81 protein-coding genes and 1 pseudogene (1 of these 82 running past the window's edge) are annotated in these 115343 nt (G+C 74.9%); 23 read left to right on the forward strand and 59 right to left on the reverse strand.

Annotated elements, in window-relative coordinates; genetic code table 11:
* The 10 genes from ACFYWL_RS19790 to ACFYWL_RS19835 all read right to left on the reverse strand — a co-directional run.
* A partial coding sequence (locus ACFYWL_RS19790; protein ID WP_386974674.1) for an amino acid adenylation domain-containing protein occupies positions 1-8222 on the reverse strand: 8222 nt, incomplete at its 3' end.
* On the reverse strand, positions 8219-9379 hold the full coding sequence (locus tag ACFYWL_RS19795; protein ID WP_386974676.1) for an SRPBCC family protein: 1161 nt from the start codon (positions 9377-9379) through the stop codon (positions 8219-8221). The genes ACFYWL_RS19790 and ACFYWL_RS19795, both read right to left, overlap by 4 nt.
* Positions 9380-9477: 98 nt before the next feature.
* Positions 9478-10713: an NAD(P)/FAD-dependent oxidoreductase gene (locus ACFYWL_RS19800; protein ID WP_386974678.1), complete on the reverse strand. Its 1236-nt coding sequence runs from the start codon at positions 10711-10713 to the stop codon at positions 9478-9480.
* 1477 nt (positions 10714-12190) lie between these two features.
* Positions 12191-12958 carry a GntR family transcriptional regulator gene (locus tag ACFYWL_RS19805; RefSeq protein WP_386974680.1) on the reverse strand — a complete coding sequence of 256 codons (768 nt, stop codon included), beginning with the start codon at positions 12956-12958 and terminating at the stop codon, positions 12191-12193.
* A gap of 76 nt (positions 12959-13034) precedes the next feature.
* A complete protein-coding gene (deoC, locus tag ACFYWL_RS19810; RefSeq protein WP_386974682.1) occupies positions 13035-13742 on the reverse strand; it encodes a deoxyribose-phosphate aldolase in 708 nt (235 codons plus the stop codon).
* A 44-nt stretch (positions 13743-13786) separates the two neighbouring features.
* A complete protein-coding gene (gene rbsD / locus ACFYWL_RS19815; protein WP_043963491.1) occupies positions 13787-14242 on the reverse strand; it encodes a D-ribose pyranase in 456 nt (151 codons plus the stop codon).
* Positions 14239-15783 carry a sugar ABC transporter ATP-binding protein gene (locus ACFYWL_RS19820; RefSeq protein WP_386974684.1) on the reverse strand — a complete coding sequence of 515 codons (1545 nt, stop codon included), beginning with the start codon at positions 15781-15783 and terminating at the stop codon, positions 14239-14241. Before ACFYWL_RS19820 ends, rbsD begins: the two co-directional genes overlap by 4 nt.
* A gap of 3 nt (positions 15784-15786) precedes the next feature.
* Positions 15787-16809: a substrate-binding domain-containing protein gene (locus tag ACFYWL_RS19825; protein ID WP_386974686.1), complete on the reverse strand. Its 1023-nt coding sequence runs from the start codon at positions 16807-16809 to the stop codon at positions 15787-15789.
* A 63-nt stretch (positions 16810-16872) separates the two neighbouring features.
* Positions 16873-17904 (reverse strand): ABC transporter permease, encoded by a 1032-nt coding sequence (locus tag ACFYWL_RS19830; RefSeq protein ID WP_386974688.1) that lies wholly within the window; start codon positions 17902-17904, stop codon positions 16873-16875.
* A gap of 5 nt (positions 17905-17909) precedes the next feature.
* The gene (locus tag ACFYWL_RS19835) at positions 17910-18824 is read right to left on the reverse strand and encodes a ribokinase (protein WP_386974690.1); all 915 of its coding nucleotides are present in this window, start codon (positions 18822-18824) and stop codon (positions 17910-17912) included.
* 403 nt (positions 18825-19227) lie between these two features.
* On the opposite strand from ACFYWL_RS19835, the gene ACFYWL_RS19840 reads away from it, so the two are divergent.
* Together ACFYWL_RS19840 and ACFYWL_RS19845 are read left to right on the forward strand one after the other, a co-directional pair.
* Positions 19228-20463, forward strand: a complete 1236-nt coding sequence (locus ACFYWL_RS19840; protein ID WP_386974692.1) for a S8 family peptidase — start codon at positions 19228-19230, stop codon at positions 20461-20463.
* Positions 20464-20528: 65 nt separating this feature from the next.
* Positions 20529-21743 (forward strand): S8 family serine peptidase, encoded by a 1215-nt coding sequence (locus tag ACFYWL_RS19845; protein WP_386974694.1) that lies wholly within the window; start codon positions 20529-20531, stop codon positions 21741-21743.
* Between the two features lie 63 nt (positions 21744-21806).
* Here the strand turns inward: ACFYWL_RS19845 and ACFYWL_RS19850 are convergent, their stop codons facing one another.
* On the reverse strand, positions 21807-22763 hold the full coding sequence (locus ACFYWL_RS19850; protein ID WP_386974696.1) for a hypothetical protein: 957 nt from the start codon (positions 22761-22763) through the stop codon (positions 21807-21809).
* Positions 22764-22914: 151 nt separating this feature from the next.
* On the reverse strand, positions 22915-24171 hold the full coding sequence (locus ACFYWL_RS19855; RefSeq protein WP_386974698.1) for a family 16 glycosylhydrolase: 1257 nt from the start codon (positions 24169-24171) through the stop codon (positions 22915-22917).
* A gap of 203 nt (positions 24172-24374) precedes the next feature.
* Here ACFYWL_RS19855 and ACFYWL_RS19860 point away from each other — a divergent pair, with 203 nt between their 5' ends.
* Positions 24375-25457 carry an SRPBCC family protein gene (locus ACFYWL_RS19860; protein WP_386974700.1) on the forward strand — a complete coding sequence of 361 codons (1083 nt, stop codon included), beginning with the start codon at positions 24375-24377 and terminating at the stop codon, positions 25455-25457.
* 16 nt (positions 25458-25473) lie between these two features.
* Here ACFYWL_RS19860 and ACFYWL_RS19865 read toward each other — a convergent pair whose 3' ends face one another.
* Complete coding sequence (locus ACFYWL_RS19865) at positions 25474-27927, reverse strand: glycogen debranching N-terminal domain-containing protein (RefSeq protein WP_386974702.1); 2454 nt, start codon at positions 27925-27927, stop codon at positions 25474-25476.
* Between the two features lie 127 nt (positions 27928-28054).
* Here ACFYWL_RS19865 and ACFYWL_RS19870 point away from each other — a divergent pair, with 127 nt between their 5' ends.
* The 3 genes from ACFYWL_RS19870 to ACFYWL_RS19880 all read left to right on the forward strand — a co-directional run bounded on the left by ACFYWL_RS19870 (position 28055) and on the right by ACFYWL_RS19880 (position 29970).
* Positions 28055-28840 (forward strand): alpha/beta fold hydrolase, encoded by a 786-nt coding sequence (locus ACFYWL_RS19870; protein ID WP_386974704.1) that lies wholly within the window; start codon positions 28055-28057, stop codon positions 28838-28840.
* A gap of 67 nt (positions 28841-28907) precedes the next feature.
* Positions 28908-29288 (forward strand): YccF domain-containing protein, encoded by a 381-nt coding sequence (locus ACFYWL_RS19875; protein ID WP_386974706.1) that lies wholly within the window; start codon positions 28908-28910, stop codon positions 29286-29288.
* Positions 29289-29325: 37 nt separating this feature from the next.
* Entirely contained in the window at positions 29326-29970 is a 645-nt protein-coding gene (locus ACFYWL_RS19880; RefSeq protein WP_386974708.1) for a hypothetical protein, read from the forward strand.
* Between the two features lie 21 nt (positions 29971-29991).
* Here ACFYWL_RS19880 and ACFYWL_RS19885 read toward each other — a convergent pair whose 3' ends face one another.
* From ACFYWL_RS19885 to ACFYWL_RS19930, 10 genes are all read right to left on the reverse strand, one after another.
* A complete protein-coding gene (locus tag ACFYWL_RS19885; protein ID WP_043963474.1) occupies positions 29992-30678 on the reverse strand; it encodes a response regulator in 687 nt (228 codons plus the stop codon).
* On the reverse strand, positions 30675-33275 hold the full coding sequence (locus ACFYWL_RS19890) for a DUF4118 domain-containing protein (RefSeq protein WP_386974711.1): 2601 nt from the start codon (positions 33273-33275) through the stop codon (positions 30675-30677). The genes ACFYWL_RS19885 and ACFYWL_RS19890 overlap by 4 nt, the downstream gene beginning before the upstream one ends.
* Before the next feature lie 92 nt (positions 33276-33367).
* Positions 33368-34249, reverse strand: coding sequence for a potassium-transporting ATPase subunit C (locus tag ACFYWL_RS19895; protein ID WP_386974713.1), 882 nt, complete (start codon positions 34247-34249; stop codon positions 33368-33370).
* Complete coding sequence (gene kdpB / locus ACFYWL_RS19900) at positions 34249-36438, reverse strand: potassium-transporting ATPase subunit KdpB (RefSeq protein WP_386974715.1); 2190 nt, start codon at positions 36436-36438, stop codon at positions 34249-34251. Before kdpB ends, ACFYWL_RS19895 begins: the two co-directional genes overlap by 1 nt.
* A gap of 20 nt (positions 36439-36458) precedes the next feature.
* Positions 36459-38114: a potassium-transporting ATPase subunit KdpA gene (kdpA, locus tag ACFYWL_RS19905; protein WP_386974717.1), complete on the reverse strand. Its 1656-nt coding sequence runs from the start codon at positions 38112-38114 to the stop codon at positions 36459-36461.
* Positions 38114-38203, reverse strand: a complete 90-nt coding sequence (gene kdpF / locus ACFYWL_RS19910) for a K(+)-transporting ATPase subunit F (protein WP_386974719.1) — start codon at positions 38201-38203, stop codon at positions 38114-38116. The genes kdpA and kdpF overlap by 1 nt, the downstream gene beginning before the upstream one ends.
* A 299-nt stretch (positions 38204-38502) precedes the next feature.
* Entirely contained in the window at positions 38503-41172 is a 2670-nt protein-coding gene (locus ACFYWL_RS19915; protein WP_386974721.1) for a DUF6493 family protein, read from the reverse strand.
* Positions 41169-42503, reverse strand: coding sequence for an SWIM zinc finger family protein (locus ACFYWL_RS19920; protein WP_386974723.1), 1335 nt, complete (start codon positions 42501-42503; stop codon positions 41169-41171). The genes ACFYWL_RS19915 and ACFYWL_RS19920 overlap by 4 nt, the downstream gene beginning before the upstream one ends.
* Before the next feature lie 62 nt (positions 42504-42565).
* A complete protein-coding gene (gene manD / locus ACFYWL_RS19925; RefSeq protein ID WP_386974725.1) occupies positions 42566-43774 on the reverse strand; it encodes a D-mannonate dehydratase ManD in 1209 nt (402 codons plus the stop codon).
* The gene (locus ACFYWL_RS19930; protein WP_386974727.1) at positions 43771-44811 is read right to left on the reverse strand and encodes an acetylxylan esterase; all 1041 of its coding nucleotides are present in this window, start codon (positions 44809-44811) and stop codon (positions 43771-43773) included. The genes manD and ACFYWL_RS19930 overlap by 4 nt, the downstream gene beginning before the upstream one ends.
* Positions 44812-45036: 225 nt before the next feature.
* Between ACFYWL_RS19930 and ACFYWL_RS19935 the strand changes: the two genes are divergently transcribed.
* From ACFYWL_RS19935 to ACFYWL_RS19970, 8 genes are all read left to right on the forward strand, one after another.
* Positions 45037-47436 (forward strand): glycoside hydrolase family 3 N-terminal domain-containing protein, encoded by a 2400-nt coding sequence (locus tag ACFYWL_RS19935; RefSeq protein WP_386974729.1) that lies wholly within the window; start codon positions 45037-45039, stop codon positions 47434-47436.
* Positions 47437-47464: 28 nt separating this feature from the next.
* Positions 47465-48463 carry an ABC transporter permease gene (locus tag ACFYWL_RS19940; protein ID WP_386974731.1) on the forward strand — a complete coding sequence of 333 codons (999 nt, stop codon included), beginning with the start codon at positions 47465-47467 and terminating at the stop codon, positions 48461-48463.
* Positions 48460-49401: a carbohydrate ABC transporter permease gene (locus ACFYWL_RS19945; RefSeq protein WP_386974733.1), complete on the forward strand. Its 942-nt coding sequence runs from the start codon at positions 48460-48462 to the stop codon at positions 49399-49401. The genes ACFYWL_RS19940 and ACFYWL_RS19945 overlap by 4 nt, the downstream gene beginning before the upstream one ends.
* A gap of 48 nt (positions 49402-49449) precedes the next feature.
* A complete protein-coding gene (locus tag ACFYWL_RS19950) occupies positions 49450-51084 on the forward strand; it encodes an extracellular solute-binding protein (RefSeq protein ID WP_386974735.1) in 1635 nt (544 codons plus the stop codon).
* Positions 51085-51168: 84 nt separating this feature from the next.
* A complete protein-coding gene (locus tag ACFYWL_RS19955; RefSeq protein WP_386974737.1) occupies positions 51169-52770 on the forward strand; it encodes a xylan 1,4-beta-xylosidase in 1602 nt (533 codons plus the stop codon).
* Complete coding sequence (locus ACFYWL_RS19960) at positions 52767-53459, forward strand: hypothetical protein (RefSeq protein WP_386974739.1); 693 nt, start codon at positions 52767-52769, stop codon at positions 53457-53459. The genes ACFYWL_RS19955 and ACFYWL_RS19960 overlap by 4 nt, the downstream gene beginning before the upstream one ends.
* Entirely contained in the window at positions 53456-55585 is a 2130-nt protein-coding gene (locus tag ACFYWL_RS19965) for an alpha-glucuronidase (protein ID WP_386974741.1), read from the forward strand. The genes ACFYWL_RS19960 and ACFYWL_RS19965 overlap by 4 nt, the downstream gene beginning before the upstream one ends.
* A 262-nt stretch (positions 55586-55847) precedes the next feature.
* The gene (locus ACFYWL_RS19970; protein WP_386974743.1) at positions 55848-57422 is read left to right on the forward strand and encodes a DHA2 family efflux MFS transporter permease subunit; all 1575 of its coding nucleotides are present in this window, start codon (positions 55848-55850) and stop codon (positions 57420-57422) included.
* Between the two features lie 80 nt (positions 57423-57502).
* Here ACFYWL_RS19970 and ACFYWL_RS19975 read toward each other — a convergent pair whose 3' ends face one another.
* The 16 genes from ACFYWL_RS19975 to ACFYWL_RS20050 all read right to left on the reverse strand — a co-directional run bounded on the left by ACFYWL_RS19975 (position 57503) and on the right by ACFYWL_RS20050 (position 78195).
* On the reverse strand, positions 57503-58867 hold the full coding sequence (locus ACFYWL_RS19975; protein ID WP_386974745.1) for a glycoside hydrolase family 43 protein: 1365 nt from the start codon (positions 58865-58867) through the stop codon (positions 57503-57505).
* Between the two features lie 80 nt (positions 58868-58947).
* Positions 58948-60171, reverse strand: a complete 1224-nt coding sequence (locus ACFYWL_RS19980) for a multidrug effflux MFS transporter (protein ID WP_386975016.1) — start codon at positions 60169-60171, stop codon at positions 58948-58950.
* Positions 60172-60393: 222 nt separating this feature from the next.
* The gene (locus ACFYWL_RS19985; RefSeq protein ID WP_386975018.1) at positions 60394-61473 is read right to left on the reverse strand and encodes a cellulose binding domain-containing protein; all 1080 of its coding nucleotides are present in this window, start codon (positions 61471-61473) and stop codon (positions 60394-60396) included.
* Between the two features lie 388 nt (positions 61474-61861).
* On the reverse strand, positions 61862-65026 hold the full coding sequence (locus tag ACFYWL_RS19990; RefSeq protein WP_386974747.1) for a M48 family metalloprotease: 3165 nt from the start codon (positions 65024-65026) through the stop codon (positions 61862-61864).
* Positions 65008-65472 (reverse strand): hypothetical protein, encoded by a 465-nt coding sequence (locus ACFYWL_RS19995; RefSeq protein WP_386974749.1) that lies wholly within the window; start codon positions 65470-65472, stop codon positions 65008-65010. The genes ACFYWL_RS19990 and ACFYWL_RS19995 overlap by 19 nt, the downstream gene beginning before the upstream one ends.
* 190 nt (positions 65473-65662) lie before the next feature.
* Positions 65663-66829, reverse strand: coding sequence for a hypothetical protein (locus ACFYWL_RS20000; protein ID WP_386974751.1), 1167 nt, complete (start codon positions 66827-66829; stop codon positions 65663-65665).
* 51 nt (positions 66830-66880) lie between these two features.
* Positions 66881-68389, reverse strand: coding sequence for a PQQ-dependent sugar dehydrogenase (locus ACFYWL_RS20005; protein WP_386974753.1), 1509 nt, complete (start codon positions 68387-68389; stop codon positions 66881-66883).
* A gap of 155 nt (positions 68390-68544) precedes the next feature.
* Complete coding sequence (locus ACFYWL_RS20010; RefSeq protein ID WP_386974755.1) at positions 68545-69081, reverse strand: flavin reductase family protein; 537 nt, start codon at positions 69079-69081, stop codon at positions 68545-68547.
* Between the two features lie 31 nt (positions 69082-69112).
* A complete protein-coding gene (locus tag ACFYWL_RS20015) occupies positions 69113-69907 on the reverse strand; it encodes an alpha/beta hydrolase (protein ID WP_386974757.1) in 795 nt (264 codons plus the stop codon).
* Positions 69908-69934: 27 nt separating this feature from the next.
* On the reverse strand, positions 69935-71671 hold the full coding sequence (locus ACFYWL_RS20020; protein WP_386974759.1) for an FAD-dependent monooxygenase: 1737 nt from the start codon (positions 71669-71671) through the stop codon (positions 69935-69937).
* Positions 71672-71683: 12 nt separating this feature from the next.
* Positions 71684-72547 (reverse strand): ABC transporter ATP-binding protein, encoded by an 864-nt coding sequence (locus ACFYWL_RS20025; protein WP_386974761.1) that lies wholly within the window; start codon positions 72545-72547, stop codon positions 71684-71686.
* Positions 72537-73427 carry an ABC transporter ATP-binding protein gene (locus tag ACFYWL_RS20030; protein WP_386974763.1) on the reverse strand — a complete coding sequence of 297 codons (891 nt, stop codon included), beginning with the start codon at positions 73425-73427 and terminating at the stop codon, positions 72537-72539. The genes ACFYWL_RS20025 and ACFYWL_RS20030 overlap by 11 nt, the downstream gene beginning before the upstream one ends.
* A complete protein-coding gene (locus ACFYWL_RS20035) occupies positions 73427-74299 on the reverse strand; it encodes an ABC transporter permease (protein WP_386974765.1) in 873 nt (290 codons plus the stop codon). Before ACFYWL_RS20035 ends, ACFYWL_RS20030 begins: the two co-directional genes overlap by 1 nt.
* A 1-nt stretch (position 74300) precedes the next feature.
* On the reverse strand, positions 74301-75284 hold the full coding sequence (locus ACFYWL_RS20040; RefSeq protein ID WP_386974767.1) for an ABC transporter permease: 984 nt from the start codon (positions 75282-75284) through the stop codon (positions 74301-74303).
* Positions 75281-76828, reverse strand: coding sequence for an ABC transporter substrate-binding protein (locus ACFYWL_RS20045; protein ID WP_386974769.1), 1548 nt, complete (start codon positions 76826-76828; stop codon positions 75281-75283). Before ACFYWL_RS20045 ends, ACFYWL_RS20040 begins: the two co-directional genes overlap by 4 nt.
* A complete protein-coding gene (locus ACFYWL_RS20050) occupies positions 76825-78195 on the reverse strand; it encodes an NtaA/DmoA family FMN-dependent monooxygenase (protein ID WP_386974771.1) in 1371 nt (456 codons plus the stop codon). Before ACFYWL_RS20050 ends, ACFYWL_RS20045 begins: the two co-directional genes overlap by 4 nt.
* Positions 78196-78663: 468 nt before the next feature.
* On the opposite strand from ACFYWL_RS20050, the gene ACFYWL_RS20055 reads away from it, so the two are divergent.
* The 3 genes from ACFYWL_RS20055 (at position 78664) to ACFYWL_RS20065 (ending at position 81441) form a co-directional block, all read left to right on the forward strand.
* Positions 78664-79566: a LysR substrate-binding domain-containing protein gene (locus ACFYWL_RS20055; RefSeq protein WP_386974773.1), complete on the forward strand. Its 903-nt coding sequence runs from the start codon at positions 78664-78666 to the stop codon at positions 79564-79566.
* The gene (locus ACFYWL_RS20060) at positions 79563-80081 is read left to right on the forward strand and encodes a cupin domain-containing protein (RefSeq protein ID WP_386974775.1); all 519 of its coding nucleotides are present in this window, start codon (positions 79563-79565) and stop codon (positions 80079-80081) included. The genes ACFYWL_RS20055 and ACFYWL_RS20060 overlap by 4 nt, the downstream gene beginning before the upstream one ends.
* A gap of 67 nt (positions 80082-80148) precedes the next feature.
* Complete coding sequence (locus tag ACFYWL_RS20065) at positions 80149-81441, forward strand: ROK family protein (RefSeq protein WP_386974777.1); 1293 nt, start codon at positions 80149-80151, stop codon at positions 81439-81441.
* Here ACFYWL_RS20065 and ACFYWL_RS20070 read toward each other — a convergent pair.
* The 3 genes from ACFYWL_RS20070 to ACFYWL_RS20080 all read right to left on the reverse strand — a co-directional run bounded on the left by ACFYWL_RS20070 (position 81431) and on the right by ACFYWL_RS20080 (position 85348).
* Positions 81431-83053: a cellulose-binding domain-containing protein gene (locus ACFYWL_RS20070; RefSeq protein WP_386974779.1), complete on the reverse strand. Its 1623-nt coding sequence runs from the start codon at positions 83051-83053 to the stop codon at positions 81431-81433. The two genes, ACFYWL_RS20065 and ACFYWL_RS20070, sit on opposite strands and share 11 nt — an antisense overlap.
* Positions 83054-83201: 148 nt before the next feature.
* Entirely contained in the window at positions 83202-84239 is a 1038-nt protein-coding gene (locus tag ACFYWL_RS20075) for a hypothetical protein (RefSeq protein WP_386974781.1), read from the reverse strand.
* Positions 84203-85348 (reverse strand): transporter substrate-binding domain-containing protein, encoded by a 1146-nt coding sequence (locus ACFYWL_RS20080; RefSeq protein ID WP_386974783.1) that lies wholly within the window; start codon positions 85346-85348, stop codon positions 84203-84205. The genes ACFYWL_RS20075 and ACFYWL_RS20080 overlap by 37 nt, the downstream gene beginning before the upstream one ends.
* Before the next feature lie 761 nt (positions 85349-86109).
* On the opposite strand from ACFYWL_RS20080, the gene ACFYWL_RS20085 reads away from it, so the two are divergent.
* Both ACFYWL_RS20085 and sthA read left to right on the forward strand, forming a co-directional pair.
* The gene (locus ACFYWL_RS20085) at positions 86110-88107 is read left to right on the forward strand and encodes a family 43 glycosylhydrolase (protein ID WP_386974785.1); all 1998 of its coding nucleotides are present in this window, start codon (positions 86110-86112) and stop codon (positions 88105-88107) included.
* 134 nt (positions 88108-88241) lie between these two features.
* Positions 88242-89645 (forward strand): Si-specific NAD(P)(+) transhydrogenase, encoded by a 1404-nt coding sequence (gene sthA, locus ACFYWL_RS20090; RefSeq protein ID WP_386974786.1) that lies wholly within the window; start codon positions 88242-88244, stop codon positions 89643-89645.
* Positions 89646-89695: 50 nt separating this feature from the next.
* Here the strand turns inward: sthA and ACFYWL_RS20095 are convergent, their stop codons facing one another.
* Positions 89696-91579 carry a copper resistance protein CopC gene (locus ACFYWL_RS20095; protein WP_386974788.1) on the reverse strand — a complete coding sequence of 628 codons (1884 nt, stop codon included), beginning with the start codon at positions 91577-91579 and terminating at the stop codon, positions 89696-89698.
* A 214-nt stretch (positions 91580-91793) separates the two neighbouring features.
* Between ACFYWL_RS20095 and ACFYWL_RS20100 the strand changes: the two genes are divergently transcribed.
* The 4 genes from ACFYWL_RS20100 to ACFYWL_RS20115 all read left to right on the forward strand — a co-directional run bounded on the left by ACFYWL_RS20100 (position 91794) and on the right by ACFYWL_RS20115 (position 95932).
* On the forward strand, positions 91794-92405 hold the full coding sequence (locus ACFYWL_RS20100) for a copper chaperone PCu(A)C (RefSeq protein ID WP_386974790.1): 612 nt from the start codon (positions 91794-91796) through the stop codon (positions 92403-92405).
* Positions 92402-93631: a Dyp-type peroxidase gene (locus ACFYWL_RS20105; RefSeq protein ID WP_386974792.1), complete on the forward strand. Its 1230-nt coding sequence runs from the start codon at positions 92402-92404 to the stop codon at positions 93629-93631. Before ACFYWL_RS20100 ends, ACFYWL_RS20105 begins: the two co-directional genes overlap by 4 nt.
* Positions 93632-93704: 73 nt before the next feature.
* Entirely contained in the window at positions 93705-94337 is a 633-nt protein-coding gene (locus tag ACFYWL_RS20110) for a copper resistance protein CopC (RefSeq protein WP_386974794.1), read from the forward strand.
* Between the two features lie 155 nt (positions 94338-94492).
* Entirely contained in the window at positions 94493-95932 is a 1440-nt protein-coding gene (locus ACFYWL_RS20115) for a PepSY-associated TM helix domain-containing protein (protein WP_386974796.1), read from the forward strand.
* Positions 95933-95986: 54 nt separating this feature from the next.
* Here the strand turns inward: ACFYWL_RS20115 and ACFYWL_RS20120 are convergent, their stop codons facing one another.
* The 16 genes and pseudogenes from ACFYWL_RS20120 to cobN form a co-directional block, all read right to left on the reverse strand.
* Positions 95987-97549: an aminotransferase class I/II-fold pyridoxal phosphate-dependent enzyme gene (locus tag ACFYWL_RS20120; protein WP_386974798.1), complete on the reverse strand. Its 1563-nt coding sequence runs from the start codon at positions 97547-97549 to the stop codon at positions 95987-95989.
* A 23-nt stretch (positions 97550-97572) separates the two neighbouring features.
* The gene (locus ACFYWL_RS20125; RefSeq protein ID WP_386974800.1) at positions 97573-98895 is read right to left on the reverse strand and encodes an NAD(P)/FAD-dependent oxidoreductase; all 1323 of its coding nucleotides are present in this window, start codon (positions 98893-98895) and stop codon (positions 97573-97575) included.
* 313 nt (positions 98896-99208) lie between these two features.
* Entirely contained in the window at positions 99209-100981 is a 1773-nt protein-coding gene (locus ACFYWL_RS20130; RefSeq protein WP_386974802.1) for a tetratricopeptide repeat protein, read from the reverse strand.
* A 192-nt stretch (positions 100982-101173) separates the two neighbouring features.
* Positions 101174-102088 (reverse strand): annotated as a pseudogene (locus tag ACFYWL_RS20135) (sirohydrochlorin chelatase); the annotation flags it as partial.
* Positions 102089-102111: 23 nt separating this feature from the next.
* Positions 102112-102705, reverse strand: a complete 594-nt coding sequence (locus ACFYWL_RS20140) for a precorrin-8X methylmutase (RefSeq protein ID WP_386974804.1) — start codon at positions 102703-102705, stop codon at positions 102112-102114.
* Positions 102702-103865 carry a HoxN/HupN/NixA family nickel/cobalt transporter gene (locus tag ACFYWL_RS20145; RefSeq protein ID WP_386974806.1) on the reverse strand — a complete coding sequence of 388 codons (1164 nt, stop codon included), beginning with the start codon at positions 103863-103865 and terminating at the stop codon, positions 102702-102704. The genes ACFYWL_RS20140 and ACFYWL_RS20145 overlap by 4 nt, the downstream gene beginning before the upstream one ends.
* Positions 103862-104050: a 4Fe-4S dicluster domain-containing protein gene (locus ACFYWL_RS20150; protein ID WP_386975020.1), complete on the reverse strand. Its 189-nt coding sequence runs from the start codon at positions 104048-104050 to the stop codon at positions 103862-103864. Before ACFYWL_RS20150 ends, ACFYWL_RS20145 begins: the two co-directional genes overlap by 4 nt.
* Before the next feature lie 86 nt (positions 104051-104136).
* Positions 104137-105837 carry a precorrin-3B C(17)-methyltransferase gene (cobJ, locus tag ACFYWL_RS20155; RefSeq protein WP_386974808.1) on the reverse strand — a complete coding sequence of 567 codons (1701 nt, stop codon included), beginning with the start codon at positions 105835-105837 and terminating at the stop codon, positions 104137-104139.
* Positions 105834-107183, reverse strand: coding sequence for a precorrin-6y C5,15-methyltransferase (decarboxylating) subunit CbiE (cbiE, locus tag ACFYWL_RS20160; RefSeq protein WP_386974810.1), 1350 nt, complete (start codon positions 107181-107183; stop codon positions 105834-105836). The genes cobJ and cbiE overlap by 4 nt, the downstream gene beginning before the upstream one ends.
* Entirely contained in the window at positions 107180-108331 is a 1152-nt protein-coding gene (locus ACFYWL_RS20165) for a cobalt-precorrin-5B (C(1))-methyltransferase (protein WP_386974812.1), read from the reverse strand. The genes cbiE and ACFYWL_RS20165 overlap by 4 nt, the downstream gene beginning before the upstream one ends.
* Positions 108328-109227: a precorrin-4 C(11)-methyltransferase gene (cobM, locus tag ACFYWL_RS20170; RefSeq protein WP_386974814.1), complete on the reverse strand. Its 900-nt coding sequence runs from the start codon at positions 109225-109227 to the stop codon at positions 108328-108330. Before cobM ends, ACFYWL_RS20165 begins: the two co-directional genes overlap by 4 nt.
* On the reverse strand, positions 109224-110033 hold the full coding sequence (gene cobI / locus ACFYWL_RS20175; protein ID WP_386974816.1) for a precorrin-2 C(20)-methyltransferase: 810 nt from the start codon (positions 110031-110033) through the stop codon (positions 109224-109226). Before cobI ends, cobM begins: the two co-directional genes overlap by 4 nt.
* Positions 110030-111385 (reverse strand): cobyrinate a,c-diamide synthase, encoded by a 1356-nt coding sequence (locus ACFYWL_RS20180; protein WP_386974818.1) that lies wholly within the window; start codon positions 111383-111385, stop codon positions 110030-110032. Before ACFYWL_RS20180 ends, cobI begins: the two co-directional genes overlap by 4 nt.
* Complete coding sequence (cobO, locus tag ACFYWL_RS20185) at positions 111379-111990, reverse strand: cob(I)yrinic acid a,c-diamide adenosyltransferase (RefSeq protein WP_386974820.1); 612 nt, start codon at positions 111988-111990, stop codon at positions 111379-111381. Before cobO ends, ACFYWL_RS20180 begins: the two co-directional genes overlap by 7 nt.
* Entirely contained in the window at positions 111990-114284 is a 2295-nt protein-coding gene (locus tag ACFYWL_RS20190) for a VWA domain-containing protein (RefSeq protein WP_386974821.1), read from the reverse strand. The genes cobO and ACFYWL_RS20190 overlap by 1 nt, the downstream gene beginning before the upstream one ends.
* Positions 114281-115343: the 3' portion of a cobaltochelatase subunit CobN gene (gene cobN / locus ACFYWL_RS20195; protein WP_386974823.1), read on the reverse strand. 2633 nt of this gene lie beyond the right edge of the window; only the last 1063 of its 3696 coding nucleotides appear in the window; its start codon lies beyond the right edge, outside the window; its stop codon occupies positions 114281-114283. The genes ACFYWL_RS20190 and cobN overlap by 4 nt, the downstream gene beginning before the upstream one ends.

A 115343-nucleotide genomic window follows, 5' to 3' on the forward strand; every position in this document is an offset into this window, starting at 1 on the left:
CCCCGCCCCGACGACAACGCCCGCACATACGCCCCCGCCAACCGCCGCACACCCTCCTCACTCGACGCCGACACCTTCACCACAAACGACTCCTGAACCACTTGCTCACGCGACCCCACAACAGCCGGCGGCTCCTCCAGGATCACGTGGGCATTCACCCCACCCATCCCGAACGCCGACACCGCACCCCGCCGCGGCACACCCACCCTCCGCGGCCACGAAACAGCCTGATCCGCCACAAAGAACGGCGACTCCTCAAACCGGATATGGTCGTTCGGCCGCTGCACGTGCAGCGTCGGCGGGATCTGCTCCCGCTCAAACGCCAACAGCACCTTCACCACACCGGCCAAACCAGCCGCCGGCTCCAGATGACCGATGTTCGACTTCACCGAACCGATCGCGCAGAACTGCGTCCGCGACGTGAACTCCCGCCACGCCCGCGTCAAACCCTCCACCTCGATCGGATCACCCAACGACGTGCCCGTCCCATGCGCCTCCACCAGACCGATCCCGTCCGGACCGACCCCCGCATCCCGCAACGCCGCCACGATCACCTCCCGCTGGGCGGCGCTGCTCGGCACCGTCAACCCGCTCGTGCGGCCACCGTGGTTCACCGCCGTTCCCCGGATCACCCCCCGCACCCGGTCCCCGTCGCGCACCGCGTCCGCCAAGGGCTTGATCACCACCGTGACCACACCCTCACCCGGCACGAACCCGTCCGCCGACGCGTCGAACGCCCGCGACGCACCCGTCGGGGAGAACGACCGCAGGCGGGAGCCGAGCTGGAAGTACTGGGGGGACATGGCCAGGTGCACGCCGGCGACGATGGCCTGGTCGCACTCGCCGCTGCGGATGCTGCGCACCGCCGTGTGCAACGCCACCAACGACGACGAACACAACGTGTCGATCGTCATGCTCGGACCCGACAGATCCAGAAAGTAACTCACCCGGTTCGCGAGGATCGCGTTGTGGTTGCCGAGGCCGGCGGCGGTCTGCACGACGTCGCCGACGACCATGTCGCGGTAGTGCTGGTAGCTGGCGCCGACGAAGACGCCCGTCGGCCGCTCGGAGGCACGGCCGGAGAGCCCGGCGTCCTCAAGGGCCCGCCAGGCGGACTGGATGAGGTGGCGCTGCTGGGGGTCGATCCACTGCGCCTCGGCGGGCGAGATCCGGAAGAACGCCGCGTCGAAGCCGGTCAGCTCGTCGACGAAGCCCGCGCGGCGCAGGTAGACGGTGCCGGGCTCGGCGTCCTCGGAGTAGTAGTCGTCGATGTCCCAGCGGGACTTGGGCACCTCGCGCAGGCAGTCCTCGCCCCTGGAGAGGACCTCCCACAACTCGTCCGGGTTGCCGGCGTTCGGGAAGACCCCGTCGAAGCCGACGATCGCCATGTCGTGCCGGTCCGCCGTCCCCTCCGTCGCCGCGGCCACCGGTGCGACGGGGGCCGCGGCGACGGAGGGCGCAGCCGCGACCGGAGGGGTCGGCGCGGCCGCCGGGATAGGCGCGGGTGCCGGTGATTCGACGACCGGGGCGTCGACCGGGGCTGCCGGGGGCGCCGCGGCCACGGGGGTGGCCTCGCCGCCGGGCACGGTGGTGACCCCGTACGTGTCGCGCAGCTCGGCGACGAGGTTCTCCACCGTCCCCACCTCGAGCAGCAGCGTCACCGGGATGTCGACGCCGAGCCGGGCGCGGATGTCCTGGGCCAGGGAGACGGCGAGCATCGAGTCGAGGCCCTGGGCCTCCAGCGGGCGGTCGAGTTCGAGGGACTCGACGTCGGTCTCCAGCCCTTCGGCGATCCACCTGGCCAGGGCCGGCCCGAGGGCGCCGGAGGCGGTGGAGCCGTTGGCGCGGTACTGGCCGGTCGGCACGGCGGGTTGCGCGGGCGCGGCCGGGGCGCGGCCGTTGCCGGCGGCGGTCGTCCCGGTGGCGGCGCCGTCGTGCCGGGCCCGGTCCTGCGCGCCGGCCGAGCCGGGCTGGCCCGGTGGCGGGGCCGGGGAGATCCGCCGCCAGGTGATGCCCTCGGCGGTCAGCACGGGCCGGTCGCCGTCGAGCACGACCAGGCTCGCGGTGAGCAGCCCCGCGTCGGGCGCGCTGCCGCGGTCGCGTCGGGCGTAGACGCGCACGGCCGCGGGGAGCGGGGCGTGCACGGTCAGCCGCGCGATGGTGAACGGCACGTACAGGCCCTGGGCCCCGCAGGCGGCGAGGGCCACCTGGAAGGCGCCGTCGAGCAGCCGGGCGTCCACCGCTCCGGCGGGGTCGCCCTCGGCGCGCAGCGTGCCGACCGCCTGGCCGTACGCGGTGGACAGCGAGCGTACGCAGCGGAAGCCAGCGCCGTAGCGCAGGCCGTTGCGGTCGAAGTCGCGGTACATCTCGTCGAGGCCGACCGGGGTGAAGCCGACCGCGCTCGCCGGGGGCGTGAGCGCCGGATCGGCGGGCGTCGGTTCGGTCAGCTCCAGGTCGCAGACGACGCCGGAGGCGCCGTCGCGGAAGGTGATCCGGTCGCCGGTGCGCTCGGCGGTGAGCGTCGCCGGGGGCTGCACGGTCGCCCGGAAGGTGAGGTCCCGCAGGGCGTACGCGGCGCGGCCGACGACCTCGGCGACCTTGCCGGGATAGCCGGAGCCGGGCAGCGTGGGGTTGCCCAGGACGACGTGTTCGAACGCCTCGGGATGCTCGCCCCACGTCCAGCCGTGCGGGCGCGACGGTGCCGTCGGGCCCGCCGTGAGCTGCGCGGGGGCTGGTTCCAGCCAGAGGTGCTTCTCCTCGTGCGGCGCGGTGGGGAAGCGCACGGGGGCCCGTTCGGTGGCCGGGAGGGTGTCGCCGGCGACGAAGCGGCGGGCCGCCGCGTCGAGGGCGTCGCGGTCGGCGTCCAACGGCGCGATGGTGCCGCCCGCCGCCGCCGGGTCGACGACGCCGACGTGGAGGTTGCGGGTGCCCTCGGCGCGGGCGAGGAACAGCATGAGCTTGTCGTCGAGCTGCTCGACGGTGTCGACGACGCAGGCGAGCCGGTGGGTCGCCGCGGGGCGCTGCCGGCTGGCCACGCAGAGCCAGGCCAGCGGCGGGCAGTACGGCGAGCGCAGCAGCAGGACCAGCCGGCCGGCGAGGGTCCGCAGCCCCTCGGCGGAGTCCGCCGACAGGGTGAGCAGGCCGGGGCCGGCGTCGACGGGGGCCGGGGCGGGTTGCGGCGCCGCCGCGAGCACGGCGTGGGCGTTCACGCCGCCGAAGCCGAAGCTGCTGACCCCGGCGACCCGGGGCCCCGTCCAGGGCACGAGCCGGTCGGGGACGAACAGCGGGGAGTCCTCGAAGCGGAACCCGCGGTTGGGGAAGGTGAGGTTGGCCGAGGGCGGGATGCGTTCGGCCTGCAACGCCAGGATCGTCTTGATCAGCCCGGCGATGCCGGCCGCCGGTTCGAGGTGGCCGATGTTCGTCTTCACCGACCCGATCGCCACGGTGGCCCGGCCGGACCCGCCGAGGGCGGCGCGCAGCGCCTCCAGCTCGATGAGGTCGCCGAGCTGGGTCCCGGTGCCGTGCGCCTCGACGTAGCCGACGCCGTCGGCGTCGACGCCGGCGCGGCGCATCGCGGTGCGGATGACCGCCTCCTGGGCGGTGCTGCTCGGCGCGGTGAGGAACCCGGCGGCGCCGGTGTGGTTCACCGCGGCGCCCCGCACGACGGCGAGGATCGGGTCGCCGTCGCGCTGGGCGTCGGCGAGCCGCTTGAGGACGAGCACCCCCGCGCCCTCGCCGCGGACGTAGCCGTCGGCGTCGTCGTCGAAGGTGCGGCAGACGCCGTTCGGGGAGAGCATGCCGTTGCGCAGAAAGGACCGGGTCTTGGTCGGGGTGAGCACCAGGTTGGCCGCGCCGACGACGGCGGCGTCGATCTCGCCGGTACGCAGGTACATGGCAGCCTGGTGCAGGGCGACCAGCGACGAGGAGCAGGCCGTGTCGACGGCGAAGCTCGGCCCGGTCCAGTTGAAGGCGTGCGACAGCCGGTTGGCGACCATGGACACGGCGGTGCCGGTGGCCACGTGCGGGTCGCCGTGGCCGATGCTGCCGGCCACCAGCTCGGGGAAGTCGCTGGCGATGGTGCCGACGAAGACGCCGGTGGCGGTGCCGATGGAGGCGGCGTCGTGGCCGCAGCTCTCCAGCGCCTCGTCGGTGACGCTGAGCAGGATGCGCTGTAGCGGGTCCAGCCGCCGGGCTTCCCGGTCGGTGAGGTGGAAGCGGGCGGCGTCGAAGTACTCGACGCGGTCGACCCAGCCGGTCGGCACCTCGTCGGCCTCGGTCCACAGGTGCGCCCAGCCCCGGTGACCGGGCGGCGCGTCGCCGACGCTGGTGACGCCGCCGGCGAGGTTGGCCCAGAACTCGTCGGGGGTGGCCGCGCCGGGGAAGCGGCAGGCCATGCCGATGACGGCGAGGGCGTCGCCGTGGTCGGCGGGGGCGGCGGCGGGTCCGGCCGTGCCGTCTGCGTGGCCGGCGCGGACCGCGCCGTGGTCGGCGCGGGTGCCGCCCTGGTCGGCGCGGGTGCCGCCGTCGGCCGGGGCGGCCGGGGGCGCGGCCGGCGTCCGGGGGCGGGTCGGCTCCGGACGGTCGGCGGTCGGGGTGGCGGCCGTGCTCGCCGGCTGCTGCGCCGCGTCGGTCGCGGTCCCCGCCTCGGCGGCGACGACCGCCTCCGCGGCGGCGACGACGGCCTGCTCGGGGGTCTTGCCGGCGCCGCTGCGCACCGTGCCGGTGCCCGTGCGGGGCCGGTCGGCCGGGGCGACGCCGGGCTGGACCAGCTCGGCGAGCCGCTGCGGGGTGCCGGTGGCGAAGATGGCCGGCGGGGTCACCTCGACGCCGAACTCCTCGGTGAGGGCCGCCGCCGCGATCGTGACGTTGGCCGAGTCGCCGCCGAGGTCGAAGAAGTTGTCCGTGGCCAGGAAGACGTCGTGGCCGAGGACCGCGGCGAAGATCCGGGCGATGCGGTGGGCCGGCGGCTCGGTCGACTCGGCCGTCGGCTGCTCGACGGCGGCGACGGAGGGCACGCCGGTACGGATGATCGTGTCCCGGGACGGCTCGGGCAGCCGCGACCGGGCGATCTTGCCGTTGTCGGTCAACGGCATGGCGTCGAGGCGCACGTAGGCGTCGGGCACCATGTACTCCGGCAGGCGCTGCCCGACGAACTCGTCCAGGTCGGCCTTGACGAGGGTGTGGTCGGCGACCAGGTACGCGGTGAGCCGCGGCTCGCCCCGCCCCTCGAACGGAACGGCGATCACGGCGGCGGCGGTGACGCCGTCGTAGCCGCCGAGGACGCGTTCGATCTCGGCCGGCTCGATCCGGTTGCCCCGGACCTTCACCTGCGAGTCGGCGCGGCCCAGCCACTCGATCGCGCCGTCGGTGTGCAGCCGCACGGTGTCGCCGGTGCGGTAGAGGCGCAGGCCGGTGGCCGGGTGGGTGAGGAAGACCTCGGCGGTGCGGTCGGGGCGGTTGGCGTAGCCCCGGGCCAGGCCGACGCCCGAGAGGTGGAGTTCGCCCGTGCCGCCGGGGGCGACCGGGTTCAGCTCGGCGTCGAGGACGTGCAGGTCGAGGTTGGGCAGCGGCTCGCCGAGCGGCAGGTACGAGCCGACGGAGTCGACCCGGTGGGCGGATGCCCAGATCGTCGCCTCGGTGGGGCCGTACAGGTTCCACAGGGCGCGGGAGGTGGCGTGCAGCCGCTCGGCGACGGCCGGCGCGAGGGCCTCGCCGCCGGACAGGACGGTGAGCCCCGGGCCGGGGGCCCAGCCGGTCTCCAGCAGCAGCCGCCACATGCTGGGGGTGGCCTGCGCGACGGTGACCTCGCCGATGAGGTCGGCAAGGCGGTGCGGGTCGCGGGCCACGGCCCGGGACGCGAGCGCGACGGTGCCGCCGACGGTCAGCGGCAGCAGCAGCTCCAGCAGGGAGATGTCGAAGGCGACGGTGGTGTGCGCGAGCATCACGTCGGCGGCGGAGGAGCCGAGTCGCCCGCCGATGCCGGTGAGGAAGTTCGCCAGCGCGGCGTGGCCGATCTCCACGCCCTTCGGCTCGCCGGTGGAGCCGCTGGTGAACAGCACGTAGGCGAGGTCATCCCCGGTGACGGTGGGCGGCACGGCCAGCGCGGAGGCGTCCGGGCCGGGGATCGGCAGGACGGTGCCGACGGTCTCGCCGAAGGCGCGGCTGGGCGCGTCGGCGAGGATCAGGTCGCAGCGGGCGACCTCCACGTAGCGGCGCAGCCGCTCCACCGGGTAGTTGGGGTCCAGCGGCAGGAACGCGGCGCCGGCGCGCAGGATGCCCAGCATCGCGGGGACGAGGTCGGGGCCGCGCTCGGTGAGCAGGCCGACGACGCTGCCGGCCTCGACGCCCTGGTCGTACAGGTGGGCGGCGACGGCGTCGGCCCAGGCGTCCAGGGTGGCGTAGTCGATGGTCCGGTCGCCGCTGCGCACGGCGACGGCGTGCGGCCGGGCGGCCACGGTGGTCGCGACCAGGTCGAGCACGGTGGGACCGGACGACGCCGGCTGCGCGGCCGGCGCGGCGTCGGTCACGGCTCCGTCGGTCACGGCGCTGTCCGCGGGCCCGGCGGCGGCCGGCGCGGGGGCCGGTTCGGCGGCGGGCTGCACCGGTGCGGCCGACGCGTCGGCGGCGGGCGGTGCGGCCGAGCTGGCCGCGCCGGGGAGCATCGCGCCGAGGGCGATGTCCTCCACCCGCTCGGCGAAGTCGAGGGCGTCGTCGGCGGTCATCGCGGTCTCGCGGACGAACACGATCGGCGGCCCGTCGTGCAGGCAGAGCAGGGCGATCTCGGTGTCCGGGTCGGTGGCGGCCTCCTCGTCGGGGTCGCGCTCCAGCACCATGACGCGGGTGAAGGTCGGCCCGTCCGAGCCGGGCGGACGGTACGCCAGCCCGAGGCGGACCTCCAGGTCGGTGGCGTACCCGTGGCGGGCGGCGGCCTCGTCGAGCCGGTCGGCCAGGGTCTCGGCGTCGGCGGCGTCGAACCGGACCGGCACGCGCGCGGCGGCGAGCCCGCAGGTCGCCTCGGCCAGCGCGCGGGCCGACGACGGCGACCAGGCGAAGTCGAAGGTGGGGGCCTCCATGCGCTCGGCGAGCACGGCGAGGAACGCGCGGACGACGCTGACGGTCTCGGCCCGGGTCCGGGGCAGGTAGGCCAGCTGGTAGCGGCCGTAGTGCGCGGCGGCGGCGGAGAAGTCGGCGGCGGGCAGCGGCGCCGGACGCAGGTCGGCCAGGCGCGCCTTCCACCAGGGCTCGTGCCGGCGCAGCGGGGTCTGCGCCCCGGCGATCGCGGCGAGCCGCTCGGGCGGCGCGGCGGGCAACGGCCGGCCCGGGGCGATGCCGAGGCGCTGGGCGGCGGCCCGCGCGGACAGCGCGCTGCCGTCGACGGCCACGAAGTCGCTCAGCAGCAGGTCGGCGTCGGGGGCGGACAGCGTCAGGGCCGAGTCGGTGACGGCCGTGGCCACGGTCTCGGGCAGTGGGTCCTCGCGGGGGATGCGGCGGACCTGGCGGGTGAAGACCGCGCCCTGGGCGGTGACGAGGGTCGGCACGCCGAGCGGGTTGGGGAAGGTGCCGTAGTCGAGGGCCTTGGAGATGCGTTCGGCCTCGGCGGCCGTGGTGCCGGCGTGGATGAGGCCGCCGGCGGCGACGCGGTCGGACTGGAGGTAGAAGCGACGCTCCCTGCCGGTGGTGTCGACGGGCTCGGGCAGCGTCCCCGCCGCGACGTGCGGGACGAGGTCGGCGAAGAGGGCGATGCCGACCTCGGCCGTCTCGTAGGTCAGCGACAGCGCGGTGGAGTGGGTCCGGATCGGGAACCACCGTTCGAGCAGGACGGCGCCCGCGTCGACGCGTTCGGTCATCCGGTGCCAGGTCGCGGCGTGCCGGGACGCGCCCTCGTAGAGCGCCCAGGCGGCGACGTTGCTGCCGCCGTAGCGGGGCAACGGGCCGTCGTGGAAGTTGACGGCGGCCACCCGGGGCAGCTCCAGCACGGCGGCGGGCAGGATGCGGAAGTTGACGATGCTGAACAGGTAGTCGACGGGCGTGTCGGTGAGGGCGGCGACGAGGTCGGCGCGCGGGTCGAGCACGGGCACGCCGTGCTCGGCCGCCCAGGCGGCGGCGGCCGGGTCGTCGGTGAAGACGCCCTCGACGCGTACGCCGGCCGCGACGAGTTGGTCGGCGCAGCGGGCGAGGACCCGGGTGCCGCCGATGACGAAGCAGTTGACCACGGCGGTCATCCCTCGCTCTCGACGGAGTCGGCGGTTTCCCGGGCCACCCAGGCGTCGATCTGGGAGACGACCTCCTCGTCGAGGGAGAGCTGGCCGGGCGACCACAGCGGGTTGGACAGGCCGCGGTGGGTGCGCTCGCACAGCTCCCAGTCCTCGTAGTTGGCCTTGTCCCAGAGGGCGAAGACGGCCTCGTGCGAGAAGTCGCTCTTGGCCGTCTCCGAGGGGTGGAACAGCCAGAAGTGCCGGACGATGCAGGTGCTGGGGCTCTCGGGCCAGACCCACTGCATCATCACGTAGTCGGCGGTGAAGCCGAAGAGCAGGTTCGGCAGGATGGTGATCCAGTTGATCTTCTTGAGGTCGGCCTCGGGGACCAGCGGCATGGGCGAGCGCTGGCTGCGCCCGGTCATGGAGACCGAGTTGTAGCTGTCCCGGATGACCTGCCAGGCGCCGACGATGTCGCCCTTGAGCTCGTAGGTGCCCGCGTCGTCGAAGTCGGTGATGCGGTGCAGGTCCTTGTGGGCCGTCGGGAAGTGCAGGCTCTCGTTGACGTTGTGCGCCACGAGCTTCCAGTTGGAGGCGACCGGGTAGTCCTTGGCCTGCACGCACTTGAGGTCGGCCAGCTCGTAGACCCGGGCGAACTCGCCGAACTCGCCGAGGGAGGCGTCGAGGTCGGGGGCGTCGTCGGAGAAGGTGATGAAGACGACGCCGTACCGGACCTCGGTGCGCACCGGCAGCAGGCCGTTCTTCTCCTTGTCGAAGAAGTGGTCGAAGTAGGTGCCGTTCAGGCTCTTCAGCTTGCCGTTGCGGTCGTAGACCCAGCAGTGGTAGATGCAGACGAGGCTCTGCCGCTTGCCGGCGGCCTCCTCCACGAGGCGGTAGCCGCGGTGGCGGCAGTAGTTGTGGTACGCCTGGATGCCGTTGTCGCCGTTGATGATCAGCACCGAGCCGGTGCCGATGGTCAGGGTGACGTAGGAGCCCTTCTCGGGGAACCGGGAGACGTGGTCCACCGGCAACCACCGGCGGCCGTAGATGCGTTCCATCTCCCGGCGGTACTGCTCCTCGCCGGTGTAGAACGCGTGGGACCGGCCACGCCCGCCGGTGTCGTAGTAGGCCCGCTGGTCGTCCTGTTGGCCGATGAGGTCGAACATGCTGGACGCGCGCGTCATCTGCTTGACTCCTTGAGGATGAAGTGCACCGAACGAGGGGCGGAGGGCCGCGGCCCTCCCCCGTCGTGCCGCGCTCGCCCGGCGCGGCCCCACTCAGGTCAGGACGGTTCGTAGATGCGCTTGTGCTGAGGCACGCCGGCGTCGTCGTAGAGCCGGTCCAGGTTGTCCGGCGCGAAGATCTCGTGGCCCTCCACCCCGCCGGCGATGATGCCGAGCATCTTGGTGGTCCACTCCTGGCTGGTGCTGATCGCGCCGAGCACCGTCTCCAGGTAGGGGGTCAGGGTGAGTTCGGCGACGCTGGTGGTGTAGTCGTAGACGGGGGCGGTCTCCTCGTCGCGCACCTTGACGTAGTCGGCGAGGGCGTCGTCCATGGTGCGTGCCCCCGACAGTCCCTCGTGGATGCGGTCGGCGAGGAGCTCGCCGTGCAGGAAGGCGTCGGTCATGCCCCAGCCGGTGATCGGGTCCTTGTGGTATCCGGCGTCGCCGACGAGCGCCCAGCCCGGCCCGTGCGACTGGCGGTAGTAGTTGTCCGGGTAGCGCATCGGCCGCAGCGGCTCCTCGCGCCGGCCCTGGTCGCGCAGCTGCTGGGCCATCTCCGGCTCGACGTCGTCGAGGACCGCCAGGAAGCGGGCCTCGGGGTCCTGGCGGAACTCCTTGAGCTGCCGCCGGGTGCAGATGACGGCCACCATGTTGAGGTCGTCGTTGGTCGGCCAGGTGCCGTACCACTGCTCGTGGAAGCCCGTCTTGTGGTGCAGGCCCCAGTCGAGCCCGCTGTAGTAGGAGTAGTAGGTGAAGCCGGCGGCGGGCCGCACGTTGTACAGCTCCGCGCCGACCTTCCTGGCCACGGTGGAGTGGAAGCCGTCCGCGCCCACGACGACGCTGGCCCGGAACTCCCGGTCCGGCCCGTCGCCCTCGCGCCCGCGGATGCCGACCACGCGGCCCTCGGCGAAGACCAGGTCGGACACGGTGAACTGCTCCAGGACCTCGACGCCGGCGCGGCGGGCGGCGTTGACCAGGATCTCGTCGAGCACGATGCGCCGTGGGCAGTAGACCGCGTCGATCCCGTCGATGGGATCGGCGAAGCCCACCAGGGGGATGCCGTGGTTGGCGTAGTTCATCTTGCGGATGGCCGGCGTCTTCGCGTCGATCACCTCGTCGAGCAGACCCCATGCCTGGAGGCGGGCGAGCCCGGACTGGTGGATGTAGTGGGTCGACACCGCGTCGCTCGGAAAGGAGGAGCGGTCGACCATCAGGACCCGGTGGCCACGCCTGGCCAATAGCATTGCGACCGGCGAACCAGCGCAGCGTGCACCGACAACGATTACATCGAACATGGGGCTTGCTCCGATCAGTCGTCAGCCCGAGATAAAGCAACCGTCCAATGCGGGTGTGGGATGGCCAAGAGGCTACGTACGGCGTTCCTGCCGGTCAATGGATAGACATCGCGTCCGGTTGCCGCAGGCACCTATCGGTAGGGCCGAATGCGCGCCAAGCCCCTGCATGCTGACCATGAACCCCGACAAATACCCATCCCGAATGTGACGCGCATCACATCCGCAAAGTTTCCTGAAAGCAAGCTGAGAATGCGCCTGACCAGGGACAATCACTTTCAGTAATACGTAACGGCGACGCGAATGGTGGCGCTGAACCAGGCGGCGTCGCGCCAGATCCCGGCGTTAATGGGCCTTGCCGGCGAAGCCCGCAGGCAGGGCGGATGATCCACATAAGGCGGCGAACGAGCCAAGAAGGGTGCCAGCCCTGCCGTTCGCGCGGAACGCTACATTCCGGTCATCACCCCGGCTGACCTGGGACGACAGGGCGCCAACCCCGGTTGGTGGAAGACGGTTCACCGGCACGACACCCGCCGGCCACCCAGACTCGCCTCGGTTGCCTGTGGCAATTTCTGCACGATCTGACGGTTGCCCCAACGAACAGTTTTCACTGGACAACGATGGGCGGCGGGCTCGGCCTCCGCCGGACCGGGCCCGTGCGCGCTCCGCACGGCGGTCACCCCGGCGCTCCGTCGAGCCGGCGGGCAGCCGGACGGCATCCGTAATCGCAACGGGAAGCGTTTCGAAGACTGGAGAGAAGAAGGCGAAGCAGATTCGACGGACGAGATTCGCACTTTCGCGCGCCCGAATGCCCGTCCGGCTGATTGGCTCTGCCACGGCGGCGGAAAAACGCCGGAGGGCGGCATTCGCCCCGACGGCGGACCCGCCCGTTCGGCGGGCACGGACGCGGACGCCGGAAAACGTTAGACCCGCTTGTTCCCCGCGGTCCCCCGATTGCCATTCGACCAATGGTGGACGGACCCGCGCGCCCATGAGCGCCGACGGGAACGGGGAAACGTCACGCCCGTTCCGGCCGGACGGCGACGGCGCGCCCCGGACGGATCCGTCGCGCAGCCGGACGACGCCGGGCGCGGCCCGGGCTCCCCGGCGCACCGCCACCTCGACCGCCCCGACCTGGCGTCACCCCCGGGTGACATCGCCCGGTCGCCGGGCGGGCAACCGCCACCCGGGGCCGGAGGCGTGGGGCCCACCCCCGGCCCCTCCATGCGCCTTGCAAATCCCACGGACGACAATTCCACGAGGCGACTTCCCGGCATCCGACGCGGATCGCCGGCCCGCCCCTTCACCGACCTCGGGCGGCCCGCCACTGTGGGGGCGGCCGGCCGCGTTCCACAGCTCACACACAGGATTGCAATGCGCCGGTAACACATCGAGATATACCAATGAGATCGGCACCGCGTTCCACCTGTCGGACACCGCGCGGGGTGCCCCTAATCGGACCGACCCGGTGTGCTCACGATCAGCGGCGGCTGAGCAGGGAGGTGACCCGCATCCGTTCGCTGTGGATCCACACGTCGGAATACTCGATCGCGCGGCCGTCGTCGAGGTAGGTGATCTGCTCCAGGTAGAGCAGGGGAAAGTGCTCCGGGACGCCGAGCGCCTCGGCGATCCGCCCGGTGGCCGCGGTCGCGGTGAACGTCCGCCGGCCGGTGGTGATCTTCAGCCCGTAGTCCTTCTCCAGCAGGCCGAACAGGGACCGGTCGGCCAGGTCCGCCCGCTCCAGGCCGGGGGCCAGGTCGGTGCGGACGTAGTTGACCAGCCAGGCCACCGGCCCGCTGGCGGCGCAGCGCAGCCGCTCCAGCCGCAACACCGACTGCCCCGGGTTCAGGTCGAGCAGCGTGGCCAGCGGCGGCGGGGCCGCCATCACCCGCTGGGTCACCACCTGGGTGGTGTAGGAGACGCCCTGCCGGGCGAAGTCCTCGGACAGCGTGGTGAGCTTCTGCGCGATGGACGGCTCGATGGCGGTGGAGGTAACGAACGTGCCCCTCCCCCGGACCTGCACGAGCAGGCCGTCGCGGATCAGCGTGGACAGGGCCCGGCGCAGGGTGCCCCGCGAGATGCCCAGGTCGGCGGCGAGCTCGGGCTCGCTGCGCAGCCGGTAGTGCGGTGGCCACTCGCCCGCCAGGATCCGGGCCCGGATCTGCTCCGACACCTGGGCGTGCAGGGGTGCCGGAGCGTCGCGGTCGAGCCGCTCGGTCGCCTCGTGCGGGCTGGGCTGGTCCGACATGGTGCCTTCCGGTGGGGGCCGGCGCCCCTCGACGTGGTGGCCGGTGCCGCCACCGCCGTCGAGGGGCGACGGACGGTCAGTAACTCGTGGTGTGCTCGTTGACTTCGTCGGTGACGATAGCCACCCCGGCGCTGGTGCCGAGCAGCACCGCCCCCGCCCGCAGCAGGGACACGGCCTGCGCGAAGGACTTGATGCCGCCCGAGGCCTTGACCCGTACCCCCTGCGGGGCGCGGGCGACCAGGTAGGCGATGCTGTCGGGGTTGGCGATCTCCACCGCGCCGCTGCTGGCGTTCTTCAGGTACGCGGCACCGGCCTCGATGGACAGCTCGACGGCGGCCTCCCGCTCGGCCGGGGTGAGCAGCGGCAGCTCCAGCATGACCTTGATCGGCACGCCGGCCGCCCGGACGACGCCGGCGATGTCGTCGCGGAAGGCGTCGTAGCGGCCGCTCTTGAGCCAGCCGATCTGCACGCCGATGTCGATCTGCGTGGCGCCGGCCCGCACCAGGCTCTCCGCCTCGGCGGCCTTGCCGGCGCTGGTGGTCACGCCGACGGTGGGAAAGTCGAGCGCCGAGGCGACGCCGGCGTCCGTGCCGCGTAGCACCTCGGCGACCTCGGCGACCCACGAGCCGGGCACCATGGCGGCGTCGAAGCCGTACCGGAGGGTCTCCTCGGCGTGCGCGACCATCCGGTCGCGGGTGACGCCGACGTCGATCAGCGTGTGTTGGATGTAGGGCGCCAGCGCGGCCGGGGTGATCTCGGCGTCGGGCAGGATGGCAGTGCTCACGTTCTTCTCCAAGTCGGTGCGTCGTGGTGCGGGCGGGTGCCGGGCTACATCCGGTCCCGGTAGTAGTCGGGTACGACGACGCCGGGCTCGTCGAACCAGCGCGGCACGTCCACGCCGCAGACCAGCCCGACGTTGCCCCACGGGTTGAACGCCCCCGTGCGGACGATCGCCTTCGCCTGGTGGGCCAGCTCGCCGAGCATCTCGGCGTGCGGGCGCGTGGTCAGCGGCGCGCCGGGGAAACGCTGCCCCAGCCAGTCCGCGAGGGGACGGTTGTGGGTGGTCACGTCCTCGGCCACGACGACGCCCTCGACGATGATCTCGTCGGCGACGAGGTCGAGCACGGTGGTGAGCCCGGGCAGGTCCTCGGCGACGGCGAGGTCGATGCGGTGCGCCGTGCGGGGGATCGGGAACCCGGCGTCGACCACGAGCAGGAGGTCGGTGTGGCCCAGGGTGGCGAGCACCCCGGACAGCTCGGCGTGGAGCAGACCTGTGCGTTTCATGCTTTCTCCTTCATGGTGTGCGCGCCGGTGGCCAGCGCCATGACCTTCTCCTCGGTGGCCTGCGCCGCCGGGAGCACGCCGACCAGGCGTCCGGCGGCCATGACCGCGATCCGGTCGCTGACGGTCAGCAGCTCGGGCAGGTCCGAGGAGGAGACGACGATCGACACGCCGTCGGCGGTCAGGTGGCGGAACAGCCGGTAGATCTCCGCCTTGGCGCCGACGTCGACGCCGCGGGTGGGTTCGTCGAGCAGCATCAGCCGGGGCTCGATGGACAGCCAGCGGGCGAGCAGGGCCTTCTGCTGGTTGCCGCCGGAGAGCTGGGTGATGCCCTGCGCGGTGCCGGACGTCTTCACCGTCAGCTCACGGGCGCGGGTGTCGGCGTCGCGGCGCAGCGCCCCGCGCCGCAGCAGGCCAAAGCGTTGCCGGCGGCCGAGCGTCAGGACGTTGACGTTGTCGGCGACGCTCATCGTCGGCAGGATGCCCTGCTGCCGGCGTTCCCCGGGCAGGTAGGCGACACGGGCGCGGATCGCGTCGCGCGGCGTAGGCGCGGCGAACGGCTCCCCGTCGAGCCGCAACTCGCCGCCGTGGACCGGGTCGGCGCCGAAGACGCCACGCAGCAACTCGACGCGACCGCTGTCGGGCAGGCCGGCCACGCCGAGCACCTCGCCGGGCGCGACGTCGAGGTCGACGCCGGTGAACCCGGCCCCGGTCACGGCCCGCATCCGCAGCCGGGGGGTGGCCGTCCCGGCGGGAGCGACGGTGTCGTGCCGGGCGAACTCGGCGGCCAGCTCGCGGCCGACCATCGCCGAGACCACCTCGTCGGGGCTGACCCGGGCGGTGGGCCAGTCGGCGACGTGCCGGCCGTCGCGCAGCACGTGGATGTGCTGGGACAGCGCGAACACCTCGGGCATCCGGTGCGAGACGTAGAGCAGGGTGACCCCGTCGGCCTGCAGGTGGCGGATCACCTCGAACAGCCGGTCCGACTCGGCCGGTGACAGGATCGACGTCGGCTCGTCGAGGATGACCACCCGCGCCTCGCGGGCCAGGGACCGGGCGACCACCACCAGCTGCTGCGCGGCGGCGTCGAGGTGGCGGACGGTGCGCCGGGGGTCGACCCGCAGGCCGAGCCGGTCCAGCAGCTCGGCCGCGCGCTCGTCCATCCGTCGCCGGTGCGGGAAGGGCCGGGGTCCCGGTTCGGCGCCGAGCATGATGTTCTCGGCGACCGTCCGGTCCTGGGCCAGGGCCAGCTCCTGCGGGACCAGCGCGACCCGGTGGCGGCTGAGCAGGGTCGCCGGGTCGAACCGGCGTACCTCCTCGCCGGCCACCCGGACCGCACCGGCGGTGGGCGTGTCCAGCCCGGCCAGGATCTTCATGAGTGTCGACTTGCCGGCGCCGTTCTCCCCCATCACGGCGGTGAGGCTGCCGGCGGGGACGCTCAGGGTGACGTCCTGAAGGGCGCGGACGACGCCGAAGTGCTTCGACAGACCGGTCACCTCGACGGCGGCCGTCGTCGGTGCGGCGATCGTGGCCGGGCTGGTCATCGGTCAGCCCTCCACCGGCACGTCGTCGACGTTGGCGGGGGTGACGACGAGGACGCCCGTGTCGACGCCGGCGACGGGGGTGCCGTTCTTCAGGAACTCGGCCAGCAGCTTGACCGCCTGGTAGCCCTGCTCGGCCGGGGCCTGGCTGATGGTCAGGTCGACCACGCCGGCCTTGAGGTACTCGACGGTCTGCGGCTGCACGTCGAAGCCCACCGAGTGGATCTTGCCGACGTTGCCGGACTGCTGGAGCCACTTGGCCCCGGCGGTGAAGCTGCAGCAGTCGAGCGAGACCAGGGCGATCGCGTCCTTCTGCGCGGCCATCGTCGACTCGATGGTGTTGTACGCGGCGCTGGGCTCGTTGCCGGTGTTCACCGGGCCGACGATCTGCAGGCCGGAGTCCTTGACCCCCTCCTGGAAGCCGGAGAACCGGTCGTTGGACCAGCCGGCGCCGGAGTCGACCGAGGCGACGACGACCTTGCCGGTCCTGCCCTTGAGCACGCCGAGCAGCTCCTTGGCCAGGGAACGGCCGGAGGCGACGAGGTCCTGACCGACGAAGCCCATCTGCTTGGACTCGGGGTTGTTGGTGTTGAACGAGATGATCGGGATGCCGGCGTCGTACGCCTGGGCGATGACCGGCTTGAGGGCGTCGTTGCTGGCCGAGGAGACCGCGAGGCCGTGGATCTGCTTCTGGTTGATCAGGGTCTGCAGCTCGGCGACCTGGTCGGCGGGGTTGCCGCCGGAGGGGCCGATCATCTGCGCGTCGACGCCGAACTCCTTGGCGCCGCGCTCCATGCCCTGCCGGATCGGGACGGCGAAGGCCAGCGACGGGTCGTGGTAGCTGAGCTTGATCTTGAGCGGCTCGCCCTTCTCGACCGCGTCGGAGATGTAGTCGGCGAGCTTGAACCCGCCGCCGTTCTCGGTGGAGGCGGTGCTGGCCGGGGTGACCGCGCCGCAGGCGGCGTTCGCCAGCAGCGCCAGGCCGAGGGTCGCGACGACCGCGACCCGACGCCGGAGGGACAGCTTCATCGGGGTGGCTCCTTGCGGTGTGTGGGGGAAGGGAGAGGAGGCGCGGGGCGCGGGCCGGGACGGTCACCGACGCCCGGAGCGTCTGCGCAGCCAGGTGTCGGCGGCGACGGCGAGGATGATCACCGCGCCGGTCGCCACGGTCTGCCAGAACGAGGAGATGCCGCGCAGGTTGAGGATGTTCTGCAGGACGCCGATGAACGCGACGCCGATGACGGTGCCGAGCATGGTGCCGGAGCCGCCGAACAGGGCCGCCCCGCCGATGATCACGGCGGAGATGGCGGTCAGCTCCATCCCGGTGCCGGTGACGCCCTGCACGTAGGACAGGAACGACAGGCCGAGCACGCCGGCCAGGCCGGCGAGCGTCCCGGACAGGGTGAACGCGGCGACCTTCACCCGACCGGTGTCGATGCCGCACAGCCGGGCGGCCTCGGCGCTGCCGCCGACGGCGTAGGTGTTGAAGCCGTAGCGGGAGCGGGACAGCACGATCGTGCCGACGACGGCGACGAGCGCGAACAGCACGAGCTGCATCGGCACGACGCCGAACAGCTTGCCCTGGCCGAGCAGGTTGAACTCGGCCACGCCGGGGTCCTTGGCCGACAGCGAGATCGGCGCGCCGCCGCTGAGCAGCAGCGTCACGCCCCGGTAGACGCTCAGCGTGCCGAGCGTGACGATGAACGACGGGATGCCGAAGCCGACGGTCAGCAGCCCGTTGAGCAGGCCCGCGACCGCGCCGGCGGCGATGCCGCCGAGGGCGGCCAGCGGCCAGGCGACGTCGGAGGTCATGAGCAGCCCGCAGACGACGGCGCCGAGGCCGTAGATCGAGCCCACCGAGAGGTCGATCTCGGCGTTGATGATGACGAACGTGACGCCGACGGCCATGATGCCGATCTGGGCGATCTGCTGGCCGACGGTGAGGAAGTTGCCCGTCCCCACGAACCCCGGGGCGATCAGGGTGCCCAGGGCGAACAGCACGACGAGGGCGAGGAAGGTGCTGGCCTCCCGGGCGTGCAGGAAGCGGTGCAGCGGGGAACGGGCGGGCGGGGCGGCGGCGGGTTTGCCCACCGCGGGCGCCACGGGGGTGGTGGTCTGGGCCATCTGTCTCATCTCCTCAGCAGGGCCGCGACGTCGTCCGGGTACGGCAGGGCGGGGATCACCTCGGCGACGCCGACAGCGTGCGCGCCGGCCGCGGCGGCGAAGCGCACCGCGTCGGTGAGGGCGTCGCCCCGGGCCAGGGCCACGGCGAGCGCCGCGGTGAAGGCGTCGCCCGCGCCGGTGGTGTCGACGACGCGGGCGACGGTGACCGGGTCGACGCGTGCCCGCTGCCCGTCGTGGTCGACGAGGGCGCCGTCGGCGCCGAGGGTGAGCACGATCGTCCCGGCGTAGCGGGTGCGCAGCAGGTCCACCAGCTCGTCGCCCGTGGCCGGGTCCGCGGGGTCGCGGCCGGTGAGCACCCGGGCCTCGCTGGCGTTGGGCGTGACCACGTCGATCCAGTCCCACGCCTCGTCGGGCAGCGCGACGGCGGGGGCGGGGTTGAGCAGCGTGCGCACGCCGCGCTCGTGGGCGGTGCGCAGCGCGGCGAGGGCCACCGGCAGCGGGATCTCCAGGGAGACCACGGCCAGGTCCGCCTCGGCGATGCGGTCGGCGAAGCCCGCGACGTCGGCGGGGGTCAGCTCGTCGAGCGCGCCGGGGGCGATGGCGATGCGGTTCTCGCCGTCGGCGTCGACCAGGATGACGCCGACCATGGTGGCGGAGGCGGTGGTGGTGCGCACGCCCGCGGCGTCCACGCCCTCCCGCGCCCAGAGTTCCCGGGCGGCGACGCCGAACTGGTCGGCGCCGACGGCGGTCAGCAGGCTGACCCGCGCGCCGAGCCGGGCGGCGGCGACGGCCTGGTTCGAGCCCTTGCCCCCGTGGCCCGAGGCGAAGCTGCCGCCGGAGAGGGTCTCCCCGGCCACCGGCACCCGGGGCACCCGCATGGTCAGCCCGGCGCCGTAGCTGCCGATCACTGCAATCTTCATCCCGACCCCATGTTCATGGACAACCATGTACAACTGAGGGGACCGTAAGGATCGCCGCAGGGCGGTGTCAAGGGCCACGCCGACATTTCGCGGAAACATTCCCGCAACCCGAGGACGCGCCAACCGGGCGCGAGAAGAGGCTTTCCACACCTTTGCGAACTTGATCCCCGAGGCTTTCGTACCACATGGGGCTTTTGGTCCCCGCGGCATCGGCGGGGCCGGAGCGCCTCGGGTGGGCGCGCGGTCCGGCCCGGCGGGGCGGCCGGGCGGCCATAGGGCCACGCTATGAACCGTTCGGTATATATCGATGTTCGCGGATTGACCTTAGGCTCCCCACAACCGCTCGGACCGGCCCAGCGGCTCACCAGGCCCTGTGCCGGCCAGAACAAGGGAGGACCGGGAGATGACACTCCCCCGCACGAGCCCCCGCCGGTTGGCCGCCTTCGGCGTCCTCACCACCGCCGCGCTGGCCGCCGCCACGGTCGGTGCGCCGGCCAGCGCGGCGCCCGCCACCGGCGAGATCCTGTCCGCCGGCAGCGCCACGGCGGTCAAGGACAGCTACATCGTGGTGCTGAAGGACAGCGCCGTCGGCGGCCGGGCCGGTACCCGGGCCGCCGCCGTCGCGAACTCGGCCGGCGTCCTCGCCGGCCGGTACGGCGCCACCGTCGGCCACGTGTACGGCGAGGCGCTCAACGGCTTCGAGGTCCGGCTGTCGGAGCGGGCCGCCAAGCGGCTGGCCGCCGACCCGGCCGTGGCGTACGTCGAGCAGAACCAGACCGTGACGACCACCGCGACCCAGACCAACCCGCCGTGGGGCCTGGACCGGATCGACCAGGCCGCCCTCCCGCTGTCGGGCACCTACAGCTACACCAGCACCGGCTCGGGCATCACCGTGTACATCATCGACACGGGCATCCGGACCACCCACAGCCAGTTCGGCGGGCGGGCCGTCGACGGCTACGACGCGGTCGACGGGGCCCTGCCGGCCGCGGACTGCAACGGCCACGGCACGCACGTCGCCGGCACCGTCGGCGGGTCGACCTACGGGGTGGCCAAGAGCGCCCGGCTGGTGGCGGTGCGGGTGCTCAACTGCTCCGGCAGCGGCACCACGGCGGGCGTCATCGCCGGCGTCGACTGGGTGACCTCCAACCACCAGGCCGGCACCCCGGCGGCGGCGAACATGAGCCTCGGCGGCGGCCTCAACACCTCCCTGAACACCGCCGTGGCCAACTCGATCGCCGACGGCGTCACCTACGCGGTGGCCGCCGGCAACTCCAGCGCCAACGCCTGCAACTACTCCCCGGCCGCGGTGCCGACCGCGATCACCGTCGGCGCGACGCAGAGCGACGGCGCCCGCGCGTCGTACTCGAACTACGGCACCTGCCTGGACATCTTCGCGCCGGGCTCGGCCGTGCTGTCGGCCTGGTACACCAGCGACACGGCCACCAACACCATCAGCGGCACCTCGATGGCCTCCCCGCACGTGGCCGGCGCCGCCGCCCGCGTGCTGCAGAACAACCCGTCGTGGACCCCGGCGCAGGTCGCGTCGTACCTGGTCTCCACCGCCAGCAGCGGCACGGTGGGCAGCCCCGGCAGCGGCTCGCCGAACCGCCTGCTCTACCTCTCCCCCACCAGCTGACCTGACCACCAGCCGCCGGCCCCGGGGTGACCACCCCGGGGCCGGCGCGTCGGAAAGGACCGGACATGATCGTTCCTGGCACCCGACGCCGGCGATCGCTCGCAGCCGCCCTCGGCGTGGCGCTCGCCCTCGGCGCGGGCCCGCTCGCCGCATCGCCGGCCGCCGCGGCCACCGCGCCCATCCGGCACGCCGGCGGCCCCACCGCCGTGCCCGACAGCTACCTCGTCCTGCTGGACGACCGCGCCGCCGCCGGGTCGGCCGCGTCGGTCGCCGCCACCGCCGACCGCCTCGCCGGCAGGTTCGGTGGCGTACGCGGCCACGTCTACCACGCCGCCGTCCGTGGCTTCGAGATCCGCCTGCCGGAGCGGGCCGCCCGCCGGCTCGCCGCCGACCCGGCCGTGGCGTACGTCGAGCAGAACCACGTGACGGCGCTGGCGGCCGGCGTCCAGCTCGACCCGCCGTCGTGGGGGCTGGACCGCATCGACCAGCGCAAGCTGCCGCTCGACGGCCGGTACGCCTACCCGAACACCGCGCCGAACGTGCAGGCATACGTCCTGGACACCGGCATCCGCGCCAGCCACGTCGACTTCGGCGGCTCCGTCGCCGGCGGGTACGACGCGGTCGACGGGGCCCTGCCGGCCGACGACTGCAACGGCCACGGCACCCACCTCGCCGGCACCATCGGCGGCCAGCTGCACGGGGTGGCCAAGGACGCCCGGCTGGTGCCGGTGCGGGTGCTCAACTGCTCCGGCAGCGGCACCTGGGCGCAGGTCATCGCCGGCATCGACTGGGTCACCCGGTACGCGGTGAAGCCCGCCGTGGCCACCATGGGCCTCGGCGGCAGCGCCAGCAGCGCCGTGGACGCCGCGCTGAACGCCTCCATCAGCTCCGGCGTCACGTACACGGTGCCCTCGGGCAGCTCGTCCAGCGACGCCTGCAACTTCTCGCCCGCGCGGGTGCCCGCGGCGCTCACGGTCTCCGGCACCCTCTCCACCGACGTGAAGATGGGCTCGGCCAACTACGGCGCCTGCGTGGACATCTTCGCCCCCGGCGGCGGCATCACCTCGACCTGGAACACCAGCGACACCGCCACCAACACGGTCAGCGGCAGCCCGATGGCCGCCGCGCACGTCGCCGGCTGCGCCGCCCTGGTGCTCTCCGACCATCCCACCTGGACCCCGGCGCAGGTGGCGGCGCACCTCGCCGCCACCGCCACCGCCGGTGTCGTCGGCAGCCCGGGAGCCGGCTCGCCGAACCGGATGCTCTACTGCGGCCCCTGACGCCGCGGTGACCGTCTCGACCGCAGCCCGCCGGGCGGGGCGGGCTGCGGCGGGCGGCCGGCGTCAGCGCCGCAGCACGGTGACCGCGTCGGCGCCGCCGACCAGGTCCAGGTCCAGCCGGTCGGCGGCGGTCTCCCAGCCCGGGGTCGTGATGACCGCGCCGCCGGCCACGCCGACGCGGCGCTCGGCGTGCACGGTGACCGAGCCGGCGCCGCGGACGGCCCGCACCCGCACCGGACGCAGGTCCGGCACGGAGACCGTGAGCTGGTTGACCCCGGCGGTCAGCCGCACGGCCAGGCTGCCGTCCCCGGCGGGCAGCCGCAGCTCCGTGCGGTCGGTGCCCCCGGCCAGGTCCACGCCGAGCAGCCGGCCGGCGCGCAGGTCGAGCAGCTGGGTGCTCGCGCCGCCGCCCATCACCAGCCGCCAGGCCACCCGCGAGGTGAGCCGGATCTGCACCGCCCCGGGCCCGGCACGGCCGGTGGGCGTCAGGTGCAGCGCCACCTGCTCGGCGGTGCGCACCGGCCGCGGGACGCTGTCGCCGTCGGCCGGGGTGCTGATCCGGTAGAGGTCCGCGCCGAGGTCGACGATGCGCAGGTCGACGGCGGTGGTGCCGGTGACCAGCTCGAACGCGGCCCGCGACCGCCCGCCCAGGGGCGCGGTGACCGTGTGGGGGGCGGGGCCGCCGGCCGCCGGGCCGTCGCCGCCGGCCGCCGGAGCCGGCGCGGTCCCGGCCGCGCGCAGGCCGGGCGGCCCCGAGGCGAGGGCGAGCCCGCCGGCGGCGAGCAGGGCCAGGATCACCCCGGCGAGGACGAGGCCGACGACGGGCCGACGACGGGGGGCCGCCCGGCGGTCGGGCTCGACGTCGATCACCGGACCGGCGAAGAAGCCCGACCCGCCGTACGCGTCGGCCCGGTGCGCGGCGCCGACGTGGGGATCGGGCTCCACGACGACCCCGGTGACGACACGCGGCCGGCGGCCGTCGACGTCGGACGGTGCGGGACACGTCTCGGGTGCGGACATGCGCGGACCTCTCTCCCCGGTGGACGACACCGGGGAGTACGGATCCGGGGCCGGGATCGATCGACGCCCGGCGCGGCGTGCCGATCTCCGACGCCGGACGGGCACGCCGCCGCCGGCGTACCGGCGGCGGCGTGGCGCGGGTCGGGTCGGGTCAGTAGCGCGACCACTTCTGGTTGGCCGCGCCCGTGCAGTCCCAGAGCTGGAGCTTGCCGCCGTTGGCCGGGTTCTGGTCGCGGACGTCGACGCAGCGGTTGGCGCTGAGGTTGACCAGGTCGCCGCTGCCGTTGAGGGTGAACCGCTGGACCGGGTTGCCGTTGCAGGTGACGAGGTTGACCTCGGTGCCGTTCGCGGTGCCGGCCCAGGCCGGGTCCATGCACTTGCCCATCGCCCGCACGGTGCCGTCGGAGGCGAACGTCCACGCCTGGGCGGCGGTGGTGTTGCAGTCCCAGATCTGCAGCTTGGCCCCGTCGACGGGGTCGGCGTTGGGGATGTCGATGCACCGGCCGCTCTGCGCGCCGCGCAGCCGGGTGGTGCCGGTCGGCGGGTTGCCGCCGGAGGTGTACCCGGACACCCGGACGTAGTCGACCAGCATCTGCTGCGGGAACTGCGTGGTGGCGTCGGGGTAGCCCGGCCAGTTGCCGCCGACCGCCACGTTGAGGAGCATGAAGAACGGGTGGTCGAACACCCAGCGGTTGCCGCCGAGCCGGCCGGGGTCGACGCGGTGGTACTCGACGCCGTCGAGGTACCAGACGATCGAGTTGGGCTCCCAGTCGACCCGGTAGGTGTGGAAGGCGTCGGCCAGCGGCGCGCCGATGGTGCGGCTGTTGGTGATGCCGCCGCCACCGGAGTAGCCCGGCCCGTGGATGGTGCCGTACACGGTGTTCGGCTCGCGGCCGATGTTCTCCATGATGTCGATCTCGCCCGCGTTCGGCCAGCCGACGCTGCCCATGTCGTTGCCGAGCATCCAGAACGCCGGCCAGATGCCCTGGCCCCGGGGGATCTTGATCCGCGCCTCGAACCGGCCGTACGCCTGGGTGAACGTGGCGGCGGTCAGCAGCCGAGCGGAGGTGTACTCGCACCGGCCGTAGTGGCACTGGTAGTTGGCCGGGTTCTCCTTGCGGGCGGTGATGACCAGGTTGCCCTGGCCGTCGTGCACGGCGTTGCTCGTGCTGTTGGTGTAGTACTGCCGCTCGTTGTTGCCCCAGCCGCCGCCGCCGATGTCGAACCGCCACCGGCTCTGGTCGACGGGTGTGCCGGCCGGCGCGTTGAACTCGTCCTGCCAGGTGATCGGGCCGATGGCTGCCGCGGCGGGCTCGGCATGGCCGGGCAGGACGAGGGCCACGGTGGAGGCGACGAGCGCGGCGGCGGCGAGGGCGAGCGCTCGGGGGACGGGTCGGAGTCTGGTCACGTGGTCTCCTCGGTGGACGGTCCGGACGCCACGCCGGGTGGGCGTGGCGGTCGGCGGCGACGTGCGGAGAGCGCTCTCAAGCGAAGTCTGTCGATGCAATTCCTTTCTGTCAAGACTCTTTCCAGTGCTGGAGGGCTGCGAGAGGACCCCGTGCCTGCGCCCCACGGCAGACCGGCGGCCGGCGAAACCCGTAGAGTCTCGCCGTGATTGAGATCGGCGCGCGGATCGACCTGCCCCACCCCACCGACCGGGTCTGGCGCGCGTTGACGGACCCGGCGCTGCTGGCCCGCTGGTACACCGAGGTCGAGCCCGCCGCCGGCCGGCCGGGCCGGCTGCTGCTCTACACGGCGGGGCTGCCCGGCTTCGACGCCGCCGTCGACGCGGAGGTGACCGAGCGGCGGGAGCCGGACGCGATCGCCCTGCGCTGCCAGGAGGCCGGCCGGCGCACCCTGCTGAGCTGCGCCGTCAGCCCCACGCCCGAGGGCTGCCGGCTGACGGTGCGCGAGACCCTCGAACACGGCGCCTGGCCCGTCGAGCAGCGCGTGCGCCGCGAGCAGTTCTACCAGCAGACGCTCACCGGCCGGCTGCCCGCCATCCTCGACTGGCTGGCCTTCCAGCAGGTCGACCTGCTCCGCGACCAGGGCCCGCCGACGGCCGAGATGCCGGTCGTCGAGACGCCCGGCGGCGCGGCGTCGCCGCGGCGACGCCGACGTGCCGCGCTGGTCGCGGCGCTCGGCGGTGGCGTCCTGGCCACCGGCCTGACGGCCTGGGTGCTGCTGCCGCCGGGCCCCGACCGTGCCGCCGCCCCGCAACCGGCGACCGTCCCGCCGGTCGCGACCACCGCCGCCAGCGGCACGCCCCGGGCCACCCCGACCGCGCGGCCCACCCCCAGCGCCACCCGCAGCAGCGCCCGCCCGAGCCGGTCCGCCCCGCCCACGCCGTCGCCGACGCCCACCCCCGCCCCGGCGACGCAGGCGCCCCTGACCGCCCGGTACGAGACCGTGGCGACCCGGATCTTCGGCTACACCGGCGAGGTGGTGGTCGACAACGCGGCCGGCGCGGCGGCCCGCGACTGGACGGTGGTGCTCACCCTGCCCTCGGGCAGCACGATCGGCGACGTCGAGGGCGGCGAATGGCGGCAGGACGGCCGGTCCGTCACGATCACCGGGCCGGCGGTGCCGGCGGGCGGATCGCAGTCCGTCCGGTTCGACGTCCGCGACGCCGACCCGTTCGTCAAGGCGCCCGAGGCGTGCGCCGTGGCGGACACCCCGTGCGCCGGCCTGTGAGGGCCGCCGGGGCGGGTCACCGGAAGGGCCGGCCCCGGCCCAGGGCGTCGGCGTACCCCCAGCGGCCCCGGATGTCGAGCAGCTCGATCTGGCCCATCTCCTCCGGCACCCCGGCGTCGACCGCCAGGTGGTCGTCGTGGGGTTCGAGGCCGAGCAGGGCGCGCAGCAGCAACAGCGGCGCCCCGGCGGAGGGCGCGTACGGGCTGTCGGTGAAGTGGTGCGGCACGGGGACGCGGGTGACGGCCCGGTCGTAGCCGGCGAAGTACGGGGGCAGCGCGCCCTGGAAGTGCTGACCCGCCTCCAGCAGCGCCAGCGCGATCCGGGCGGCCTCCTGCCGGAAGCCGTAGCGGCGCAGCCCCCAGACGATGAGGGAGTTGTCCGCCGGCCAGATCGCTCCGGTGTGGTGGCCCAGCGGGTTGAACTGCCCCTCGGTGCTGGCCAGGGTCCGCACCCCCCAGCCGGAGAACAGGGCCGGCCCGAGCAGGTGGCCGACCAGGCGCTCGGCGCGTTCGGGCGCGACGATGCCGCTCCACAGCAGGTGCCCGACGTTGGACGCCAGGGCGTCGACCCGCTGGCCGTCGGACTGCAACGCCAGCGCGTAGCAGCCCCGCTCGGGCAGCCAGAAGTCCCGGTCGAAGCGCTCCCGCAGCGCCGCGGCGGCGCGTTCGAGCCGGTCGGCGTAGGCCGGGTCGTCCCAGAACAGCCGGGCCATCCGGGCCGCCCGCAGCCGGGCGTCGTAGGCGTACCCCTGGATCTCGCAGATCGCCTGGGGGAACGTGGCGAGCCGGCCGTCGCGGAAGCAGATGCTCTGCACCGAGCTACGCCAGCTCTCGTTGACCGGCCCGGTCCGGCGCTGCCGGCGGGTGGACCAGACGTAGCCGTCGCCGACCGGGTCGGCGTAGTCGTCGAGCCAGGCGATCGCCGCGCGGACCTCGAACTCGTAGCGGCGGACCAGCTCGGCGTCGCCGGTCCAGCGTTCGTACTCGTCGAGCAGGATGACGAACAGCGGGGTGGTGTCGGCGGCGGAGAAGTCGGCGGCGTCGGGGGTGTCGGCGAAGGCGGCCGACTCGCCGTACCGGCTCTCCTGGAGAATCCGGCCCGGCTGCTCGCCGCGGAACGGGTCGATCCGGGCGCCCTGGCTCAGCGCCAGGATCCGCAGGGTGCTGACGGCCCGGTGCGGCAGGAACGGCAGCGCCTGGAGACTGCTGACCAGGCTTTCCCGGCCGAGGAGGGTCATCGACCAGGGCAGGCCGGTGGCGGGCAGCCGGTCGAGGAAGTTGAGGCCCTGGTAGTAGAGGGCGGCGAGGTCCCGCACGCCGCGCCGGTACGCCTCGGACAGCGGCCCGTGGTCGGCGCGCAGCCCGGGCACCGCGGCGACGATGCCGTCGATCTCCCGGCCGGCCTCGGCCCGGGATCGGTGGGTGGAGCTGCGCAGCCGTTCCCGCAGGTCCCGCCGGTGCAGGTCACGCACGAGGGTCAGCACGCGCAGCCGGACCGTCCAGGTCTCGTGCGGGTCGAGGGAGACGGTGAAGGTGAATCCGCGCCCGTCGACGCGCGCCGGCTCGCTGGCGCAGACGGCCGTCTCCCGGTGCAGGGTGCCCCGCCGGTAGTGCAGCCGCAGCGAGCTGTCGTCGATCGTGGTGGTCACCTCGCGGGGCCGGCGCACCCCGTCGCGGATCTCCTGCACCTCCGCGAAGTCCGCCCCGACGTCGAGCCGGACGGTGTACCGCGCGGGCTCCGCCCCGTAGTTGAACAGGGTGACCTCCTCCTCGAATGCCTCCCCCAGCCAGCGGTGCCGCAGGACGGACGTGGTGGCGTTGACGTAGTGCGTGGGCTGGCCCGGCGCCAGGGCGAACTTCGACTCGAAGGAGCGCACGTCGTCGATCGACAACTCGGTCAGGCGCTCCGAGTCGACGCTCAGACGCCAGGTCGACAGGAAGCGGGTGTCGAAGAAGAAGAGGCCGAGCGGGGTGGCCGGTTCGGTCTCCACGTCGCCGCTGCGGGTGCTGATCATGAACATGTTGCCGTAGAAGATGCCGGTCGTGTCCTGCCGTCCGATGCCGTCGCGCTCGGCGCTGGGCGAGATCCCGGCGGCCGGCTCGGAGGCGGTGCTGTCGGCGGGGGCCGGCAGCAGCCGGCGGAACACCAGGAACAGCGACAGGTCGCCCTCGACCGACACGACGCCGCGGAAGAGCATCGCCACGATGTGGTCGACGCCGGCGACCAGTCGTTCGAGCGTCTCGGGTCGCGTCTCCACGACGCAGTCCGGGTCGTGGCCGTGGCGGTCCACCCGGGCCCGGCCGTCGGCGAGGGTCACGAACCAGGTGCTGGGCGGCGCGTCGTCGGCGACGAGGCGGAAGGCGATGAGCCCGGTGGGGGTGGCGGGCAGCCGGCCCCGGGCGGCCTCCGGGAGACCGGCGAAGAACTGGTCGAGTCGCGCGCTCAGGGGGACGCCCCTGTCACCGCGCACCCCGCGCACCCCCTTCCGCTACCACCCAGGAAACGGATGTAATGGCACGAAGGCCACAGTACGCTATGGCGATCCCCGACGGCCGCGCTTCACCGCGACGGCCCACACCCCCTTCCGGGAGGGCCAGATGACCGACCGACACACCGCCGCCGGGATGCGCTACCGGACCTACGGGCGAGGCCGGCGCGACACGTTCCTGCTGGTGCACGGCTGGTGCTGTGACCACCGGTTCATGGAGCCGATCGCCCGGCACCTGGCCGGCCGCCCCGCCCGGGTGATCGCGGTCGACATGCCCGGGCACGGGCAGAGCCCGCCACCGCCCGAGGGCTACGGCGTGGAGCAGCTCGCCGCCCGGCTCCGGGCCCTGGCCGTCGAGCTCGACCTGCGGCGGGTCGTCGTGATCGGGCACAGCCTGGGCGGGGTCTGGTCGCTCGCCGCCGCCGCCGGTGACCGGGACCGCTTCACCGGCCTGGCCATGCTCGACTCGGCCGTGGCCGGGCCGCCAGGCGCCGCCGAAGCGATCGAGGAGGTCGCCCGGTCGCTGCGCGACGACACCACCGGCGCGGTCCGGGAGTCGATCGTCCGGTCCTACTTCCTGCCGCAGTCCGACCCCCGGCTGGTGGAGTGGGTGGTGAACGCCACGGCCCAGCCCTCCACCGAGGTCGCGTACGCGCCGATCGCCGCCCTGGCCGAATACATCGACGAGGGCGGCGACGAGGCGGCGCTGGCCCGCTGGGATCGTCCGCTGCTCTTCGTCGGCAGCAACGCGCCGTTCGCCGACTACGCCCGGCTCGCCCGGCTGGCCCCGCAGGCGCACATCGGCCAGGCCGCCGGCTCCGGGCACTTCGTCCAGCTCGAGGTGCCCGACCAGGTCAACGCGATGATCGACCGGCACCTGGAGATCACCGGCTGAGCACGCGCGGCACGCCGGAGGCCGACGGGCGGGCCGGCCGGTGGCGGGCGTCGGTCATGCTCGAAGGGTGATTCGCTTTCTGCTGAACGTGTTGTGGCTCGTCTTCGGCGGCGGGATCGTGCTGGCCGTCGGATACGGGGTCGCGGCGCTGATCTGCTTCGTGCTGGTCGTCACGATCCCGTTCGGCGTCGCGTCGCTGCGCCTGGCCAGCTACTCCCTGTGGCCGTTCGGCCGCACGGTGGTGCCCAAGCCGGGCGCGGGGGTCGGCTCCGGGCTGGCCAACGTGCTGTGGGTGGTGCTCGCGGGCTGGTGGCTGGCCCTGTCCCACATCGTCGCCGGCGTCGCCCTCTGCGTCACGATCATCGGCATCCCGTTCGGGATCGCCAACTTCAAGCTCGTCCCCGCCGCGTTCTGGCCCCTGGGGCGGGAGGTCGTCGACGCGCCGTAGCCGCCGGCTGTCGGTGCCGGCCGGTACGTTCCCCGGCATGGCCAACCTCTCGTACCTCTTCGTCACCGACCACGACGGCATCTGCCCCGCCTGGGCGGGCGTCCCCAACGTCGCGGAGCAGGTCCTCGCCGAGGACGTGGCGGCCGTGCCGCTGCTGTGGCTGGCCATGTTCCGGCCGGCTGACCTGGTGACGGCCACGTTCCCGTCCGACGACGAGGACGAGGGCGACGTGGCGGTCACCGCCCCGATCGCGCCCCGCCGGCGGGCCCTCGACCAGCTCGACGCCGCGCTGCCGGCCCTGACCCGGATCTTCGCCGCGGAGGGGCCGCTGCACGAGCACGCCGCGCTGCTGCGCGCCGGCGTGGCGGCCATGCCGGGCCGGTTCGTCACCGTCGATCCCTACGAGATCGCCGTGCTGGTCGACGAGCGGGAGTTCTACGACACCCTGCGCGCCGGGCTGGCCGCCCTGGACCAGCCCGGCGATCCCGCCGCCGCCCGGCGGCACCTGACCGACCTGGCGCAGTTGCGCGCCGGCCGGCCGTTCCCGCCGGCCCGGCTGGTGCTGGACCAGCTCCCCGCCGCCGAGGACGACTGGTGGAACCACGGCCGCCTGCTCGGGGCCGGCGTGCGGGGTCCGGCGCCGTGGGAACGCGACGCCGCCGAGCCGGCGGTTCGGGGATGACCTGCGGCGTCGGGCCCCGGATCAGGGGCGGTAGCGGTAGCCCATGCCCGGCTCGGTGATCAGGTGCCGGGGCCGGGCCGGGTCGTCCTCCAGCTTGCGCCGCAGTTGGGCCATGTACTGGCGTAGGTAGTTGGTCTCGTTCTGGTATTCCGGGCCCCACACGTCGTGCAGCAACTGCCGCTGGCTGACCAGCTTGCCGGGATGGCGCAGCAGCTTGTCGAGCACGGCCCACTGGGTGGGAGTGAGCCGCACCGGCGCGCCGTCGTCGCGGGTGACGGTGCGGTCGACCAGGTCGACCGTGTGCCGCCCCACCCGGGGGGCCGGGGTCGCGCCGTCCGCCGACGGCGCGGCGAGACGGCGGGTGACGGCGCGGATGCGGGCGAGCAGTTCGTCGACGCCGAAGGGTTTGGTGACGTAGTCGTCGGCGCCCGCGTCGAGGGCAGCGACCTTGTCCTCGCTGCCGGCCCGGCCCGACAGCACGATGATCGGCACGCTCGTCCACCCGCGCAGGCCCCGGATCACCTCCACGCCGTCGAGGTCGGGCAGCCCGAGGTCGAGCACCACCAGGTCCGGCGGGTGGGCGGCGGCGGCCTTCAACGCGGCCGTGCCGGTCTCGGCGACCCGCACGTCGTAGCCGCGGGCGCGCAGGTTGATGCGCAGGGCGCGCAGGATCTGGGGTTCGTCGTCGACGACGAGGATGCGGCTCATTCCTGCGGCCCCTCCGGCTCCCGGGTGTCCGGCTCGTGTGGTTCCGCCTCCTGCGGCCCGGGGCGGACCGGCGGACCGGCGGCGGGCAGGCGCAGCACCATGGTCAGCCCTCCGCCGGGGGTGGTCTCGGGGGTGATGGTGCCACCCATGGCCTCGACGAGGCCGCGGGACAGGGCGAGACCGAGGCCCACCCCGGTCTGGTTGTCCCGGTCGCCGAGACGCTGGAACGGCAGGAAGACGTGCTCCCACTGGTCGGCGGGGATGCCGGGGCCGGTGTCGACCACCCGCAGCTCGACCTGGCCGGCGTGGGCGCTGGCGGCGACGGTGGGCGGCCGGCCGGGCGGGCTGTGTCGCAGGGCGTTGGCGACGACGTTGACCAGCACGCGTTCCAGCAGCCCGGGGTCGGCCAGCGCGGCGGGCAGATCCGCGGGGAGGTCGGTGCCGACGTCGGCGGCGGCCGGGCCGAGCTCGTCCAGTGCGCGGGGCACCACGTCCTCGAGCCCGATCGCGGTGGCGGTGACGCCGAGGGCGCCGGCCTGCAACCGGCTCATGTCCAGCAGGTTCGCCACGAGGCGGCCCAGCCGGTCGAGGGACTCGTCGGCGGTGGCGAGCAGCTCCTCGCGGTCGTCGGCGTCGAACTCGACGTCGGGGCTGCGCAGGCTGCTCACCGCCGCCTTCGCCGACGCCAGGGGCGTACGCAGGTCGTGGCTGACCGCGGCGAGCAGCGCGGTGCGCATCCGGTCGGCCTCCGCGAGGGGCCCGGCGGCGGCCGCCGCGACGGCGAGGCGTTCCTGCCGCAGCGCGACGGCGGCCTGGGCGGCGAACGCCTCGACGACGCGCCGGTCGGCGGCCTCCAGCCGCCGGCCGGACAGCACGACGGTGAGCGTGTCGTCGACGGGCACGGCCGTCTCCCCGGCGTCGGGGCTGCCGGCCGGGGCGTCCCCGACGCTGGCCACCACCCGCCAGGCGGCCCGGTCGCGGGCCCGGTCGGGGCGGCCCCGCGCCTCGGCGACCAGCTCCAGCACGCTGACCGCGCGCAGCGCGAACGTCTCCCGCAGCCGGTCGAGCAGGGCCGGCAGCGGGCGCTCGCCGCGCAGCACGCCACCGGCCACGGTGGCCAGGGTCTGCGCGTCGGCGGAGGCCCGGGCGGCCTCCCGGGTGCGCCGGGCGGCCACGTCGACGACCCAGCTCACGGCGACGGCGACGCCGACGAAGACGCCCAGCGCCAGCAGGTTGTCGGCCTCGGCGATGGTCAGCGTGCGGTACGGCGGGGTGAAGAACCAGTTGAGCAGCAGCGATCCGCCGAGGGCGGCGACCAGCGCCGGCCAGAGGCCGCCGACCAGGGCCACGCCCACGACGCCGGCGAGGAACAGCAGGATGTCGTTGGTGAGGGTGAGGTCAGGCAGGGTGCGCAGCGCCAGGGTGAGCGCCGGCATGCCGAGCGCCGCGAGGGCGAAGCCGAGCAGCCTGCGCCGCCGCGACAGGGCGGCCGGCGTGGTGGCGGCCCGCCGGCCACGCCCGGCCTCGGGGTGGGTGACCAGGTGCACGTCGATCGGCCCGGACAGGGCGGTGGTGGTGACGCCGACCCCCCGGGAGAACAGCTGGGCGAAGCGGCCCCGCCGGCTCGCGCCGAGCACGAGCTGGGTGGCGTTGACGCCCCGGGCGAAGTCGAGCAGCGCGGCCGGGACGTCCGCGCCGAGCACCTGGTGGTAGGTGCCGCCGAGGCCCTCGACGAGGACCCGCTGGCGGGCCAGCCGGGCGGGGTCGGCACCGGCCAGCCCGTCGCTGCGGGCGACGTGCACGGCCAGCAGGTCCGCGCCCCGCCCCCGGGCGGCGATCCGGGCGGCGCGGCGGATCAGCGTGTCCCCCTCCGGCCCGCCGGTCAGCGCGACGACGACACGTTCGCGGGCCTCCCAGGTGTCGGAGATGCCCTGCTGGGCGCGGTACGCCCCGAGCTGGTCGTCGACGGTGTCGGCGAGCCAGAGCAGGGCCAGCTCGCGCAGGGCGGTCAGGTTGCCGACCCGGAAGTAGTTGCCGAGGGCGGCGTCGATCCGGTCGGGACCGTAGACGTTGCCGTGGGCCATCCTCCGGCGCAGCGCCTCCGGGGTCATGTCGACGAGTTCGACCTGCTCGGCGGCGCGGACGACGGCGTCGGGGACGGTCTCGCGCTGGGTGGTGCCGGTGATCCGGGCGACGACGTCGTTGAGCGACTCGAGGTGCTGGACGTTGACGGTGGTCAGCACGGTGATGCCGGCGTCGAGCAGCTCCCGCACGTCCTGCCAGCGCTTGTCGTGGCGGGAGCCGGGCACGTTCGTGTGGGCCAGCTCGTCGACGACGGCGACCTCGGGGCGGCGGGCCAGCACGCCGTCGAGGTCCAGCTCGGTGAGCTGCACGCCCCGGTGGTCCAGGACGCGCCGGGGCACCTGTTCGAGGTTGCCGACCATGGCGGCGGTGTGCGGGCGGCCGTGGGTCTCGACCAGCCCGATCACCACGTCGGTGCCGCGCGCGGCCCGCCGTTGGGCCTCTTCGAGCATCGCGTACGTCTTGCCGACGCCGGGCGCGGCCCCGAGGTAGACGCGCAGCTCTCCGGTGGGCACGGCGCTCCTCCTTCCGTGGGTCGACGTGGGTCGGGGCGGGGCGTCGGCGGGCCGGCCGGGGCGGGTCGTCGGTGGTCCGCCCCGGCGAGGGTTCAACGAGCGGGCAGCCGCTGGTCGAGGGCGAGGTTCAGCTCCAGCACGTTAACGCCGGGCTCGCCCAGGAAGCCCAGCACCCGGCCGGTGGTGTGCTCGGCCACCAGCCGCCGCACCGCCGCCGGCTCCGCGCCGCGCTCGCGGGCCACCCGGGCGACCTGCAACTCGGCGTACGCGGGGCTGATGTGCGGGTCGAGGCCGCTGCCGCTGGCGGTGACCGCGTCGGCGGGCACGGCGGGTGCCGCCGGGGCGTCGCCGCGCACCGGGACGATCACCGCGCCAGCGGCGACGTAGTCCTCGCCGGGCCGGGCCAGCTCCACCCCGACGCCCTGCCAGGTGGCCACGAACGGGACGGCGGGGGCGGTCTGGTTGACGCTGACGACGCGGGTGACCGGGCCGGTGAACCCGTCGCGGTGGAACACGCCGAGGACGGCGCCGACCCCGTCGGCGGTGCAGTAGGGCCGCCGCCCGTCCACCCCGTCGAGCGCGCCGACGGCCCGGCTGCGGGCGCAGACCCGGGTGAGCAGGCTCGGCGACGCGTCGGCGGGGTCGGCGGCGAGGGTGTCGACGACACTCTCCGGGCCGAGGTTGCTCGCCCCGGTGGCGGTGGGATCGTAGCCGTCGCCGGCCGCCGAGGGGCGGGACTGGAAGTAGCGCGGCACGGGTTCGCCGTCGGCGTCGGTGAACGCCTGGCCGATCAGCGCGCTGCCGACGGTCCGGCCGGCGGCGGTGACGGGCGAGCCGGCGGCGCGGGTGTCGAGGCCGGGCAGCCGGCCGGCGGCGACCAGGGCGAGCGGGTACGCCACACCGAGCAGGACGGTGAACACGAGCAGGGCGCGCAGGGCCGCCAGGTGCGGGGCCAGCCAGGTGGGTGGGCGCATCACGAGACTCCGGGGACGAGCTGGACGAACAGGTCGATGAGCTTGATGCCGACGAACGGCACGGCGATGCCGCCGAGGCCGTAGACCAGCAGGTTGCGGCGCAGCAGCGTCGCCGCGGCCGACGGCCGGTACGGCACGCCGCGCAGGGCCAGCGGGATGAGGGCGACGATGACGATCGCGTTGAAGACGACGGCCGAGAGGATCGCGGACTCCGGGCTGGCCAGCCGCATGACGTTCAGCGTGTCCAGGCCCGGGTGGACGCCGGCGAACATGGCCGGGACGATCGCGAAGTACTTCGCGATGTCGTTGGCGATGGAGAAGGTGGTCAGGGCGCCCCGGGTGATGAGGAGCTGCTTGCCGATCTCGACGATCTCGATGAGCTTGGTCGGGTCGGAGTCGAGGTCGACCATGTTGCCGGCCTCCTTCGCCGCCGACGTGCCCGTGTTCATGGCGACCCCGACGTCGGCCTGGGCGAGGGCGGGGGCGTCGTTGGTGCCGTCGCCGGTCATCGCGACCAGCCGGCCGCCCGCCTGCTCCCGCCTGATCAGGTGGAGCTTGTCCTCCGGCGTGGCCTCGGCGAGGAAGTCGTCGACACCGGCCTCGTCGGCGATCGCCCTCGCGGTGCGCGGGTTGTCGCCCGTGACCATGACGGTGCGGATGCCCATCCGACGCAGCTCGGCGAAGCGTTCCCGCAGGCCCGGCTTGACCACGTCCCTGAGGTGGATCACGCCGAGCGCCCGCGCCGGTTCGCCTCGGACGTGCTCGGCGACCACGAGCGGGGTGCCGCCGAGCCCGCTGATCTCGTCGACCACCTGGCCGACCTCGTCGCCGGGGTGGCCGCCGTGCGCGCGGACCCACGCCGTCACGGCCGCCGCCGCGCCCTTGCGGACCCGCCGGACGGGGCCGGTGGCGTCGCCGGCCGGGGCGAGGTCGACGCCGCTCATCCGGGTCTGCGCGGTGAACGGCACGAACGTGGCGTGCGGCACGAGGCCCGGCTCCCGCTCCCGCAGCCCGAAGTCGTTCCTGGCGAGGACGACCACGGAGCGGCCCTCGGGGGTCTCGTCGGCGAGGCTGGACAGCTGGGCCGCGTCGGCCAGCTCTGCGGCGGTGACCCCGTCGACGGGCAGGAACTCGGCCGCCCGCCGGTTGCCGAGGGTGATGGTGCCGGTCTTGTCCAGCAGCAGGGTGTTCACGTCACCGGCGGCCTCGACGGCACGGCCGCTCATGGCCAGCACGTTGCGCTGCACCAGGCGGTCCATTCCGGCGATGCCGATCGCCGAGAGCAACGCGCCGATGGTGGTGGGGATGAGGCAGACCAGCAACGACACCAGGACCACGCCGCTGACCCCGGCGTCGGTGATCGCGCCGGTGTCGGGGGCGGCGGCCTGGTACCGCTTGGCGAAGACGGCGAGCGGCTGGAGCGTCACCACGGCGAGCAGGAAGACGAGGGTGAGCGCGGCGAGCAGGATGTTGAGCGCGATCTCGTTCGGCGTCTTCTGCCGGTTCGCGCCCTCGACCAGGGCGATCATCCGGTCGACGAAGCTCTCCCCCGGCCGCTGGGTGATCCGTACGACGATCCGGTCGGAGAGCACCCGGGTGCCACCGGTGACGGCGCTGCGGTCGCCGCCGGACTCCCGGATGACGGGGGCGGACTCGCCGGTGATGGCCGACTCGTCGACGCTGGCGATGCCCTCGACGACGTCGCCGTCGCCGGGGATGGTTCCGCCGGCGGCGACGAGCACGACGTCGCCCTGCCGCAGTTCGGTGGCGGGCACCGCCTCGTCCCGGTAGGCGGCGGCGGGCGCGCCCGGGGTCCAGCCGACCAGCCGGGTGGCGATGGTGTCCTGCCGGGCCCGACGCAGGGTGGCGGCCTGGGCTCTGCCGCGTCCCTCGGCGACCGCCTCGGCGAGGTTGGCGAAGACGACGGTGAGCCAGAGCCAGCCGGTGATGACCCAGGCGAACACCGACGGGTCGGCCGCGGCGAGGACCGTGGTGAAGGCCGCGCCGACCGCCACGATCAGCATCACCGGGTTGCGCCAGAGGGTGCGCGGGTCGAGCTTGCGCAACGCCTCCGGCAGGGCGGCCACGAGCTGCCCCGGGTCGCGCAGGCCACCGCCGGACGGGTCGACCCGGCTGGCGCAGGGGCCGACGGCCGGGGTCTCGGCGGTGGCCGGCGTGGACGTGGTCATGTCCTTCTCTCCCATGGTGGTCACAGCCCCTCGGCCAGGGGGCCGAGCGCGAGCGCGGGCAGGAAGGTCAGCGCGACCAGGAGCACCGTCACGCCGACGACCATCCCGACGAAGAGCGGCCGGTGGGTCGGCAGGGTTCCCCCGGTGGCGGGGGTGGGCGCCTGGCGGGCCAGGGAGCCGGCCAGGGCGAGCACGAAGATGATCGGCAGGAACCGGCCCAGGAGCATGCACAGGCCCAGGGCGGTGTTCCACCACGGGGTGCCGACGGTGAGGCCGGCGAACGCGGAGCCGTTGTTGTTGCTCGCCGAGGTGACCGCGTACAGCACCTCGGACAGGCCGTGCGGGCCGGCGTTGAGGGCCGTGGCGTTGTTGCCGGTGGCGAACGCCGCCGCCGTGCAGGTCAGCACCAGCGCCGGGGTGACCAGGAAGCACAGCGACGCAAGCTTGATCTCCCGCGCGCCGATCCGCTTACCCACGTACTCCGGGGTCCGGCCCACCATCAGGCCGGCGACGAAGACGGTGATCACCGCGAGGACCAGCATGCCGTACAGGCCGGAGCCGACCCCGCCGGGCGCCACCTCGCCGAGCATCATGTTGGCCAGCGGCAGCATCCCCCCGAGGGCGGTGTACGAGTCGTGGGACGAGTTCACCGCGCCGGTGGAGGTGAGGGTCGTCGCGGCGGCGAAGGTCGCCGAGCCCGACACTCCGAAGCGCATCTCCTTGCCCTCCAGCGCCGCGCCGACCGCCTGCGGCACCGTGCCGTGGCCGGCGAGTTCGAAGGCGTTGGTCAGGGCGACGCTCGCCGCCGCCAGGATCGCCATGACCGCGGCGATCGCGTGGCCCTGCCGGTGCTGGCCGACCATCCGGCCGAACACCCGGGGCAGGCTGAACGGGATCACCAGGATGAGGAAGACCTGCAGCCAGTTCGTCCAGGCGGTCGGGTTCTCGAACGGGTGGGCGCTGTTGGCGTTGAAGAAGCCGCCGCCGTTGGTGCCCAGCTCCTTGATCGCCTCCTGGCTGGCCACGGGCCCACCGGTGAGCGTCTGGGTCCCGCCGGTGAGCGTGGTGACGTCGGTGCCGGCGGACAGGTTCTGCACCACGCCGCCGAGCATCAGCGCGAGCGCCCCGAGCACCGCCACGGGAAGCAGGACCCGCAGCGTGATCCGGGTCAGGTCGACCCAGAAGTTGCCCAGCTCGCCGGTGCGGGCGCGGGCGAACCCGCGGACCAGGGCGACCGCGACGGCGATGCCGGCGGCGGCGGAGACGAAGTTCTGCACCGCCAGTCCGGCCATCTGCACGAGGTGGCCCATGGTCGACTCACCCGAGTACCACTGCCAGTTCGTGTTGGTCACGAACGACACCGCGGTGTTCCACGCCCCGTGCGGCGGCACCGGGGGGAAACCGAGGGACAGCCACAGGTGGTTCTGCAGGCGCTGCAACGCGTACAGGCCCAGGACCGACACCGCGGAGAAGGCCAGCACCGCGCGGGCGTACACGCCCCAGCTCTGCCCGGCGGCCGGGTCGACGCCGACCAGCCGGTAGACGATCCGCTCCACCCGGGAGTGCCGGGTGCCCGCCACCACGCGGTACAGGTGGTCGCCGAAGGGCCGGTAGGCGGCGGTCAGGGCGACCACGAGGGAGAACGCGAACAGCGCGCCGGCTGTCGTCGTGGTCATCAGAACCGTTCCGGGTGCAGCAGGGCGATCACCAGGAACACGCCCAGGCCGATCGCCAGCAGCAGGCCGACGGCATCGACGGCGCTCACAGCCTCTCCACGCCCCTCACCACGAGGGCGAGCGCCGCGAACAGCGCCGCCGTCACCAGCACGTACACCAGGTCGGACACGGTCGGTTCCTCCTACCGGACACGGTCGTCGCGACCGGGGCCGGTCGCCGGGCCATCACAACCCGCCGCGCGGCCCGGGGACAGGGGCCATAACGCGACCGTGACGGCGACGGGCCGTTTCTTGACGCCGTTTTCACGCGGACCGGTCGCGGCCGTGAGCGCGGTCACCCGCCCGGCCCGGTACCCGTGGTCACCTGCCCCCGGCCGGTCGGCGACCCGTCAGCCGGCGGTGAGCGCCCGGTGCAGGCGGCGCGCCTCGGTCACCACCCGGCTCGTCCCGCCGCGCCCGGCCACCTCGGCCAGCCCCGGCACCTCGCCGCGCGCCCCGGTGGCCGTGGCCGTCTCGGCGGCCAGGGTCAGCAGGTCGGGCAGGCCCCGGGGCGGGGTCGTCGCGGCGAGCATCGGCGGCAGCGCCGCGGCGAGCAGCCGCCACACGCTCAGTGGCGCGCCCGCGCCGGCCGCGTCGCGCAGCGGCTCGACGGCCCGGGTCAGCTTCACCAGGTTGCCGGCGGCCAGGTCGCCCAGCCGCGCGCCCACCCCGGCGGCGTCGAGCCGGCCGGTGGCGGCCAGGCCGAGCAGGGCGTCCAGCGTGGCGACCCGGTCGACGCCGTGGCGCGCGCCGAGCCCGTAGGCCAGCGCCACGTCCACGGCGGGCCCGCCGGCGCCGCCGCACTCGGCGAGCAGGGGCAGCGCCAGTGCGCCGTCGCGTCGGTCCTGGTCGGCGGCGGCGGTCACCTGCGGCAGCACGTACGCGGCGACGACGCCGAGGTGGTGCGGCAGCACCGACGGCCACATCCGCGCCCAGGTGGCGTGGTCCGTCTCCATCGGCGGCGGGTCGACCGTGAGCAGCCCGTACGGGTCGGGGTAGCCGGCCGGCGGGCGCAGCTCGACCGCGATCCGCCGGGGCGGGAGCTGGTCGTGCGCCCAGTCGTGGCCGACCTTGCGGGGGCGGCGGGCCAACGGGACGACCCGGGCGACCGGGTCGGGCAGCCCGCCGGCGCGCAGCCAGGCCGCGAGCCGGTCCCCGGCCGGGGTGCGCAGCGCCTCCGCCTTGCCGGCGAGGGCGTCGTCGACGCCGGCGGGCAGCCGCAGCAGCGCCTGGGTGAGGTCCCAGCGCCAGGGCTGCCGCTCGCCGAGCGCCGTGAGCCGTTCCAGCAGGGCCAGCGGGTCGAGCGCGCCGTTGGCCGAGGTGGGGGCGGCGAGCAGGCCGGGGTGGCCGGGCTCGCCGAGGTGGTGGCCGACCTCGGCCAGGCGGGCGCGCAGCAGGGCGTGCGGCACCGGCACCCGGGGGTCGGTGACGGTCAGCTCGCGCGGCGACCCCACCGGGCCGGTGCGCCGCACGGAGGCGAGCAGCGCGGCCCACCGGCCGCGCTGCGGGGCGGCCGGGCGGGGTTCGCCGGCGGTCTCCAGCAGGTCGCTGACGAGGCCGCACAGGCAGCACGGGTCCCAGGTGTGTTCGCTGGCCCAGGCCCAGTGCCGGCGGGCGAGGACCGGGTCGAGCGCGGCGCGCAGCCGCGGGCCGTCGGTCGGGGCGAGGCGGACCAGCCCGTCGAGGATCCGGTCGAAGGGCTCGCCGCGGTGTTCGGCGCCGACGAGCGCGGCGACCTCCTCGGTGAGCTCGTCGAGGTCGGTGATCGGGGCCGGGGCGGGCGCGGGCGGGCCGGGGTGGGGCAGGTCGTCGCCGCGCGCGACGGCGATCGCCGGGCCGGCGTCGCTGGTGGCCGGTGCGGCGCCGGCCGGGACGTGCTCGTCGGCCGTCGGGGCGGGGCCGTGCCGGGCCGCCAGGGCCGCCGCGCGGTCGCGGATGTCGACGGCGGGGTGCCCGGCCGCCACGGCGATCACCTCGGCGATCTGGGCCGCCCGGTCCGGGTGCCGGCGGGCGAGCCGGTCGAGCCAGGTGAGCTGGCCGCGCACCAGCGCCTTGTCGGGGCGCAGCAGGACCTCGCGGGAGGCGGCGAGCACGGCCTCCGGCTCCGGGTCGGGCAGGGCCCGCAGGGCCTTCTGCGCCATGACGGCGACGGGGGCCGGGGCGTCGGAGAGCAGGCGCAGGTAGTCGGTGGCGCGGGCGGCGATCTCCTGCGTGCCGGGCTGGAGCTGGTCGAGCAGGACGGTGAACGCGCGCAGCGCGGCCGGGCGGTCGCCGCGCAGCAGCCGGCCGAGCGCGCCGTCGAGCAGGGCGGCCCGGTCGACGACGCCCTCGGCGGCGAGCTGCGCGAGCGCGGTGGGCAGGACGTGCCGGCGCCGGCTCTCCCAGTTGGTGTGCACCTCGTCGAACATCATGGGCGCGCCGAGCCCGTCGATCTCGAACAGCCGGGGCAGCAGCGCGGGCAGCAGCGGGTCGGCGCGCAGCCGGTCGACCAGCGGCACGGGCGCGCCGTGCCGCTGGCGGTCGGGAATGGCCAGCGACTGCACCCACAGCTCGACGAAGCGCTCCCCGGTCGGCGGCGCGGCGTCGGCGGGCAGCAGCGCGGCGACGAACCTCCAGTGCCCGAGCCAGGCGTCGCGGGCCAGCTTGTCGGCCATCCGGCGGGCCAGCTCGGGCAGCCAGTCGATGCCCCGCTCGGCGGCGGCGACGCGGACGAGCCGGGCCGCCCGGTCGCCGTCGACGGTGACGGAGCGGCGGGTGAGGATCGCGGCGGCCTGGGCGGCCGTGGGCAGGCAGCCGACCACGGCGACGGCCAGGGCGGTGCCCCTGCCGCTGCCCCAGAAGGTGGACCGGCGCGTCTTGAACCACTCGGTCAGCTCGCCGCCGACGGCCCGGCGGCGCTGCTCGGGCAGCCCGGTCAGAGCGGCGGCGACGAGGTCGGCCGAGCCGGCGTCGACGAGGTCGAACAGGTCGCTGCTGCCGCCGGCCGCCAGCTCCCACCGACGCCGGACCGTGGACTTCACACCGCCTCCCGCACGCCGACGCCGACCATCCGGGTGGCCAGCGCGTGCTTGCACGGCCCGCGCTGGCCGCGGTGCTTGGCCCACCAGGGGCAGGTGCAGGTGTACGCGTCGTCGGCGAGCCGCCGCACCCGGTAGACCTGGTCGCCGCTGCGGACGGTGGCCCCGGCGTCGTCCGCGTCGACGGCGCCGTGCTCGATCAGCGCCCGCGCGCCCACCAGGCGGGGGTTGTCGCGTTCGGCCCGGCCGGCGTCGTAGGGCATGACGCGGTGGAAGTACGCCGCCTCGGCGACGTCGTAGCCGACGCGGCCGGCGGTGCCGAGCTGGGCGAGGGCGCCCCGCACCCGGGCGGCGTCGAGGCCGGCGGCGCTCGCCAGGGCGTCCACGTCGATCGTCGGGTCCCAGGCCAGCAGCGCCGAGACAAGCTCGGCGTCGTCGGTGACGTCGTCGCCGGCCAGGGCGGCCAGCGCGGCGCCCTCGCCGGAGAAGCCCCGGTAGGGCTCGGGCGACAGGGTCAGCGACAGCCGCAGCGCCCCCGTGTCCAGCTCCCAGGTGCTGGGCAGCGCCCCGACGCCGGGCGCGACGGTCGGACCGTAGACGGTCAGGGTGCGGGCGTGGCGCAGCAGGCCGCGCAGGGCGGCGAGCCGGCCCGCGCCGGCCAGGCAGACCGCGCCGGCCACGGGCCGGGAGGTCAGCCGCAGGCTCCGCCCGGCGGGCACGGCCCAGAGCACCGACCGGTCCCCGGCGGTGGGCAGCCGGCGCAGGAACGTCGCCGCCTCGGCCGCCGGGAGCTGGGCGCGCGGCTCGAACCCGGCGGCGAGCACCTGCACCTCGGCGAAGCCGCGCAGCCACCGCTGCGGCAGGGGCACCTTCTTCTCCACGACCGCGCCGTCCATCGTCTCCACGGTGAGGTCGTCGGGGCCGACGGACAGGCGCAGCGGGTCGAGGCCGCCGACGCGCGACAGCGCCTCGCGCAGCGGGTTGTTGACGTCCACGTTGGTGGTGCCGTGTTCCAGCACGTCGCCGTCGAGCCCCTCGGGCAGGGCGTCCAGGCGGGCGTAGACGCCGCAGCAGCCGGAGAACGACTCGAAGCGCAGCCGGTCGCGGCTGCCGGTGACCACCGGGTCGAGGCTGGCCGGGCTCACCGGCCGGAAGTAGCGGGTGCGGGCGACCTCGGCGACGGCGAGCAGCCCGACGGCGGCGGCCTGCGGCGTGGTGAGGAAGCCGCTGAAGAAGCGGGGGTTCGGCGCGGGCCCGCCGCTGGTGGACAGGGCGAGGCCGGACCGGCCCAGGGCGGAGGATCCGAGATACCTGTACGTCTGTTGGGCGCTCACGGGCCCGGACGGTACAAGATCCCCCCGACACCGCGCCCGCGGCGGCCTGGCGGGCCGCGGCGTCACCAGGGGTGCAGGGTGCCGTCCTCCAGCCGGTTGACCGGCAGGTACGCCGGGGAGTACGGGTAGCGGGCCGCGGCCTCCTCGTCGATGTCCACCCCGAGCCCGGGCGTCTCGGCGGGGTGCAGGTAGCCGTCGGCGAAGTGGTAGCCGTGCGGGAAGACCGCGTCGGTCTCCTCGGTGTGCCGCATGTACTCCTGGAGGCCGAAGTTCGGGATCGCGATGTCCAGGTGCAGCGCGGCGGCCAGGCAGACGGGCGACAGGTCGGTGGCGCCGTGCGAGCCGCTGCGCACGTGGTGCAGCGCGGCGTAGTCGAAGATGCGCCGCAGGTGGGTGATGCCGCCGGCCCGGACGACGGTGGTGCGGACGTAGTCGATGAGCTGCTCGCGGATCAGCGTGGTGGCGTCCCAGACGGAGTTGAAAACCTCGCCGGTGGCGATCGGCGTGGTGGTGTGCTGCCGGATGAGCCGGAAGCCCTCCTGGAACTCGGCGGGGACCGGGTCCTCCAGCCAGGTCAGCGCGTACGGCTCCAGGCTGCGGCCGAGCCGGGCCGCCTCGATGGGGGTGAGCCGGTGGTGCACGTCGTGCAGCAGCCGCAGGGTCGGGCCGAACTCCTCGCGGACCCGGGCGAACACGCCGGGGGTGTGGGCCAGGTAGCGGGCCGTCGACCAGACCGTCTCGGTGGGCAGCGCCGCGTCGGCCGGCTCGTAGAACATCTTGTCGGCGCTCACGCCGTACGTCTTGGCCAGGCCCGGCACGCCGCACTGCACCCGCACCGCCCGGTAGCCGAGGTCGACGAAGCGGGCCACCTCGGCCAGCACCTCGTCCACGGTCTCGCCGTTGGCGTGGCCGTAGACGGTGACGCCCTCGCGGGACCGGCCGCCGAGCAGCTGGTAGACCGGCAGGCCGGCGACCTTGCCCTTGATGTCCCACAGCGCCGTGTCCACGGCCGCGACGGCGCTCATGGTGACCGGGCCGCGCCGCCAGTACGCCCCCTGGTAGAGGTACTGCCAGGTGTCCTCGATCCGGGCCGGGTCACGCCCGATCAGCAGCGGCACGACGTGCTCGCGCAGGTACGCCTCGACGGCCAGCTCGCGGCCGTTGAGGGTGGCGTCGCCGATCCCGGTGACGCCCTCGTCGGTGACGATCTTCAGGGTGACGAAGTTGCGGCCCGGGCAGGTGACGATGACCCGGGCGTCGACGATCCTCACGCAGTCTCCTCCGTCGTCTCGCTGGCGGGGCCGGTGGCGTCGCCCGGCGCGGCGAGCACCCCGGCGAGCCACGCGAGCTGCCGGCGGACCTGCGCCGCCTCCCCTCCCTCGTGGCCGTTGAACGGGTAGACGTGCATCACGCGCTGCGGCGGCTCCGGCCGGCCGTTGGCGACGCCGTACTGGTTGTGGGCGGCGAACACGGTGCTCGGCGGGCACACCGTGTCGCGCAGGCCGACGCCGAAGTGCGCGGGCGCGACCGCCCGGCGGGCGAAGGTGACGCCGTCGACGTAGGACAGGGTGCGCCGCACCGCGTCCTCGGCCGTCCGGTCGGCGGCGAGGTAGCGGGCGATCTCGCCGTACGGCTCGGCGTCGGTGATCTCGATGGCCCGCTGCACGTGGCACAGGAACGGCGCGGTGCTGATCAGGGCCGCCAGGTCGCCGACGAGGCCCGCCACCGCGAGGGCGATCCCCCCGCCCTGGCTGTTGCCGGCGACGACGACCCGGCCGGGGTCGACGCCCGGCAGCGCGCGGGCCGCCTGCACGGCCCGCACGGCGTCGGTGATCAGCCGCCGGTAGTAGTAGTCCTCGGGCGCGAGGATGCCCCAGGTCACCGGCCAGGGGCCGCCCGGGGCGCCGGCGCGCGGGTCGGGGGTGTCGCCGGCCGCGTAGTGGCCGGACTGGCCCCGGGCGTCCATCAGCAGGTGCGCGTAACCGGCCACCGGCCAGGTGAGGCGCTCGTGCGGCAGGCCCCGGCCGCGCCCGTAGCCGACGTACTCCACGACGGCGGGCAGGGGCCCGTCGGCCCCGGCGGGACGGGTGTACCAGGCCCGCACCGGGTCACCGCCGTAGCCGGCGAACGTGACGTCCCAGGTGTCGACCAGCCGCAGGTGGGTCGGCTCGGGCCGGACCTCGACGAGCACGGGGTGCTCGGCCGCCGCCGCGAGGGTGGCCCGCCAGAACGCGTCGAAGTCGGCGGGCTCGGCCACGGCGGGGGCGTACTGCCAAAGCTGGTCGAGGGGCAGGTCGAACTGGGGCATGGAACCTCTCCGAAATTTTCGAGGACTGTACCACGCGCGATGCCCGGGTACGATGACCACCGTCGATCCGCTTCGGGCCGGACGAGCCTTGACATGCCCATTTAAGGCCCTTAAGTTGCCCGAAATAGCTCACGCGGGGATCTCCGAAAATTTCGGGCCGGCTCGCCGTCGCCAGTCGTCGCGGGCCACCGGGGAGCCTCCCGGGCCCGGCTGAAGGGGTGTGGCATGAACAGTCAGCTGCCCGTCCACGACGCGGAGGCGTCCCCGGACGCCGCGCGGTGGCGCGATCCGCGGCTGAGTCCGACCGAGCGCGCCGACGCCCTGCTGCCGCTGATGTCGCTGGAGGAGAAGGTCGCCCAGCTCGTCGGGGTGTGGGTCGGCGCCGACGCCTCCGGCGAGGGGGTCGCGCCGCACCAGGCCGACATGGTCGACGGCGAGCTGCGGTGGGACGACGTCATCCGGCACGGGCTGGGCCAGCTGACCCGGCCGTTCGGCACCGCGCCGGTCGACCCCGTGGCCGGCGCGCGCTCGCTGGCCGCGTCCCAGGCCGAGATCGCGGCGGCGAGCCGGTTCGGCATCCCCGCGCAGGTGCACGAGGAGTGCCTCACCGGCTTCGCCGCCTGGCGCGCGACCGTGTACCCGACGCCGCTGGGCTGGGGCGCGTCCTTCGACCCCGAGCTGGTCGAGCAGATGGCCGGCCACATCGGCCGGTCGATGCGGGCGGCCGGGGTCCACCAGGGCCTCGCGCCGGTGCTCGACGTCACCCGCGACTACCGGTGGGGCCGCACCGAGGAGACCATCGGCGAGGACCCGTACCTGGTCGGGACGACCGGCGCGGCGTACGTGCGCGGCCTGGAGGCCGCCGGCATCGTCGCCACCCTCAAGCACTTCGCGGGATACTCGGCCTCGCGCGGCGGACGCAACCTGGCACCGGTGTCGATGGGTCGCCGGGAGCTGGCCGACGTCATCCTGCCGCCGTTCGAGATGGCGCTGCGCCTCGGCGGCGCCCGTTCGGTGATGCACTCCTACGCCGAGATCGACGGCCTGCCCGCAGCCGCCGACGAGGGCCTGCTGACCCGGCTGCTGCGCGACGAGTGGGGCTTCACCGGCACGGTGGTCGCCGACTACTTCGCGGTGCGCTTCCTCCAGACGCTGCACGGGGTCGCCGCCGACGGCGTCGAGGCGGCGCGGCTCGCCCTGCGCGCCGGCATCGACGTGGAGCTGCCCACCGTGGACGCGTTCGGTCCCGCGCTCGTCGAGGCGGTCCGGGCGGGCGCGGTCGACGAGGCGCTCATCGACCGCGCGCTGCGCCGGGTGCTGGCGCAGAAGGCCGAGCTGGGCCTGCTCGACCAGGGCTGGCAGCCGCTGCCCGACGGCGTGGACGGGCTGCGCCTCGACGACGTGGGCGCGCAGGAGGTGGCGCTGCGCCTGGCCCGCGAGTCCGTGGTCCTGCTGCGCAACGACGGCGGGCTGCTGCCGCTGGCCGCCGGCCGCCGCGTCGCCCTCGTCGGCCCGGTCGCCGACGACCCGATGGCGATGCTCGGCTGTTACACGTTCCCCTCCCACGTGGGGGTGCGCCACCCCGAGCACGGGCTCGGCGTGGAGCTGCCCTCCCTGCGCGAGGCCCTCGGCCGCCTGCTCCCGGGGCTCGTCCACGCTCCCGGGTGCGCGGTCACCGGCGACGACACCTCCGGCTTCGCCGCGGCCGTCGCGGCGGCCGAAGAGGCCGACGTGTGCGTGCTCGCCGTCGGCGACCGCTCCGGCATGTTCGGCCGCGGCACGTCCGGCGAGGGCTGCGACGCCACCGACCTGCGGCTGCCCGGGGTGCAGCCCGACCTGGTCCGGGCGGTGCTCGCCACCGGCACGCCCGTGGTGCTGGTGCTGCTGGCCGGGCGGCCGTACGCGCTCGGGCCCGAGGCCGACGCCGCCGCGGCCGTCGTGCAGGCGTTCTTCCCCGGCCAACGCGGCGGGCAGGCCCTCGCCGAGGTGCTCACCGGCGCGGTGAACCCGTCCGGGCGGCTGCCCGTCGGTGTGCCCCGGGACGCCGGCGCGCTGCCGTCGACCTACCTCAACCCGCCGCTGGGCCGCCGCTCGGAGGTGTCCTCGGTCGATCCCACCCCGGCGTTCCCGTTCGGCCACGGGCTGAGCTACACGACGTTCGAGTGGAGCGACGCGGGCGTACGCGGCGGCCTCCCCGCCGCCGACGCCACCGGCGGCGGACGCCTCGACTGGGCGGTCGACGGCGAGGTCGAGGTCGAGGTGACGGTCCGCAACACCGGCGACCGGGCCGGCGTCGAGGTCGTCCAGCTCTACCTGCACGACCCGGTCGCGCAGACCACCCGGCCGGTGGTCCGCCTGGTCGGCTACGCCCGCGTCCCGCTCGCCCCGGGCGAGAGCGCGCGGGTGACGTTCGCAGTGCCCGCCGACGTCACGTCGTTCACCGGCGCGCACGGCCGGCGCGTCGTCGAGCCGGGCGACGTGGAGCTTCGGCTCGGCCGGTCCAGCGGCGAGTTCGCCGCCGCCCTCCCGCTGCGCCTCGTCGGCCCCGAACGCGCCGTCGGCCACCATCGTCGGCTGGTGTCGACGGCGCGGGTCGCCCCGGCCGCCGTCGCGCAGTCCGCCTAGGCGCTCCGCCCCGTCCTGGAGGCCGTCGATGACCATCCCCGACACCCTCGAACCGCCGCCGGTGCCCCCGGCGCGGGACGCCGCCGCGCCGGCGGGCCGCCCCGCGCCGCGCCGCCGGGGGCGGCGTCGCACCTGGCGGCAGGCGCTGCGCAGGGACTGGCAGCTCTACTCGCTCGCCGTGGCGCCGCTGCTGTTCTTCCTGGTCTTCCGCTACCTGCCGATGGCCGGCAACGTGATCGCCTTCCGGCGGTTCTCCCCCGGCGGCAGCGTCTTCGGCGAGACCTGGGTGGGCCTGCGCTACGTACGCCTGTTCCTGGCCGACCCGACGTTCTGGGAGGTGTTCACCAACACCCTCGTGCTGGGGGCGCTGACCCTGCTGTTCTGTTTCCCCCTGCCGATCGTGCTGGCGCTGCTGCTCAACGAGGTCCGCGCCCGCCGGCTCAAGCGGTTCGTGCAGTCGGTGTCCTACCTGCCGCACTTCCTGTCCATCGTGATCGTGGCCGCCATGGTCATGCAGTTGACGTCGATGGACGGGACGGTCAACCAGATCGTGCGCGGCCTCGGCGGCGAGGCCGTGCCGTTCCTGCAACGGCCGGAGTGGTTCCGCACGATCTACGTCTCCTCCGAGGTCTGGCAGACCGTCGGCTGGGGCACGATCCTCTACCTCGCCGCGCTGACCACCATCGACGAGAACCTCTACGAGGCGGCCCGCATCGACGGGGCGAACCGGTGGCGGCAGACCTGGCACGTGACGCTGCCCGGCATCCGGCCCACGATGGTGACGCTGCTGATCCTCAACATCGGCACGTTCATGGCAGTCGGGTTCGAGAAGATCCTGCTGCTGTACAACCCGCTGACCTACCCGACCGCCGACGTGATCTCCACGTACCTCTACCGGATGGGCTTCGAGTCCAGCAACTTCAGCTACGCCGCCGCGATCGGCCTGTTCGAGGCCGTGATCGGGCTGACCCTGGTCCTGACGGCGAACGTCATCTCCAAGCGCACGGTGGGGACGAGCCTGTGGTGACCGTGGAAGCCGCCGAGACCGGCGAGGCCGGCGAGCGTCGGCGGGTGGCCCGCCGGCCCAGGGGCCCCCGCCCGACCCGGGGCTACCGCGTGTTCCAGGCGGTCAACGCCCTCATCCTCACCGGCGTCGTGATCGTCACGCTGTACCCGTTCGTCAACATCGTGGCCCGCTCGCTCAGCGACGAGGCGTACATCATCGCCGGGCGGGTGAACCTCGTCCCGCGCGGGTTCAACCTGACGACGTACAAGCTGGTGATGTCCGACGCGCTGTTCTGGACGAACTACCGCAACACGGTGGTCTACACGGTGGTCGCCACGGCCATCTCCATCGTGCTGACCACCTGCTACGCGTACGTGCTGTCGAAGCCGCGGCTCAAGGGGCGCGGAACGCTCGTCGGCATCGCCGTGTTCACCATGTTCTTCTCCGGCGGGCTGATCCCCAACTACGTGCTGATCACCAGCCTGGGCATGAAGAACACCATCTGGGCGGTGGTCGTGCCCAACGCCATCAACGTGTTCAACCTGCTGGTGATGAAGGCGTTCTTCGAGAGCCTGCCGGAGGAGCTGGAGGAGGCCGCCGCCGTCGACGGGCTGAACACGTACGGGACGTTGCTGCGGATCGTGCTGCCGCTGTCCAAGGCCATCATCGCCACGATGGTGCTGTTCTACGCCGTGTCCTTCTGGAACTCGTGGTTCACCGCGTTCCTCTACCTGGACCAGCAGGAGATGTTCCCGGTGACCGTCTACCTGCGCAACCTCATCGCGGGGGCCACCGGCGCGCAGTCGGCCGGCGGCGTGGCCGAGGCCGACGCCGTCCAGGCCGCCGCGACGTTGCAGGCGGTGACCATCGTGCTCACCACCCTGCCCATCCTGGCGGTCTACCCCTTCATCCAGCGCTACTTCGTGTCGGGCGTGATGCTCGGCGCGGTCAAGGGGTAGCCCGGCGAGGTTTCCCACCATCCCACCACCGTTCGGAAAGGACGAGCCGTGCTCCACAGAACGTGGCGGCGCGCGGCCATAGCCGCGGCCAGCCTGCTCACCCTCACCCTCGTCGCCTGCTCCGAGGACGCCGGCGACGCCAAGGACCTGTCCGGCAACCGGGCCGGCGCCATGGCGGACTACGGCGTCGGGACCCAGTTCACGGCCACCGAGCCGCTCTCCTTCTCCATCCTCTACAACAACCACCCGAACTATCCGCTCAAGGACGACTGGCTGTTCTGGTCCGAGCTGACCAAGCGGACCAGGGTCAAGCTCGAACCGGTCGCCGTGCCGCTGAGCGACTACGAGCAGAAGCGCAGCCTGCTCGTCGGCGCCGGCGACGCCCCGCTGATCATCCCGAAGACCTACCACCCGGCGGAGAACCAGTTCGTCTCCTCCGGGGCGATCCTGCCGGTCAGCGACTACCTGGACCTGATGCCGAACTTCAAAGACAAGATCGACAAGTGGGGGCTGAAGCCGGAGATCGACACCCTGCGCCAGTCCGACGGCAAGTTCTACCTGCTGCCGGGCCTGCACGAGAAGCCCTGGCAGGAATACACGGTCGCGGTGCGCACCGACATCCTCGACGAGCTCAAGCAGCCGGTCCCGAAGACCTGGGACGACCTCTACACGGTGCTCAAGGCGATGAAGGCGAAGTACCCGAACTCCTACCCGTACTCGGACCGGTGGAGCAAGCCCACCCCCGGCGGCGCCCTGCTGCGGATCGCCGGCAACTCCTTCGGCACCCAGGCCGGCTGGTCGTTCCAGCACAGCACCTGGGACCCGGCCGCCGGGAAGTTCGTCTACACCGGGGCCACCGAGCAGTACAAGCAGATGATCCAGTACCTCAACAAGCTGGTCACCGAGGGGCTGCTCGACCCGGAGAGCTTCACCCAGAGCGACGAGGCCGCCCGGCAGAAGCTCGCCAACGGCAAGTCCTTCGTCATCAGCAGCAACGCCCAGACCCTGGTCAACGACTACCGGCCGGACCTGGCCAAGACCATCCCCGGCGCGAAGCTGGTCAACATCCCGCTGCCGGTCGGCCCGGCCGGCGAGATCAACCCCGCCTCCCGGCTGGAGAACGGCGTCATGATCTCCAAAAAGGCCCGGGACAGCAAGAACTTCGTGGCGATGATGCAGTTCATCGACTGGCTCTACTACTCCGACGCCGGCCAGGAGTTCGCCAAGTGGGGCATCGAGGGCACCACGTTCGTCAGGGACGCCGCCGGCAAGCGGGTGCCCGCCCCCGACGTCGACATGATCGGGCTCAACCCCAAGGGCACCAAGCACCTGCAGAAGGACTTCGGCTTCGCCAACGGGGTCTTCGCCTACGGCGGCAAGCTCGACCTGATGCAGTCCTTCTTCTCCCCCGAGGAGTTGGAGTTCCAGAAGGTGATGAACACGCGCAAGCCGATCGACGTGCCGCCGCCGGCCCCGCTCACCGACGCCGAGCGCGAGCAGGTGTCGCTGTGGGAGACGCCGCTGAAGGACTACGTCACCCAGAACACGCTGAAGTTCATCCTCGGGCAACGGCCGCTGACCGAGTGGGACGCCTACGTCGGCGAGCTGAAGGCCAAGAACGCCGACCAGTACATCGACCTGGTCAACAAGGCGTACGAACGGTTCAAGAAGGACAACGGCTGACCGCCCGGTCCCGGCCGGGCCCCACCAGCGGGGTCCGGCCAGGACCGGCGGCCCGGCCGGCACGACGAGCAGGACGAGGACGACATGCGGATCCACGTACCCGAGCGGCCCACGGGCCGGCTGACCGACGCCTGGCGGGCCTGCGTCGGCACCGGCCGGTTCGAGCTGGCGCTGCGGCGCGACTACCAGGACTCGCTGGCGCTCGTCCAGCGGGACATCGGCTTCCGGCACATCCGGGGGCACGGCCTGCTCAGCGACGGCGTCGGCGTGCACCGCCCCTACGAGCACGCGGGCGCGCGGCGCGTGCGGCACTCGTTCACGTACGTCGACCAGGTCGTCGACGCCTACCTGGAGCTGGGGATCCGGCCCTTCGTGGAGCTGGGCTTCATGCCCTCGGGCCTGGCCTCCGGCGACCAGACGGTGTTCTGGTGGCGGGGCAACGTCACCCCGCCGCGGTCCTGGACCGAGTGGGCGGACCTGGTCCGCGCCACGGTCGCGCACCTGGTCGACCGGTACGGCCTCGACGAGGTGCGCGGCTGGCCCATCGAGGTGTGGAACGAGCCCAACCTGAAGGACTTCTGGGCCGGCGCGGACCGCGACGCCTACCACCGGCTGTACGAGGTGTCGGCGCACGCCGTCAAGGAGGTCGACGCCTCCCTCCAGGTCGGCGGCCCCGCCATCTCCCCCGGCGCCGACGAGTGGCTGACGCCCTTCGCCGAGTTCGTCGCCGCGCGGGACGTGCCGTGCGACTTCGTCAGCCGGCACGCCTACACCTCCGGCCCGGCGCAGCACGTGCCGTTCGGCACCCACCAGACGCTCGCCCCGGCCGAGCACCTGCTGGAGCAGTTCGCCGCGCCACGCCGGCTGCTGGCCGGCACCGCCCTGGCGGACCTGCCCGTGCACATCACCGAGTTCAACTCCTCCTACCGGCCCGACAACCCGATCCACGACACCGCGTTCCACGCCGCGTACCTCGCCCCCGTGGTGGCCGCCGGCGGCGACCTGGTCGACTCCTTCTCGTACTGGACGTTCAGCGACATGTTCGAGGAGGTGGGGATCCCGACGGCGCTGTTGCACGGCGGCTTCGGCCTGCTCACCCACCGCCAGCTCAAGAAGCCCACCTACCACCTGTACGCGTTCCTGGCCCGGATGGGCGACCAGGTCCTCGCCCGCGGCGCGGACCACCTGGTCACCCGCGACGCCGACGGCCGGGTCACCGTGCTGGCGTGGGCGCCGGTGGACGTCACCGGCCGCGAGCCGGTGCCCGAGCGGCACACGTTGGCGCTGTCGGTGCCGCTGGGCGCGCCCGGGGCGACGTCGGCGTACCTGGCGCGCTCGTCGGTGAGCGAGGACGCGGGCAACGTCTACGCGGCCTGGGCCGAGATGGGCCGGCCCCGATCCCCGCTGCCGCGCCAGCTCGACGCGCTGCGGGAGGCCGCCGAGCCGGCCCGCACCCACCGGAGCCTGCCGGTGGCGGGCGGCCGGGTGGAGGTCGACCTCACCCTCGCCCGGCACGAGGTGACCCTGGTGGAGCTCACCGCCGTACGCGACGAGACCCCGCCGTGGTGGGACGGCGACCGGCTGCTCGGCCTGCCCGGCCGCGACGGGACCGGCCACGGCGGCGACGGGCGAGACGGCGACGGGCAGGGCGACGGCGACCCGGCCGGCGGGGACGACCGGCCGTGAGCGGCGACGCCGCGCGGGCCGCCCGGCAGTTCGGCGAGGGGCCCCTGTCGCGGGCCGCCGCGCGGGTCTACACCCTGCTCGTCGTCGAGCTGCTCCTGCTGCTGGCCTGCCTGCCCGGCCTGGTCCCGTTGGTCCTGCTCGAATCCGACGCGAGCAACATCCCGCTCTACGCCGCCTGCGCACTGCCGCTGGGCCCGGCGCTGTCGGCCGCGCTGTACGCGCTGCACCACCAGCGCCCCGACCTGACCGACCTGCGGCCCGCCGCCGCGTTCCGGCGCGGCTACCGGGCCAACCTGGCGGGGGTGCTGCGGATCTGGGTGCCGCTGCTGGCGTTGCTCACCGTCGTCGCGGTGAACCTCGCCCACCTGGACGTCGCGGGCGTGCCCCGGTGGTGGGCGGCGCCGCTGGTCGGCGTCGCCGCGCTGGCGACCCTCGTCGGGGTGAACGCGCTGGTGGTCACCTCCCTGTTCGCGTTCCGGGCCCGCGACGTCGCCCGCCTCGCCCTGCACTTCACGGTCCGTGCCCCCGGGGCGGGCATCGGCACGGCCCTGGTGCTGGCAGCGGGGGCCGCCGTGACGGCGGTCACCTCGGAGGCGGTGCTCGCGTTGGCGGGCTCGGTGTGCGCCCTCGCGCTGCTGCGCGTCGCCGCCCCGATGGTCGAGACGATCCGCAAGGAGTTCACCGCATGAGCCTGCCCCCCGCCACGGACGAGACCGCCATGACCGGCCCCGCCACGGACGAGATCGCCGCCGGTGACGTCGCACAGGTGCACGCCGCCTGGCTGCCGCCGGCGGCGTTCGCCCCGCTCGGCTCGCGCCGCGTCCTCGTGCGCGGCGACGGGGGGCTCGTCGACACCGTCTTCGACGAGGTCGAGCGGGCCTGCGCCCGGCACGGCGGGCGGGCGGACCGGACCGCCGGGGGCCGGGAGGTGGACCTGGTGCTCGCGCTGCGCGACGCCGGGGCCCTGCCCGCGCCGGCGGCGGCGCTGGCCCGGGCGGCCGGGGCCGGCGGGCCGCTCGGCGGCGAGGGGTTCGCGCTGGCCCGCGCCGAGGGCGTCACCGTGGTGCTGGCCGACGCGCCGGCCGGCCTGCTGTACGGGCTGTTCCACGTGGTACGCCTCGGCGCGGCGGCGTTCGACGGCGACCGCCCGGCCCGGCGGCACACCCCGGCGATGGCGCTGCGCATGCTCGACCACTGGGACAACGTCGACGTGGACCCGGTGATGGGGCAGGTCGAGCGGGGCTACGCGGGCGGATCGATCTTCTGGCGGGCCGGGGCGGCACGCCGCGACCTGGACCGGGTCCGCGCGTACGGGCGGCTGCTGGCCGCGTGCGGCGTCAACGCGATCTCGGTGAACAACGTCAACGTCCACGCGACCGAGGCGCGGCTGCTCACCGACCGCCTCGGCGACGTCGCCGAGCTGGCCGACGCGCTGCGCCCCTACGGCGTGCGGGTGCACCTGTCGGTCACCTTCGCCGCGCCCGTCGTCCTCGGCGGCCTGCCGACGGCCGACCCGCTCGACCCGGCGGTGCGGGCGTGGTGGGCCGCCGCCACCCGCCGCGTCTACGAGCGCATCCCCGACTTCGGCGGCTACGTGGTCAAGGCCGACTCGGAGGGGCAGCCCGGCCCGTTCACGTACGGGCGTGACCACGCCGACGGCGCGAACCTGCTCGCGGAGGCCCTCGCGCCGTTCGGGGGCGTGGTGCACTGGCGGGCCTTCGTCTACAACCACCGGCAGGACTGGCGGGACCGCTCGACCGACCGGGCGCGGGCCGCGTACGACCACTTCACCCCGCTCGACGGCCGATTCCGGGACAACGTGGTGGTGCAGGCAAAGTTCGGCCCGATCGACTTCCAGCCGCGGGAGCCGGTGTCGCCGATGCTGGCCGCGATGCCGGCGACCCGGCTGGCGGTGGAGTTCCAGGTCACCCAGGAGTACACGGGCCAGCAGCAGCACGTGTGCTATCTCGCGCCCTGCTGGAGCGAGGTGCTGGCGTTCGCGCCGTGGGGGCCGGGCGGGCCGACGGTCGCCGACGTGGCCGCCGGCTCGGGGCCGGGCCCGGCGGCCGGGGGCGGCCTGGCCGCCGTGGCCAACGTGGGCGACGACCCGTTCTGGACCGGGCACCCCCTCGCCCAGGCCAACCTGTACGCCTACGGCCGGCTCGCCTGGGACCCCGGCCTCGACCCGGTCGCGGTCCTCGACGAGTGGATCGACCTCACCTTCCCGGCGTCGACGGTCGGCGACCCGGCGCTGGTGCGCGAGACGCTGCACGCCGTCATGGACGACTCGTGGCGCACCTACGAGCGGTACACCGCCCCGCTGGGCGTCGGGTTCATGGTCAGCCCGGCCCACCACCACTACGGCCCCGACGTCGACGGGTACGAGTACTCGCGGTGGGGCACCTACCACTTCGCCGACCGCGACGGGGTGGGCGTGGACCGCACCCGCGCCACGGGCACCGGCTTCACCGGGCAGTATCCGCCGCCGTGGTCGCAGGTGTACGAGTCGCTGGCCGACTGCCCGGACGAGCTGCTGCTGTTCTTCCACCACGTCCCGTACGGGCACGTGCTGCACAGCGGGTCGACCGTCATCCAGCACATCTACGACACCCACTTCGCCGGGGTGCAGGAGGTGGCCGGGATGCGGCAGCGGTGGCGACGCCTCGCCGGGATCATCGACCCGGCGGTGCACGCCCGGGTGGCCGAGCGGCTGGACGAGCAGTTGCGCTGCGCCATCGAGTGGCGCGACCAGATCAACACGTACTTCTTCCGCAAGTCCGGGGTGCCGGACGTGCGCGGGCGGCGCATCCACTGAGCGCCGCCGACCTGCGGGTGCCGTGATCGTAACCACAGTTCACGTGGCCGAATTAGGCGCGTGAAACGGTGGACCACCTTGTTACCGTTTCGCGGTGCGCTCGGGTGGCCGCGCGTCCAGGAAAGGGACGGTGCAGCCAACTGGGCGCACGGGGCCGCCGTGCGCGACAGCCGGCGTCCGACAGGTAACCCAAGACGTGCTGCCGCCCGGGGTGCGGCACGCGGCCGATCGGCGGCATCCGCCAGCTTCATCAGGAGATTCCGTGAGCAGTCAACCCGCGGCGCCGGCCAAGCTCGACGCCGCCGTACTGAAGATCGCCGGGGTCGTGGTCCTCGGTGCGATCATGTCGATCCTCGACGTGACCGTGGTGAGCGTGGCGCTGCCCACGTTCCAGACCGAGTTCGACGCCTCCTACGCCCGGGTCGCCTGGACGATGACCGGCTACACGCTGGCGCTGGCCACGGTGATCCCGCTGACCGGCTGGGCCGCCGACCGGTTCGGCACGAAGCGGCTCTACATGGCGGCGCTCGTGCTGTTCACGCTCGGCTCGGGCCTGTGCGCCACCGCCGACTCCATCGGCCAGCTCATCGGCTACCGGGTGTTGCAGGGCCTCGGCGGCGGCATGCTGATGCCGCTCGGAATGACGATCATGACGCGGGCGGCCGGGCCGGAGCGGATCGGCCGGCTGATGGCGGTGCTGGGCATCCCGATGCTGCTCGGCCCGATCGGCGGCCCGATCCTGGGCGGCTGGCTGATCGACGTGGCGAGCTGGCACTGGATCTTCCTGATCAACCTGCCGATCGGCGTCGTCGCGCTGGCCTACGCGCAGTGGGCGCTGCCGAAGGACGCCCCGGAGCCGTCGGAGTCGTTCGACTTCGTGGGCATGCTGATGCTCTCGCCGGGCCTGGCCCTCTTCCTCTACGGGGTGTCGTCGCTGCCCGAGACCGGCACGTTCGGCGACCGCAAGGTGTGGCTGCCGATGCTCGTCGGCGGGCTGCTGGTCGTCGCCTTCGTCGTCTACTCGTTCAGGCCGAAGCACCCGCTGCTCGACCTGCGGCTGCTGCGCGACCGCAACCTCACCGTCGCGTCCGTCACGATGGCCGTGTTCATGGTCGCGTTCATGGGCGCCGGGCTGCTGTTCCCGAGCTACTTCCTTCAGGTGCGCGGCGAGTCGACGCTCGACGCCGGCCTGCTGATGGCCCCGCAGGGCATCGGCGCGATGGTCACCATGCCGATCGCCGGCATGCTGGCCGACAAGATCCCGGTCGGCCGGACGGTGCCGTTCGCGCTGGTGCTGATCGCGGCGGGCTTCTTCGCGTTCACGCAGGTGGGCACCGACACGTCGTACTGGCTGCTGTGCGGCTCGCTGTTCGTCATGGGCCTGGGCATGGGCGGCACGATGATGCCGATCATGACCTCGGCGCTGAAGACGCTGACGAACCACGAGGTGGCCCGGGGTTCCACGCTGCTGAACATCCTCCAGCAGATCGCCGGGTCCGTGGGTTCGGCGATCATGTCGGTGATCCTCACCAGCAAGCTGAACGACTCGCCGGCCATCCCGGGGGCGGTCGACCCGAACACGGGCGCGCCGGTCACCGAGGCCGGGCTGGCCATCGCCGTCAAGCAGAACCCGGACCTGGCCCAGCAGTTCCCGGTCGACCCGGGGCTGCTCCAGCGGGGCCTGGAGTTCGTCGCCGGCTCGTTCGCCACGACGTTCTGGGTGGGCTTCGCCCTGGTGCTGGTGACGTTCGTGCCGGCCTTCTTCCTGCCGCGCCGGCGTCAGGTGTCCCACCTGCTCGACGACGAGCAGGCCCCGGCCCCGGTGCTGATCCACTGAGCCGCTGGTCCACCGATCCGCCCGTCGCGGGGGGGGGGGGGGGGGGCGGGCGCCCCCCCCCCCCCCCCCCGCGACGGCGTTCAGGCCAGCGGGGCCAGCGGGCGGAAGGAGCTGTCCGCCCGGAAGGTGGCGGTGTCCTGGTACAGGTCGACGCGCAGCGCGTAGTCGTAGTGGCGCAGGTACCGGCCGGGGTAGTTGTAGGACTCCAGCGAGACCGCCCCGGTGACCGAGCCGGGCCGGGCGCAGAACGTGGCGTCCCGCCCGAAGATCGCGCTGCCGTCGTTGGCGTCGGCCCGGATCCGGAAGTCGTAGTGGCGCAGGTACCGGCCGTCGGCGGTGCGCAGCGAGTAGCAGTTGGCGTCGGCGAGCCCGGCGACGACGGTCAGGGTGGCGTCCTGGCGGGCCTGCGCCGGGCTGGCCGTCGAGACCGGGTCGAGGTAGCCCAGGTTGTCGGCGCGGCGGGCCACGTACCGGTCGGGGAAGTTGACCGACTGCAACGACCTCGCACCGGTGGGCAGCGTGACGCCGCCGGAAACCGTCTCGCGGAGCACGGTGAAGTGCCGGGCGAAGCCGGACAGCCCGGGCAGCTCCACCGGCGGGGTCCAGGTGCGCAGCCCGTCGGAGCTGTCGCTGAAGTAGTACTTGCCGACCGTGTACCCGTCGAAGTAGATGCGCCAGCCGCCGTTGTCGAGCGGCACCAGTGCCTGGCCCTCGCGCGGGCCGCCCCAGCCGGCCCAGTCGCCCGTCCCGACGAAGGTGTACGGGCCGTTCAGGCTGCTCGCCGTGGCGTGCTCGACGTACTTGGTGGTCTCCTGCTTGGCGAACGCGTGGTACGTCGCGCCGACCTTCACCACGAACGTGTCGATGTGGTTGGGCCCGATCCCGGCCAGGAGCGTGGGCGTCGCGAACGCGGTGAGCGAGGCGTTCGTCGCGCGCAGCCGGTACGGCTTGAAGTCGGCCCCGTTGGTGGAGAGCGAGACGATCACGTTGACGCTGCCGTCGCTGTCGACGAACCACTCGGGTGCCCAGGTGTTCTGCACCGTCATCGGGATGGTGTGGTTGCGCAGGAACGTCCAGTTGACCCGGTCGGTGCTGGTGGCGAAGCCGATGGTGTTGCCGGTCCAGTTGGTGGTGTAGACGACGTAGTAGCGCCCGTCGGTGTGCCGGATGATGCTCGGGTCGCGGATCAGCCCGGTCGGCGGCGTGTAGGCGGGCCCCCGCAGCAGCCGGTAGCCGGTGGCGTCGGCCGACTCGTAGACGTACATGTTGGATTCGCTGCTGTTGGTGAACGCGGTCATCGTGTAACGGGACGTCTGGCCGGGCGGGGGCGCGGCGGCCGACGCCGGGGCGGCCCCGGCGGACGGCAGCGCGGCGGCGAGCGACGCGAGGACGGTCGCGGCCGTCAGCGCCGCCCGACGCCACGACCGGCGGACGGTTCGGTACATCTGCCACCCCCACGCCAACAATCGAAGTTACTCGATGTTAACGCTCGCCTCACCGGGTGACAACGAGGGCGTGCCTCCGGTCAGTGCGCCGCCACGACCACCGCGTCGGCCGGCAGGCCGGCGAGCCGGGCCGGCCGCACGACCACGAGCAGGACCGCCATGGCCGCCACCATTCCGCCCGCCACCACCAGGGCCATCGCCACCGCGCCGGTGCCGAGCATCCCCACCAGGGGCGCGGCCACCGCGCCGACGCCGAACTGCACCGCGCCGAGCAGGGCCGACGCCGTGCCCGCCGCCTCACCGTGCCGGGACAGGGCCAGGGCCGGCGCGTTCGGCATCGCCAGCCCCGCCGCCGCGAGCACCACCCACAGCGAGCCCAGCAGGCTCGCCAGCCCACCCAGGCCGGTCGCGGCGAAGACGAGCAGCGCCAGCCCGGCCACGGTCCCCACGCCCAGGGACGCGACGAGGATCCGCTGCGGTGAGTGGCGACGCAGCAGCCGCACGTTGAACTGGGTCGCCCCGATCAGCCCGACCGCGCCCGCCCCGAAGGCCAGCCCGAACTGCTGCTCGTCCAGGCCGTACTGCTCCTGCAGGACGAACGACGACCCGGCCACGTACGCGAACAGCGCCGCCATGGCCAGGCCGGCGACCAGCACCAGGCCGACGAACGTGCGGTCGCGCAGCAGCGAGCCGTAGACGGCCAGGGTGGCCAGCGCCCCGCCGCGCCGACGCCGCTCGGCCGGCAGCGTCTCGCGCAGGCCGAACACGGCGACCACGACGAGCACCGCCCCGAAGACGGCCAGGGCCACGAACACGCCCCGCCAGTCCGTCCAGCGCAGCAGCCCGCCGCCGAGGGTCGGCGCGAGGACCGGCGCGGCCCCCATGACCAGCAGCAGCCGGGACAGCAGCGTGGCGAAGGCCGCGCCGCTGAACAGGTCGCGGACCACGGCCATCGCGACCACCGAGGCCGCCGCGACGCCGAGGCCCTGCACCACCCGCAGCGCGCCGAGGACGGCGACGCTCGGCGCGACCACGCAGAGCACCGACGCCACGACGTGCAGCGCGATGCCGGCGATCAGCGGCTTGCGCCGGCCGACGGCGTCCGACAGCGGGCCGATCAGCAACTGGCCGACGGCGAGGCCGGCGAGCGTGCCGGTGAGGGTCAACTGGACCGCCGCCGACGTGGTCTGGAACTCGGCGACGAGCGCCGGGAAGGTGGGCAGGTACATGTCGATGGTCAGCGGGCCCACCGCGATCAGCGAGCCGAGCACGAGGACGAGCCGCAGGCGCTGCCGGCGTCCCATCGCGTCGCCCGGCGTCGGCGGGGCCGCCGGTGCGAGGGTGGCGGCCTTCATCGGGACGCCCCGGCGTGGCCGGCGCGCAGCCGGGCGGGAAATGATGCAACGGTCACAACAGGCTCCAAATCCGGAGCCCGGCATCTGATTCCCCGTCCGGCGACAGGTAACACAGGTCACAGCCTGGCGGGCCCCCCACGAACGGTACGGGCGCGGGGGGCCCGCCGGGCATCAGACGGTCGAGCAGGTGGCGCCGTTGAGGGTGAACGCGGACGGTTTGCCGGCGTTGCCGGTGTGGTCCGCCTGGAACCCGATGTCCACCGACCCGTTCGGGGCGAGGCTGCCGTTGTAGGAGACGTTGCGGGCGGTCACCGCGCCGCTGGCGGGGGTGTAGGTGGCGTTCCAGCCGCCGGTGATGCTCTGCCCGGCCGGCAGCGTGAACGCCAGGGCCCAGCCGTTGACGGTCGTGGCGCTGGTGTTGGTGATCGTGACGGACGCGGTCAGGCCGGTGCTCCAGGCGTTGACCGTGTACGCCACCCGGCACGCCCCGGGCGCCGGGGGCGTGGTGGGCGGCGGGGTGGGCGGCGGAGGGGTGGTGGGCGGAGGCGTCGTGGGCGGGGGCGTGGTCGGCGGGGGCGTCGTCGTCGGGGGCGTGCCGCCGATGCTGCCCGGCACCGCGCGCAGCGCGTTGTACCAGGCGGTGGCCATCTTGCCGTAGCCCGTCGCGTTGGGGTGGATGCCGTCGGCGAGGTCGGCGTAGGTCAGCGCGCTGCCGATGTCCACGAGGTGCACGCGGCGGCCGGCGTTGACCTTGCTCTGCACGATGCCCGGGATGGCCGCGTTGTACGTCCGCACCGCGTTCTCGGTGCCGGACCGCGGGATGATCGTCGCGACGAAGACGTCCGCCGACGGCGCGGTCGAGGTGATGCGGTCGATCAGCGTGGACAGGCGGGACGCGGCGGCGGTCGGGTCGCCGTACATGTCGTTGGTGCCGATGTGCAGCAGCACCGTGCGGGGGGTCGTCGCCCGCAGCCAGTTGACGACGTTGGCGTCGACCTGGGAGATCGTCCACCCCGAGTGGCCCTCGTGGTCGTGGTCGCCGAGGCTGGCCGGCCCGTTGAACATCGAGCCGACGAAGTCGATCCGGTAGCCGCCGGCGGCGAACTTCTGCCACAGGTCGATGCGGTAGCCGCCGGGGACGTTGAAGCCGTCCGTGATCGAGTCGCCGAGCGGCATCACCCGGACGCCGCCGTTGGACTCGGCGTTGGCGGGGGCGATCGCGAACGCGACGGCGGTGGCGACGACCGCCATGACGGCCGCCGCGGCGCCGAACAGGCGAGTTCTTCGTGTCATGCGTATCCTCCCGATGGTGGTTGCCCGGGCGAGGGACGCGCCGGGGCGGGGTGCGGAATCCGGGCGCGGCGGTGGCCCCGTCGAGGTCCGCCCACGGACGGCGGACGAGGATGACCGGAGGCGCGGCGGGTCGGCGCGCCTCCGCAACTGCCGGATACGGCGCGGGAAGGCCAACCGTCGGCAGTGCCCGTGCGGCTGCGCCGCCGGCCCCGGTGTCCGGGCGGACGACCGGCGGCCCGTGGCTGGAGCGTGCCCTTCACCCTGGCCGCCGACACCATAACGTGTTACCGCTAACACCCACAATGGATCGTCAGCCGGCGATACTTCCAGGCCCCGGCCCGGGCCCTCACCCGCCCGGCGTGGACGGGCTCGGCGGCGGGGTCGACGGTTCGCCCGACGCCGGCGGGGACGCCTGCGGCGTCGAGCCTGCCGCGTTCAGCGGCCCGTCAAACACCACCGCCGGCCGTTCGGCGTCGCGCACCCGGTGGGAGACCTCCATGCGCAGCCGCGCCGCGTCGGCGGGGACGACGAAGGCGTAGTTGAGCCGCCGCACCGCCCCCGCCTCCACGGTCGGGCCGGCGTTCGGGTACTCCGGGTCGGGCACGACGATCGCCTGGGTCACCTGGTCGTCCACCAGGCCCCGGAAGGAGAACTCGTTGACGTCCAGCGCCCCGGGGCGGCCGTTGGCGAGGCTGGCGATCACCACCGCGTACCAGGCGCCCCGGAGCTGGACCCGCTGCGGCGCGGCGAGGGTGAGCGTGACGCCGTCGGGCCAGGCGTACGTCTGCCCGAAGGCCAGCCGGGCCGTCACCGTCACCGGACCCGACGGGCCGGGGTCCGGCGGCGGCGGGATGGCCGGGCCGGGCCGGCCGGCGTCGACGGGCAGCCACCGGCAGTAGTTGGTGACGGCCACCTCCGCCGGGTCGGCGCGCCCCACCTCGCCGCGCCGGGTCCCGTCGTAGAGCACCTGGCCCAGGGCGCGCAGCCCCGGCGCGCCGGAGCCGGCGGCCCGCCGGCCCACCTCGACGTTGACGATCGCCCGCTGGTCGACCAGCAGCAGGCGGCTGTGCCCGGTCTGCGCGAACCGGCAGGCGTCGGCGGCGGCGACGGTGCCGGCGGCCGGCGGGGGCGCGGCGGCGGCGACCTGCTCCGGCACCAACGCCCCGCCCCGGCCGGGCAGCAGCCCGTTCGTGGCCAGCCACATCCCGACGACCGGCCCGGCGTAGCCGAGCACGACCAGCCCGGCCACGGCGGCCACGACGGCCCGGGGCCAGCCCCGGCCCCGGCGCGCCCCGGCCGGCCCGGCGGGGTGGCCCTGCGGCCACCGCGCGCCACGCCGCCGTGCCAGCCGGGCCACCGCCGCCACGAGCGTGCCGGCCACGACCGCCGCGGCCAGGCCGAACACCCCGACCACGGTGTACGCGCTGCCGATGGCGAGCACGCCCTGGTAGACGCTGCCGCAGCCGACGCCCAGACAGAGCCGGACGAAGGTGACCGTGAGCAGCACCGACATCAGCGCGTAGCCGGTGAGCACCGCCGCGACGAGGGCGTGCGCCGGGCCGAGCCCGACGTCGGCCCGGCCGCCGAGAGCGGCGGCGACGAACGCGACCACGAGTTGCCCGAGGGCGACCGCGCCGAGCAGCGCGTAGACGTTGAGCAGCGCCCGCTGGTAGCTGCCCGGGTCCAGCTCCCGGCCCAGCCAGGTCGCCGCCGCCGGCAGCAGCCGCCCGGAGCTGGCCTCGTCGACGGCCAGCGCCACGACGAAGACCAGCGCGGGCGGCAGCAGCGCCGCCGCGGGCCGCAGCCGCGGCCGGGGCAGGGCCGTGCGGTCGGCGCGGTCGAGGCGCAGCGCCCGCGGGGTCCCGCCGCGCCGCACGGCGGCCGTCAGCGGGTACGCCGCCGCGGCGAGCAGCGGCAGCAGCACCCACGGGTCCAGCGCGCTGCCGAACACGCCGACGGGCAGCGCGAAAGGCTCCCCGGTGCCGGCCACCGAGGTCGCCGTCGACCAGGCGGTCAGGCCCGCGCCGAAGGCGAGCGCGGCCAGCGCCTGCCCCACGCGTACCGCCGGGGTCAGGGTGCGGCCGGCCGCCGACGGCAGCCACGCCGCCGCCGAGGCCACCGACCAGCGGGCGAACAGCAGGCAGCCCAGGGCGAGCAGCGCCAGCGCGAGCACGCCCTGCGCCGGGACCTGCCGCAGGATCGACGGCCAGGCCCCGTCGTCGCCCAGCGGCGCGGCGACGAGTTCGCCGCCGGCGATGCCGGCGGCCAGCGCCAGGCCGGGCCGCACGCCGGTGGGCAGCGGCGTGCCGGTCACCAGGGACACGAGGGCCTGCCGCCACAGGCCGGTGCCGACGACGGTGACGGCCAGCGCGCCGAGCAGCGCCGTGGCCAGCAGCAGGCCGTGCAGCCGGTCGCCGCCGAGCAGGTTGGTGGTGATGGCGCTCAGGTACGGCAGCGAGACGCCGACGGTCACGCCGGCCGCCAGCGCCTCGACGGTCCCGGCGCGCAGCAGCGCCTCGGGCCGGCGGACCACGTCGCCGCGGTCCTCGTTGGTCGGGTGCAGCCGCAGCAGCCGCCACCAGGCGCGCCGCGCCGGGCCGAACGGCCCGCCCGCCGGTGGCCTGCGCTCCGGGAACGCCGGCGGGTGGAACGGCGGGTCGGCGCGGCCGGGGCCGGCCACGGACGCGCGCACGTCGGCGTGGTGCTCCCGGGCGCGGATCACCGCGGCCCGCACGAGCCAGAGGAGGGCGACCGCGACGGCGAGCCGCCACCCGACGGGCCACAGCAGGGCGGGGGCCCGGACGGCCACGAACGCCAGCAGGGGCGCGGCCACCACCAGCACGAACGCCCAGCCGCTGAGCAGCGCCAGGACGGTGCGGTCGACGTCGCGGTTGCGCAGGTGGGCGAGTTCGTGCCGGACCACCGCCCGCAGCGCCAGCAGGCCGTCGTCGCTGGTGTCGTGCAGCAGGCCCCGGTTGAGGCGTACGTGGTAGTGGGGGTGGCAGCCGAAGGCCCGCCCGCCCGGCCCGGTGCGGTACGGGTTGACGACGAACCGGGGCGGGCGGGCCAGCCTCGCCTCGTCGACCAGCCGGGCGATCTCCCGAGCCGCGACCGGGTACACGGCCGGGTCGAGGGGGCGAAGTCCCTGCCGGCGGATCAGCCGGCGGGGGTGGCGTCGGTAGCCGACGAACATCGCGGTCGCCACCAGCGCCGCCGCACCCAGGCCGACGCCCGCCCGGCGGACGTTGACCGCCGAGTTGCAGGCCAGGTAGCCGTCGGTGACCCGCTGCGGCGACGCGGTCGCGGCGGCGGTGTCGGCGGCGGCGACGCACCGCCGGTAGCTGCCCTCCCAGCCGGTCAGGCCGCCGGCCACGGCGTCGTAGGTGTAGGCGGCGGCGCTGAGGGTCAGCGTCATCAGCAGCAGGAACAGGGCGGTGGTGGCGGGCGGGAGGGTGAACGGGTTCAGCCGTGCCCGGTCGGTGGCCGGGTCCGCTACGGCCGGGCGTTCCACCGCTTCACCAGCGCGGCGGCGATGTCGGCGGCGAGGGCCTCGGGCGCGCCCCGGTCGGCGGCGCGCCGCGTCGCCAGCGCCCTGATCCGCTCCTCCTGCCCGGACGGGATCGGCGGGGCGGTGGTGTCCTCGCCGACGGTGGGGCCGCGGAACGGCCACCAGCCCGCCGCCCGGTAGCGGCGTCCGGCGGCCTTCGCGCCGGTGACGACGAGGTCCTTGCAGATGTCCACGACGACCGCTGCGGCGAGCACCCCCACCGCGTTGCCCGCCTCCTCCCAGCCGGCGGCGGTGGGCTCCGCGCCGGACCGTCCCGCCCGGCGGGCGGCTGCGGGGTCGCGCAGGTAGGCGGTCGCCACGAAGTCGAAGTCCGACAACTCGTCCGGTGCCACCTCCGCGACGATGTCGCGGGCGATGTCGATGACCTTGCGCTGTGCTGTGACCGGCACCGTGTTCTCCCCTGAATCCGGAGTCAGGGGGAGCGTGGCAGAGCGGCGCGGGGCGAGGTGTCGGCTGACCGACACCTCCCGCGCGTTCGCCGGATCGGCCGACCGTCGACGCGGCCGATCGGGTGGCGGCTCCCGGCCGGGCCGCGGCTCCCGCTCGGTCGGCGGGCCTGTCGCTCGCCGACGGGCGCGGCTACCGCCCGCCGTGCCGGCGGACACCCCGCGCGCCGACCAGTGCGAGGGCGACCAGCGCCAGCGCCACCGCGACGCCGCCCACCACAAGGGATGCGGTGCCGCCGCGCCCGGCCCGGTCCCCGGAGCCGGGTCCGGAGGCCGCGCGGTCGCCGGCACCGTCGAGGCGGTCGTCCGCGCCACGGTCGGCGGCGCGAGCGGTCGGCGGTGGTGCGTTCCGGCGCGCGGACGGGGTCGGGGTCGGGCCGGGGGTCAGGGCGTAGCGCAGGATCCTCGGCCGCGTCCCGGGTGGCTGGTTCGCCGTCTCCGAGACCGTGAGCAGGGACCGGCCGTCGGGGCTGTAGCTCACCGACTCGCCCTGCGGTTCGTCGGGCAGGGCGACGCTGCGCGGCCGGCCGGTGGTGAGCGCCGCGACGAGATCGCCGTCGGCGACGTCGAACTCGAAGGCGTCGGCGTAGGTGCGCAGCACCACCCGCCGCCCGTCGGGCGCGCTCGCCCCGCCGGTGACCACCCGCCGCCCCAGGAAGGAGTACGGGTTGCGGGTCGTGGTGGACGGCAGCCGCACCTGCCCGACCCGGGCCAGCGGCACCGTCCTGTCCGCCCGCAGCGGCGCGGCCGGGCGGTACAGCCCCGCGCTGCCGCCCTGCTTCGTCACGATGACGGGCCGCCCGGCGCCGTCGACCAGGAGGGCCTCCGCGTCGTGGGCCCCGTCCGGGTACGTCATCCGGTGCAGCACCGGGCGGGCCGCCCCGGGCGGCAGCCGCCACAGGGCGACGGTCCGACGGGCCCGGTCGTTGTCGCCGATGTCGGCGACCCAGATCGTGCCGTCCGCGCCCACGGCCAGGTCCTCGGTGTCGCGGGGCCGCGACGGGTAGCGCACCGCCCGCACCACCCGGCAGCGGGCGTCGAGGAAGAAGATTTGGCGGCGGGACTCCTCGTCGGCGCCGTCGTTGACCACGACGAACCCGTCGTCGGTGGCGACCAGGCCGGATATCTCGGTCAACCGGCCGTCGCGGATGTCGCACACCGGCCGGCCCACCGGTGGCGCGGGCCGGGTGCCGGGTCCGGCCAGCGCGACGCCGGGGGCGAGGGCGAGGGCGGTGGCCGCCGCGGCTGCGGCCGCCGGCCACCGCCACCGAGGGCGCCGGATCGATCCGGGGTTGGTCACCCCCGCATCATCCCGGCCACACCGTCCATCGGGGAATCCCGGTGCCGCCGGCTACTGCCCCACCTGGCACGCGGCCCCGTTGAGCGCGAAGTCGTCGGGGCGCGGGTTGCTCGTGCCGGAGCTGGCCTGGAAGCCGAAGCTCGCCGTGGCGCCCTGCGGCAGGCTGGCGTTCCAGTCGACGTTGCGTGCGGTGACGCCGGCCCCGGACTGGGTGACCTGCGCGTTCCAGGCGCTGGTGATCCGCTGCCCGGCGGCGAACGACCAGGTCAACGCCCACCCGTTCAGCGCCGGCCCACGGTTGGTGACCCGCACCTCCGCCGTGAATCCGCCGGTCCACTGGTTGGGCGTCCAGCTCACCAGGCAGGTGGCCGGCGCACCGGTGGGCGGGGGCGTCGTGGGCTGGGTGGTCGGCGGCGCGGTCGTCGGCGGGGGCGTCGTGGTGGGCGGGGGCGTGGTGTCGCGCGGCGGGAAGCGCAGGATCCGGTCGTCGGTCGCCGCCGGCGAGCCGCGCCCGTCGCGGTTGCTGGTGGCGACCCAGAGCCACCCGTCCGGGCCGTACTCGACCGTGCGCAGCCGCCCGTACGCGCCCACCAGCTCGGCGACCGGGGTGCCCGCGCCGCCGACGCCGTCGAGTGGCACGTTCCACAGCCGGGTCCCGCGCAGCGCGGCGACGAAGAGGCGGTTGCCGGCGATCGTCGCGCCGCTCGGGGACGCCTCGGCGGTCGTCCAGACCAGCAGCGGGTCGCGGAAGCGGGGGTCGTTGCCCCGGCCCTCCACCGTCGGCCAGCCGTAGTTGCCGCCGGCGACGACGAGGTTGACCTCGTCCCAGGTGCTCTGCCCGAACTCGGTGGCGTAGAGCCTGCCCTGGGCGTCCCAGGCCAGGCCCTGCACGTTGCGGTGGCCGAGGCTGTAGACGAGCGACCCGGGGAACGGGTTGTCCGGCGGGACGGACCCGTCCGGCCGCATCCGCAGGATCTTGCCGTTGCGGCTGGCCGGGTTCTGCGCGTTGGCGGTCTGCCCCGCGTCACCGACGCCGGCGTAGAGCAGACCGTCCGGGCCGAACGCGATGCGTCCGCCGTCGTGGTTGCTGGCCCGGGCCAGACCGGTGAGGATCGGCGTCTGGGTCTGCGGGGCGGTGAGCCGGAACCGGACGATCCGGTTGTCCGTGGCGGTGGTGAGGTAGACGTAGACGTAGCCGTCCTGGGCGTACGTCGGTGAGACGGCGAGGCCGAGCAGGCCGCCCTCGCCGACCGGGGTGACGCCGGAGATCTGGGCCACGGTCTCGGGCGGCTGACCGGGCCGCACCCGCAGCACCTGGGCGGAGTTGCGCAGCGTCACCAGCGCGCTGCCGTCGGGCAGGAAGTCCATCCCCCAGGGCACGGTCAGGCCGCTGGCGGCGACCTGCGGGCGGCCGAGGTCGAAGTCGCCGACGGCCAGGGCGACGTTGGCCGCCGGGCGGGGGCCGCCGGACGACGGCGGATCGGCGAGGGCGGCGGCGCCGGCGCCGCTCGCCGCGAGACCCGCCACGACCGCCGCCACCATCATCGACGGGATTCTCACGGCATACCCCTCCAAACCAGTCAGCCATCACCGTCAATATATCCGGCCGGCGGGAAGTACGACAGACAGCGACGCGGGCGACCGCGTCGGGCGGGGGCCGGCATCGGCCCGGTCGAGGGGACCGGCTCGACCGGGCCGGTGCCCGCCGCCTCCGGTCAGGCCGCGCCGCGCCTGACGACCGCTTCGGCCCCGGCGGTCAGGCCGGCGTACCGGCCCTGGTGGTAGAGCAGCGGCGAGCCGACGTCGTCGTGCCGGAGCAGCTCCGGCTCGGCCAGCACGATGGCGTGGTCGCCGACGGTCACCCGGTCGACCACCCGGCACAGCAGCCAGGCCAGGGTGTCGTCGAGGACGGGCACCCCCTGCGGTCCGGGGTGCCAGCGGGTCGGCGCGGCGAACCGGTCGATGCCGCTGGTGGCGAAGGTCCGGGCCAGCTCCTGCTGCCGGTGGGCGAGCAGGTGCACCCCCACGTGCCGGGCCTTCGCCATGGCGGGCCAGCTCGACGAGCGCAGGTTCAGGCAGAACGAGACGATCGGTGGCGTCAGCGAGACCGAGGTGAACGAGGTGGCGGTGAAGCCGGCCGTCGGCGGGCCGGGCGCGGTGACCACGACGACGGTGCTGGCCTGGTGGCGCAGCAGCGTACGCAGCGCGTCGGCGTCGGCGTCGGTCGGCGGGGCGTCCAGGGGTGTGGTCATGAGCTGGCCTCCGGTGTGCGGGGTCGGTTGGTCACCAGGCGCTGTGTTGCACCGCGACGATCGGTGCCGGCGGCGCGCCGAGGCGCAGGCGCTCGAGGAAGCCGACGATCTCCGCGGCCACGGACCGGTGTTGCAGGTCGTTGAGGACGTCGTGGTGGGCGCCCCGGACCACCGACAACCGCGCCAGCGGCAGGGCACGCGCCAGCCGGGTCAGCCGGTCCCGGTCGGCGTACGGGTCGGCGTCCCCCACCAGCAGCAGGTGCTCCACCCCGGCCCGGCCGGCGTACGCGGCGTCGAGCAGCGGCGCGGGCAGCGCCTCGGCGAGGGTGCCCGGATGCACCGACGGGTCGTCGCTGAGCACGCCCCGGTGCACCGCGCAGTGCGTGCGGGTGTCGAGCTCGTCGGCCCAGTCGCCGGGGCGGTGGGCGGCCTGGCCGGGCAGTCCGGCCAGCACGACGGCGGCCGGCCACCACACCGCGTCGGGGTCGGCGCGGGTGACGAGGGCGGCCACGACGGCGGCGCCCGTGTCGGCGCCGACGAGCACCAGCGGGCGTACCGGGCCGTCGGCGTCGGTCTCCTCGGCCGCGTCGGCGCCGGTGCCCGTGACCGCGTCGGCGAGCACGGACGCGAACCGGTCCAGGGAGCCGGCGACGTCGGCGTCGTCGACGATGGGGCTGGGCACCACCCGCACCCGGTAGGAGTCGGCGGCCAGCCGGCGGCCGAGACGCGCGTAGCTGGCCTGGCTCTCGCCGCGTCCGGGGACGACGAGGACCGTGCCCCGGACCCGCAGCTCGGCGGGGCCGGTGAAGTCGAGGTAGTCGGCCATGAGGGGCCCTTTCTCCGGGGAGGCGGCTCAGGTGGCGGGGACGGCGGCGACGAGGGCTCCGGCGGCGTCCGGCGCGGCGGTCGACCGGCCGAGGACGCGGTCGAGCACGGCGGCGGCGCCGCCGGCCGGCAGGGTCGCTCCCCGCCAGGCCACGTGCTGGTCGGGGCGCACGAGCACGGCGCCGCCGGGGTAGATGTCGCGGGCCGCGCCGTGGGTGAGGTGCACGACGGACAGGCGCAGGTCCCGCGCGGCGGCCTCGGCACCGAAGGCGTGCGCGACGCCCTCGCCCCCGTCGCCGACCAGCAGGCCGAAGTCGTCGCCGAGCCGGTCGTAGAGGGTGTCGCCCCACGGGTCGACGTAGGCGTCGGGTGCCCGGTGTCCGGGGCGCGGGTCGTCGGCGTACGTGTCGGCAGCCCAGGGGGGCTCGGAGGTGAGCTGGTCCGGTTCGTACCAGATGACGCCGGAGGCGTCGTAGCGCTCGTCGTAGACGACGCCGGGCGCGTCCCCGCCGCGGTCGCCGGTGAGCAACGCGCCGATCTCGGCGCGGCGGTGGGCCGCCTCGGGACCCGTGTCGGCGTCGTCGGGCACGCCGATCTCGCGGATCAGGCGCAGGGTGGCGCGGGTGCGGCGGGCGCGGTCGAGGGCGTGGTCGGCGACCCGCCAGTTGTGCGGGCGCCGCTCGTGGTCGTAGGAGTCCAGCAGCGCGTCGGCGCCGTGACCGGCGAGGACGGCGGCGAGCTTCCAGCCGAGGTTGACCACGTCGCCGAACCCCTCGCCGAGGTTGCCGCCGGGGGTGCGCACGTGGGCGGCGTCGCCGGCGAGCAGCACCCGGCCGGCGCGGAACGTCTCGGCGATGCGGGTGGCCTGGTAGAAGGAGGTAACCGAGGCAAGCTCCAGGTCGAGGTCGACCCCGAACGCCGCGCGGGCGATGGCCAGCAGTTCGGCCTCGGCGGGCTGGGCGTCCAGCGGGTACGGGCCGGCGTACACCCGCCACTCGCGGGTGCTGATCGCGGCGAGGAACCCCGACGCCCGCTGGTTGAACACGATGTTCGTGCCACTCGGGGCGGGGCCGAGGCGGTCGGTGGCGTCGCTGGTGCGGACCACGAGGCGGAACATCTTCTCGTCGGCGTACTCGCCCTCGCGGGCGATGCCGGCGAGGCGGCGCACGGTGCTGCCGCCACCGTCGGCGCCGACGACGTACGCGGACCGGACCGTGCGGGTCTCGCCGGTGTCCGTGGACACGACGGTGACGTCCACGCCGTCGCCGGTGTCGCGCAGCGCGTCGACCCGCCAGCCGCCACTGACGGGCACGTCGCGTTGACGCAGGTGGTCGAGGAAGACCCGCTGTAGGGCGGTCTGCGGTCGGCGGATCGGCCGGGCGAGGGAGAACCGGGCGCGCTCGGCGTCGGCGGCCGGGCGGGGCGCGAGGTCGTGGCCCACGAGGGAGGTGGCCAGGCGGACGCCCCGGTTCCACTCGGGCGGGAAGGTCCACTCGGCGCGGATGCGGTGCAGCAGCCCCCACCGGCGGAAGTGCTCCACGACGCGGGGCGAGTGTCCCATCGCGCCAGCGCGGACGAGGGCGGCGGAGCGGGCGGCGTCGACGACGGCGACCGGCACGCCCCGGGCGGCGAGTTCGACGGCGGCGGCGAGCCCCACCGGGCCCGCCCCGACGACGAGGACGCCGGTGCTCGCCGGTGGCGTGGTCGACGGGAAGTGGACGGTGTGCACGTCCCGGCCGCCGGTGACGGTGTGCTGTTCGGGCATGGCGCAGTCTCCTTAGGCGTCGGTGGCAGAGTGCGCGGCGGAGTGCAGCAGGTCGCGCAGCGCAGCGCGTCGGGCGCGGTCGGCGGCGGCGGAGCGCAACGTGGGCGCGGAGCCGACGAGCAGGCGGGTGTAGGGGTGCCGGGGTGCGTTGACGACGGTCCGGGCGGGGCCGACCTCGACGATCTGGCCCTGGTAGAGCACGGCGATCCGGTCGGCGACGCCGACGACGGAGCCGAGGTCGTGGGAAATGAACAGCAGTGCGGTGCCGGCGTCGCGCAGTTGTTTGAGCAGTTCGAGGGCCCGTACCCGGTTGGCCGAGTCCAGGGCGCTGACGGGCTCGTCGAGGATGACCAGCTCCGGGTCGGTGACCAGGGCCCGGGCCACGGCGACCCGTTGGCGCTGGCCGCCGGACAGCTCGCCGGGAAGCCGGGACAGCAGGGCGGCGTCCAGATGCACGCGGGCGAGCTGCGCGCGGACCCGTTCGGCGGCGTCTGCGCGGGTCCGGCCGGCGATGAGCAGCGGTTCGGCCAGGGACTCCGCGACGCTCAGGTCGGGATCGAGACTGCGCAGCGGGTCCTGGAAGACGTACTGCAGGACGCCCCGGCGGCGCAGGGCCCGCCACCGGCGGGCGGAGTGGCCGGTGACGTCCTCGCCGGCCACCACGATGCGACCGGCGGAGGGGCGGACCAGGCCGAGGACGGCGCGGGCGAGGGTCGACTTGCCGGAGCCGGTCTCGCCGATGACGCCCACGGTCTCGCCGGGCGCGACCGACAGGGTGGCGGCGCGCAGCGCGTGCAGGCGCCCGTGCCGGCGGCGGTAGTGCACGTCGAGGCCGGTCACGTCGAGGACGGGCCGGGTCGTCGGGTCAGGCGACATGGTCTAGCTCCTTGGCGGGGCCGGCGGCGACCTCGTCCACCCGGGTGCCGCGGGCGCGGGGGACAGCCAGCCCGGGTTCGTCGAGGAAGCGGTCGAGGCCGTACTGCTCGTGCTCGGCGATGAGCAGCCTGGTGTACTCGTGTCGGGGGCGGAACAGGATGTCGGCCGTGGGACCCTGCTCGACGACCTCGCCGGCCCGCATGACGAGCACCTCGTCGCAGAGCTGTGCCACGACGGCCAGGTCGTGGGAGACGACGACGAGCGCGAGCCCGGCGCGTTCCCGCAACTCGGCGAGGAGGTCGAGGATCTCGGCCTGCACGGTGACGTCGAGGGCGGTGGTGGCCTCGTCGGCGATGAGGACCTGCGGGTCGGCCGCGATCGCCGTGCCGATCAGGACCCGTTGCAGCATCCCGCCGGACAGTTCGTGCGGGTACTGCTGGTAGACCCCCTCGGGGTCGCGCAGCCGCAAGGTGGCCAGCAGCTCGACGGCCCGCCGCCGGGCCTCCCGCGCCCTGAGCCCCCGCTTGACCCGCAGCACCTCGGCGATCTGCACGCCGACGCGCAGCGACGGGTTGAGGTAGGAGGCGGGGTCCTGGAAGACGGCACTCACGGTCGCGCCGCGCAGGTCCGTCCACTCCCGCCGGGTCAGGCCGGCGACGTCCCGGCCGGCGAGGTGGATCGTGCCGCCGGCCACCGTGAAGTGCTCCGGCAGGATGCCGAGGACGGCGCGGCAGGTGAGGGTCTTGCCGCTGCCGGACTCCCCCACGATGCCCACCGCCCGACCGGGGGTCAGGGAGAACGACACCCCGCGCACGACGTCCCGGTCCCCCACGGCGTCGTGGATGCGCACGTCGCGCAGGGTCAGCACCTCGTCGGTCATCAGACGCCCCTTCCCGTGGCGGCGAGCCGGCCGCGGATCGTCCTGGTGTTCAGCAGCGCGCGGCCGGCCTCGCCGGAGACGTCGCGGATCGCGTCGGCGAGCAGGTTGCACGCCCACACGGTGGCCATGATCAGCACGGTCGGCGCGAGCGGCGCCCACGGCCGGTAGCTGAGGTAGCCGAGGTCGGAGGCGAGCACCCCGCCCCAGGTGGGGGCCGGCGGGCGTACGCCGATGCCGAGGAACGTCAGGCTGGACACCACGACGAAGCCGACGCCGGCGGTGTTGGCCAGCGCGATCGCGATGGGCGGGAGCACCTTGGCCCAGACGTGCCGACGCACGACCCAGCCGACCGACGCGCCGGAGATGACCGCCGCCTCGACGTACGGGGATTGGGCGACCGCCAGCGTCGCCGCCCGGGACACCCGGAAGAACAGCGGCGAGACCATGATGCCGACGGTGAACATCGCCTGCGGGATGCCGTTGCCGAGCAGGGCGGTCACCGCGACGGCGAACACCAGGAACGGCAGCGCGATCAGGGTGTCGGCCAGCCGCAGGGTCACCCATTCGAACCCGCGACCCAGGTAGACCGACAGGATGCCGGGCACGACGCCGACGACGAGCGCCATCAGGGTGACCTGCACGGCGCCCAGGACGCTGAGCCGGGAGCCGGCCAGCAGCCGGCTGAGCACGTCGCGGCCGAGGTAGTCGGTGCCGAGCAGGTGCCGCGCCGACGGCGAGGCGAGGATGTCGGCGCCGCCGGCGAGGGGGTCCTGCGGGGCCAGCAGCGGCCCGAACACCGCCAGCAGCGCGATCGCGGCGAGGATGCCCACGGCGATGCGGCCGGAGGTGAGGCCGAGGATCCGGCGGAGCACGTCAGACTCCTCTCGCCGACGCCGGGGTGACCCGGCTCAGGACGATGTTGACCAGCAGGTTGAACACGACGACGAGCACGATCGAGACGACCAGGACGCCCTGTACGGCGGGGACGTCGCCGCGCTGGGCCGAGTTGGCGGCGAACTGGCCGAACCCGGGCATCCCGAAGATGGCCTCGGTGACGACCGCGCCGCCGAGCAGGTTGGGGAACTTCATCCCGAGCACGGTGAGCGCGGGACCGATGCCGTTGCGCAGCACGTGCCGGAAGAAGATCCGCCGGGGGCCGAGTCCGCGCACCACGGCCCCGGTGACGTAGTTCTCCCGGTAGGCCGCGACGAGCCCGGCCCGCAGTTGCCGGGCGACGTCGGAGACGGTGTCGAAGCTGAGCGCGATCGCCGGCAGGGTGATGTGCGCCAGCCAGACGCCCAGCCCCCGGTCCGCCGGCGCGTAGCCGGCGGACGGGAACCAGCCGAGCCCGACCGCGAACACCGCGACCAGGATGATGCCGACGACGAACGACGGCATCACCGACACGACGGTCATGAACCCGGTGATGGTCCGGTCGACCCAGGTGGTGCGCCGCAGCGCCGCGAGAACGCCGAAGCCGAACCCGAACACGACGCCGATGAGCAACGCGAGCCCGGCGACGGACAGGCTGATCACCGCGCCCTCGACGAGCAGCCGGGAGATGTCGGCACCGTTGTGCCAACTGGTGCCGAGGTCGCCGGAGAGCACGTCGCCGAACCAGTCGAGGTACTGGGTGAGGAAGGGCCGGTCCAGGCCCCACTGGTGCTCGATGCGGGCGATGGACTCCGGGGTGGCCGACTCGCCGAGTTGCAGTTGCGCCGGGCTGAGGCCGCTGAGTGCGCGCAGCGCGAACGTCACGAACGTCGCCACACCGAACACGGGGACGAAGATCGCCACCGAGCGGGCGATCCCGGCCGCGGTGCGGCCCAGGGCCCGGCGCAGCCGGACGCCGCTCACGGCGTCACCTTGACGCCGGTCCAGTGCAGTTGCCCGGGGACGGCCGGCAACGCGGACAGCTTGGTGCTCTTGACCAGGATGTTCGGCTGCGAGTAGGTGAAGACCAGCGCCCGGCTGGCCAGCCCGGCGCGGGTGGCCGCCTGGAGGTTGCGGGCGTAGTCGGGCGACTGCAGGGGCGTACGGCGGGCCAGGGAGACGGCCTCGGCGAAGCCGTCGGGCTCGTACGGGGTGCTCAGGTTGAGCGGGCCGTTCGGGCCGAAGTGGGCGGTCAGGGTCTGCACCGGGGATTCGCGGCCGGTGGTGCCGTATAGCGAAAGGGTGAGGTCCTTGGCGAAGAACGGCGTGGACCAGTTCGGGTCGACCTTGATGGCGACGTCGATGCCGACGGCGCCGAGCTGGGACTGGACGATCTCGGCGGCCGTCGACTGGGCCGAGACGACCAGGTCGATCTTGATCTGGCCGGGGGTGTAGCCGGCCTCGGCGAGCAGCCTGCGGGCCCGGTCCGGGTCATGGGGGTAGCGGTTGGCCGACTGCTCGTCGTAGGCGACGTAGCCCGGGGGGAACGGCTGGTCGGTGGCCTTGCCGTAGCCGAAGGTGACCTTGTCGACGAACTCCTGGCGGTTGACGGCGTGCCGCACGGCGTCGACGACCTTCGGGTTGTCGAACGGCTTCTTGTTGACGTTCAGGCTGATGTTCGCCGCGTTGAAGCCGGGCTGGAAGACCACGTCGAGCCCGGCGGCCTTGGCCGGTTTCACCTGGGTGGGGTCGAGGTACGCGAGGTCGTAGACGCCGGTCTGCACGCTGGAGACGACGGTGGCGGCGTCGGGTGCGGCGTGCAGCTCCACCCGGTCGATGTGGATGTTCGCGGCGTTCCAGTAGTCCGGGTTCTTCGCGAGGTAGACGTGCGAACCGGGGACGTTCTCGGTGACGACGAACGGGCCCGCGCCGACCGGGGACTGGTCCAGCTTGGCCGGGTCCTGGGCGGCCTTCGGGCTGGTGATCTGCGCGACGCGCTGGCCCAGCAGCAGCGGGATCTGGTAATCCACCTGGGTGAGCCGGACGACGACGTCGAGCTCGCCGCGGGTGGTGACCTCCTTGATCGAGGTGAGGTCGCCGAACAGGGCCGAGTTCTGCTGCGTCTTGGCGCGTTCGAGATAGCTCTTGACCGCCTCGGCGTCGAGCTGCTCGCCGTCGGTGAACTTCAGGCCGGGCCGCAGGTGGAACGTCACCTCGTCGCCGGTGGCGTTGTAGTCCCAGCCCTGGGCCAGGCCGGGCGCCGCCCTGCCCGACTCGTCGATCTCGGTCAGGGACGAGTACGCCAGGGAGAGGATGCGGAACTGGGCGCCGCTGCCGCTGACGACGGGATCCCAGTGGGCCGGCAGGGCCACCGCCCACCGCAGGGTGGGCGCGCCGCCGGAGCCGCCGGCGTCGGTGGCGCAGCCGGTCAGCACCAGGGCGAGCGCCGCCCCGAGCGCGGCGGCCCATCTCGTACGTCGTGCGATGGTCATGGTGGTGCCCTTCTGGATCGTGTCGGGGGCGGTCACGGGACGCGGCTGAGATCGGCGGGGGTGGGGCGCGCGGCGGCCCTGCGGCCAGCGGTGTGCCTGTTCTCGGGGATCGGCAGGCCGAGGTTGCCGCGCAGGGTGCTCGCCGCGTAACCGCTGCGCACGACGCCGCGTTCGCGCAGGATGGGCAGGACGGCGTCGGTGAACCGGGCGAACTCGCTGGGCACGGTGACGCTGACGTTGATTCCGTCGAGGGCGCCGGCGCGGAACCACCGCTCGATCTCGTTCGCCACGGTCAGCGGCGAGCCAACGAACGGCGAGCGCTGGGAGTCGAGCAGGTGCTGCACGGTCTGCCGGAGGGTGAATCCGTTGTCCCGGGCGAGCTTCTTGATCCGCTCGGCCTGGGTCTTGAAGCTGCGGTCGCCCGCGTCGCCGACGGCCGGGAAGGGCGCGTCGAGGTCGTAGCGGGAGAAGTCGTGCCAGCCGAAGGGACGGCCTAGCTCGGCCAGCGCCCGGTCGAAGCTCTTGCCGTCGCGCAGCGCGCGCTCCTTCTCCCTGGCCTCGGCGTCGGTGTCGGCCACGACGAGACTGATGCCGGGGAAGATGAGGACCTGCCCGGGGTCGCGGCCCTTCGCCGCCGCCCGGGCGCGGACGTCGCGGGCGAACGCCTGCCCCTGCTCGACGGTCTGGGCGTGCGTGAAGATCGCGTCGCCGACGGCGGCGCCCAGATCGCGTCCCTCGTCGGAGTCGCCGGCCTGGAAGATGACCGGCTGGCCCTGCGGGGACCGTTCGATGTTGAGCGGCCCGACGACGGAGAAGTGCTCTCCCACGTGGTGCAGGGCGTGCTGCCGGGACCGGTCGAAGAAGACGCCCCGCTCCTTGTCCCGGGGGAAGGCGTCGTCCTCGTAGGAGTCCCAGAGCCCCTGCACGACGCGCACGTGCTCCAGGGCGCGGCCGTAGCGGGTGGCGTAGTCGTAGTGTTCGGCACGGCCGTAGTTGCCGGCGGTGCCGCCGTCTCCGGTCGCCACGACGTTCCAGCCGGCCCGGCCGCCGCTGATCAGGTCGAGGGACGCCAGGCGGCGGGCGACGTTGAAGGGATCGTTGTAGGAGGTGGTGAGCGTGCCGACCAGCCCAATGTGGGTGGTGTGCACGGCGAGGGCGGACAGCAGGGTCAGCGGCTCCAGCCGGTTGAGGTAGTGGTGCGGCGAGTCCGGGGTGATGAACTGGCTGTCGACGATGAAGACCAGGTCGAACCCGGCCGCCTCCGCCTGCTGGGCCCGGGCGATGTACCAGCGGATGTCGACGCTGGCGTCGCCGGGGATCTCCGGGTCCAGCCACGTGTGGTGCTGGCCGGGGCCGCCGACGCCGAGCAGGACGGCGCCCAGCTTGAGGGTCTTTTCGGTCATGAGGGTGCCTTTTCGGTCAGGAGGGTGCATGCGGGGACCACGCCGACGCCCGCCGGGCAGGGCCCGGCGTCGGGCGGAACGGTCGTGGGGATGCGAGCCGTCGGCCCGCCGGGGCCGGCGGGCGGTACGGGTGTGGGCGGGGTGCTCGCGACGGTGCGGGGCCCCGGAGGATCAACGCGCAGGCGGTGCGGGCGCCTCGCAGGGCGGGCGCGGCGGTGCGACTCGCTCGATCAGCGACGTCGCCGGTTCAGCAACAGAGCGTTGCGCGGCTGCGTGCGTTGTCGAGCCAGCGGCGACGTGTCAGCTTCACGGCGGCTCTCCGACTCATGGGCCCAAGCCTGCCCCTGAGCAGGGCCGATGTCCAACAACGGATCGTGATGGGGACCCATCACGACTCCTGATCGTTGTTCACGTTCTGTGAAACACTGTTCATAATCTGCGGCTCCCCCGCTCCTAGACTGACCAGCCATGAGCCGCATCCTGAACATCGCCCCGCTGCGCAGCTTCGTCGCTGTCGCGGACTGTGGCGGCTTCCAGCGCGCGGCGACCGCGCTCTACCTGAGTCAGGGGGCGGTGAGCCAGCACGTGCGCCGGCTGGAGGCCGCGATCGGGCGGCCACTCGTGCAGCGGCAGGGGCGCGGTTCGCGCTTCACCGCCGACGGGGAGGTCCTGCTGCGCCAGGCCCGGCTGATCCTCGCCGCGCACGACGAGACGCTACGCGGCTTCGGCGTCGAGCCCGAGCAGACCCTGGTCGTCGGCTCGACCGAGCATGCCGCCGCGCAGTTGCTGCCGGAGCTGACCGCGGCGCTGGCGCAGACGTTCCCCGACTGGCGCGTGCGGTTCCGCATCGACCGGGGCGCACCGCTGCGCTCCGCGCTCGCCGACGGCCGCATCGACCTCGCGCTGCTGCTCGGCCGCGCGGAGCAGCCCGACGCGCGGATCGTCGGCGAGCTGGACCTGACCTGGTATTCGGCCCCCGACTGGCGGTGGCCGCCCCGGGACGAGCCGATCCCGCTGGTGGCCTTCGACGCCCCCTGCGCGCTGCGCACCCGGGCGTTGGACACCCTCGCCGCGCACGGTCTGCCCGCCGAGGTCGGCTCCGAGGCGGCCTACCTGGCCGGTGTGCAGGCGGCGGTGCAGGCCGGGCTGGGCGTCGGCCTGATGGCCACGCTCGGGCAGACCCCCCAGGGCCTGGTCGCCCGCGACGACCTGCCGGTGCCGCAGCCGCTGGAGCTGTCCGTGTGGGCGCGCCGGGGGCTGCGTTCCGACGTGCCCGACGGGGCCGCCGACGCGCTGCGCCGCCTGCTGTCCGCGACCCAGGGGCGTCCGCCGTCGGACGCGCCCGTCCTCGCCGCGCAAGGAGCCCGATGAGCATCGTGCACGTTCCCGCCGAGTCCTTCGACGGCGACCTCGTCCGCACACCCAGCGGCGTCCTGCTGCCGGCCGACATCGACCCGTTCCACCGGCGGCTGCACCGGATCGCGCCGGACGGGCTCGTCGGGCAGACCACGCAGACGCCTGGGATGAGACGCCTGGAGGCGGTCAGCGGCAAGACCGTCGGCGCCCGCAACCTGTGGATGGGGCAGACCCACGTGCCGGGCGCAACGGCGTCGGCCAATCACCACCACGGTGCCTCCGAGACGGCGATCTTCGTCGTCTCCGGAACGCCGGCCTTCGTCTTCCTCGATCTGGAGAGCGAGGATCCGGTGGAGACGCGCCTCCAGGCCGGTCCGGGCGACTACATCTTCGTCCCGCCCTACGTGCCGCATCGGGAGGAGAACCCGGACCCGGAGGTCGAGGCGGTGGTGGTGATCGCGCGGACGACCCAGGAGGCGATCGTCGTCAACCTCGACGCGCTCGACTGGTCGCAGGTCCGCGCCGGCTGACCGCGGGGCGGCCCTCGCGGTCCCGCGCCGCGATAATGGGTTCCGCGACGCCGCGTACCCGGAGGTCATGGTGGGCCAGGAGGACATCCGCCGACGCAACCTCGGCGCCCTGCTGCGCCACGTCCACCTGGACGGCCCGGTGTCCCGGGCGGCGCTGGGCGAACGGATGGGTCTCAACCGCAGCACCATCGGGGCGTTGACGGCGGATCTCGCCGCCGTGGGCCTGGTCCGCGAGGAGACGCCGACGGAGACCGGGCGCGCGGGCCGGCCGTCGCTGCTGGTGCGGCCCGAGCCCGGCCGGGCGTACGTGCTGGCGTTCGACGTCGCCGTGGACTGGCTGTTCGCCGCCCGGATCGGGCTGGGCGGGGTGATCCTGGACCGGCGACGGGCGGCGCGGCCCCGGGCCGGCCCGGACCTCGACCGGGTGGTCGAGGTGCTCGCCCGGTTCGGTCGCCAACTGCGGGAGTCGGCCCCGCCGGGCTCGACGTGCGTCGGCGTCGGCGCGTCGTACTGCGGGATGATCCGGCCGGGCGACGGCATGGTCCGCTTCGGGCCGGACCTGGGCTGGGTGGACCAGGCGTTCGGCGTCGAGCTCGGCCGCCGGCTCGGGTTCGGCCCGCCGGTGTCGGTGGGCAACGAGGCCCACCTCGGGGCGGTGGCCGAGCAGCAGCGCGGGGCGGGCGTCGGCTTCCGGAACCTGGTCTACCTGCACGGCGATGTCGGCGTGGGCGGCGGGATCATCGTCGGCGGGAAGCTGCTCGACGGTGAGGGTGGCTACGGCTGCGAGCTGGGGCACATGGTGGTCAACCCGTACGACGGGCGGCCGTGCGGGTGCGGCTCCCGTGGGTGCCTGGAGGCGGAGGTGGGCGAGCGGGCGTTGCTCGACGCCGCCGGGCGGCCCGCCGGGCTGTTCGGCCGTGACGCCCTGCGGGACGTGGTGGCCGACGCCGACGGCGGCGACCCGGCGGCCCGGGAGGCGCTGCGCCGCATCGGCGACTGGCTCGGCATCGGGGTGGCGAACCTGATCAACCTGTTCAACCCCGGCGTGGTGATCTTCGGCGGGATGCTGCGCGACGTGTATCCGGGCGCGGCGGAGCCGGTCCGCGCCCGGATCGCCAGCAACGTGCTGCCGGTGGCCCGGGAGCGGGTGCGGCTGCGCACCTGCGCGCTCGGTGACGACGCCACCCTCGTCGGCGCCGCCGAACTCGGCTTCGCGCGGCTGCTGGCCGACCCGCTGGGCGCGCTCGCCCGCACCGCCGCGCCGCCCGTGGCGGAGCCCGCCGGGGCGCGGGGAGCCGAGCCGCGGCGGGCCGGGGCGGCAGGCCGTCGCGCCGCCCCGGCCCGGCGGTTCAGAAGGTGACGGTACGGCCGCCGAGGGTGACGACGAGCCGGCCGTCGGAGGCGAACGACCACTTCAGGGCGCCGGAGTAGTTGGCGCACCGGGAGCCGTTCGCGCCGGTCCAGAACTGGTTGGAACTGTCGACGTTGCCGACGGTCTTGTCGTTGGACCCGCTGCCGCTGCGGCACGAGGTGTTGCTGCGGAACACCGAGGTGCCCGCGTCGAACGAGAAGTTCCGCTCGGTGTTGTCGATGCTGATGTTGTTCGAGATCGACATCGAGCCCGGGTTGCGGTTGTACGTGAAGCCGTGCTTGCCGTTGCGGAAGGCGATCGTCCGGCGCACGGTGTGGTTGACGGCGATGTCCTCGCCGCCGAGCTTGAAGCCGTTGCGGTCGCCGTTGCCCGCCTGACTGCCGTCGCTGAGGGTGCCGTTGTTGTAGGCGAGGGAGTCCTCGATGGTCACCGGGCCGATCGCCCCCGTGTCGCTCTTGGTATAGAGGTCCCAGCCGTCGTCGATGTTGTTGTGGGACACGGCGTAGCGGAAGACGTTGCCGCTTCCGACGGTCAGCTTGGCCGCGAACCCGTCGGCGTCCTCGCCGTCGGAGTCGCGGTTGTCGTGCGACTCGGCGCTCAGGACGAGGTTGTTGGCCGGCCACTGGTCGCGGGGCGTGTCGGAGGCGATGCGCGAGATCTGCAGTCCGCTGTCGCGGTTGAAGCGGGTGATCGTCCGCTCGATGATGTTGTTGCTGCCGCCGACGAAGATGCCGTTGTCCCCGGCGCGCTCGACGATGATCCCCTGGACGTGCCAGTAGGACCCGTTCAGCGCCAGGCCCCGGTTGGCCGGGTCCTCGCTCATGGCCGAGAAGTTCAGCACCGGCGTCTCGCCCGGGTAGGCGATCAGCTTCTTGCGGGCGCTGGAGGTGCCGTTGTTGCCCGGCGCGACGGTGACCGTCTTGGCGAGGCTGTAGGTGCCGCCGCGCAGGTAGATCGTCCCGCCGGCCGCGACCCGGGTGATCGCCGAGGTGATCGTGGTGGGGTTGGACTGGGTGCCGGCCGCGCCGTCGGCGCCCTGCGGCGAGGCGTAGATCGCGCCGCTGGCGGGCGGGGTCGTCGGGGGCGCAGTGGTCGGCGGCGGGGTGGTGGGCGGCGGCGTCGTCGGCGGGGTCGTCGGCGGGGCGGTGGTGGCCGGCGGCGTGGTCGGGGTGACGCCACCGGCGCAGGTCACGCCGTTGACCGCGAAGCTCGTCGGTGCGGGGTTGCTGCTGTCGTTCCAGGTGCCGTTGAACCCGAACGACGTGGTGGCGTTGGTCGCCAGGTTGCCGTTGTAGCTCACGTTCGACGCCTGCACGGCGCCGCCGCTCTGGCTGAAGTTGGCGCTCCAGCCCTGGGTGACGGTCTGGCCGGCGGTGAACGACCAGGTGACCGTCCACGAGGTCAGCGGGTCGCCGGCGTTGGTGAGGTCGACGTTCGCGCTGAAGCCGCCGCCCCACTGCGAGGCGACCGAGTACGCGACCCGGCAGCCGACCGCCGCCTGGGCCGTTCCGGCGGTGACCACGACGCCGGCGGCGGCGCTGAGCATCGCCGCCGCGACCGTGGAGACCCACAGCGCCCTGCGGCGCTCTCTGCTGTGCATGGTGGTGCTCCTTCACAGGTGTGTCAGACCCCGCGTGCGGGGTTGCCGACACCGGTGCCCGGCCGGTGTGCAGGCGGGACGGGTCACAGGAAAGCGCTTACCCAGGCTAGTGACACGCGCCCGTCCCGTCAATCGGCCAAGCCGGCGGTCACCTGGCGACGGGGAGCCGGCCGTCGCAGCGTACGTCCGGGTCGGCGACCGGCCGCCGGGGCATCATCCAGTCCAGGACCGTCTCCTCCACCGGCCAGCCGTGCACCGACACCACGCTGAACGGCACCCGCGTCGCCTCCGGGCAGAGCACCTGCGACCGGACCCGGCCGTTCGGCAGGAACCGCACCCCGGCGGCCCGGTCCAGCACGACCGTCGACGTGTCGGTGACCGTGATGAGCGCGCCGAGGACCACCTCCGGACCCGCCCGGTCGGCCGGCGTCGGATCCGCGTCGGCGTCCGCGTCGGCGGGGGCCGCCGGAGCCAGCTCGACCGCGGCGGTCGGCAGCACCGGAACCCGGAGGAAGACCGCCCCCATCACCAGCGGCAGCACGGCGGCGACCGCGTAGGCCAGGCCGTGCGTCAGCACCGGGGCGCTCCAGCCGGGGACCGGGCCGGTGAGCAGCACCGCCGCGGCGGGCGGCACCGCCAGCAACGCGGCCGTGGCCAGCTCGCCCTGGCGCAGGGCCGCCCAGATCGCCGGGCCCAGCGCGGTGTACGCCAACACGGCCGCCGCCAGCGGCAGCGCCACGCTCACCAGCAGGATCCGGGTCGGCTGGTCCGGGTGCAGGTAGCGGTTGCGCAGCGCGAGCAGCCAGAGCCCCAGCATCAGCAGCGTCGGCAGGAAGCGGAGCTGCCAGGTCAGCGCCCCCAGCGCGACGGCGCCGGTGAGCACCCAGCCGGGGGTGCGCGCCGTCCCGGAGGCCAACAGCGACCGTTCCGGGTCGAAGCGCTCAGGTGCGCTGAGCCGCAGCAGCCGGCCGAGCACGCCGAACGTGAGCACGACCAGGGGGAACGCCCACACCAGCGCGATCAGCAGGGCGCTGAGCAGGCCGAGCGGGCTGACGTACTGCACCAGGAGCAGCATGGTGGACATGTCCTGCCGGCTGAGCTGCCACAGCCGCAGCACCAGCAGCAGGACGGGGAACGCGGGCAGGAGCGTCAGCAGCCACTGCTGCGCCTGCCGCGCCCCCGCCATGCGGCGCGGCCGGCCCGTCTTGCCGGGGCCGGCGAGGGCCCGGGGTGCGCCGGCGCCGGTAGCGCGATCCTCTCCCACGGCCACTGCCGTACCTCCACCTTCCTCGGCTCGGGCTGCCGCTGCTCCGCGACGGACTGCGGGAGGTTGTACCGCTGCTGCCAGCGCAGGTTCGCGTCGTACGCGTTCTCCCAGGTCGAGTTCTCCTCGTCCTTGGCCGAGGCGTAGAGGGCGAGGTCGACCAGGTCCCGCAGCGCCTCGTTGGGGCCGGTGTTGACGCCCCACCTCTCCTGCGCCGAGGAGCCGATGTCCCAGTGCCGCAGCGGCTTGACGCCCCGCAGGTCGACCGGGAAGCGCTGACCGTCGTCGTCGGGCCGGTCGCCGGTGACGAACCCGGCGAGGATCGCGGCGTCGGTGGTGACCGCGTAGACCTTGCCGTCGTAGAGCAGCTGGACGCAGTCGCTGATCCGGTTGCGGCCGATCGGCTTGGCGCCGGCCTCCCGCAGCCGCTGGGCGGACGTCGAGGTGGTCAGCGTGCAGACCGTCCTCCCGCTCAGGTCCTCCAGGCTGCTCACCTGCTCCGAATCACCGACGCTGTCCAGCGTGATCACCGACTGCTCGGTGTAGAGGTAGGGGGCGGAGAAGACCGCGCCCTCCTCCTCCCGTTGCTTGGTGATGCTGTACGAGGCGATCACCAGGTCGACGGTGACGAACCCGTCTCCGTCGCGGGCCTGGCGGCGGGCCCGGTCCTCGCTCTCGATCGGCAGGAACCGCACCTGGGACCGGTCGAACCCGAGGTAGCCGGCGATCATGAAGGCGATGTCGACGTCGAAGCCCTTCCAGACGTTGTTCGGAAACCGCTGGGAGATGCCGGGCTGGTCGTCCTTGACCCCGATGAGGAGCTGCTGCCTGCCCTTCAGCCCGGCCTGCTCCAGCAGCTCGTCGCGGGTCGGCGGGCCGAACGCGAGCACGATCGGGATCAGCGCCGCCGCGAGGACGGCCAGCGTGACCGCGAGCCCCACCAGCCGGGCCTGCCGGGCCCGCGTGAGGCGCGGCGGGGTGTCCTCCACGGTGGCCGGCCGGGCCGGGCCCGGCTCGCTTGCCTGACTCAACTGCATCCTCCCCCGCCGCACGGCCACGTGACCGGCCCTCCATTGTGAGCCACCGCCGCCGATCGCCGCGAGCCGCCATCCGCCCGCCGACGGGCCGGATACCGGACACGGCGACCGCCGCCGGCCGAGCGGCACCGATTCGGCGGTATCGCCCCGGGCGCGGCGGCGATCGCGAGAGAGGCGATCCCGAGAGAGGCGATCCCGAGAGAGTCGACGCCGACCGACCCGGAAAAGAAGCAGGGCCGTGCCACGATCCCGCCGCCTGCCGGCGCTGCTCGCCGTCGCCGGCCGCACCGAGGAGCTGCCCGAAACATTGTTCCGGGTCGATGACTTGCCGATGTGAACGGTAACACGCTAATGTCCGCTGCAGGAGCGAAGGGCGCGCTCCGACCGGCAGCACGGCTCCGATCCGGGACCGGAGCCGGAGGCACGAGCGGCACCGACGACAGATGTCCGGGGCCATCCGCCGAGCGCTGCACCAGGCCAGGTGCCCGCCGGAGATGGGAGCCTCTGTCGGCCGGGCCCGGGGCTGATGTCGGCAGACCCGTGACGTTGCGCAGCCACGATCGTCCAGTCTCACCAGCCGCGGCCGTGCCGCGCTGCCATCCGACCGACTTCCGTCCGCCGGCCCTGCCGGGGGTGCGGCGTCGCGGCGGTCGGGGGTCACGCCGCGTCGGCGTCGCGCCCCGCGCGAGGTCGGCGTCCCGCCCGCCGGCCACCGACCAGCAGATCCAGGATCTGCACAGAGGAGAGGAAAGGCAGTGAAACGCTCGCGTCTTCGGCTCTGGCTCGCCGCGACGACGGCCATCGCCGTCAGCGTCGCAGGGGCCACCATGGCCGTCTCCGCCCAGGCCGCCGTCGGCTGCAAGGTCACCTACGCGGTGACCAACCAGTGGCAGGGCGGCTTCGGCGCCAACGTCGTCGTGGACAACCTCGGCGACGCCATCAACGGTTGGCGACTGACCTGGTCCTTCGCCGCCGGGCAGACGATCAGCCAGTTGTGGAACGGCACGGCCAGCCAGTCGGGCGCCCAGGTGACGGTGACCAACGCCGATTTCAACGCCGCCATCCCCACCGGGGGCAACGTCAGCTTCGGCTTCAACGGCACCTGGACGTCGAGCAACCCGGCGCCGACCAGCTTCGCCCTCAACGGGGTCACCTGCACCGGCTCGGTCCCCACCGGCAACCCGACCACGCCGCCGCCGACGACCACGCCCCCGCCGACCACGCCGCCGCCCACAACTCCCCCGCCCACCACGCCGCCGCCCTCGGGGTCGTTCACGAACCCGGTGTTGTGGCAGGACTTCGCCGACATCGACATCTTCCGCGTCGGCGACGCCTACTACTACTCGGCCTCCACCATGCACTACTCACCCGGCGCGCCGATCCTGCGCTCCTACGACCTCGTCAACTGGGAGTTCGCCGGCCACTCGGTGCCGCGCCTCGACTTCGGCACCAAGTACGACCTCAACGGGTCGCACGCCTACGTCGACGGCATCTGGGCCTCGGCCATGAACTACCGCAAGAGCAACAACACGTTCTACTGGCTCGGCTGCATCGACTTCTCCAAGACCCACGTCTACAGCTCCACCAGCGTCGAGAGCGGCTGGAACCGCATCTCGACCATCAACAACTGCTACTACGACGCCGGCCTGCTCGTCGACGACAACGACACCATGTACGTCGCGTACGGCAACACCCAGATCAGCGTCGCCCAGCTCTCCGCCGACGGCAAGACGCAGGTGCGCGCGCAGCAGGTCTTCTCCACGCCGTCCAGCGTCGGCACCCTCGAGGGCGCCCGCTTCTACAAGCGCAACGGCAGCTACTACATCTGGCTGACCCGCCCCGCCAACGGGCAGTACGTGCTCAAGTCCAGCTCCCCGTTCGGGCCGTACGAGATGCGCCAGGTCCTGCTCAACATGCCCGGCCCCATCTCCGGCGGCGGCGTCCCCCACCAGGGCGGGCTCGTGCAGACCCAGAACGGCCAGTGGTACTACATGAGCTTCATCGACGCCTACCCCGGCGGCCGGGTGCCCGCCCTCGCCCCGATCAACTGGACCTCCGACGGCTGGCCCCAGATCCAGACCGTCAACGGCGCCTGGGGCGCCTCGTACCCGAACCCCCTGCCCACCCGCCCGGTCAAGCCCATGATCGGCAACGACACGTTCCCCGGCACCACGCTCGGCCCCCAGTACGAGTGGAACCACAACCCCGACGACACCAAGTGGTCGGTCAACAACGGGCTCCGGCTCCAGACCGCCACGGTCACCAACGACCTGTACAAGGCCCGCAACACCCTGACCCACCGCATCCAGGGGCCGACCAGCACCGCCACCATCGAGCTCGACTACTCCACGATGCGCGACGGTGACCGCAGCGGCCTGTCCATGCTGCGCAACTCGTCCGCCTGGATCGGCGTCAGACGCGACAACGGGGCCAACCGGGTGGTCATGACCAACAACATCACCATGGACAGCAACTGGAACACCACCAACACCGGCACCGAGATCGCCAGCGCGGCGATCAGCGGCGGACGCATCTGGCTGCGCGTCAACGCCGACATCAGACCGGGCGCGGGCCGGCAGGCCCGCTTCTCCTACAGCACCGACGGCACCAACTTCGTCTCCCTCGGCAACGCGCTCACCCTCGACAACAACTGGCCGTTCTTCATGGGCTACCGGTTCGGCGTCTTCAACTACGCCACCCAGGCCCTCGGCGGCAGCGCCACCGTCAGGAGCTTCAACATCACCACCCCCTGACGGCTGCGCCTGCGCCCCGGCGCGTCGGCCCCCGGGCCGGCGTGCCGGGGCGTACGCCCGGCGACGCCGATGGGCCGGGGGCCGCCGCCGAACGTGCGGTGGCGCGGGTTGCGGGATCTTGCGAGGCTTACGGCGTGTATGACTACGACCTGTTGGTGCTGGGCTCCGGGCCCAGCGGTCAGAAGGCTGCGATCGCCGCGGCCAAGCTCGGTCGGCGGGTCGGCATCGTCGACCGCCGCGACATGATCGGTGGGGTGTGCATCAACACCGGCACCGTCCCTTCCAAGACGTTGCGCGAGGCCGTGCTCTACCTCAGCGGCATGAGCCAGCGCGACCTGTACGGCAGCAGCTACCGGCTCAAGGACGAGATCACGGTCGGCGACCTGGCCGCCCGGACCCAGCACGTGATCAGCCGGCAGACCGACGTCATCCGCAACCAGCTCGCCCGCAACCGGGTGACGCTGATCACCGGCACCGGGCGGTTCGCCGACGCGCACACGATCTGGGTCGACGGCGAGTCCGGGCAGGAGTCGCGGGTCACCTTCGACAAGGCGATCATCGCCGCCGGCACCCGGCCGGCCCGCCCGGACAGCGTCGAGTTCGACGAGCGGACGATCGTGGACTCCGACGGGGTCATCAACCTGGAGTCCATCCCCCGCAGCATGGTCGTGGTCGGCGCGGGCGTGATCGGCATGGAGTACGCCTCCATGTTCGCCGCGCTCGGCACGAAGGTGACCGTGGTGGAGCGCCGCGACCGGATGCTCGACTTCTGCGACGAGGAGGTCGTCGAGTCGCTCAAGTACCACCTGCGCGACCTGTCCGTCACGTTCCGCTTCGGCGAGGAGGTCGCGGCGGTGGAGAAGCACCAGAGCGCGGCGCTGTGCGTCCTGAAGAGCGGGAAGAAGATCGTCGCGGACACCGTCATGTACTCGGCCGGCCGGCAGGGCCAGACCGACAGCCTGGCGCTGGAGGCGGCGGGGTTGCAGGCCGACCGGCGCGGCCGGATCACCGTCGACGCGGACTACCGCACGGCGGTGGAGAACATCTACGCCGTCGGCGACGTGATCGGGTTCCCGGCGCTGGCGTCCACCTCGATGGAGCAGGGCCGCATCGCCGCGCAGCACGCCTGCGGGGAGCCGGTCCGCGCGCTCAACGAGCTGCAGCCGATCGGCATCTACACCATCCCGGAGATCAGCTTCGTCGGGAAGACCGAGGAGCAGCTGACGGAGAGCTCCACACCGTTCGAGGTCGGCATCGCGCGCTACCGCGAGCTGGCCCGCGGGCAGATCGTCGGCGACTCGTACGGCATGCTGAAGCTGCTGGTGTCACCGGCCGACGGCCGGCTGCTCGGCGTGCACGTGTTCGGCACCGGCGCCACCGAGATCGTGCACATCGGGCAGACCGTCATGGGTTGCGGCGGCACGGTCGACTACCTCATCGACGCGGTGTTCAACTATCCGACCCTCGCCGAGGCGTACAAGGTGGCGGCGCTGGACGCGTCCAACAAGATCCGCAACATCGTCCGGATCGAGGGCTAGCCCGACCGGGGCCGGCCGCACCGGGATCGGTGCCGGCCGGCCCTCGGGCCTCACCCCAGGTCGAGGGTGAAGGCGGCGGTGTGGACCTTGCCGTCGACCTGGAAGTCGAAGAACGCCCGGTAGCGGCTCGGGCCCGGCGCGGTCAGCCAGAACCTGGCGGCCCCGTCGACCAGTTCCTGATCCGGGTGGACGTGCACGTATCCCAGATCGCCCTCGCGCACGACCACCAGGTGCCCGTACGCGCCCAGGTAGCGTTCCAGCGTCGGCGCGGGAGCGCCCGCGCGGCCCACCCGGAACGACAGCGGCACCGTCGCCCCGATCGTCGGAGCGCCGACCATCTCCACCTCGAACGGCCCGGCCGTGGCCCGCGGCTGGGCGGGCGGCAGGGTGGCGGGGGTGTGCGCGCCGGGAACCTGGTGGTCGACGCCGAGGACCAGCGGCCGTGCGGTGCCGTCGGCGGCGGTCGTGGCGAAGTCGGCGTAGACGCGGTAACCCCCGGCCCGCTTGAGTGTCAGGGGCACGCTCCAGGTGCCGTCGCCGGCCATGGTGGGGTGCAGGTGCTGGTAGCCGTCGAGGTCCCGGCCGACCACGACCAGGTGCAGCGGCTTGTCGTGCACGACCGCGAAGCGCGTCTCCGCGCGCCCGTCGGCGCCCACGATCCGGAACCGGTAGTCCACGTTCACGCCGGCCGGCTGGGACCGCGTCACCGGCTTGAGCGTGTAGCCGCCGGCGCCGACCGTCGTGCCGGTCACCTGCGCCTGCGCCGGGTCGCCGTCGCCGGGATGCGTGTGCGCCCCGGTCCCCGCCGCGTGCTGGTGCCCGTCCCCCGCCGCGACCGGGCGTCCGGTGGCGGTCGACCCGCCGACGGCCGCCGTGGCGGCCCGCCCGTCGCGGGCACCGACGCGGCCGAGCCCGAACCCGGCCACCAGGGCGACCACCAGCCCGCCGACGACCAGGGCGAGGCCCCGGTCGCCGAGCCGGAGCCCGCCGGTCGGCCGGTTCTCGGGCGTCTCGCCCGGCTCGGCCGGGCTGCGTCGGGGGCCGCCGTTGCGGGCCGCCGGGCGCGGGGCCGGGCCGGGTGACTTCGGCCGTTTGGCGGCCCGGGCGGCCGGGACGCGGCGCGCCGCCCGGCCGGCGGGACGGCGGGTCCACGGCCAGCGGGCTGCCGGGCCACCCGCCCGCGCGGCGTGGTGACGCCACCCGACGACGCCGGCCACCGCCGCGACCGCCACGGCGAGACCGAGCCATCCGAGCCAACCGGGCCCGCCGGTGTCCCCGGGGTCGACGGGGGCCGCCGCCGCGGGAGAGCCCGCCCCGGGGGCGACCGGGGACGCGGCCGGCGCGGCCGGCCCGCCCGAGGACCGGGGCGAGCCGTGTCCGGACGTCGCGTGCTGCTCGGCGGCGGCGACGAGCGCCGGGTCCGGCCCCGTGGTCGGCGGGCGCCAGCCCTGCGGGGCGGCCGTGACCCGGCCGGTGTAGCGGAAGCTCATCGTGCCCCGCACCGGCTCGCCGTCGGAGGCCACCGACAGGTAGCTGACCGTGTACTGGCCCGCCGCGGGCAGGTGCGCCAGGGTGACCACCGCCGGGAAGCCGGTGGCGTACTCGCGCGGCTCGAACTTCCCGTCGACCAGCAGGTACTCCCGCACCGGCTGGTCCAGGGGCGCGGGCGACCCGTGCGTCCAACCGTTGTCGACCCGGCCGCCATCCGGCGCGGTGACCGCGAAGTACGCGTTGTCGGCGACCTTCTCGGTGAAGTAGAGCTGCACGGTCGCCAACGGCTCGGCGACCGTGGCGCCGGTCGCCGGGGTGGACATGGCCAGGGTGCCGTGGGCCGCTGCGGGCGGGGCGGCCCCGAGGACGGCGACGGCCGCGGCGAGGACGACAGCGAGCAGGCCCGAGACGCAGCGGCCGGGGACCGGATGGGGACGACGCATCGGATCATCCTCGCCGTACCCGGACTTCCGTCAAGCCTCTCCGAACTTTTTCCGCAGATGGCAAAAGTTTCCCCGCTTGGACGCAGGCACCCGGGACCCCCGACGCAGCCGCCCCGACCGGATCCCGCGAGTGGCGTGGGTCACCGACAGCCGCGGAACTTTACCCCCGGTGACGCCGACCATCCACGTGCAGTCGATCATCGAAGGGGAACCGATGCCCATCCTCACCGCGCCCCACCGGCCTCGGCGCACGACAGCCCTGCTCACCGCCGTCCTCGCGGCGACGGTCGCCGCCGGCTGCGGCTCGCCGGACAACCCGCCCACGGCTGCGGCGAACCCGCCATCGTCACCGTCAGTGTCGGCGAGCGCCGCCGCCGGGGTGCTGACCGTGCGCGACCCGTGGGTGAAGGCCGCGGACGAGGGCATGACCGCCGCCTTCGGCACCCTGGTCAACGACGGGGAGGCGGACGTGACCATCACCGGCGCGGCCACCGACGTGTCCCCCATGGAGCTGCACGAGATGACCATGAAGGACGGCAAGATGGTCATGCAGGCCAAGCAGGGCGGCATCGTGGTCAGGGCCAAGAGCAGCCACGTGCTGGAGCCCGGCGGCGAGCACCTGATGCTGATGAACCTCCGGCAGCCGGTGAAGGCCGGCGACGAGCTCTCCGTCACGCTCACCTTCGCCGACGGCCGGACGCAGTCGTTCACCGCCGTGGCCAAGCCGTTCACCGGCGCGCAGGAGAGCTACGCCCCCGGCCACGGCGCGACCCCGACGGCGGGCATGAGCGGCGCGCCGCGGCCGGCCACGAGCCCCGCGTCATGACCGACGCCACCAGCGGCCGTCCGGTGCGCAGGCGCGCCCTGCTCACCGGCGGGGCCCTGGCCGCCGGGGGCGCCCTCGCCGGGGCCGCCGCGATCACCGCCGCCCGCACCGGCGACACCGACGTACGCCCCGGCGGAGCGGTCCCGGTGGCCGACGTCGGCGGCGCGGTGGTGCCGTTCCACGGCGCGCGCCAGGCGGGGGTGGACACCGAGCCGCAGGCGCACGCGTCGTTCGTCGCGCTGACCCTCGCCCCGGCCACCGACCGGGCCGCCCTGGGCCGGCTGCTGCGGCTGCTCACCGACGACGCCGCCCGCCTCACCCGGGGCCGGCCGGCCCTCGCCGACACCGAACCCGAGCTCGGCCTGCTGCCCGCGCGGCTGACCGTCACGTTCGGCTTCGGGCCGGGCCTCTACCGGGCCGCCGGCCTCGACGACCGTCGACCGGCGTCGGTGGCGGCGCTGCCGGCCTTCCGCGTCGACCGCCTCCAGTCCCGCTGGTCCGGCGGGGACCTGCTGCTGCAGATCTGCGCCGACGACCCGGTCACGGTGGCCCACGCCCAGCGGGTCCTGGTCAAGGACAGCCGGCCGTTCGCGACGGTGGCGTGGGTGCAGCAGGGCTTCCGCCGGGCGGCGGGCGCGGAACCGGGGCGCACCCAGCGCAACCTGTTCGGCCAGCTCGACGGCACCGCCAACCCCCTACCCGGCGGGCCGCTGGAGACCGCGGTGTGGGTGCCCGACGGGCCGGCGTGGCTGCGGGACAGCAGCACGCTGGTCGTGCGGCGGATCAGCATGAACCTGGAGACCTGGGACCTGCTCGGCCGCGCCGATCGGGAACTGGCCGTCGGCCGTCGGCTCGACACCGGGGCCCCGCTGACCGGCACGGCCGAACACGACGAGCCCGACTTCGCCGCCGTCGACGCCGCCGGGCTCACCGTCATCCCCGACTTCTCGCACCTGACCCGCGCCCGGGTCACCGACGACCGGCTGCGCATCCTGCGCCGCCCCTACAACTACGACGGGGTGCCGGCCGCCGACGGCACCGCCGACAGCGGACTGATCTTCGCCTCGTACCAGGCGGACGTCACGACGCAGTTCCTGCCCATCCAGCGTCGCCTCGCCGAACGGGACCTGCTCAACGAGTGGACCACCCCGATCGGCTCCGCCGTGTTCGCCGTGCCGCCCGGGTGCCCGGAGGGCGGCTGGATCGGCCAGCAGCTGCTCGCCTGACCGCCACCACCGCCTGCCCGGGGGCACCGGCGCACCGGTTGCCGAGCGGCACCACCAGGAAAGGGGCCAGCCCATGCGCAGACCCGTCCGCCACCCCCGTCTCGCGGGCACCGCCGCCGCGCTGGCCGCCCTGGCGGTCCTGGTCGCGCCCGCCGCGCCGGCCGCCGCCCACAACAGCCTGGCCTCGGCCGTCCCCGCCGCGGACGCCCGGCTGACCACGCCGCCGTCCGAGATCACGGTGCGGTTCCTGCAGAAGCTGAACCCGGACCTCACCACCGTCGTGCTCAGCGACGCCGCCCGCCGGGTGGTGCCCACCGGCGCGCCGGTCGTCGCCGGGACACGGGCGACGGTCACCGTCGCCGAGGCGTTGCCCGACGGCGCCTACACGGTGGCCTACCGGGTCGTGTCCACCGACGGGCACCCCGTGCAGGGCTCCTACCGGTTCACCGTCGCCGGCCCCGCCGCCACCGCACCGACCCCGGCGGACGGCACGCCCACCGCACCGGCCCAGGCGAGCGCCCCGCCCACCGCCCCGCCCACCGCCGCGCCGGCCAGCAGCGGGGCTGCCGGCGCGGCAGGGCCCGTCGCCCGGGGCGGCGGGCCCGGCCCGCTCGCCGGGGCGGCCGGCGTCGCCCTGGTCGCCAGCGCCCTGGCCGGCGGCGCGCTCGTCGCCGTGCTCGCGCTGCGCCGACGACGCGCCCGGTAGCCGCGACGGTCGCGCCACGGGCCGGGAACTTCCCCGGCTCCGCGCCCGACCATCCCACCGGGTGGGCCCCGCGACGCCGGCACGACGGGACCCGCCCCCTGTCGTACGGGGGCAGTCCCACCGGGAACGATCCCGGCTACTCCGATCGGAAGCACATGTCCATCACCGAACTGCCCGACGGGTCGACGTCGGAGCCGCTCACCCCGGCGGCGCGCCGCAACCCGGCATGGGCGGCGTTCCTGCTCCGCCTGCACTTCTACGCCGGTGTCCTCGTGGCGCCGTTCCTGCTCGTCGCCGCCCTCACCGGCCTGGCGTACACCGTCGCCCCGCAACTGGACCGGGCCCTCTACGGCGACGTGCTGACCGCCGCGCCGGGCGGGTCGCCGAAGCCCCTCGCCGAGCAGGTCGCCGCCGCCCGCGCCGCCCACCCCGAGGGCACCGTCGCCGCCGTGCTGCCGGGCACGGACGGGGCCACCACCCGGGTGGTGTTCGCCCAGCCCGACCTCGGCGACCGGCAGCACACCGTCTACGTCGACCCGCACACCGCCCGGGTCGAGGGGCAGCTGACCACCTGGTTCGACTACACGCCCGTCACCACGTGGCTGGACGACCTGCACCGCAACCTGCACCTCGGCGACCTCGGCCGCCACTACTCCGAGATCGCCGCGAGCTGGCTGTGGATCCTCGCCGTCGGCGGCGTCGTCCTGTGGTGGCGTCGGCGCGGCGTCGCCTGTGCCCGCGTCCGGCACCTGCTCGTGCCCGACCTGTCCGCCCGCAGGGGGGTGCGGCGCACCCGGGCCTGGCACGCGGCCACCGGGGTCTGGCTCGCCGTCGGCCTGCTCTTCCTCTCCGCGACCGGCCTGACCTGGTCGCGGTACGCCGGTGGGCACTTCGGCAGCGCGCTCGACGCGCTGCGCGCCGGCACCCCCGAGATCTCCACCAGCCTCACCGGCGCGCCGCCGTCCGGTGGCGGGGAGCACCAGCACGGCGGCGTCACCGCCGGGTCCGCGGACCCCGCGGCGTTCGACCGGGTGCTGGCCGCCGCCACCGGCGCGGGCCTCACCGGCCCGATGCGGATCGTCCCTGCCGAGGCCAGCGGCGACGCGTGGACGGTCGCCCAGACCGACAGCACCTGGCCCGTGGGCCGGGACCGCATCGCCGTCGACCCCGTGGCCGGCACGGTGACCGCCCGCAGCGACTTCGCCGACTGGCCCCTGCTGGCCAAGCTCAGCAGCCTCGGCGTCGCCGCGCACATGGGCCTGCTGTTCGGCCCGGTCAACCAGGTCCTGCTCGCCGCGCTCGCCCTCGGCCTGCTCTGCGTCATCGTCTGGGGCTACCGGATGTGGTGGCAGCGCCGCCCCACCCGGGCCGACCGCCGCGCCGCCGTCGGCGCCCCGCCCGCGCGGGGCGGACTGCGCGGCCTGCCGTGGTGGGCGCTGCCGCCCGGCCTCGCGCTGACCGTCGCCGTCGGGTGGGCGCTGCCCTGGTTCGGCGGCCCCCTGCTCGCGTTCGTCGTCGTCGACGTGGTCCTCGGGGCGCTGGCCCGGCGACGCCGCCGGGCCGTGCCGGTCTCGCCCGCCCCCGCCGGCGGCTGACCGGCCGGTGCGGGGCGGCGGGGCCGGTGCCGGCCCGCCGCCCCGCGCCCGCGACTACCGGGCGGCGCTGCCGAACGCGCTGGACAGGTACGCCCGCGAGTCGGCGATGGCCCCCTCGATGATGCGGGCCGCCTCCCGGGCCTCCTCGGGCCGGTGGCCGGCCTGCACCTGGAGCCGGAACCGCGACGACCCGGTCGGCGTGACCGGGAACTCCACCATGAACGCGAGCACCCCCCGGTCGAACAGCAGGCGGTTGGCCGTCCGGGCGAGCTTCTCGTTGCCGATCAGCAGCGGCACGATCGGCGACGGCTCGCCCATGCAGGTCAGCCCCCGGCCGGTCAGCTCGTCGCGCAGCGCGTGGATGGCGGTGAACAGCCGGGCGCGCAGCTCGTCGCCCTCGGGGGACCGGATGATCCGGGCGGCCTCCCGCACCACGGCGGTCTGCACGGGTGACAGAGCGTTACTGAAGAAGTGGCTGCCGCTGAACATCTTGACGTACTGCTTCAGGGCCGGCGAGCGCGACGCCACGAAGCCGCCGTTGGAGCAGAACGTCTTCGAGAACGCCCCCATCACGATGTCGACCTCGCCGAGCAGGTCCTGCATGCCCAGCACGCCCGTGCCGCCCGGCCCCATCGCGCCGAGGTCGTGCGCGACGTCGACCAGCAGGGTCGCGTCGTGTTCCCGGCAGACCCGCTGCAGGGTCACCAGGTCGGGCCAGTCGGCGTCGACGGAGAAGAGGCCGTCGGTGACGACGAGGATGCCGTTGCGGCTGTCGTGCGACCTGATGTCGGCCAGGTGCTGGCGCACGGCCTCGACGTTGAGGTGTTCGTAGCGCACGACGTTGCGGGTCGCCGCCCGCGCGCCCTGCTGGAGGCAGGAGTGCGCGAGCCGGTCGATGACCACGTGGTCGGACTGGCGGACCAGCCCGACGATCGCGCCGAAGCCCGCCGACCACCCGGTCGAGAAGAGCGTGACGTGCTCCAGCCCCACCAGCTCGCCGAGGGCGACCTCCAGCTCGTCGGAGATGCGGGTGTTGCCCAGCACCATCGGCGAGCCGGCGCTGTGCGGGCCGTAGTCGCGCATCGCCCGGACCGCCGCCTCCCGGATCGCCGGGTGGGTGTTGAACGACAGGTAGTCCTGGGAGTTGAAGTTGATGCCCCGGGTCCGCTTGCCCAGGTCGTTGGTGATCTCGGCGATGCTGTCCGGGGCCGCCTCCAGCACCCTGGAATATTGCCAGGTCTCCGTGCGGCGGCGGGCCTGCACCCAGCCGTAGAAGTCCTCCGTGCGGGCGAGCAGGTCGCGCCCGGCGGGGCGGTAGAAGTCGTAGGCGTTCTTGTCCAGCGCGTACTCCTCGTCGGGGTCGACGGGGTTGCGCAGGTGCGCCGGCTCCCACATCTCGGTCAGGTCCGCCACGACCCGGGCGAGCTCGCCGTCGGCCCCGGAGGCGTCGAGGGTCGCGAGGTCGTCCCAGGGGATGTGGGTGGCCCAGTTGCGGGTCATCTCGGAGACCTCGGCCGCCTCGCGGGCCATGGTCTCGACGTCGCCGCGCCGGGCGGCGTCGAGGATGGCCTCGATCAGCTCGCCGTCGTCGCGCTGCTGCAGGTCGGTGCTGGTCACGGTGTCGGCTCCCTGGTACGGCATCAGGCGAAGGGGTTCTGCTGGTACATGCGCGACGTCGCGGCGAAGTCGTCGAAGACCGGGTAGCCGGCGGAGGACTCCTTGGCGGCGTCGTTGAGCAGGAAGAGGTTGGACGCCTGGAAGAACTCCGACACCGGCGCGACGTCGGCGTGCGTGGCGATGAAGCGGTCGGTCTCCTCCTGGTTGCCGCGCAACGCGACGAACAGTTGCAGCTCGTCGTGCCGGTACGGCCGCATCTCGGACAGCGTGCACACGTAGTCGTAGTAGGCGGCGGAGTTCTGGCTGCGCCGGCGGCCCTCGTACGCGGCCATCGCCTCGTCGAGCGACGACTCGCCGGTGAGCCACCGGTGCAGGGCGGCACTGGCCAGCTCCGCGTCGCGGAACGCGTGGGTCATGCCGATCGCCGTGCACTGGTCCTTGGCCGACTCGGCGTCGCCGACGAGCACCCAGCCGGGCCCGTGCAGCGGCCGGAGGAAGCCCGACTGGTCCAGGGTGCCGTAGATCCGCTCCTCCCGGACGCCCTGGGTGCGGACCAGCTCGCCCAGCTCGGGGCTGACGAAGTCCAGCCCCCGCTGGACGTTGCCGGGCACGTCGGCGCGGAACTCCCGGGACCACTCGCTGGGCCCCCAGACGAGGACCATGTTCTGCCCGAAGTTGGTCGGCACCACCGCGCAGCCGAGCCGGCCACGCCGGTGGATCTGCCCCCGGCCGGGGTCGAAGCCGGACCAGTAGCTCCAGTAGGCGAACGTGCAGCGGGGCCGCTCGTCGAAGCGGGGCAGGTTTAGGGTGCGCGCGACGAACGAGTTGCGGCCGTCGGCGCCGACGACGATGCGGGCCCGCTCCTCGAACTCCCGGCCGTCTGCGGCGCGCCCCCGCACGCCGACGACCCGGCCGTCCTCGGTGATCAGCTCCCGTACGGCGCAGTGCGTGCGGACCTCGGCGCCGGCCTTGGCCGCCGCCTCGACGAGGATCTGGTCCAGCACGCGACGGCGCACCGAGGCGTAGGTCTGCACGACGCCCGAGTCGTCGCCGTGCAGGTCCCGGAAGTGCTCGCGCAGCAGCGACGTGGGCACCGAGCCGCTCAGCGGGATGCCGTCGTTGACGATGTCGATGACCGTGTGCGTGGGGGTCACGGCGGTGACCTGGTCCAGCAGGCCCCACCGGTTGAGGTAGGACATGCCGTGCGGCCACAGGAAGTGCGTCGAGATGACGTCGCTGGGGAAGGACGACCGGTCCACCACCAGCACCCGGTGGCCCTGCCGGGCGAGTAGCAGGGCGGTGGAGGCGCCTGCGCAGCGTCCACCGACGACTATCGCGTCGTACATGATTCGTAGTCCTTCGAACGAGGTCCGGCTGCCCCGTCGGCCGGGCCCTCGGTGCGGCGGCGGACCCGCACGACGCGCGGACCGTCCCGCGGTGCCACCGGCGAACGGGAGTGAACCGTCAACGTACACAGTGGACGGCCCTCTGTTCGGCCCGTCGAATAGGGGTGTGTCCGGGCCCCGACCGCCGTGACCGCGCTGGTCACCGCGGCACCGCGAGGGGGTGTTCCCCGCCGCCGGCAGGTGGTGTCCGAAAGCCGACAGTCGCCGGGGCGACCCGGAGCGGGTGCGGTGTCGGCGGCCCCTCGGCCGCTGCTCAGCCGCTGCCGGCGCGCCGGCAGCGGGCCAGTTCCGCCCGCAGGTCGCGGCGCAACGCGCGGTCCAGGCCCGGCTGGGCGAGCGCGTGGGCGAAGTCGCGGGCGGCCTCGTCCCAGCGGCCGAGCCGCATCAGCGCGGCGCCCCGGTTGTAGCGGGGCACCGACGCCGACGCGGCCAGCGCCACCGCCCGGTCCAGGTCCGCCACGGCGGCGGCGACGTCGCCGCGGTCGAACCGGACGGCGGCCCGGTTGGTCCACGCCTCGACCAGCGCGGGGTCGCCGGACAGGGCCCGGGTGAACAGCTCGTCGGCCTCGTCGGCCCCGCCGCGCTCGGAGCGGACCAGCCCGAGGGTGCACAGCAGCGCGGGTTCCTGCGGGGCCAGGGCCAGCCCCGCCCGCGCGCCCGCCTCGGCCGCGTCGTGCGCGCCGCGCTCCAGGTGCAGGTTGACCAGGGCGATGCGGGCGTCCAGGTGCCCCGGCTCGATGGCCAGCACCCGGTCGAGGTCGGCGCGCGCCCGCCCGGGGCGGCCCCGCTGCTGCTGGAGCACGGCCCGGTTGTAGTAGGCCTCGGGCAGGTGCGGCCCGAGGCGGATCGCGGTGTCGTAGTCGCGGATCGCGGCCCGGGTGCGGCCCGCCGCCCGGTGCAGGGCGGCCCGGTCGACGTAGTACTCGCAGTTGTCGGGGTCGTGGGCGATCACGGTGTCGAGCTCGGCCAGGGCCCGGTCGGCGTCGCCCAGGGCCAGGTGCACCTGCGCGCGGTTGTGGCGCAGCCGGGCCAGGTCCTGCGGGCGTTCGCCGGGGGCGAGCACCGCCGCCAGGCGGGCCAGCCCGTCGTCGATCAGCCGCAGCGCGCGGGCGGGCTCGCCCTCTCGGCTGTCCAGCAGGGCCAGGCCCTGCTCGTAGAAGACGGTGGACAGCACCCGCTGGCGCGGGTCGGCCAGGCCGGCGGCGAGGCGCAGCGCCCGGTGCAGCCAGTGCCGTGCCCGCTGCGGGTCCTGGTCGGCCGCCGGCAGGTGCCGGGCGTACAGCATGGCGGTGGCGTACGCGGCCGACATGGTGATCTTCGGGTCGTCGGTGGCGGCGCGGGCCTCGTCGTAGAGGTCGAGGGCCTCGGCGGCGCGGTCGAGGGCCGCCAGGGCGGTGGCCAGGCCGGTGGTGAACGCCCACCAGTGCCGCAGGTCGCCCGACGCGGTCACGGCGGCGCGCCCGCGCCGGGCGGCGCGGGCGGCGTGGTGGTAGAAGCCGCGGGCCAGGGACTCCCCCACGGCCGCGCGCAGCGCCGCCGGTGGCGGGTCCGCGACGTCGGGCCGGGCGACGCCGCCGTCGCGCAGGTCCAGGCGCAGCGGGTACGGCCCGACCCGGCGCGACAGGGCGTCCAGCAGCTCGCGGGTGGTCTCGTCGGCGGCGTCGACGTGGTCGAAGCGCACCGTCACCGGGCGTCTGAGGGTGCCCGCCCAGGCCACCACGAACTCCGTCGCGCCGTAGGCCAGGCAGGCCGTGCGGCGGGCGGGGTGGAACCGGATCGGCTCCTCGTCGGCGGCGGGGCGGGCGGCGCGGTCGAGCCCCGGCACGATGGCGTGCAACTCGACGGCGTGCCGGGACGCCAGGCGGGGACGGTCGGCGGCGATCCGGCCGAGGAAGTCGGCGACCCCGGCGTACGGCCCGTGGTCGCGGTGGCAGTCGTAGCCGCCCGGCTCGCCGCTCGACGACCGGGCCGGGCCCCGCAGGGGCGGGCGCCCGGGGGCGCCCGCCGCGCCGGGTGCTACCAGCACCACTCGATCCAGAGCCGGCGGGCGCCGGACAGCAGGCGCAGGGTGCTCGTGCGGCGTACGGTCATCTTCCTCATGTGAACCTCCGTTGTGATCACTGTGGAACTGCCCAGAGCGTAGGCCCGATCGACGCGGATATGAAGGGCGTTCGTGATCGTTCCCGATGCGTCACCGAGGGGCCCCTCCTCGCACGTGGTGATGGTGGTGATGGTGATGGTGGCCGCCGACCGGGTCGTCGGGGTGGTCGTGCGGGGTCTGCGGCCGGCCCACCTTGTCGGCGAAGCCGGGCAGCGCCACCCGGTAGGCGCAGGTGTCGCAGTTCATCCGGATGTCCCCGCGCAGCGCCTCGGCGTGCCGTTCGAGGACCAGGTCGGCGAGGGCGTCGCAGTCGCCGATCAGGTCGGCCACCCGCACGTCGAGGCCGGGGTGGGCGGCGGCGAACTCCGCCGACCGGGCCACGATCCGGTCCGGCAGCACCCCGGCGAACAGGAAGTACGGGGCGACGACGATCCGGCGCGCGCCGAGGCGGCGCAGCCGCTCCAGCACGGCCGGCACCGACGGCTCGGCCAGCGAGACGAAGCCCGGTTCGACGCCCGCGTACCCGCGCCCCTCCCACAGCAGCCGGGCCACCTTGGTGACCTCGGCGTTGGCGTCGGGGTCGGTGGAGCCCCGGCCGATCAGCGCCACCCACGTCCCGGCCCGGTCGACGCCGGCCAGCGCGGCGTCGATCCGCGCGGCCAGGGTGTCGTGCAGCAGCGGGTGCGGGCCCAGCGGCCGGCCGTAGGCGTAGCGGAGGCCGGGGAAGCGCTGCTTCTCCCGGGCCAGCGCGGCCGGGATGTCGCCCTTGCCGTGCCCGGCCGCGGCGAGGACCAGCGGCAGCGCCACGAGCCGGCGGTGCCCCCGGCCCGCGAGCGCGCCGACCGCGTCGGTCAGCGGCGGGCGGGACAGCTCGATGAAGCCGCCCTCGACGTCGTCGACGGCGCGGCGGCGGCGGATCCGGTCGACCAGGGCCGCGAACTGGGCGACGCCGGTGGCGCTGCGGGTGCCGTGGCCGACGATCAGCAGCGGGGTGCGCCCCGCGCCGCCCGGCGCGCCGGGGTCGGCAGGCACCACGTCTCCTGCGGGTCGGTCGGTCACGTCTCCTCCAGGTACAGCAGGGCGTTGAGGGCGGCGGCGGCGACCGCGGAGCCGCCCTTCTCGCCGACGTTGGACACGGCGGGCAGGCCGCTGGCGCGCAGCGCCGCCTTGCTCTCGGCGGCGCCGACGAACCCGACCGGCAGGCCGACCACCAGCGCCGGCCGCACGCCGAGGGCGAGCAGTTCGAACAGCGCGGTGGGCGCGCAGCCGACCACCCACACCGCGCCGGGGCCGACCCGGTCGTACGCGACCCGCACGGCCGCCGCCGAGCGGGTGATCCCCGCCGCGCGGGCCAGGGCGGCCGTGGCCGGCTCGGCGATCGGGCACACCGGCCCGGGGCCGGGGCGGGTGATCCCGGCGGCGACCATCGCCACGTCGGCGACGACCGCAGCGCCGCCGCGCAGGGCGGCCAGCCCGCCGGCCAGGGCGGCCTCGTCGCACACCAGGTCCGTGACGTAGTCGAGGTCGGCGCTGGCGTGCACGACCCGCTCGGTGACGGCCCGGGTCAGCGGCGGCAGGCCGGTCAGGTCCACCCGGGAACGCAGGATCGCGTACGACTGCCGCTCGATCGGGTGCACGACGCGGCTCACCGGTCCGCCGCCCCGGGCACGGCGCGGTCGCTGCGGCCCGGCTCCCCCGGCTCGGCGCGCTCGACCCGGTCGGCGGGACGGTCGGTGGCGGGGGCGCCGTAGCGCTCGTCGTAGCGGCGCAGCTTCCACAGGGCGGCGGCGGCGAGCCAGGCGAGGGCGAACAGCGCCACGACGGCGTAGCCGAGCTGCTCGAAGTGCTCGGCGAGGGCGGCGTACCCGGCCAGGGCGGACACCCCGAGGTGGTCGACGAGGAGCCCGGCGAGGTAGACGCTGGCCACGAGCGCGCCGACGAGCACGGTCATGCCGGTGGTGGCGAGGTTGTAGTAGAGCCGGCGGGCCGGCTGCCGGTAAGCCCACGAGTACGCCCGGCTCATCAGCAGGCTGTCGGCGGTGTCCATGGCGGACATCCCGGCGGCGAACAGCAGCGGCAGGGTGAGCAGGGCCAGCACGGGCAGCCCACCGGCGGCGGCGGTGCTCGCGGACAGGGCGAGCAGGGTCACCTCGCTGGCCGTCTCCAGGCCGAGGCCGAACAGGAACCCGACGGGCGCCATGTGCCACGACGAGCGCACCAGCGAACGCGCCCGCGAACCCAGCACCCGCTGCACGAGGCCCCGGTTGAGCAGGTGCAGGTCCAGTTCCTGCTCGTCGAGGTCGCCGTGGCGCAGCCGCCGCCACAGCCGGGCCAGGCCGCCCAGCACCACGGCGTTGAGCCCGGCGACGAGGCTCAGGAACAGGGTGGCGGTGACGATCGCGACGGTGGCGCCCACCTCGCGGGCCTGGGCCAGCCCGGGGCCGGCGAGGCTGGTCGAGGCAAGCCCGACGATCAGGGCGAGCAGCAGCACCACCGCGCTGTGGCCGACGGCGAAGAAGAAGCCGACGCCCACGGGACGCCGGCCGCGCAGCAGCATCAGCCGGGTGGTGTCGTCGATGGCCGCGATGTGGTCGGCGTCGAAGGCGTGCCGCACCCCGAGGGCGTAGGCGAGGGTGCCCGCGCCGGCCAGCCCGCCGGCCGCCGCGGGCTGGCCGTTCCAGTACAGGTAGAGGCTCCAGCCGGCGACGTGCAGCACGGCGACGGCGAGCACGATGCCGCCGAGGCGTACCCGCTCGGCGCGGCTCCACCGGCCCGCCGGGGGCGCGGCGCTGACCACGGTCGAACTCATCGGGTTCCTCCACAGGGGTCGGTGCCGGTGACGCGGATGGCGTCGACCGGGCAGATCTCCAGGCACTCCAGGCAGCCGGTGCACGCCTGCGCGCGGACCAGCAGCCCGCCGGGGGTGGGTCGGATCGCGTGGGTGGGGCAGGTCAGCAGACACGCGCCGCAGCCCTGGCAGCCGACGATGGTCACGGCGGCGCGCGCCGGCGGCCCGGCGGCGGGACCGGGCGAGGACGCGGCGGCGGGACCGGACGAGGGCCCCGCGGCGGGCGGGGCGCTCACCCGCGCCACCGGTAGCCGCGCGGGGTGACCATCCGGCCGGCGACGACGCGGGTCAGGCTGCTGCCGACCACCACCACGCTGTACATGTCGACCACGGCCGGGTCGAGGGTGGCGAGGGTGGCCAGGCGCACCCGCTCGCCGGGCCGGCTGGCGTTGCGCACCACCCCGACCGGGGTGTCCGGCGGCCGGTGCGCGGCGAACGTCTTCAGGGCGGCGGGGAGCTGCCAGTCCCGGGCGCGGCTGCGCGGGTTGTACAGCAGCGCCACGAAGTCGCCCTCGGCGGCGGCGGCGACGCGCCGGGCGATGACCTCCCACGGGGTGTGCAGGTCGGACAGGCTCAGGTAGGCGTGGTCGTGGCCCAGCGGCGCGCCGAGCAGCGCCGACGCGGCGAGCGCCGCCGTCACCCCGGGGACGCCGACGACGTCGACGCGGTCGTCGGCGTGCTCCAGGGCGGGGCTGGCCATCGCGTACACCCCGGCGTCGCCGGAGCCGACCAGCGCCACGGCGTGCCCGGCGGTGGCCTCGGCGACGGCGGCGCGGGCGCGTTCCTCCTCCGCGCCGAGGCCGCTGGCCAGGATCCGGGTGCCGGGGCGCAGCACGTCGCGCACCTGGTCGACGTACTGGTCGAGGCCGACGACCACGGCGGCGCGGCGCAGCTCGGCGAGGGCGCGGGGGGTGCGCAGGTCGGCCGCGCCGGGGCCGAGGCCGACGATCGCCAGCCGGCCGCGCGGGGCGTGCCGGGCCACCGCGACGGTGGCCATCGCCGAGGCGGTCTTCGGCGCGACGAGCGTCGCGTCGGCGCGCCGGCCGGGCTCGCCGAGCAGCGCGGCGGCCTCCGCGACGCTGGGCGTGCCGACGGCCGCGCGGACCACCTCGCTGGGGTGCGGCACGTCGACGGCCGCCAGGTCCGCCGCCGGATGCGTCACCAGGGGTACGCCGAGCGCGTCGGCGGTCGCCCGGATGCCCGCCTCGTCGGCCTTGACGTCGGCGCTGGCCAGGCAGCGGACGCTGGCCGGGCTCAGGCCGGCGGCGGCGAGCACCCGGTCGAGCAGGTCGCGCACCTGCCCGGCGGGCACGCCGCGGCTGCCGCCCACGCCGACGACCAGCGACGGCGGCCGGAGCACGGCGGTGCGCCCGTCGGGCGGCACCACCCGGTCGGTGACGAGGAGCCGGGGCGCGTCGGCGGGGGCGTCGGCGCGCACGTGCGGCGGCAGGGCCGGCAGCGGCCAGGCCGCGTCGGCGACCAGCCGCACCGGTTCGCCGTCGAGCAGGGCCCGGGTCACCGCGGCGACCGCCCCCTCCACGGGCCAGCCGAGGGTGTCCAGGCCGGGCAGGCCCACCGCGTCGGTGGCGGTGGTGACCACCGGCCGGGCGTCGAGCAGCGCGCCGACGTCGGCGGCGAGGGCGTTCGCGCCCCCGGCGTGCCCGCCGAGCAGCGCCACGGCGTGCCGGGCGGCCTCGTCGACGACCACGACGGCCGGGTCGGTGCGCTTGTCGCCCAACAGCGGGGCGAGGATCCGCACCACCGCGCCGGTGGCGAGGAACGCGACCACCGCGTCGTGGCCGGTGAACGCGGCGCGCAGCGCGTCGGCGGCGGTGTCGGCCTCGACGAGGCGGGCGTGCGGCCAGGCGGCGGCGAGGGTGCGGGCGTGCCGGCGGCCGGCGGCGGTGGCCGCGACGAGTCCGATGCGGGTCATCTGCTCTCCCCGGGGGTCGGTGGGTGGTCGGCGGTGAGGACGAACACCGGGTTGGCGGCGGCGAGCCGCACCGACCCGCCGGGCAGGTCGGCCAGCCGGGCGGCGGAGAGCTGCACGCCCTCGGCGCGGTAGCCGTGCCCGCGCAGCAGGGCGAGGGCGGGGGCGACCCGGTCCAGGGCGGCGAGGGTCGTCACCACGCGGGCGGGCCGGCGGGCGGCCACGGCGGCGAGCGCGGCCGGGCCGCCGCCGCCGACGAAGACGGCGTCCGGGTCGGGCAGCCCGGCCAGCGCCGCCGGGGCGGGCCCGGCGACGACCCGCACGTCGACCCGGTGCGCGGCGGCGTTGCGCCGGACGAGGTCGGCGGCGTCCGGGTCGCGTTCGACGGCGACCACGGCCGCGCCGAGCAGGGCGCACTCGATGCCGACGGAGCCGCTGCCCGCGCCGACGTCCCAGACGAGGCGGCCGAGGCGGGGGCGCAGCCGGGCCACGGCGAGGGCCCGCACCTCCGCCTTCGTGATCATCGAGTCGCGGTGGGCGTAGGCGTCCTCGGGCAGCGCCCAGCCCCCGGCGGGCGCGGCTGCCGGCTGGTTGTCGGCGCGCGCCCCGGCCACCGCCGCCCCAGCCACCGCCGCCCCGGTCGCCGACGCCCCGGTCGCCACCGCGCCAGCCGCCGCGCCGGTGCCGGGACGGGCGGGGCCGGGCGGCCCGGGCGGGTCGGTCGGTGGCGGGTCGGCGAGGCTGAGCAGCACGTGCGGGTCGGCCCAGGCGGTGGCCGCGGCGGCCTGCGGGGTGGTCTCGACGATCCGCTCGGCCGGGGTGCCGAGGTGCTCGGCGACGAGGAGGCGGCGCGGCCAGCCGACCAGGCCCGCGCCGATCTCGGCGGCCCCCGCCCCGGGGGCGGTGAGCACGGCGACCGCCGGCAGCGCCCGGGCGGCGTTGAGCGCGGGCCGAAGGTCGCGGCCGTGCGCGCTGACCACGGCCGCGCCGTCCCACGGCAGCCCGGCGCGGGCGAACGCGGCGGCCACGCTGGACACGGCGGGCAGCACCCGCAGGGGCAGCCCGTCGGCGCGCAGCCGGCGGACGATGCCGAACAGACCCGGGTCGCCGCTGGCCAGCACCACCGCCGGGGTGCCGGCGGCGACGGCGGCGGCGAGCCGGGCCAGCGCGGGGGCGAGCGGGCCGAGGGTGACCGTGGCGCAGCCGGTGGGCAGCGCGACGGCGGCCAGGTGCCGGGCCGCGCCGACGGCCAGCCGCGCGCCGGCGAGGGCGTCGGCGGCGGCGGGGTGCGGCGGCCCGCCGCCCGCGTCGACCCCGACGACGGTCACGCAGCCCCCGCCGCCGGTCATGCCGGCCACCGCCCCGAGGACGCGACCAGGTGGTCGCCGGCGAAGTCGACCATCGCCACGTCGACGTCGACGGCGTGCCCGGCGAAGCGCCGCAGCACCTGGCGGACCCGGGCGCAGAGCAGGTCCCCGGCGGGGCGCAGCAGCCCGGCGGCCTCCCACAGCTCGTACGCGTGCCGGCCGGTGTTCGCCGCCGCCACCTCGGCCACCAGGTCCGGGTCCCCGCCGGCGTCGGCGGTGACCGCGCCGAGCAGCGACAGGTCCACCTTGGAGCGGGTGTAGTGGGTCATCAGCACCCCGGCGGCGAGCTTGGCCAGTTTGCCGGCCATCCCGACGAACGCCACCCGGGTCAGGCCGTCGCCGACGGCGGCGGTGACGGCCGCGCCGGTGAAGTCGCCGACCTCGACGAAGCACACCTCGGGCAGGTCGGGCAGCAGGGCGCGGGCGGCCCGTTCGGTGCGCCCGCCGGTGCACAGCACCACCGTCCGCTCCCCCTGGGCGGCCATCACGTGCACGGCCTGCACGACGCTGGCCCGCCAGGACGCCGTCGAGAACGGCCGGACGATCCCGGTGGTGCCGAGGATGGAGATGCCGCCGAGGATGCCGAGCCGCCGGTTGGTGGTCTTGCGGGCCATCACCTCCCCGCCGGGGACGCTGATGACCACCCGCACCCCGACCTCGGTCAGGTCGACCACCTCGGCGACGGCCTGGCCGATCATGCGGCGCGGGGTCTCGTTGATCGCCGGGCCGCCGACGGCGAGGCCCAGGCCGGGCTTGGTGACCGTGCCGACGCCCGGGCCGCCGGCCAGGTCGAGGCCGGGGGCGTCGCGCCAGCCGACGGTGGCGGTGAGGTGCGCGCCGTGGGTGACGTCCGGGTCGTCCCCGGCGTCCTTGACCACCACCGCCTCCGCGCCCGCGCCGGGCGGCGCGGCCAGCTCGCAGCGGGCCACGGGGAAGGCCACCCGACGGCCGGCGGGCAGGCCGATCTCGACCTGCCGCTGCGGCACGCCGGTGACCAGCGCGGTCACCGCGGCCTTCGCCGCCGCGGTGGCGCACGCGCCGGTCGTCCAGCCGGTGCGCAGCGCGGTGGGCCGGACCTTCGCGGTACGCGGCAGGTCCGGCTCGCGCAGCTCCGGCTCGGGGTACGTCATCCGGCCCGTCCCGGCGCGGCCGGTGTCCCGGGCTCGGCGTCCCCGCCCGCGCCGGTGGCGTCGTCGCGGCGGCGGCGCAGCTGCGCGCGGGCGGCCGGCTCGGCCCGGCGGAAGGTGTGGAAGTGCCCGGGGTGGTACAGGTGCGAGCGGGTGCCGGCGGCGGCCAGCGCCGGCCCGACGAGGAACAGGGTGTGCTTCCACAGCCGGTGCCGCTTGACGGTGGCCTCCAGGGTGCCGACGGTGCAGCGCACCACCAGCTCGTCCGGCCACGTCGCCCGGTACGCCACCACGGCCGGCGTGTCCGCCGGGTAGCCGCCGGCCAGCAGCTCGGCCTGCGCCTGCCCGGAGCGGGCGGCGGAGAGGAACAGCGCCATGGTGGTGCCGTGCCGGGCGAAGTCGCGGACCCGCTCGCCGGGCGGCATCGGCGTCTTGCCGCCTTCGAGCCGGGTGAGGATCACCGACTGGGCGACCTCGGGGATGGTCAGCTCCCGGCCGACGAGCGCGGCGACGGCGGTGAACGCGGACACCCCGGGCACCACCTCGACGGCCAGCCCGAGGGCCCGGCACAGGTCGAGCTGCTCCTGCACCGCCCCCCACAGCGCCGGGTCGCCGGAGTGGATCCGCGCCACGGTCAGCCCCCGGGCGGCGGCCCGCTCGTAGACCGGCAGCACGCCCTCCATCGGCAGCCCGGAGGAGTCGACGATCTCGGCGTCGGCGCGGGCGTGGGCGAGCACGTCGGCGTGCACCAGGCTCGCCGCCCAGACCACCACGTCGGCCGCGCCGATCACCCGGGCGGCGCGCAGGGTGAGCAGGTCGGCCGCGCCCGGGCCGGCCCCGACGAACCACACCTTCCCCGTGCCCGCCGGCGCGCCGGCGGTGTCTCCTGCGGTGGTCACAGCTTGCCTCCCCGGGTGTCCCGGCGGGCCGGGACGAGCAGCGTCGACAGGTACGGCAGGTCGCCGTCGTCGGGGTCCGCCGGGCCGATCCGCTCCCCGGGCAGGCCGAGCCCCCGGCCCAGCACCGCGTCGCCGAGGCGGCCCTGCCGGCGCAGCTCGGCCACCAGCTCGGGGTGCCGCCGCCAGCCCTTGTACGCCACCACCGTCCCCGGCCCGGCCAGGGCGGCGGCGAACAGCTCCGGCCCGGCGGTGGCGGGCAGCAGGGTCAGCGGCTCGCGTCCCTCGCACAGGACGGTGCCGCTGCGGGCGGCGAGGTCCTGCATGGCGGTGATCCCGGGCACCGTGTCGATCCGCACCGCCGGGCGCAGCGCGCGCACGCCGTGGGCCAGGTAGCCGAAGGTGGAGTAGACGTTCGGGTCGCCGATGGTGGCGAACGCGACCCGGGCCGCCCCGGCGTCGAACGCGGCGGTCACGGCGCGGGCGGCGGCGTCCCAGGCGGCCCGGCGACGGGCGGTGACGCCGCCCCGGTCGTCGAGGGCGAACGGCAGCCGTCGCACCCGGCCACCGTCCACGTACGACCGGACGGTCGCCTCGGCCCGCCCGCCGCAGCCCGCCGCCCCCGGGCCGGTCCCGGTCCCGTCGGGGCCGGCCGGGGCGTCGGAGCGCTCGGCCAGCACCGGGACGAACACCACGTCGGCCTCGCGCAGCACCCGCACGGCCTTCACGGTCAGCAGCTCGGGGTCGCCCGGCCCGACCCCGACGCCGGTCAACGTGGGCCCGCCGGGCCGCGACGCCGGGGCGGTCACCGGCACGCCTGCACGAGGCGGCGGGCGGCGTGCGGCTGGCCGGCCCAGTGGACGTGCAGGTAGGAGGCGTGCACCCGGCCGTCGACGAAGCCGTGTTCCGCGTCGTCGAAGCGCCACGCCGGGGTGTCGCCGTGGCCGGGGTCGGTGACGGTGCGGTGGAACTCGTGGCCGCGTACCCGCTCGCCGGCCCGGGCCACCGGGGAGTCGGCGGCGGCCACCGCCTCCCGGTAGCCGAGGGTGAGCCGGCCGGTCATCCGGGCGGTCAGGTCCAGCCGCCCGCACATCGGCGCGCCGTCGAGGGAGCGGCCCAGGTAGAGCAGGCCGGCGCATTCGGCGACGACGGGCCCGTCGAACGCGGCCAGCTCGGCGCGCAGCGCCGCGTTGCCGGCGAGCGCGTCGGCGTGCGCCTCCGGGAAGCCGCCGCCGATCACCACCGCCCGGGTCCCGGCCGGCAGGCCGGGGTCGCGCAGCGGGTCGAACGGGGCCACGGTCGCGCCGGCCGCCGCGAGGAGTTCGGCGGTCTCGGCGTACGAGAAGGTGAACGCCGCCCCGGCGGCCACCGCGACCGTCGGGCCGCCGGTGCCGGCCGGGCCGCCGACGGCGGCTACCGGGTCCCAGGCGGGGGCGGTCAGGGGCGGGGCGCCGCGGGCCAGGTCGAGCACCGCGTCGAGGTCGACGGTGGCGGCGACCAGGTCGGCGAGGGCGGCCACGACCGCGAGGGACTCCGGCGCCCGCTCGGCGACCGGCACGAGGCCGAGGTGCCGCGACGGGGCGGCGACCTCCGCGGAGCGGCTGACCGCCCCGAGCACCGGCACGCCCACCTCGTCGAGGGCGTCGCGCAGCAGCCTCTCGTGCCGGGGCGAGCCGACCCGGTTGAGGATGACCCCGCCGACGCGCACCCGCTCGTCGAAGGCGCGCATGCCCAGCACCAGGGCGGCGGCGGAGCGGCCCTGGGCGGTGGTGTCGAGCACCAGCAGCACGGGGGCGTCGACGAGGGTGGCGACGTGGGCCGTGGAGGCGTACCCCCGGCGGCCGACCGCGCCGTCGTGCAGGCCCATCACCCCCTCGATCACGGCGACGTCGGCGGGCGTGGGGACGCTCGCGCCGTGGCGCAGCAGCGGCGCGACGCGCTCCGGCCCGACCAGCCACGGGTCGAGGTTGCGGCCGGGCCGGCCGGCGGCCAGCGCGTGGTAGCCGGGGTCGATGTAGTCGGGGCCCACCTTGTGCGGGCTGACGGTCAGGCCGCGGCGGCGCAGCGCGCCGAGCAGGCCGGTCGCCACGGTCGTCTTGCCGTGCCCGCTGGCCGGGGCGGCGACCACCACCCGGGGCAGCGCCCACGAGGTGCTCACCATTCGATGCCCTTCTGGCCCTTCTGGCCGGCGTCCATCGGGTGCTTGACCTTGGTCAGCTCGGCGACCAGGTCGGCGGCGGCGACCAGGCGCGGGTCGGCGTCGCGGCCGGTGATCACGACGTGCTGGAAGCCGGGCCGGTCCGCGAGGGTCGCCACGACCTCGTCGACGTCGACCCAGCCCCACTTCATCGGGTACGTGAACTCGTCGAGCACGTAGAGGCCGTAGCGCTGCGCGGCCAGGTCGCGCTGGATCTGCCGCCAGCCCTCCAGGGCGTCGGCGGCGTGGTCGGCCTCGCCGCCGCGCTGGATCCACGACCAGCCCTCGCCCATCTTGTGCCAGGCGACCGGCGCGCCCTGGCCGGTGCGCCCGTGCACCTCGCCGAGGGCGCGGAAGGCGTTCTCCTCCCCGACCCGCCACTTGGCGCTCTTGACGAACTGGAACACCCCGATCGGCAGCCCGGCGGTCCAGGCGCGCAGGGCCAGCCCGAACGCGGCGGTCGACTTGCCCTTCATCTGACCGGTGTGGACGATCAGCAGCGGCCGGTGCCGCCGCTGCCGCGTGGTCAGCCCGTCGTCGGGCACCCGTTCCGGCCTACCCTGCGGCATCAGCGCACACTCCTGTCCTGCCGGCTCGTCCTGCCGGCATTCCGCGATCTTGCGGTTGCGGCCCCCGCCTGCACCTGGTTCGCCCCTTTCGTCCGGGCCCGAAGTGCAAGATCGCCGGGGGTGGGGGTGGGGGCGGTGAGGGTGGTGAGGGGGCGGTGGGGGGCGTTCAGGTGGGCGGCCAGGCGGCGGGCCAGGTGCAGGCGGACGGGGCCGGACTCGCAGTCGACGACCACGCACGGCGCGCCGGTGGCGGCGAGCACCGCCGCCGCGCGGTCGGCCCGCTCCAGCGGGCGGGGCCCGGCGGTGGCCCGGCCGTCGGTGAGCACCAGCACCAGGGGACGCCGCCGCGGGTCGCGCAGCCGCTCCACCCGCAGCAGCTCGGCGGCGGCGAGGAGGCCCTCCGCGAGCGGGGTGCGCCCGCCGGTGGGCAGCTCGGCGAGGCGGGCGGACGCGGCCAGCACCGACGAGGTCGCCGGGAGCAGGGTCCGCGCCCCGGCCCCCCGGAAGGCGACCACGGCCACCTTGTCCCGCCGCTGGTAGGCGTCGGTGAGCAGGGCGAGCACGGCGCCCTTCACGGTCGACATCCGCTCCCGCGCCCCCATCGAGCCGCTGGCGTCGACGACGAACAGCACGAGGTTGCCCTCACGCCCCTCGCGGACCGCCTCGCGCAGGTCGGCCGGGCGCAGCCGCAGCGGGCCGCCGACCCGGCCCCGGGCCACCTGGTGCCCGGCGGCGGCGCGGATCGTCGCCGGCAGGTGCAGCGGGCCGGGCCGGCCGGCGCGCGGGGTCCGCGCCCCGGTGGTGCGGCCCCGGCCGGTGCGGGCCCGCGACCGCCGGCCGGGCACCCCGTCGCCGACGCCGGGCGCGGTGAGCAGCCGGGCCGTCAACCCCGTGCGGGGTACGGCCACCCGCTGCCGTCCGCCGCCGCCCTGCTCCCCGGGCGGAGCTGCGGGCTGGTCCCCGGGCCGGGCGCGCTCCCCGGGGCCCCGGGCGTCGGCGGTCGGCCCCGCCGTGCCGTCGCCGGAGCCGTCGCCGTCCTGCCGCTCGCTCGCCGGGCCGCCAGCCGCCGGCCCGTTCCCCGGGTCGTCGCCTCCCGCCGGGCCGCCCCCGTCGGGACCACCGCCGCCGTGGGGACCACCGCCACCGTGGGGACCGCCATCACCGTGGGGACCGCCACCGCCGTCCGGGCCGCCGCCGTCGCCGTCGGGGGCGGGCGGGTCGTCGTCGGGGTGCTCGTCGGCGGCTCGCCGCAGCGCCTCGTCGAGGCGGTCCTCGTCCAGCCCCGGGGCGTCGAACGGGTCGCGGCGGCGGCGGTGCGGCAGGGCGAGCCGAGCGGCGACGCGGACGTCCTCGGCGGTCACCACCGTCCGGTCCTGCCAGGCGGCGTGCGCCATCGCGGCGCGGGCGGTGACGATGTCGGCGCGCATCCCGTCCACGTCGAACGCGGCGCACACCTCGGCGATCTGGCGCAGCGCGGCGTCGGGCAGCAGCACCCGGCCGAGCCGGTCCCGGGCGGCGGCGACCCGCCGGGCCACCTGGGCGTCGGCGTCGGCCCAGCGGGCGGCGAACCCGGCCGGGTCGGCGTCGGCGGCGAGCCGGCGGCGCACCACCTCCACCCGCACGGCCGGGTCGCGGCTGGCGGCCACCTCCACGGTCAGCCCGAACCGGTCCAGCAGTTGCGGGCGCAGCTCCCCCTCCTCCGGGTTCATCGTGCCCACCAGCAGGAACCGGGACGCGTGGCTGACCGACACGCCCTCCCGCTCGACGTGGTTGCGGCCCATCGCGGCGGCGTCGAGGAGCAGGTCGACGAGGTGGTCGTGCAGCAGGTTGACCTCGTCGACGTAGAGCACGCCCCGGTGGGCGGCGGCGAGCAGGCCGGGCTCGAAGGCGCGTACCCCCTCGGCGAGCGCCCGCTCCAGGTCCAGCGAGCCGACCACCCGGTCCTCGGCGGCCCCCACGGGCAGCTCGACCAGGCGGGCCGGGCGACGCTCGACGGGCGCGGCGGCGCGGCCCGGGTCCGCCGGCTCCGCCGGCGACGGGCCCTCGGAGGCGGCCGGGTGCGGGCCGTCGGGGCAGGACGGGTCCGGCGTCGCCGGGTCGCAGGCGAACCGGCAGCCGGCGACCTGGTCGACGGGCGGAAGCAGGGCGGCCAGGGCCCGCACGGCGGTGGACTTCGCGGTGCCCTTCTCGCCCCGCACGAGGACCCCGCCGATGGCCGGGCAGACGGCGTTGAGCAGCAGCGCGAGGCGCATGTCGGCCATGCCGAGCACGGCGGAGAAGGGGAAGACGCTCATTGCCGGTCCTCCAGGTCGCCCTCGCTGGCCAGGTACGTCTCGCGCAGCCGGTCGAGGGTGGCCGGCTGCGGGGCCGCCCACATCCCCCGGTCGGCGGCCTCCAGGAGCCGCTCGGTGATGCCGCGCAGCGCCCACGGGTTGGACTGCTCCAGGAACGCCCGGGTGGTGTCGTCGAAGACGTACTCGGCGGCGAGGCGCTCGTACATCCAGTCGTCGACGACGCCGGCGGTGGCGTCGTAGCCGAACAGGTAGTCCACGGTGGCGGCCAGCTCGAACGCGCCCTTGTAGCCGTGCCGGCGCATCGCGGCGATCCACTTCGGGTTCACCACGCGGGCCCGGAACACCCGCCGGGTCTCCTCACCCAGGGTGCGGGTGCGCACGTCGTGCGGCATCGCCGAGTCCCCCACGTACGCGGCGGGGGCGACGCCGGTGAGGTGGCGCACCATCGCCACCATCCCGCCGTGGTACTGGAAGTAGTCGTCGGAGTCGACGATGTCGTGCTCCCGGGTGTCCTGGTTCTTCACCGCCACGGCGATGCGGGCGAAGGAGCGTTCCATGTCGGCGCGGGCCTCCCGCCCGTCCAGGCCGGGGCCGTACGCGTAGCCGCCCCAGACGGCGTACACCTCGGCGAGGTCGGCGTCGCTGCGCCAGTTGCGGGCGTCGATCAGCGGCAGCAGCCCCGCCCCGTACGCCCCCGGTTTGGAGCCGAAGACGCGGGCGGTGGCCCGGCGCTCGTCGCCGTGCTCGGCGAGGTCGGCGGCGACGTGCGCGGCGACGTAGTTCTGCTCGGCCGGCTCGGCGAGGGCGGCGACCCGGCGCACCGCGTCGTCGATCAGCGCGACGACGTGCGGGAACGCGTCGCGGAAGAAGCCGGAGATGCGGACGGTGACGTCGACGCGGGGCCGGCCCAGCTCGGCCAGCGGCACCACCTCGACCCCGGTAACCCGGCGGGACCGGTCGTCCCAGGTCGGGCGGCAGCCGAGCAGGGCGAGCACCTCGGCGACGTCGTCGCCCTGGGTGCGCATGGCGCTGGTGCCCCAGACGGTGAGCCCCACCGAG

The organism is Micromonospora sp. NPDC002575, assembly GCF_042889525.1.
GTDB lineage: Bacteria > Actinomycetota > Actinomycetes > Mycobacteriales > Micromonosporaceae > Micromonospora > Micromonospora carbonacea.

Coding starts and splice junctions, on each gene's coding strand:
- ACFYWL_RS20095 (WP_386974788.1), bottom strand. CDS start 91,579: ATGCGTCGTCCCCATCCGGTCCCCGGCCGCTGCGTCTCGGGCCTGCTC.
- ACFYWL_RS19880 (WP_386974708.1), top strand. CDS start 29,326: ATGGCCAACCTCTCGTACCTCTTCGTCACCGACCACGACGGCATCTGC.
- ACFYWL_RS19965 (WP_386974741.1), top strand. CDS start 53,456: ATGAGCCTGCCCCCCGCCACGGACGAGACCGCCATGACCGGCCCCGCC.
- ACFYWL_RS20030 (WP_386974763.1), bottom strand. CDS start 73,427: ATGACCGACGAGGTGCTGACCCTGCGCGACGTGCGCATCCACGACGCC.
- ACFYWL_RS19975 (WP_386974745.1), bottom strand. CDS start 58,867: ATGTACCGAACCGTCCGCCGGTCGTGGCGTCGGGCGGCGCTGACGGCC.
- ACFYWL_RS19985 (WP_386975018.1), bottom strand. CDS start 61,473: ATGGCGGTCGTCGCCACCGCCGTCGCGTTCGCGATCGCCCCCGCCAAC.
- ACFYWL_RS19850 (WP_386974696.1), bottom strand. CDS start 22,763: ATGTCCGCACCCGAGACGTGTCCCGCACCGTCCGACGTCGACGGCCGC.
- cbiE (WP_386974810.1), bottom strand. CDS start 107,183: ATGACCGGCGGCGGGGGCTGCGTGACCGTCGTCGGGGTCGACGCGGGC.
- ACFYWL_RS20100 (WP_386974790.1), top strand. CDS start 91,794: ATGCCCATCCTCACCGCGCCCCACCGGCCTCGGCGCACGACAGCCCTG.
- ACFYWL_RS19895 (WP_386974713.1), bottom strand. CDS start 34,249: ATGCGCCCACCCACCTGGCTGGCCCCGCACCTGGCGGCCCTGCGCGCC.
- ACFYWL_RS20110 (WP_386974794.1), top strand. CDS start 93,705: ATGCGCAGACCCGTCCGCCACCCCCGTCTCGCGGGCACCGCCGCCGCG.
- ACFYWL_RS20105 (WP_386974792.1), top strand. CDS start 92,402: ATGACCGACGCCACCAGCGGCCGTCCGGTGCGCAGGCGCGCCCTGCTC.
- ACFYWL_RS19825 (WP_386974686.1), bottom strand. CDS start 16,809: ATGAAGCTGTCCCTCCGGCGTCGGGTCGCGGTCGTCGCGACCCTCGGC.
- ACFYWL_RS19980 (WP_386975016.1), bottom strand. CDS start 60,171: ATGGGACGCCGGCAGCGCCTGCGGCTCGTCCTCGTGCTCGGCTCGCTG.
- kdpA (WP_386974717.1), bottom strand. CDS start 38,114: ATGACCACGACGACAGCCGGCGCGCTGTTCGCGTTCTCCCTCGTGGTC.
- ACFYWL_RS19870 (WP_386974704.1), top strand. CDS start 28,055: ATGACCGACCGACACACCGCCGCCGGGATGCGCTACCGGACCTACGGG.
- ACFYWL_RS19935 (WP_386974729.1), top strand. CDS start 45,037: ATGAACAGTCAGCTGCCCGTCCACGACGCGGAGGCGTCCCCGGACGCC.
- ACFYWL_RS19930 (WP_386974727.1), bottom strand. CDS start 44,811: ATGCCCCAGTTCGACCTGCCCCTCGACCAGCTTTGGCAGTACGCCCCC.
- ACFYWL_RS19885 (WP_043963474.1), bottom strand. CDS start 30,678: ATGAGCCGCATCCTCGTCGTCGACGACGAACCCCAGATCCTGCGCGCC.
- ACFYWL_RS20190 (WP_386974821.1), bottom strand. CDS start 114,284: ATGAGCGTCTTCCCCTTCTCCGCCGTGCTCGGCATGGCCGACATGCGC.
- ACFYWL_RS20165 (WP_386974812.1), bottom strand. CDS start 108,331: ATGACGTACCCCGAGCCGGAGCTGCGCGAGCCGGACCTGCCGCGTACC.
- ACFYWL_RS19835 (WP_386974690.1), bottom strand. CDS start 18,824: ATGAAGATTGCAGTGATCGGCAGCTACGGCGCCGGGCTGACCATGCGG.
- ACFYWL_RS20010 (WP_386974755.1), bottom strand. CDS start 69,081: ATGACCACACCCCTGGACGCCCCGCCGACCGACGCCGACGCCGACGCG.
- ACFYWL_RS20115 (WP_386974796.1), top strand. CDS start 94,493: ATGTCCATCACCGAACTGCCCGACGGGTCGACGTCGGAGCCGCTCACC.
- ACFYWL_RS19845 (WP_386974694.1), top strand. CDS start 20,529: ATGATCGTTCCTGGCACCCGACGCCGGCGATCGCTCGCAGCCGCCCTC.
- ACFYWL_RS19805 (WP_386974680.1), bottom strand. CDS start 12,958: ATGTCGGACCAGCCCAGCCCGCACGAGGCGACCGAGCGGCTCGACCGC.
- rbsD (WP_043963491.1), bottom strand. CDS start 14,242: ATGAAACGCACAGGTCTGCTCCACGCCGAGCTGTCCGGGGTGCTCGCC.
- cobO (WP_386974820.1), bottom strand. CDS start 111,990: ATGCCGCAGGGTAGGCCGGAACGGGTGCCCGACGACGGGCTGACCACG.
- ACFYWL_RS20025 (WP_386974761.1), bottom strand. CDS start 72,547: ATGTCGCCTGACCCGACGACCCGGCCCGTCCTCGACGTGACCGGCCTC.
- ACFYWL_RS19955 (WP_386974737.1), top strand. CDS start 51,169: ATGCGGATCCACGTACCCGAGCGGCCCACGGGCCGGCTGACCGACGCC.
- ACFYWL_RS19940 (WP_386974731.1), top strand. CDS start 47,465: ATGACCATCCCCGACACCCTCGAACCGCCGCCGGTGCCCCCGGCGCGG.
- ACFYWL_RS20075 (WP_386974781.1), bottom strand. CDS start 84,239: ATGGCGGGGGCGCGGCAGGCGCAGCAGTGGCTGCTGACGCTCCTGCCC.
- ACFYWL_RS20050 (WP_386974771.1), bottom strand. CDS start 78,195: ATGACCGAAAAGACCCTCAAGCTGGGCGCCGTCCTGCTCGGCGTCGGC.
- ACFYWL_RS20125 (WP_386974800.1), bottom strand. CDS start 98,895: ATGTACGACGCGATAGTCGTCGGTGGACGCTGCGCAGGCGCCTCCACC.
- ACFYWL_RS19840 (WP_386974692.1), top strand. CDS start 19,228: ATGACACTCCCCCGCACGAGCCCCCGCCGGTTGGCCGCCTTCGGCGTC.
- ACFYWL_RS20065 (WP_386974777.1), top strand. CDS start 80,149: ATGGTGGGCCAGGAGGACATCCGCCGACGCAACCTCGGCGCCCTGCTG.
- ACFYWL_RS20015 (WP_386974757.1), bottom strand. CDS start 69,907: ATGGCCGACTACCTCGACTTCACCGGCCCCGCCGAGCTGCGGGTCCGG.
- ACFYWL_RS20020 (WP_386974759.1), bottom strand. CDS start 71,671: ATGCCCGAACAGCACACCGTCACCGGCGGCCGGGACGTGCACACCGTC.
- ACFYWL_RS20145 (WP_386974806.1), bottom strand. CDS start 103,865: ATGAGTTCGACCGTGGTCAGCGCCGCGCCCCCGGCGGGCCGGTGGAGC.
- kdpB (WP_386974715.1), bottom strand. CDS start 36,438: ATGACCACGTCCACGCCGGCCACCGCCGAGACCCCGGCCGTCGGCCCC.
- ACFYWL_RS19800 (WP_386974678.1), bottom strand. CDS start 10,713: ATGTTCGATGTAATCGTTGTCGGTGCACGCTGCGCTGGTTCGCCGGTC.
- ACFYWL_RS20070 (WP_386974779.1), bottom strand. CDS start 83,053: ATGCACAGCAGAGAGCGCCGCAGGGCGCTGTGGGTCTCCACGGTCGCG.
- ACFYWL_RS20060 (WP_386974775.1), top strand. CDS start 79,563: ATGAGCATCGTGCACGTTCCCGCCGAGTCCTTCGACGGCGACCTCGTC.
- ACFYWL_RS20055 (WP_386974773.1), top strand. CDS start 78,664: ATGAGCCGCATCCTGAACATCGCCCCGCTGCGCAGCTTCGTCGCTGTC.
- ACFYWL_RS19830 (WP_386974688.1), bottom strand. CDS start 17,904: ATGGCCCAGACCACCACCCCCGTGGCGCCCGCGGTGGGCAAACCCGCC.
- ACFYWL_RS19795 (WP_386974676.1), bottom strand. CDS start 9,379: ATGACGCGCGCGTCCAGCATGTTCGACCTCATCGGCCAACAGGACGAC.
- ACFYWL_RS20180 (WP_386974818.1), bottom strand. CDS start 111,385: ATGGTGAGCACCTCGTGGGCGCTGCCCCGGGTGGTGGTCGCCGCCCCG.
- cobJ (WP_386974808.1), bottom strand. CDS start 105,837: ATGACCCGCATCGGACTCGTCGCGGCCACCGCCGCCGGCCGCCGGCAC.
- ACFYWL_RS19820 (WP_386974684.1), bottom strand. CDS start 15,783: ATGACCAGCCCGGCCACGATCGCCGCACCGACGACGGCCGCCGTCGAG.